General features: G+C 66.2%; 101 protein-coding genes and 3 pseudogenes (2 of these 104 cut by a window edge). 50 read left to right on the top strand and 54 right to left on the bottom strand.

Annotated elements, in window-relative coordinates; translation table 11 throughout:
- The 3 genes in view from ACNQVK_RS34690 to ACNQVK_RS34680 are tightly spaced (at most 8 nt apart) and all read left to right on the top strand, a layout consistent with a single transcriptional unit that may run on beyond the window.
- On the top strand, window positions 1-3,419 hold the final stretch of the coding sequence (locus ACNQVK_RS34690) for an amino acid adenylation domain-containing protein (protein WP_418033367.1). 6,916 nt of this gene lie to the left of the window's left edge; the window shows 3,419 of its 10,335 coding nt (coding positions 6,917-10,335); its start codon lies beyond the left edge, outside the window; the stop codon is at window positions 3,417-3,419.
- Window positions 3,419-11,155 carry an amino acid adenylation domain-containing protein gene (locus ACNQVK_RS34685; protein WP_418033365.1) on the top strand — a complete coding sequence of 2,579 codons (7,737 nt, stop codon included), beginning with the start codon at window positions 3,419-3,421 and terminating at the stop codon, window positions 11,153-11,155. The genes ACNQVK_RS34690 and ACNQVK_RS34685 overlap by 1 nt, the downstream gene beginning before the upstream one ends.
- Before the next feature lie 8 nt (window positions 11,156-11,163).
- The gene (locus ACNQVK_RS34680; RefSeq protein WP_418033364.1) at window positions 11,164-11,967 is read left to right on the top strand and encodes a GAP family protein; all 804 of its coding nucleotides are present in this window, start codon (window positions 11,164-11,166) and stop codon (window positions 11,965-11,967) included.
- Between the two features lie 310 nt (window positions 11,968-12,277).
- Here the strand turns inward: ACNQVK_RS34680 and ACNQVK_RS34675 are convergent, their stop codons facing one another.
- Together ACNQVK_RS34675 and ACNQVK_RS34670 are read right to left on the bottom strand one after the other, a co-directional pair.
- The gene (locus ACNQVK_RS34675; RefSeq protein ID WP_016895231.1) at window positions 12,278-13,339 is read right to left on the bottom strand and encodes an IS630 family transposase; all 1,062 of its coding nucleotides are present in this window, start codon (window positions 13,337-13,339) and stop codon (window positions 12,278-12,280) included.
- A 174-nt stretch (window positions 13,340-13,513) separates the two neighbouring features.
- Window positions 13,514-14,032, bottom strand: a complete 519-nt coding sequence (locus ACNQVK_RS34670) for a TetR/AcrR family transcriptional regulator (RefSeq protein WP_418034515.1) — start codon at window positions 14,030-14,032, stop codon at window positions 13,514-13,516.
- Window positions 14,033-14,197: 165 nt separating this feature from the next.
- On the opposite strand from ACNQVK_RS34670, the gene ACNQVK_RS34665 reads away from it, so the two are divergent.
- Genes ACNQVK_RS34665 through ACNQVK_RS34650 form a run of 4 tightly spaced genes read left to right on the top strand, consistent with a single transcriptional unit; the run spans window position 14,198 to window position 16,574 of the window.
- Window positions 14,198-14,905, top strand: a complete 708-nt coding sequence (locus ACNQVK_RS34665) for a hypothetical protein (protein ID WP_418033362.1) — start codon at window positions 14,198-14,200, stop codon at window positions 14,903-14,905.
- Entirely contained in the window at window positions 14,902-15,702 is an 801-nt protein-coding gene (locus tag ACNQVK_RS34660) for a hypothetical protein (protein ID WP_418033360.1), read from the top strand. The genes ACNQVK_RS34665 and ACNQVK_RS34660 overlap by 4 nt, the downstream gene beginning before the upstream one ends.
- On the top strand, window positions 15,699-16,274 hold the full coding sequence (locus ACNQVK_RS34655; protein ID WP_418033359.1) for a cytochrome c oxidase subunit 3: 576 nt from the start codon (window positions 15,699-15,701) through the stop codon (window positions 16,272-16,274). Before ACNQVK_RS34660 ends, ACNQVK_RS34655 begins: the two co-directional genes overlap by 4 nt.
- Window positions 16,275-16,277: 3 nt before the next feature.
- Entirely contained in the window at window positions 16,278-16,574 is a 297-nt protein-coding gene (locus ACNQVK_RS34650) for a cytochrome C oxidase subunit IV family protein (RefSeq protein ID WP_418033357.1), read from the top strand.
- Here the strand turns inward: ACNQVK_RS34650 and ACNQVK_RS34645 are convergent.
- The 7 genes from ACNQVK_RS34645 to ACNQVK_RS34615 form a co-directional block, all read right to left on the bottom strand.
- Window positions 16,571-18,061: a serine hydrolase domain-containing protein gene (locus ACNQVK_RS34645; RefSeq protein ID WP_418033355.1), complete on the bottom strand. Its 1,491-nt coding sequence runs from the start codon at window positions 18,059-18,061 to the stop codon at window positions 16,571-16,573. The genes ACNQVK_RS34650 and ACNQVK_RS34645 overlap by 4 nt on opposite strands.
- Before the next feature lie 100 nt (window positions 18,062-18,161).
- Window positions 18,162-19,454: an MFS transporter gene (locus ACNQVK_RS34640; protein WP_418033353.1), complete on the bottom strand. Its 1,293-nt coding sequence runs from the start codon at window positions 19,452-19,454 to the stop codon at window positions 18,162-18,164.
- A complete protein-coding gene (locus ACNQVK_RS34635) occupies window positions 19,451-20,098 on the bottom strand; it encodes a GntR family transcriptional regulator (protein ID WP_276126079.1) in 648 nt (215 codons plus the stop codon). The genes ACNQVK_RS34640 and ACNQVK_RS34635 overlap by 4 nt, the downstream gene beginning before the upstream one ends.
- A 62-nt stretch (window positions 20,099-20,160) precedes the next feature.
- Window positions 20,161-20,592, bottom strand: a complete 432-nt coding sequence (locus ACNQVK_RS34630; protein WP_418033351.1) for a DUF5313 domain-containing protein — start codon at window positions 20,590-20,592, stop codon at window positions 20,161-20,163.
- Between the two features lie 15 nt (window positions 20,593-20,607).
- The gene (locus ACNQVK_RS34625) at window positions 20,608-21,108 is read right to left on the bottom strand and encodes a MarR family winged helix-turn-helix transcriptional regulator (RefSeq protein WP_211157083.1); all 501 of its coding nucleotides are present in this window, start codon (window positions 21,106-21,108) and stop codon (window positions 20,608-20,610) included.
- A gap of 63 nt (window positions 21,109-21,171) precedes the next feature.
- Window positions 21,172-21,846 carry a Crp/Fnr family transcriptional regulator gene (locus ACNQVK_RS34620; RefSeq protein ID WP_044515081.1) on the bottom strand — a complete coding sequence of 225 codons (675 nt, stop codon included), beginning with the start codon at window positions 21,844-21,846 and terminating at the stop codon, window positions 21,172-21,174.
- Window positions 21,847-22,019: 173 nt separating this feature from the next.
- On the bottom strand, window positions 22,020-23,480 hold the full coding sequence (locus ACNQVK_RS34615; protein ID WP_418033349.1) for an AAA family ATPase: 1,461 nt from the start codon (window positions 23,478-23,480) through the stop codon (window positions 22,020-22,022).
- A 285-nt stretch (window positions 23,481-23,765) separates the two neighbouring features.
- On the opposite strand from ACNQVK_RS34615, the gene ctaD reads away from it, so the two are divergent.
- Window positions 23,766-25,499 carry a cytochrome c oxidase subunit I gene (ctaD, locus tag ACNQVK_RS34610; RefSeq protein ID WP_418033347.1) on the top strand — a complete coding sequence of 578 codons (1,734 nt, stop codon included), beginning with the start codon at window positions 23,766-23,768 and terminating at the stop codon, window positions 25,497-25,499.
- Between the two features lie 70 nt (window positions 25,500-25,569).
- Here ctaD and ACNQVK_RS34605 read toward each other — a convergent pair whose 3' ends face one another.
- From ACNQVK_RS34605 to ACNQVK_RS34595, 3 genes are all read right to left on the bottom strand, one after another.
- Entirely contained in the window at window positions 25,570-26,229 is a 660-nt protein-coding gene (locus ACNQVK_RS34605) for a response regulator (protein WP_418033345.1), read from the bottom strand.
- Complete coding sequence (locus ACNQVK_RS34600) at window positions 26,226-27,443, bottom strand: sensor histidine kinase (RefSeq protein ID WP_418033343.1); 1,218 nt, start codon at window positions 27,441-27,443, stop codon at window positions 26,226-26,228. The genes ACNQVK_RS34605 and ACNQVK_RS34600 overlap by 4 nt, the downstream gene beginning before the upstream one ends.
- 76 nt (window positions 27,444-27,519) lie before the next feature.
- Window positions 27,520-27,762, bottom strand: coding sequence for a hypothetical protein (locus tag ACNQVK_RS34595; RefSeq protein ID WP_418033342.1), 243 nt, complete (start codon window positions 27,760-27,762; stop codon window positions 27,520-27,522).
- Window positions 27,763-27,933: 171 nt separating this feature from the next.
- Here ACNQVK_RS34595 and ACNQVK_RS34590 point away from each other — a divergent pair, with 171 nt between their 5' ends.
- Window positions 27,934-28,599, top strand: coding sequence for a TetR/AcrR family transcriptional regulator (locus ACNQVK_RS34590; RefSeq protein WP_418033340.1), 666 nt, complete (start codon window positions 27,934-27,936; stop codon window positions 28,597-28,599).
- Between the two features lie 9 nt (window positions 28,600-28,608).
- The gene (locus tag ACNQVK_RS34585) at window positions 28,609-29,478 is read left to right on the top strand and encodes a LysR family transcriptional regulator ArgP (RefSeq protein ID WP_418033338.1); all 870 of its coding nucleotides are present in this window, start codon (window positions 28,609-28,611) and stop codon (window positions 29,476-29,478) included.
- Window positions 29,479-29,485: 7 nt separating this feature from the next.
- Here ACNQVK_RS34585 and ACNQVK_RS34580 read toward each other — a convergent pair whose 3' ends face one another.
- A complete protein-coding gene (locus ACNQVK_RS34580; RefSeq protein ID WP_418033336.1) occupies window positions 29,486-30,067 on the bottom strand; it encodes a TetR/AcrR family transcriptional regulator in 582 nt (193 codons plus the stop codon).
- A gap of 13 nt (window positions 30,068-30,080) precedes the next feature.
- Window positions 30,081-31,025: an oxygenase MpaB family protein gene (locus ACNQVK_RS34575; protein ID WP_418033335.1), complete on the bottom strand. Its 945-nt coding sequence runs from the start codon at window positions 31,023-31,025 to the stop codon at window positions 30,081-30,083.
- A gap of 79 nt (window positions 31,026-31,104) precedes the next feature.
- Between ACNQVK_RS34575 and ACNQVK_RS34570 the strand changes: the two genes are divergently transcribed.
- Window positions 31,105-31,587 carry an OsmC family protein gene (locus ACNQVK_RS34570; protein WP_418033333.1) on the top strand — a complete coding sequence of 161 codons (483 nt, stop codon included), beginning with the start codon at window positions 31,105-31,107 and terminating at the stop codon, window positions 31,585-31,587.
- A 7-nt stretch (window positions 31,588-31,594) separates the two neighbouring features.
- Here the strand turns inward: ACNQVK_RS34570 and ACNQVK_RS34565 are convergent, their stop codons facing one another.
- Complete coding sequence (locus tag ACNQVK_RS34565) at window positions 31,595-34,897, bottom strand: NAD-glutamate dehydrogenase domain-containing protein (protein ID WP_418033332.1); 3,303 nt, start codon at window positions 34,895-34,897, stop codon at window positions 31,595-31,597.
- 161 nt (window positions 34,898-35,058) lie between these two features.
- The gene (locus tag ACNQVK_RS34560) at window positions 35,059-36,123 is read right to left on the bottom strand and encodes a dihydrodipicolinate reductase (RefSeq protein ID WP_418033330.1); all 1,065 of its coding nucleotides are present in this window, start codon (window positions 36,121-36,123) and stop codon (window positions 35,059-35,061) included.
- Window positions 36,124-36,224: 101 nt separating this feature from the next.
- Between ACNQVK_RS34560 and ACNQVK_RS34555 the strand changes: the two genes are divergently transcribed.
- From ACNQVK_RS34555 to ACNQVK_RS34535, 5 genes are all read left to right on the top strand, one after another.
- On the top strand, window positions 36,225-36,893 hold the full coding sequence (locus ACNQVK_RS34555; RefSeq protein WP_418033328.1) for a TetR/AcrR family transcriptional regulator C-terminal domain-containing protein: 669 nt from the start codon (window positions 36,225-36,227) through the stop codon (window positions 36,891-36,893).
- Between the two features lie 123 nt (window positions 36,894-37,016).
- The gene (locus ACNQVK_RS34550; protein ID WP_418034513.1) at window positions 37,017-37,436 is read left to right on the top strand and encodes an MmpS family transport accessory protein; all 420 of its coding nucleotides are present in this window, start codon (window positions 37,017-37,019) and stop codon (window positions 37,434-37,436) included.
- A complete protein-coding gene (locus tag ACNQVK_RS34545) occupies window positions 37,433-40,312 on the top strand; it encodes an RND family transporter (RefSeq protein ID WP_418033326.1) in 2,880 nt (959 codons plus the stop codon). Before ACNQVK_RS34550 ends, ACNQVK_RS34545 begins: the two co-directional genes overlap by 4 nt.
- A gap of 5 nt (window positions 40,313-40,317) precedes the next feature.
- On the top strand, window positions 40,318-40,944 hold the full coding sequence (locus ACNQVK_RS34540) for a TetR/AcrR family transcriptional regulator (protein ID WP_418034511.1): 627 nt from the start codon (window positions 40,318-40,320) through the stop codon (window positions 40,942-40,944).
- A 342-nt stretch (window positions 40,945-41,286) separates the two neighbouring features.
- Window positions 41,287-41,793 carry a DUF5994 family protein gene (locus tag ACNQVK_RS34535; RefSeq protein WP_418033324.1) on the top strand — a complete coding sequence of 169 codons (507 nt, stop codon included), beginning with the start codon at window positions 41,287-41,289 and terminating at the stop codon, window positions 41,791-41,793.
- A 55-nt stretch (window positions 41,794-41,848) separates the two neighbouring features.
- Here the strand turns inward: ACNQVK_RS34535 and ACNQVK_RS34530 are convergent, their stop codons facing one another.
- The 3 genes from ACNQVK_RS34530 to ACNQVK_RS34520 form a co-directional block, all read right to left on the bottom strand.
- A complete protein-coding gene (locus ACNQVK_RS34530; protein ID WP_044515104.1) occupies window positions 41,849-42,052 on the bottom strand; it encodes a cold-shock protein in 204 nt (67 codons plus the stop codon).
- A gap of 280 nt (window positions 42,053-42,332) precedes the next feature.
- On the bottom strand, window positions 42,333-43,292 hold the full coding sequence (locus tag ACNQVK_RS34525) for a DUF808 domain-containing protein (RefSeq protein WP_418033323.1): 960 nt from the start codon (window positions 43,290-43,292) through the stop codon (window positions 42,333-42,335).
- A gap of 68 nt (window positions 43,293-43,360) precedes the next feature.
- Complete coding sequence (locus ACNQVK_RS34520) at window positions 43,361-44,773, bottom strand: NCS2 family permease (protein ID WP_418033321.1); 1,413 nt, start codon at window positions 44,771-44,773, stop codon at window positions 43,361-43,363.
- A gap of 49 nt (window positions 44,774-44,822) precedes the next feature.
- Here ACNQVK_RS34520 and ACNQVK_RS34515 point away from each other — a divergent pair, with 49 nt between their 5' ends.
- On the top strand, window positions 44,823-44,993 hold the full coding sequence (locus tag ACNQVK_RS34515) for a hypothetical protein (RefSeq protein WP_418033319.1): 171 nt from the start codon (window positions 44,823-44,825) through the stop codon (window positions 44,991-44,993).
- Between the two features lie 186 nt (window positions 44,994-45,179).
- A complete protein-coding gene (locus tag ACNQVK_RS34510) occupies window positions 45,180-45,770 on the top strand; it encodes a sigma-70 family RNA polymerase sigma factor (RefSeq protein WP_418033318.1) in 591 nt (196 codons plus the stop codon).
- A gap of 21 nt (window positions 45,771-45,791) precedes the next feature.
- On the opposite strand, the gene ACNQVK_RS34505 is transcribed toward ACNQVK_RS34510, so the two are convergent.
- A complete protein-coding gene (locus ACNQVK_RS34505) occupies window positions 45,792-46,424 on the bottom strand; it encodes a sigma-70 family RNA polymerase sigma factor (RefSeq protein ID WP_418034509.1) in 633 nt (210 codons plus the stop codon).
- Between the two features lie 314 nt (window positions 46,425-46,738).
- On the opposite strand from ACNQVK_RS34505, the gene ACNQVK_RS34500 reads away from it, so the two are divergent.
- Window positions 46,739-47,152 (top strand): MmpS family transport accessory protein, encoded by a 414-nt coding sequence (locus ACNQVK_RS34500; RefSeq protein ID WP_418033316.1) that lies wholly within the window; start codon window positions 46,739-46,741, stop codon window positions 47,150-47,152.
- Window positions 47,149-50,058 (top strand): RND family transporter, encoded by a 2,910-nt coding sequence (locus ACNQVK_RS34495; RefSeq protein WP_418033314.1) that lies wholly within the window; start codon window positions 47,149-47,151, stop codon window positions 50,056-50,058. Before ACNQVK_RS34500 ends, ACNQVK_RS34495 begins: the two co-directional genes overlap by 4 nt.
- Here ACNQVK_RS34495 and ACNQVK_RS34490 read toward each other — a convergent pair.
- From ACNQVK_RS34490 to ACNQVK_RS34470, 5 genes are read right to left on the bottom strand one after another with little or no spacing between them, the layout of a single operon-like run.
- A complete protein-coding gene (locus ACNQVK_RS34490) occupies window positions 50,055-50,321 on the bottom strand; it encodes an Ada metal-binding domain-containing protein (protein ID WP_418033312.1) in 267 nt (88 codons plus the stop codon). The two genes, ACNQVK_RS34495 and ACNQVK_RS34490, sit on opposite strands and share 4 nt — an antisense overlap.
- The gene (locus tag ACNQVK_RS34485; RefSeq protein WP_418033310.1) at window positions 50,318-51,037 is read right to left on the bottom strand and encodes a 2OG-Fe(II) oxygenase; all 720 of its coding nucleotides are present in this window, start codon (window positions 51,035-51,037) and stop codon (window positions 50,318-50,320) included. Before ACNQVK_RS34485 ends, ACNQVK_RS34490 begins: the two co-directional genes overlap by 4 nt.
- Window positions 51,034-51,645, bottom strand: coding sequence for a methylated-DNA--[protein]-cysteine S-methyltransferase (locus ACNQVK_RS34480; RefSeq protein WP_418033308.1), 612 nt, complete (start codon window positions 51,643-51,645; stop codon window positions 51,034-51,036). Before ACNQVK_RS34480 ends, ACNQVK_RS34485 begins: the two co-directional genes overlap by 4 nt.
- A complete protein-coding gene (locus tag ACNQVK_RS34475) occupies window positions 51,638-52,192 on the bottom strand; it encodes an RNA polymerase sigma factor (RefSeq protein ID WP_418033306.1) in 555 nt (184 codons plus the stop codon). Before ACNQVK_RS34475 ends, ACNQVK_RS34480 begins: the two co-directional genes overlap by 8 nt.
- Window positions 52,193-52,216: 24 nt before the next feature.
- Entirely contained in the window at window positions 52,217-52,852 is a 636-nt protein-coding gene (locus ACNQVK_RS34470) for a TetR/AcrR family transcriptional regulator (protein ID WP_418033304.1), read from the bottom strand.
- A gap of 105 nt (window positions 52,853-52,957) precedes the next feature.
- On the opposite strand from ACNQVK_RS34470, the gene ACNQVK_RS34465 reads away from it, so the two are divergent.
- The 3 genes from ACNQVK_RS34465 (at window position 52,958) to ACNQVK_RS34455 (ending at window position 56,305) form a co-directional block, all read left to right on the top strand.
- Window positions 52,958-54,172, top strand: a complete 1,215-nt coding sequence (locus ACNQVK_RS34465; protein ID WP_418033302.1) for a cytochrome P450 — start codon at window positions 52,958-52,960, stop codon at window positions 54,170-54,172.
- 49 nt (window positions 54,173-54,221) lie between these two features.
- Window positions 54,222-55,388, top strand: coding sequence for an acyl-CoA dehydrogenase family protein (locus tag ACNQVK_RS34460; RefSeq protein WP_418033300.1), 1,167 nt, complete (start codon window positions 54,222-54,224; stop codon window positions 55,386-55,388).
- Window positions 55,389-55,498: 110 nt separating this feature from the next.
- The gene (locus tag ACNQVK_RS34455) at window positions 55,499-56,305 is read left to right on the top strand and encodes an acyl-CoA thioesterase (protein ID WP_418033298.1); all 807 of its coding nucleotides are present in this window, start codon (window positions 55,499-55,501) and stop codon (window positions 56,303-56,305) included.
- Here the strand turns inward: ACNQVK_RS34455 and ACNQVK_RS34450 are convergent.
- Window positions 56,295-57,773, bottom strand: coding sequence for a PucR family transcriptional regulator (locus ACNQVK_RS34450; protein ID WP_418033296.1), 1,479 nt, complete (start codon window positions 57,771-57,773; stop codon window positions 56,295-56,297). The genes ACNQVK_RS34455 and ACNQVK_RS34450 overlap by 11 nt on opposite strands.
- Before the next feature lie 112 nt (window positions 57,774-57,885).
- On the opposite strand from ACNQVK_RS34450, the gene gabT reads away from it, so the two are divergent.
- Both gabT and ACNQVK_RS34440 read left to right on the top strand, forming a co-directional pair.
- A complete protein-coding gene (gene gabT / locus ACNQVK_RS34445; RefSeq protein ID WP_418033295.1) occupies window positions 57,886-59,232 on the top strand; it encodes a 4-aminobutyrate--2-oxoglutarate transaminase in 1,347 nt (448 codons plus the stop codon).
- 32 nt (window positions 59,233-59,264) lie between these two features.
- Window positions 59,265-60,719 carry an NAD-dependent succinate-semialdehyde dehydrogenase gene (locus ACNQVK_RS34440; RefSeq protein WP_418033293.1) on the top strand — a complete coding sequence of 485 codons (1,455 nt, stop codon included), beginning with the start codon at window positions 59,265-59,267 and terminating at the stop codon, window positions 60,717-60,719.
- Window positions 60,720-60,727: 8 nt separating this feature from the next.
- Here ACNQVK_RS34440 and ACNQVK_RS34435 read toward each other — a convergent pair whose 3' ends face one another.
- On the bottom strand, window positions 60,728-61,009 hold the full coding sequence (locus tag ACNQVK_RS34435; protein WP_418033291.1) for a hypothetical protein: 282 nt from the start codon (window positions 61,007-61,009) through the stop codon (window positions 60,728-60,730).
- A 177-nt stretch (window positions 61,010-61,186) separates the two neighbouring features.
- Window positions 61,187-63,076 (bottom strand): acyl-CoA dehydrogenase family protein, encoded by a 1,890-nt coding sequence (locus tag ACNQVK_RS34430; protein WP_418033290.1) that lies wholly within the window; start codon window positions 63,074-63,076, stop codon window positions 61,187-61,189.
- A gap of 157 nt (window positions 63,077-63,233) precedes the next feature.
- Here ACNQVK_RS34430 and ACNQVK_RS34425 point away from each other — a divergent pair, with 157 nt between their 5' ends.
- The 4 genes from ACNQVK_RS34425 (at window position 63,234) to ACNQVK_RS34410 (ending at window position 66,221) form a co-directional block, all read left to right on the top strand.
- Window positions 63,234-63,743: a MarR family winged helix-turn-helix transcriptional regulator gene (locus ACNQVK_RS34425; RefSeq protein ID WP_418033288.1), complete on the top strand. Its 510-nt coding sequence runs from the start codon at window positions 63,234-63,236 to the stop codon at window positions 63,741-63,743.
- Window positions 63,744-63,783: 40 nt separating this feature from the next.
- On the top strand, window positions 63,784-64,146 hold the full coding sequence (locus tag ACNQVK_RS34420; RefSeq protein ID WP_418033286.1) for a nuclear transport factor 2 family protein: 363 nt from the start codon (window positions 63,784-63,786) through the stop codon (window positions 64,144-64,146).
- 63 nt (window positions 64,147-64,209) lie between these two features.
- Window positions 64,210-64,950 carry an SDR family oxidoreductase gene (locus ACNQVK_RS34415; RefSeq protein WP_418033284.1) on the top strand — a complete coding sequence of 247 codons (741 nt, stop codon included), beginning with the start codon at window positions 64,210-64,212 and terminating at the stop codon, window positions 64,948-64,950.
- Window positions 64,951-65,009: 59 nt separating this feature from the next.
- Window positions 65,010-66,221, top strand: a complete 1,212-nt coding sequence (locus ACNQVK_RS34410) for a CaiB/BaiF CoA transferase family protein (RefSeq protein ID WP_418034507.1) — start codon at window positions 65,010-65,012, stop codon at window positions 66,219-66,221.
- Between the two features lies 1 nt (window position 66,222).
- Here ACNQVK_RS34410 and ACNQVK_RS34405 read toward each other — a convergent pair whose 3' ends face one another.
- From ACNQVK_RS34405 to ACNQVK_RS34395, 3 genes are all read right to left on the bottom strand, one after another.
- Window positions 66,223-66,537, bottom strand: coding sequence for a hypothetical protein (locus tag ACNQVK_RS34405; RefSeq protein ID WP_418033283.1), 315 nt, complete (start codon window positions 66,535-66,537; stop codon window positions 66,223-66,225).
- Window positions 66,534-66,887 (bottom strand): heme-binding protein, encoded by a 354-nt coding sequence (locus ACNQVK_RS34400; protein ID WP_418034505.1) that lies wholly within the window; start codon window positions 66,885-66,887, stop codon window positions 66,534-66,536. Before ACNQVK_RS34400 ends, ACNQVK_RS34405 begins: the two co-directional genes overlap by 4 nt.
- A gap of 166 nt (window positions 66,888-67,053) precedes the next feature.
- A complete protein-coding gene (locus ACNQVK_RS34395) occupies window positions 67,054-68,070 on the bottom strand; it encodes an AraC family transcriptional regulator (RefSeq protein ID WP_418033281.1) in 1,017 nt (338 codons plus the stop codon).
- 154 nt (window positions 68,071-68,224) lie between these two features.
- Between ACNQVK_RS34395 and ACNQVK_RS34390 the strand changes: the two genes are divergently transcribed.
- Window positions 68,225-70,564: an arylsulfatase gene (locus tag ACNQVK_RS34390; RefSeq protein WP_418033279.1), complete on the top strand. Its 2,340-nt coding sequence runs from the start codon at window positions 68,225-68,227 to the stop codon at window positions 70,562-70,564.
- A gap of 31 nt (window positions 70,565-70,595) precedes the next feature.
- Window positions 70,596-72,041, top strand: coding sequence for a DUF1254 domain-containing protein (locus tag ACNQVK_RS34385; protein WP_418033277.1), 1,446 nt, complete (start codon window positions 70,596-70,598; stop codon window positions 72,039-72,041).
- A gap of 174 nt (window positions 72,042-72,215) precedes the next feature.
- On the opposite strand, the gene ACNQVK_RS34380 is transcribed toward ACNQVK_RS34385, so the two are convergent.
- The 7 genes from ACNQVK_RS34380 to ligD form a co-directional block, all read right to left on the bottom strand.
- Window positions 72,216-72,665, bottom strand: coding sequence for an STAS domain-containing protein (locus ACNQVK_RS34380; protein ID WP_418033276.1), 450 nt, complete (start codon window positions 72,663-72,665; stop codon window positions 72,216-72,218).
- A 146-nt stretch (window positions 72,666-72,811) separates the two neighbouring features.
- A complete protein-coding gene (locus tag ACNQVK_RS34375; RefSeq protein WP_418033274.1) occupies window positions 72,812-73,432 on the bottom strand; it encodes a LutC/YkgG family protein in 621 nt (206 codons plus the stop codon).
- Window positions 73,429-74,895 (bottom strand): LutB/LldF family L-lactate oxidation iron-sulfur protein, encoded by a 1,467-nt coding sequence (locus ACNQVK_RS34370; RefSeq protein WP_418033273.1) that lies wholly within the window; start codon window positions 74,893-74,895, stop codon window positions 73,429-73,431. The genes ACNQVK_RS34375 and ACNQVK_RS34370 overlap by 4 nt, the downstream gene beginning before the upstream one ends.
- Window positions 74,892-75,626: a (Fe-S)-binding protein gene (locus tag ACNQVK_RS34365; protein WP_418033271.1), complete on the bottom strand. Its 735-nt coding sequence runs from the start codon at window positions 75,624-75,626 to the stop codon at window positions 74,892-74,894. The genes ACNQVK_RS34370 and ACNQVK_RS34365 overlap by 4 nt, the downstream gene beginning before the upstream one ends.
- Before the next feature lie 146 nt (window positions 75,627-75,772).
- On the bottom strand, window positions 75,773-77,176 hold the full coding sequence (locus ACNQVK_RS34360) for an IS1380 family transposase (RefSeq protein WP_011768002.1): 1,404 nt from the start codon (window positions 77,174-77,176) through the stop codon (window positions 75,773-75,775).
- Window positions 77,177-77,353: 177 nt separating this feature from the next.
- Complete coding sequence (locus ACNQVK_RS34355) at window positions 77,354-77,899, bottom strand: GNAT family N-acetyltransferase (RefSeq protein WP_418033270.1); 546 nt, start codon at window positions 77,897-77,899, stop codon at window positions 77,354-77,356.
- Window positions 77,900-77,929: 30 nt separating this feature from the next.
- A complete protein-coding gene (gene ligD / locus ACNQVK_RS34350) occupies window positions 77,930-79,159 on the bottom strand; it encodes a non-homologous end-joining DNA ligase (protein ID WP_418033268.1) in 1,230 nt (409 codons plus the stop codon).
- A 54-nt stretch (window positions 79,160-79,213) separates the two neighbouring features.
- On the opposite strand from ligD, the gene fadD2 reads away from it, so the two are divergent.
- The 3 genes and pseudogenes from fadD2 (at window position 79,214) to ACNQVK_RS34335 (ending at window position 82,619) form a co-directional block, all read left to right on the top strand.
- Entirely contained in the window at window positions 79,214-80,887 is a 1,674-nt protein-coding gene (gene fadD2, locus ACNQVK_RS34345; RefSeq protein ID WP_418033266.1) for a long-chain-fatty-acid--CoA ligase FadD2, read from the top strand.
- 29 nt (window positions 80,888-80,916) lie between these two features.
- A pseudogene (locus ACNQVK_RS34340) lies at window positions 80,917-81,698 on the top strand (SDR family NAD(P)-dependent oxidoreductase).
- 54 nt (window positions 81,699-81,752) lie between these two features.
- Complete coding sequence (locus ACNQVK_RS34335; RefSeq protein ID WP_418033264.1) at window positions 81,753-82,619, top strand: SDR family NAD(P)-dependent oxidoreductase; 867 nt, start codon at window positions 81,753-81,755, stop codon at window positions 82,617-82,619.
- On the opposite strand, the gene ACNQVK_RS34330 is transcribed toward ACNQVK_RS34335, so the two are convergent.
- The 7 genes and pseudogenes from ACNQVK_RS34330 to ACNQVK_RS34300 all read right to left on the bottom strand — a co-directional run bounded on the left by ACNQVK_RS34330 (window position 82,608) and on the right by ACNQVK_RS34300 (window position 87,387).
- Window positions 82,608-82,919 (bottom strand): hypothetical protein, encoded by a 312-nt coding sequence (locus tag ACNQVK_RS34330; protein WP_090424009.1) that lies wholly within the window; start codon window positions 82,917-82,919, stop codon window positions 82,608-82,610. The two genes, ACNQVK_RS34335 and ACNQVK_RS34330, sit on opposite strands and share 12 nt — an antisense overlap.
- A 17-nt stretch (window positions 82,920-82,936) precedes the next feature.
- Window positions 82,937-83,224 (bottom strand): hypothetical protein, encoded by a 288-nt coding sequence (locus tag ACNQVK_RS34325; protein ID WP_418033261.1) that lies wholly within the window; start codon window positions 83,222-83,224, stop codon window positions 82,937-82,939.
- Window positions 83,225-83,334: 110 nt separating this feature from the next.
- Window positions 83,335-84,456 (bottom strand): acetamidase/formamidase family protein, encoded by a 1,122-nt coding sequence (locus ACNQVK_RS34320; RefSeq protein ID WP_418033259.1) that lies wholly within the window; start codon window positions 84,454-84,456, stop codon window positions 83,335-83,337.
- Entirely contained in the window at window positions 84,456-84,887 is a 432-nt protein-coding gene (locus tag ACNQVK_RS34315; RefSeq protein WP_418033257.1) for a RidA family protein, read from the bottom strand. Before ACNQVK_RS34315 ends, ACNQVK_RS34320 begins: the two co-directional genes overlap by 1 nt.
- Complete coding sequence (locus tag ACNQVK_RS34310) at window positions 84,887-85,663, bottom strand: amino acid ABC transporter ATP-binding protein (RefSeq protein ID WP_418034503.1); 777 nt, start codon at window positions 85,661-85,663, stop codon at window positions 84,887-84,889. The genes ACNQVK_RS34315 and ACNQVK_RS34310 overlap by 1 nt, the downstream gene beginning before the upstream one ends.
- Before the next feature lie 138 nt (window positions 85,664-85,801).
- Window positions 85,802-86,419 (bottom strand): annotated as a pseudogene (locus ACNQVK_RS34305) (amino acid ABC transporter permease); the annotation flags it as partial.
- A gap of 56 nt (window positions 86,420-86,475) precedes the next feature.
- Window positions 86,476-87,387, bottom strand: a complete 912-nt coding sequence (locus ACNQVK_RS34300) for an ABC transporter substrate-binding protein (RefSeq protein ID WP_418033255.1) — start codon at window positions 87,385-87,387, stop codon at window positions 86,476-86,478.
- A 231-nt stretch (window positions 87,388-87,618) separates the two neighbouring features.
- Between ACNQVK_RS34300 and ACNQVK_RS34295 the strand changes: the two genes are divergently transcribed.
- The gene (locus tag ACNQVK_RS34295) at window positions 87,619-88,329 is read left to right on the top strand and encodes a FadR/GntR family transcriptional regulator (RefSeq protein ID WP_049924853.1); all 711 of its coding nucleotides are present in this window, start codon (window positions 87,619-87,621) and stop codon (window positions 88,327-88,329) included.
- Window positions 88,330-88,341: 12 nt separating this feature from the next.
- On the opposite strand, the gene ACNQVK_RS34290 is transcribed toward ACNQVK_RS34295, so the two are convergent.
- From ACNQVK_RS34290 to ACNQVK_RS34275, 4 genes are all read right to left on the bottom strand, one after another.
- Window positions 88,342-90,537, bottom strand: a complete 2,196-nt coding sequence (locus ACNQVK_RS34290; RefSeq protein WP_418033253.1) for an acyl-CoA dehydrogenase — start codon at window positions 90,535-90,537, stop codon at window positions 88,342-88,344.
- An 85-nt stretch (window positions 90,538-90,622) separates the two neighbouring features.
- A complete protein-coding gene (locus ACNQVK_RS34285) occupies window positions 90,623-91,612 on the bottom strand; it encodes a 2-hydroxyacid dehydrogenase (protein ID WP_418033251.1) in 990 nt (329 codons plus the stop codon).
- On the bottom strand, window positions 91,588-92,715 hold the full coding sequence (locus ACNQVK_RS34280) for an alpha/beta hydrolase (RefSeq protein WP_418033249.1): 1,128 nt from the start codon (window positions 92,713-92,715) through the stop codon (window positions 91,588-91,590). The genes ACNQVK_RS34285 and ACNQVK_RS34280 overlap by 25 nt, the downstream gene beginning before the upstream one ends.
- A complete protein-coding gene (locus ACNQVK_RS34275; protein ID WP_418033247.1) occupies window positions 92,712-93,341 on the bottom strand; it encodes a TetR/AcrR family transcriptional regulator in 630 nt (209 codons plus the stop codon). The genes ACNQVK_RS34280 and ACNQVK_RS34275 overlap by 4 nt, the downstream gene beginning before the upstream one ends.
- Window positions 93,342-93,466: 125 nt before the next feature.
- On the opposite strand from ACNQVK_RS34275, the gene ACNQVK_RS34270 reads away from it, so the two are divergent.
- Complete coding sequence (locus ACNQVK_RS34270) at window positions 93,467-94,045, top strand: VOC family protein (RefSeq protein ID WP_409550958.1); 579 nt, start codon at window positions 93,467-93,469, stop codon at window positions 94,043-94,045.
- A gap of 125 nt (window positions 94,046-94,170) precedes the next feature.
- Here ACNQVK_RS34270 and ACNQVK_RS34265 read toward each other — a convergent pair whose 3' ends face one another.
- From ACNQVK_RS34265 to ACNQVK_RS34255, 3 genes are read right to left on the bottom strand one after another with little or no spacing between them, the layout of a single operon-like run.
- Window positions 94,171-95,004 (bottom strand): SAM-dependent methyltransferase, encoded by an 834-nt coding sequence (locus tag ACNQVK_RS34265; RefSeq protein WP_418033245.1) that lies wholly within the window; start codon window positions 95,002-95,004, stop codon window positions 94,171-94,173.
- A 7-nt stretch (window positions 95,005-95,011) separates the two neighbouring features.
- Window positions 95,012-95,854: a helix-turn-helix domain-containing protein gene (locus ACNQVK_RS34260; protein ID WP_418033243.1), complete on the bottom strand. Its 843-nt coding sequence runs from the start codon at window positions 95,852-95,854 to the stop codon at window positions 95,012-95,014.
- A 1-nt stretch (window position 95,855) separates the two neighbouring features.
- The gene (locus ACNQVK_RS34255; protein WP_418033241.1) at window positions 95,856-96,470 is read right to left on the bottom strand and encodes a TetR/AcrR family transcriptional regulator; all 615 of its coding nucleotides are present in this window, start codon (window positions 96,468-96,470) and stop codon (window positions 95,856-95,858) included.
- Between the two features lie 76 nt (window positions 96,471-96,546).
- Between ACNQVK_RS34255 and ACNQVK_RS34250 the strand changes: the two genes are divergently transcribed.
- The 13 genes and pseudogenes from ACNQVK_RS34250 to eccE all read left to right on the top strand — a co-directional run bounded on the left by ACNQVK_RS34250 (window position 96,547) and on the right by eccE (window position 113,083).
- Window positions 96,547-97,449 (top strand): oxygenase MpaB family protein, encoded by a 903-nt coding sequence (locus ACNQVK_RS34250; protein WP_418033239.1) that lies wholly within the window; start codon window positions 96,547-96,549, stop codon window positions 97,447-97,449.
- A gap of 30 nt (window positions 97,450-97,479) precedes the next feature.
- Window positions 97,480-98,385, top strand: coding sequence for a class I SAM-dependent methyltransferase (locus ACNQVK_RS34245; protein ID WP_418033238.1), 906 nt, complete (start codon window positions 97,480-97,482; stop codon window positions 98,383-98,385).
- A gap of 129 nt (window positions 98,386-98,514) precedes the next feature.
- Entirely contained in the window at window positions 98,515-100,341 is a 1,827-nt protein-coding gene (gene eccA / locus ACNQVK_RS34240) for a type VII secretion AAA-ATPase EccA (protein ID WP_418033236.1), read from the top strand.
- Complete coding sequence (gene eccB / locus ACNQVK_RS34235) at window positions 100,338-101,894, top strand: type VII secretion protein EccB (protein WP_418033235.1); 1,557 nt, start codon at window positions 100,338-100,340, stop codon at window positions 101,892-101,894. The genes eccA and eccB overlap by 4 nt, the downstream gene beginning before the upstream one ends.
- Complete coding sequence (gene eccCa / locus ACNQVK_RS34230; protein ID WP_418033233.1) at window positions 101,891-105,856, top strand: type VII secretion protein EccCa; 3,966 nt, start codon at window positions 101,891-101,893, stop codon at window positions 105,854-105,856. The genes eccB and eccCa overlap by 4 nt, the downstream gene beginning before the upstream one ends.
- Window positions 105,856-106,167 carry a PE family protein gene (locus tag ACNQVK_RS34225; RefSeq protein ID WP_039377120.1) on the top strand — a complete coding sequence of 104 codons (312 nt, stop codon included), beginning with the start codon at window positions 105,856-105,858 and terminating at the stop codon, window positions 106,165-106,167. The genes eccCa and ACNQVK_RS34225 overlap by 1 nt, the downstream gene beginning before the upstream one ends.
- 1 nt (window position 106,168) lies before the next feature.
- Complete coding sequence (locus ACNQVK_RS34220; protein WP_418033231.1) at window positions 106,169-107,755, top strand: PPE family protein; 1,587 nt, start codon at window positions 106,169-106,171, stop codon at window positions 107,753-107,755.
- A gap of 61 nt (window positions 107,756-107,816) precedes the next feature.
- Entirely contained in the window at window positions 107,817-108,110 is a 294-nt protein-coding gene (gene esxG / locus ACNQVK_RS34215) for a type VII secretion system protein EsxG (protein WP_064886591.1), read from the top strand.
- A 33-nt stretch (window positions 108,111-108,143) separates the two neighbouring features.
- A complete protein-coding gene (locus tag ACNQVK_RS34210) occupies window positions 108,144-108,431 on the top strand; it encodes a WXG100 family type VII secretion target (protein WP_044515203.1) in 288 nt (95 codons plus the stop codon).
- A 16-nt stretch (window positions 108,432-108,447) separates the two neighbouring features.
- Window positions 108,448-109,368, top strand: coding sequence for an ESX secretion-associated protein EspG (locus ACNQVK_RS34205; protein WP_418033229.1), 921 nt, complete (start codon window positions 108,448-108,450; stop codon window positions 109,366-109,368).
- 2 nt (window positions 109,369-109,370) lie between these two features.
- Window positions 109,371-110,786, top strand: a complete 1,416-nt coding sequence (gene eccD / locus ACNQVK_RS34200; protein ID WP_418033228.1) for a type VII secretion integral membrane protein EccD — start codon at window positions 109,371-109,373, stop codon at window positions 110,784-110,786.
- A gap of 7 nt (window positions 110,787-110,793) precedes the next feature.
- A pseudogene (mycP, locus tag ACNQVK_RS34195) lies at window positions 110,794-112,166 on the top strand (type VII secretion-associated serine protease mycosin).
- Window positions 112,163-113,083 carry a type VII secretion protein EccE gene (gene eccE, locus ACNQVK_RS34190; protein ID WP_418033227.1) on the top strand — a complete coding sequence of 307 codons (921 nt, stop codon included), beginning with the start codon at window positions 112,163-112,165 and terminating at the stop codon, window positions 113,081-113,083. Before mycP ends, eccE begins: the two are co-directional and overlap by 4 nt.
- Here the strand turns inward: eccE and ACNQVK_RS34185 are convergent.
- Both ACNQVK_RS34185 and ACNQVK_RS34180 read right to left on the bottom strand, forming a co-directional pair.
- Window positions 113,039-114,229, bottom strand: coding sequence for an alpha/beta hydrolase family protein (locus tag ACNQVK_RS34185; protein ID WP_418033225.1), 1,191 nt, complete (start codon window positions 114,227-114,229; stop codon window positions 113,039-113,041). The genes eccE and ACNQVK_RS34185 overlap by 45 nt on opposite strands.
- A 23-nt stretch (window positions 114,230-114,252) precedes the next feature.
- The gene (locus tag ACNQVK_RS34180) at window positions 114,253-115,131 is read right to left on the bottom strand and encodes an amidohydrolase family protein (protein ID WP_409550972.1); all 879 of its coding nucleotides are present in this window, start codon (window positions 115,129-115,131) and stop codon (window positions 114,253-114,255) included.
- A gap of 47 nt (window positions 115,132-115,178) precedes the next feature.
- Here ACNQVK_RS34180 and ACNQVK_RS34175 point away from each other — a divergent pair, with 47 nt between their 5' ends.
- A protein-coding gene (locus tag ACNQVK_RS34175; RefSeq protein WP_418034501.1) for a trans-aconitate 2-methyltransferase crosses the window boundary here: on the top strand, window positions 115,179-115,343 show its beginning. Its footprint extends 603 nt past the window's final position; 165 of the gene's 768 nt are visible here — the first part of the coding sequence; the start codon lies at window positions 115,179-115,181; its stop codon lies beyond the right edge, outside the window.

Here is a 115,343-nt window from a genome sequence, read left to right as displayed (position 1 = left end):
GCGTGGTCGGCGAGTTGTACGTGGCCGGTGCCGGTCTCGCCGCGGGCTACGTGGGCCGTCCGGATCTGTCGTCGACGCGATTCGTGGCGTGCCCGTTCGGAGCCCCCGGACAACGGATGTACCGCACCGGTGACCTGGTGCGCTGGGGCGCGGACGGGCAGTTGCGCTACGAGGGCCGCGCCGACAAGCAGGTGAAGATCCGCGGGTACCGCATCGAGCTCGGTGAGGTCCAGGCCGCTCTGGCCGGCGTGGACGGGGTGCAGCACGCGGCGGTGATCGCCCGGGAGGACCGCCCCGGCGACAAGCGTCTGGTCGGCTACGTGACCGGATCGGCCGACCCGGCAACAGCCCGAGCTCTGCTGGCCGAACGTCTTCCGGCGTACATGGTTCCGACCGCGGTGGTGGCATTGGACGCACTGCCGCTCACGGTGAACGGCAAGCTCGACACCCGGGCGCTGCCTGCGCCGGAGTACCGGGATGCCGATCGGTACCGGGCACCGCACGACGCCGTCGAGCAGATTCTGGCCGGCATCTACGCCCAGGTGCTGGGTGTCGAACGGGTGGGCGTGGACGATTCGTTCTTCGACCTCGGCGGGGACAGCATCTCATCGATGCAGGTGGTGGCCCGGGCCCGGGCCGCGGGTCTGGTCTGCCGACCGCGTGACGTTCTGGTCGAACAGACGGTGGCCCGGCTGGCCCAGGTGGTGACATCCGCAGACGGCCAGGCCGTGGTGGTCGACGAGGGGGTCGGCCCGGTGGTGGCTACCCCGATCATGCGGTGGCTGCACGAAATCGACGGTCCGGTAGACGAGTTCAACCAGACCGTGGTGCTGCAGGCGCCCGATGGTGTCACCGAGGACGACGTGGTGATGGTGCTGGAGGCTCTGCTGGACCGGCACGCCATGCTGCGCCTGCGGGTGGAGACGGCGGCGGACGGCGCGTGGTCGCTCACCGTGCCCGAACCGGGCGCGGTGAATTCCGGCTCCTGTGTGCATATCGTCGACGAATTGTCCGACGAGGCGCTGCGCTCTGCGCGGTCACGATTGAACCCCTCGGCCGGGGCGATGCTGACGGCACTGTGGGTGCCAGGTACCGCAACCCTCGCGTTGATGATTCATCACCTCGCCGTCGATGCGGTGTCCTGGCGAATCCTGCTGGAAGACTTGAACATCGCCTGGGCTCAGCATCGTAGCGGCCAACCGGTGGATCTGCCCGTCCCGGGCACGTCCTTCGCCCGCTGGTCGTCGGTGCTGAACGAACACGCCCACAGCCCGGAAGTGGTCGAGCTGGCGTCGGCCTGGCAACGGGTGGCCGCGACCCCGGCCGCGTTGCCCGCGGTGCAACCGGCGGTGGACACCTATGCCGCCGCCGGGCAACTGTCGGTGGAGCTGGATGCCGACACCACCGGCCAGCTGCTCGGTGCGGTCCCGGCCGCATTCCACGCCGGTGTGCAGGACATCCTGCTGATCGCCTTCGGGCTGGCGGCGGCGGAATTCCTGGGCGCCGGTGCTCAATCGATCGGCATCGATGTCGAGGGTCACGGCCGAGACGAGGACCTGGCCGATGGCGTCGACCTCTCCCGCACGGTGGGCTGGTTCACCAGCAAGTATCCGGTGGCGTTGGGTCTGGACGAATTGTCCTGGGAACAGGTGACTTCGGGTGAGGACGTGCTGGGTGCGGTCATCAAGGCCGCGAAAGAACAGTTGCGTGCCCTGCCCGACGGCCTGACCTACGGGCTGCTGCGCTACCTGAATCCCGATGTGGAGCTGGACGGTCCGGATCCGGCGTTCGGCTTCAACTACCTCGGTCGGCTCGGGGCGGGCGCCGGTGAACTGTCCGACGAGCTGTGGCGGATCGATCAGCAAGCGGTGTCGATCACCGCGTCGGCCACGGCGGTGGACACCCCGCTGGGACATACCCTGGAGCTCAACGCCGGCACGCTGGACGCCGGCGCCGATGGCGGTCCCCGGCTGCATGCGACGTGGACGTGGGCTTCGTCCGCGCTGGACCACGAGCAGGTCGAAACGTTGAGCCGGCTGTGGTTCGAGGCGCTGGCCGGCATCTGCGTTCATGTCCGGAACGGCGGCGGTGGGCTGACTCCGTCGGACATCGCCCCGGCACGTCTGACCCAGCCTCAGATCGATGAGCTGCAAGGCGAATCCGCGATCGCCGACGTGTTGCCGCTGACCCCGTTGCAGCAGGGCCTGCTGTTCCACACCGAAGAGGGGCAGGGCGGCGACGATCTGTACGCGGTGCAGCTGGACATCACCGTGGCCGGTCCGCTGGATCAGGACCGCCTTCGTGCCGCTGTGCAGGGCGTGATCACCAGGCGCCCCAACGTGGTCGCGCGCTTCTACGAGGACTTCGGCGTACCGGTACAAATCCTCCCGGCAGATCCGGTGCTCGCCTGGCAGTACCTGGATCTCAGCGACACCCCAGAACAGGTCGTCGAACAGCGGATTCAGCAGTTCTGCGCCGACGAGCGCGCCGCCGTCGCGGGGTTGGGCGATCAGCCGCCGTTCCGGGCCGCCGTGCTCCGGACCGGGGACGACCAGCACCGGTTCGTACTCACCAACCACCACATCGTGCTGGACGGCTGGTCGAAGCCGATCCTGTTACGGGAGATCTTCGCCGGTTATCTCGGCGGCCGGCTACCGGCTCCCGTTCCCTACCGGCGATTCGTCACCTGGTTGGCCGAGCAGGACACCAGCGCCGCACAGACGGTGTGGGGCAAGGTTTTCGACGGGTTTGACAATCCCGCACTGGTCAGCACCCCGGGGCGGGTGGCCCTCGGCCGACGCGGTGTCGAATCCTTCCAGCTGTCGGCCGAGACCACACAGGCCATCGGCGAGCTGGCGCGTACCTGCCACACGACGGTCAGCACGGTGCTGCAGGCCGCCTGGGCGCAGCTGCTGACGTGGCTGACCGGCCAGTACGACGTCGCATTCGGCACCGCGGTGTCCGGCCGGCCGGCAGATCTGGCAGGCGCCGAGTCGATGGTCGGGCTGCTGATCAACACGGTGCCGGTACGCGCGAGGATCACCCCGGAGACCACTGTCGCCAGCCTGCTCGAAGAGCTGCAGGGCGGGTACAACGACACCTTGGATCATCAGCACTTGGCGCTGAGCGAGATTCATCGCGTCGCCGGTCACGACCAGTTGTTCGACACGATGTTCGTCTACGAGAACTACCCGATCGACACCGCCGCGCTGTCCGGAGTCGGTGACCTGACGATCACTGGTTTCACCAATCGCGAGTACAACCACTACCCGCTTTCGGTGCAGGCGGTTCCAGGCCATGAACTGGGCTTTCGCGTCGAATTCGATTCTGACGCCTTCGATTCGGTGCGCATTGGGAAATTGGTCGCGCGATTCAGGCGGGTACTCGATGCCTGGACCGCAGACACGAGGGAGCAGTGATGAGCAACGGTTCCAGCCGGACGCTGTTGTCGTTCGACCTTCTCGACGACAGTGAGCACAGCCGCCTCGACGACTGGGGCAACCGGTCGGCATTGACCCGCCGGTCTTCCGACGCGGTCACCGTACCCGTCCTGTTCGCCGCTCAGGTGGCCCGCAGCCCGGAGTCCGTGGCGCTGGTCAGCGGTGACCGATCGTGGAGTTATCGCGAGCTCGATGAGAAGTCGAATCGGCTGGCGAACCTGCTGGCCGATCACGGGGTCGGGCCGGGTGAAACCGTTGCACTGCTGATCTCCCGTTCCGCTGAGGCGATCGTGTCGATCCTGGCCGTGCTCAAGACCGGAGCCGCCTACCTGCCGATCGACCCCGCACATCCCGATGACCGGATCGGCTTCATGCTCGCCGATGCGACACCCGGCATCGCCGTCAGCACCGCGGAACTGCGTACCCGGCTGGACGGCGGCGAGGTACCGGTGGTCGACGTCGACGATCCCGCTGTCGATCGTCAGCCGTGCACCGCGCTGGCGGGCCCGGAACCGGATGACCTGGCCTACATGACCTACACGTCGGGCACCACCGGTGTGCCGAAAGCGGTAGCGGTGACTCACCGCAACGTGACTCAGTTGGTGGAGCGCCTGCATGCGGATCTGCCTTCGGAGCCGGGACAGGCGTGGTCGCAATGGCATTCGCTGGTGTTCGACGTCTCGGTGTGGGAGATCTGGGGTGCCCTGCTGCATGGCGGACGATTGGTGATCGTCCCGGAGGCCGCCGCGAGCTCGCCGGATGATCTGCAGAATCTGGTGCTCGCCGAAAAGGTGAGCGTGCTGTGCCTGACGCCCTCGGCGGCGGGGATGCTGTCGCCGGAGCGGCTGGAATCGACCACCCTGGTGGTGGCGGGTGAAGCCTGCCCCGCCGAATTGGTGCAGAGGTGGGCGCCGGGCCGGGTCATGATCAACGCGTACGGGCCCACGGAGGCAACCGTTTACGCCGCGATGAGTGCGCCGTTGACGATGTCGGAAACGGCCGGTGCGGTGGTGCCCATCGGCTCCCCGGTCCCGGGTGCGGCGTTGTTCGTGCTCGACAAGTGGCTCCGGCCGGCGCCGGAAGGCGTGGTCGGTGAGCTGTACGTGGCGGGTGCCGGGGTGGCAGTTGGATACGCGCGTCGGGCCGGGCTCACCGCTTCGCGTTTCGTCGCCTGCCCGTTCGGCGGCGTCGAGGCTCCCGGAAGCGTCATGTACCGAACAGGCGATCTGGTCAAGTGGGGCGATGACGGGCAGCTGCAATACCTGGGCCGTGCCGACGAGCAGGTCAAGATCCGCGGCTACCGCATAGAACTGGGAGAGGTGCAGGCCGCACTTGCCGGTCTCGATGGGGTGACCCAGGCCGTGGTGATTGCCCGCGAGGACCGCCCCGGCGACAAGCGGCTTGTCGGTTACATCACCGGAACGGCCGACCCGGCCCAGATGCGTGCGGCGCTGGCCAAGCGGCTGCCGGCTTACATGGTGCCCGCCGCGGTGGTGGTGGTCGACGCCTTCCCTCTGACGGTGAACGGCAAGCTCGACAAGCGCGCGCTACCGGCGCCCGAATATCGCACTGCCGGAGCCGGATACCGCGCACCGAGCAACCCGGTCGAGGAGATCCTCGCCGACATCTATGCCCAGGTGCTGGGCCTGGACCAGGTCGGAGTCGATGACTCATTTCTGGACCTGGGTGGTGACAGCATCCTCTCGATGCAGGTGGTGGCCAGGGCCAGGGCGGCGGGCGTGCGGTGCCGGCCGCGCGACATCTTCGTCGAGCAGACCGTGGCCGGGGTCGCCGAGGTCTCGGTCTTCGCCGATCCGGAGCATGCGGTCGTCGACGAGGGCATCGGTCCGGTGTCGGCCACACCGATCATGCGTTGGCTGCGCGACGTGCAGGGCCCCGTCGATCAGTTCAACCAGACAGTCGTGCTGCAGGCACCCGATGGGGTGACCGAGGACGATGTGGTGGTCATGGTGCAGGAGCTGCTCGATCGACATGCCACCCTGCGAATGCTCGCCGAAACCGATGCCGACGGCGAATGGGCGCTGAGCGTGCCCGACAAGGGCGCGGTCGACGCGCGCGACCGGGTCTCCATTGTCGCGGAGTTGTCCGACGACGCGCTGATCATGGCGTTGACGCAGCTGGACCCGGCCGGCGGGTCGGTCCTGCGAGCCCTGTGGGTGCCCGCCACCAGCCAGCTCGTGCTGATGATCCACCATCTGGCTGTCGACGGGGTGTCCTGGCGAATCCTGTTGGAAGACCTGAATATCGCCTGGGCGCAGCACCACAGCGGGCAGGCGGTGCGGCTGCCGCACGGCGGGACGTCGTTTGCCCGTTGGTCGCATTTGCTGGCCGAGCATGCCGGCGACGCCAAGATTGTCGGGCATGCCGACCAGTGGCGCAGAGTGCTCGAGGTACCCGCTCCTCTGCCGCCGGTGCGGCCAGACGTGGACACCTACGCCAACGCCGGCCAGCTGTCGGTCGAGCTGGATGTCGAGACCACCCGCCAGCTGCTCGGACCGGTCCCTGCGGCATTTCACGCCGGGGTGCAGGACATTCTGCTGATCGCATTCGGCCTGGCATGGGCCGAATACCTCGGCACCGGCAGCCTGCCGATCACTTTCGACGTGGAGGGTCACGGTCGCAGCGAGGACATCGGGGGAGAGCGTCAGGACTCCGACGTCGATCTCTCGCGCACGGTGGGCTGGTTCACCACCAAGTATCCGGTCGCGTTGGCAACGCCGGAACTGCGCTGGGATCAGGTGATTTCGGGTGACGTCGAGCTGGGATCGGTCATCAAGGAGGCCAAGGAACAACTGCGCGCCCTACCCGACGACCTGACCTACGGCATGCTCCGCTACCTCAACCCCGATGTGGAACTGGACGGATCGGACCCGACGATCGGGTTCAACTATCTGGGCCGTCTCGCCGTTGGGATGGCCGACCTCGGCGAGGACCTGTGGCGCATCGACCAGGACGCATTGTCGACCACCGGTGTGGTGTCAGAGGTACCCATGCCGTTGATGCACACCGTGGAACTCAATGCCGGCACCACGGATACCGATGCCGGCCCGAGCCTGCAGGCCGCGTGGACATGGGCGCCCTCGGTCGTCAGCCGGGATCAGGTGGACCGGCTCAGCCGGTTGTGGTTCGAAGCGTTGCGGGGCATCTGCGCCCACGTACATTCCGGTGGCGGCGGGTTGACCCCATCGGATGTCCTTCCGGCGCAACTCACCCAGAGCCAGATCGATGAGCTGGCACAGGAATACACCGTCGCCGATGTGCTGCCGCTGACTCCGGTGCAACAGGGGTTGCTGTTCCATTCCACGTTCGCGCGTGGCCGCGGCGCCCACGACGACGTGTATGCGGTTCAGCTCGACATCACCATCACCGGGATCGTCGACCAGCACCGGCTAAGGGATGCGCTGCACACCGTGGTCGCCCGGCATCCGAATCTGGCGGCGCGATTCTGCGGGCAGTTCGGTGAGCCCGTGCAGGTCATCCCAGCCGACCCCGTCATGGCGTGGCGGTACCTGGATCTTCGCGGGGATGACCTGACATCCGACGAGGAGGTCCGTGCGCTCTGCGACGCCGAGCGGGCCGCGGTCTGCGACCTCTCCGAGCGGCCGACATTCCGGGCCGCGCTCATCCGCACCGCCGGGAACGAGCACCGTTTCGTCCTGACGTTCCACCACATCGTGATCGACGGCTGGTCGCTGCCGATCCTGTTGAAGGAGGTCTTCGCCAGCTACTTCGGGCAGCGGCTCCCCGCGGCGGCGTCCTACCGCAACTACGTCAGTTGGCTGGCCGGCCAGGATCGTGACGCCTCAAGAGAAGCCTGGCGAAACTTGTTGGACGGCTTCGAGACTCCCACCCTGGTCGCGCCTCCGGCCGAGCCGGGCCCCAGAGGCATCGAGACCTATCGGGTGTCAGCCGAGACGACCGCGGCGCTCGGTGAGCTCGCACGTTCGCAGCGAACCACGGTGGCGACCGTGCTGCAGGCCGCCTGGGCGCAACTGCTGATCTGGCTCACCGGTCAGCACGACATCGCCTTCGGTACCGCGGTTTCGGGCCGGCCCACGGATCTGGCCGGTGCGGATTCCATGGTGGGCCTGCTGATCAACACCGTCCCCGTGCGGGCCCGCACCACCGCGGCCACCACGGTGGCCGAGCTGCTGGACCAGCTGCAACGCGCCCACAACGACACCCTCGAGCACGAACACCTGGCGCTCACCGAGATTCACCACCTCGCCGGTCACGAGCGACTGTTCGACACCCTGTTCCTGTACGAGAGCTACCCGATCGACACCACTGCGTTCATGGGTGTGCAGGAGTTGGCCGTCACCGAGTTCAACAACCGCGAGTACAACCACTACCCGCTTTCGATGATGGCCTTGCCTGGGCACGAACTGGGTCTGCGCCTCGAATTCGACAGCGACGTGTTCGATGCCGGTCAGATCGAAGCGCTGGTCGAGCGGTTCCAGCGCCTGCTGGTGGACATGGTCGCCGACCCGGCTCGCCGGCTCTCGGCGATGGACGTACTCGAGAGCGCCGAGCACGACCGGCTGGACACGTGGAGCAACCGCGAGATCCTGGCCCGACCGGTGAGCGCACCGATCTCGATCCCGGAGATGTTCAGCCGGCAGGTGGAACGTGATCCTGGTGCGCCGGCCCTGACTTTCGAGGATCGCTCGCTGACCTATGACGAGCTCGACGAGGATGCCCGCAGGTTGGCAAACCTGTTGGCGCTCATGGGTGCCGGTCCGGGCGAAACCGTGGCGCTGCTGGCGCCGCGGTCCGACCTCGCGATCGTGGCCATCCTGGCAGTGCTCAAGACCGGGGCGGCCTACCTGCCGATCGACCCGGCGGTGCCGGCCACCCGACTGGAGTTCATGCTGGCCGACGCCGCACCGATCATCGCGATCACGACGGGCGAGCTGCGATCGCGGCTGGATGGGGCCGACGTACAGATTGTCGAGGTCGACGATCCCGCCGTGGAATCCGCGGGCCTGATCTACCCCACAACCAACCTGCTGCCGCCATCTGCAGATGACACGGCCTACCTGATCTACACGTCGGGAACCACCGGCACGCCCAAGGGGGTGGCCATCTCGCACGGCAATGTGACCCAGGTGCTGGAGCATCTGCATCCGCATCTGCCCGCGGGATCGGGACAGGTTTGGTCGCAATGGCATTCACTGGTCTTCGACGTCTCGGTGTGGGAGATCTGGGGCGCATTGCTTCACGGGGCCAGGCTGGTGATCGTGCCGGAGTCGGTGGCCGGCTCACCGAATGATCTGCACGATCTGCTGGTCGCCGAAAGGGTCAGCGTGCTTTACCAGACACCGTCCGCTGTCGGGATGCTGTCGCCGGAGGGGCTGGAGAACACCGCTCTGGTGGTGGCCGGAGAAGCGTGCCCCAGCGACGTGGTGGATCGCTGGGCCCCGGGCCGGGTGATGATCAACGCGTACGGACCGACAGAGGCCACGATCTACGGCGCGATGAGCGCACCCCTGATCGCGGGTACTGCCGGTGGTGCCGTCCCGATCGGGTCACCCGTTCCCTCAGGCGCCACTTTCGTCCTGGATGAGTGGTTGCGTCCGGTCTCTGCCGGTGTGGTCGGCGAGCTCTACCTCGCCGGCCGCGGCGTCGGCGTCGGGTATCTCAACCGGTCCGGGTTGACCGCATCACGTTTCGTCGCCTGCCCGTTCGGCGGCGCCGACGCACCCGGACAGGTCATGTACCGAACCGGCGATCTGGTCAAGTGGGGTGAAGACGGACAGCTGCAATACCTGGGCCGTGCCGACGAGCAGGTCAAGATCCGTGGCTACCGCATCGAACTCGGCGAGATCCAAGCCGCCCTCGCCGAGCTTGACGGAGTGACTCAGGCCGCGGTCGTCGCGCGCGAGGACCGCCCCGGCGACAAGCGTCTGGTCGGCTACATCACCGGCAACGCCGATCCGACCCAGTTGCGCAAGGAACTCGGCGAACGACTGCCCGTCTACATGGTGCCGACGGCGATCGTTGTGCTGGAGGCACTGCCGCTGACCGTCAACGGCAAGCTTGATCGCCGTGCCCTGCCCGCGCCCGAGTACCGAGACGCCGCCCGTTACCGCGCCCCGGCCACCCCGGCCGAACAGACACTCGCCGGTATCTACGCCAAGGTGCTCGGCCTGGACCGGGTCGGTATCGACGATTCGTTCTTCGACCTCGGTGGCGATTCGATCTCCGCGATGCGGGTGATCGCCGCGGTCAACACCGCATTCGACGCCCAGCTCGCGGTGCGCACGCTGTTCGAGAAACCGTCGGTGGCTGCATTGGGCCTCCAGTTGACCACCGAGGCCGGATCCGATGCGGTGGCCACCCCCACCGGAGTCAGCTTCGCGTCGGTGCACGGCACCGTGGTCAATGAGGTCTACGCCCGTGACCTGACCCTGGACAAGTTCATCGACGCGGCCACCTTGAGGACGGCGCGGGCCCTGCCGCGACCGAACGGGCAGGTGCAGACCGTTCTGCTCACCGGTGCCACCGGATTTCTCGGACGCTATCTGCTGCTGGACTGGCTCAAGCGACTGCGCCGGGTCGACGACACCGTGATCTGCCTGGTACGAGCCGACTCCGACGAAGAGGCACGCCGGCGTCTGGAAGCCACCTTCGACACCGACCCGGTCCTGCGCAGGCACTTCCAGGAGCTCGCCGCCGAACGCCTCGAGGTCATCGCCGGAGACAAGGGCGAACCGAACCTGGGACTGGACGACCAGCGCTGGCGGCACCTGGCCGAGCGCGTCGACCTGATCGTCGACTCCGCTGCCTTCGTCAACAGCGTGCTGCCCTATCGAGAACTGTTCGGGCCCAACGTTGTCGGTACGGCCGAGTTGATCCGCTTCGCGCTGACCACCAAGCTCAAGCCCTACAACTTCGTCTCGACCTCCGATGTGGGTCGCCAGATCGAGCCGTCGAAGTTCACCGAAGACGCTGACATTCGGTTCAGCAGCCCGATCCGAACCCTCGACGCCGGGTATGCAAACGGCTACGGCAACAGCAAGTGGGCCGGCGAGGTCCTGCTGCGTGAGGCGCATGGTCTCTGCCACCTGCCGATCGCGGTGTTCCGCTCCGGCATGATCATGACCGACCCGACTTATGCGGGACAGTTGAACCTCACCGACACGGTGAGCCGAATGGTGCTGAGCATCGTGGCCACCGGTGTTGCGCCCGAATCGTTCTACCGGCTCGGAGACGACGGCCAACGGCAACGCGCGCATTTCGACGGCCTGCCCGTGGATTTCGTCGCGGAAGCGATCACCACGTTGGGCTGGGAGGTGGCCCGTGCGGCAGCCGGCTTCGAGACCTATCACGTGATGAATCCGCATGACGACGGTATCGGGATCGACACGTACGTCGACTGGCTGATCGAGGCCGGCTACCCGATCGAACGTGTCGCCGATTTCGGAGAGTGGTTGCAGCGGTTCGAATCCGGCATGAGGGGATTGCCGGATCGGCAGCGGCAGAACTCGGTTCTGCAGATGCTGACCTTGCTTCAACAGCAAGGCGGCGTCCTCCGTGCCCCTGAGCCGACGTTGGGCTCCTATGCGCCGGCCGACCGGTTCCATGCGGCGGTCCGGCGATCGAAAGTCGGTGCAGCAAATGATATTCCGCGCGTGACACCGGAGGTCATCGTGAAGTATGTGACAGATCTGCAGCTGCTCGGGATGCTCTAGGTAGCGCTATGTGGGGCGATATCTTGGGAATGGCACTTCTGGTGTCACTCAATCCGGTGCTTCTCGGCTTCATCTTGCTGGTGATTTCCCGGCCCCGGCCGGTGCAGAACCTCATCGCGTTCTGGGTCGGAAGTTTGATCGTGAACATTCCGGCCTTCGTGATCTCGACATTGGTGATGGCCTCGGTTCCGTCGTTCAGCTCGGTTGCACACGATCTGGTCACCCCGGAACCCGGTTCGACGGTCAAGCCGTTCCAATTCGTTTCGGGATTGGTCTGTGTGGTGATCGCGGGACTGCTCGCCCTGCGGATGAGGATGCGGAAGCGGGTGAATCAGGGCGCGTCGGTGAACGTCGGTGGTGACTCACCGGTGCTTGTCATGGAACCGGACCAGCCGGCCGCCCCGGCCCCGCCGACGGGGCGCGTTCGCAGCGCGATGTCCGATCTGGGTGCCGCGGCCCGGAGGCTCGTCGAACGTGCGCACGACGCTTGGGAGGGCGGCGCGTTGTGGGTCGCGCTTGTGTTCGGCCTCTGCTACATCGCGCCGCCGCCGCTGGTGCTGATGGTGGCCACCATGGTCGTCGGCTCGGGTGCGCCGATCGGTGTGCAGATCGTCATCAGCATCGCGTTCGTGTTCGGAATGCTCGCGGTGTTCGAACTCGCACTGCTCAGTTACGCCATCGCCCCGGCCAGGACCCAGGCCGTGCTGCATCCCCTGCACGAGTGGACCAAGCACCACCGGCAGTTGGTACTGCTGGTGCTCTTCGCGGTTGTCGGGCTCTGGCAGGTGGTCACCGGCGCCGGCCTCATCTGAGGCAGGTGGGCTGTGCAGTTTCGACTTGCCTGCCCAAAAGGGAAGAAGCTCGCTCGCGACACCCGGACAGCGCTCGGAGTCTGCCTGTTTGCATGGCCGCCTCCCCGATCAAGGGCGTTGTCGGCGCGACTGTTCACCTCAGAAGAGGGCGGCGAGGAAACGCGTGCGTCTCTCGAAAAGAGGTGCTCGCGTTGGGTTATCGATAAACAGCAGGAGGTACGAATCGTGACGCTCTATCGAGATGCATTCAGCGGCGAGGTCTTGACAAAACGTGATCTGCTCGCCCGATACCGTCGCGAATCGATAGCGCCTAGTGTCGCGCGTCTGAATTTGTTTTACGGGCGTGGGGCAGGATTTCGTCGGCGGTCTTGGTCCACACGAATGGGTGGCAACGTTGGTTCCAACCGTCGATGAATGCGCCGATGGCTGCGATGAGTTCTTTGACGCTGTCGAACGATCCCCGGCGGATCGCTTGGCGGGTGATGATCGAGAAGAACACTTCGACCATGTTCAGCCAGGAACCTGATGTCGGGGTGAAATGCAGTGTCACACGCGGATTCTTGGCTAGCCACGCGTTGATGTCCGCATGCTTGTGGGTGTGGTAGTTGTCGCACACCACATGTAGCCGGCGCCTCGGATACGCCCGGGCCACGGTCTTGAGGAAGTCGAGGAACTCGGCTTTGCCGTGACGTTCATAGCAGCGGTCGGTCACTTTCCCGGTCGCGATCTCCAGTGCCGCGAACAGGGTCGCGGTGCCGTTGCGCTGGTAGTCGTGTGTGGCCTTCTCTGGCAGACCCGGGCGCATCGGCAGGATCGGTTGGGTCCGGTTCAGTGCCTGAATCTGCGATTTTTCGTCTACGCACAAAACGATCGCTTTCTCGGGCGGGTTCAGATACAGCCCGACGACGTCACGAACTTTGGCTTCCAGTTCGGGGTCGGTGGAAAACTTGAACGTCTGGCGGCGCCACGGTTTGACCCCGTAGCGTCGCCACGCCCGGGCCACGGTGGCATCCCCGACGCCGAGGTACTTACCCAGCAGACGACTCGACCAGTGCGTCACCGCCAACGAATCCGGCGGCGGATCGAGTGTGGCCGCCAGGATCGCCGCGTCATCGACAGTCTTAGGTCGACCACTACGGGGTTCATCGTCCAGACCGTCAATGCCTAACGCGGCGAACCGATCCCGCCACTTGATCACCGTCGGCCGCGACACCCCCACCAGTCGGGCCGCTCCCGACGTGCCCGCACCATCGCCCACGGCCAACACGATCCGGGCCCGCTCAACATGGCCGGCAGGCATCGTCGAGGACCGTGTCCACGACTGCAATGTCGCACGATCCTCATCACTGATCACCAACGCAGATGACGGCATACACCATCATCGCACACTGTAAACTAATTAATGACGCGCGACACTAGGTGGTTTCCCTCAGATTGTGACGCGATCTTCGAAACTTGGGCCGAAAACATGGTGGGTAGCGGCTTCGTGGTTGAGTTCGATGAGGAGACGTCGAAAGAGACGTGATGCGCAACGTTCGGTGCGCGGTCAGGCGCTGAGCCCGAGCATCCGGCGGGTCATCTGTGTCAGCTGGACCCGGAGGGTCTCGCCGTCGATATCGGCGAGCAGCGGATGCATGACTGCGACGCTGATCGCGCTTGAGAGCATCGCTGCGTGAAACCGGGCCTCGACACCGGCTTCGGTACCCAGGAGGGCGGCGTAGAGGCGCTCGATGAATCGCTGAAACGGTTCGTACTCGGCCTGTAGGCGAATGATGACCGGATCGAACATCGGAATGCTGAATGTGCCGCGGCGATCGATGGCCTGCTCGATCATCCGGTCCAGCAGTGCCTCGCGGGCCCGCCGGGGAGTCCCCTCCGCCTCGGCCGCCTCGAGCGCATCCTCCAGCCGGCCCATCTCCCGCTCGGTGATCGCGATGACGATCTCTTCCTTGGTCTTGAATTGCCGATACACGGCCGCCTTCGTGACACCCATTTCGTCGGCGATCATCTGCAGCGACGTCCCGCTGACCCCGTGATTGGCGATGAGCTTCAGGGCCGCGTCCATCACGCGGGTTTGAGCGGCGGTGCGGGTGATCGCGCCGAAGGTGCGGGCCTCCTGTGTGGACGTCACAGCGTCAACGGTAACCGACGATTGACCGTCCAGTAGCCGATCGGCTACCGTCCAAGTTGCCGATCGGCAACTAACGTCACGCATGAAGAGAGTCCGACGATGAGACGACCTGATGGTGAGTTGATCCTCTTGGGGACGTTGCCCGTGGTGGCAATCATCTGGATCTCCGCGTTCTTCCTGTTCCCCGGGTTCGTACATCCGATGTCGCCCAACATGTCTGCCGAGCAGGTCGCGAGTTTCTACCAGGACGAAACCGCGCGGATCCGGTACAGCATGATCCTGTTCAACTGGTTCGGCGTCGGCCTCATCCCGATCGTCATCCTGTTGGCGATGCAAGTCCGCCGGATGGCCCACCGCACGCCGATCCTGTCCTACAGCTTGATCGCCGCGGCCGGAGGCCCGCCGGCGCTGTTCCTCATCGCCAACATGTTCTGGCTGCTCGGCTCATTCCGTCCGGACCGTGCCCCCGAGTTGACCCAGGTGCTCAACGATCTGGCGTGGCTGACCTTCACGCTGCTGGTGCCCTATCTGATTGCGCAATGCCTGTTGCTGGCGCTGGCGGTCTACTGGGATCAGCAGGAACGGCCGGTGTTCAAACCGTGGGTGGCGTACTTCAACCTCGTCATCGCGGCAGCGCTGGTTCCCGCGACGTTCACCGCGCTGTCGTTCGACGGGCCTTTCGCATGGGACGGGGCGTTGTCCTTCTGGCTCAAGAACGTCGCCATCGCCGTCTGGATCCTGGTGATGGGAGTTGTTCTCACCCAGACGATCAAGCAGCAGCGAGCGCAGGACCAGGTGCCCGTATGAGCGGCTCGCGGCTGAGCCGATTCATGTGGAACCTGCGCTACCACCCCAAACGCGAACTGTGGTTCGCCTGGTACGTGATGGTGTTCTTCTACCAGCTCTACGGTGTGCTCTTCTTCTTCGTCACTCGCGTGCAGCCTCCGCCCAGTCCAGCGTGGGACACCCCCACTGTCGTGCACTGGGTCACCGACCACCGGTTCGGAGTCCTCACCGGTTTCGGCGTCGTCTTCCTCATCACCGGCTTGTGTGCACCGATGAACGCGCTTCTCGCGTACTCGATGCGACGAATGTCGGTCAGTCCGGTCTTCGCCTACTCGTATCTGATCATGTACTCGCTGAGCGCAATTCCCGGCATGCTGGTCATGGCCATAGCGATGACCACTGCCGCGCTGCGGCCCGAGCGTGACCCCGAGATCATCCACTGGCTCTACGAATTCGCGTTCCTGTCGTTCAGCGGGACGATGGGTGTGTTCCTGATCGGGTCCCTGGTGTGGATGGCGGCGATCCTGCTCGACAAGAACCGGGTGTTCCCGAAATGGTTCGGCTATCTCAATCTCTGCAACGCGCTGACCGAGGTGGTCGTCGCGCCGGCATGGATCTTCCAGCGCGGCGCGTTCGCCTGGAACGGCGCGATCGCATGGTGGGTCAACATGGTCGTGTTCGTCACGTACACCGGAGTTTTCATCGTTCTGCTGCGCAGGATGATCGAGCGTGAGGACTTCGGCACCGGTCCGCTACCGGACCTTCCGGACAAGGATGCCGGCGAGCAGCTCGTGGATTCGGTGGAGGTGCTGCGATGACCGGCCAAGTCGAAAGTGTCCGAACGAAATCCGTGCCCGGGCAGCCCGACATGTGGATGTTCGTGTTGTTCGAGTCGCTGCTGTTCACCGCGTACTTCTCGGTGTACCTGGTGTCACGCACGCAGAATCCGGAACTCTTCCTGCAGTCGCAGTCCCACCTGGACCTGCGGATCGGGGTAGTCAACACCATTGCCCTGCTGCTGAGTTCGTGGGCGATCGCCCGGTGCGTCCAGGCCTCCCGCGAGGGCGACTACCGATCCGCGCTGGCGAATGTGTTCCTGACGATCTCATTCGGTGTCCTCTTCCTGGTGGGCAAGATCGTCGAGTGGGTCCACCAGATTCGGCTGGGGAACACGTTCACCAGCGACGAGTTCTTTCAGCACTATTTCTTTCTGACGTCGATCCACTGCATTCACGTCCTGATCGGCTTCGTGGTGCTTGGTGTGGTCGTCTACCAGCTGCGGAGTCCGCAGCGGCGATCCCAACAGCTCATCGAAACCGGTGCCACCTACTGGCACACCGTCGATTTCCTGTGGGTCCTGATCTTCGCGTTGATCTACGTGGTGAGGTAAGCGGTGCGCGTCAAAGGCAATACACGACTGCTGATCGTCTGGGCGATCCTGACGGCGATGACACTCGTCTACGTGTGGCTCGACGAAGCCGTCGACCAGGATGGGACGCTGAAGGCCAGCACCGTCGTCACCGTCAGCGCGATCGCCATCGCACTTGTCAAGGTGCGCATCATCTTCCGGGAATTCATGGAGGTGCGCCACGCGCCGACGTTGCTGTGCCGCCTCACCGACGGGTGGGTCGTCCTCATCGGAATCTGCCTGCTGGGCAGCTACTTCGTCGGGGGTGCGGTCGCCGGCTAGGTCCCGTACAGATGGAGCGCCCGGGCGGTCTCGGTGGCGACCTCGCCGCTGAGCTTCGCGATGGGCGGACCGCCGCGCTGATGAATGACGTTGGCGAGGACGGCGACGTAGGTGTCTGATCCGGGATCCATCCACAGCGTCACACCTGTGAACCCGGTGTGGCCGAAGCTGCCGACGGGAAAGAGCGCCCCGCGGGGTCGGGAATGCGGGGTATCGATATCCCATCCGAAGCCGCGGAGGTCCTGCCCGTCGATTGCCGGGTAGTGCGGAGCAATTAGGGAGTTGTTGGCGTTGTTGGCTGCTTCGAGTTGTTCTGCGGTGTGCCCGGGCTGCTGCGGAGTCGTCATCAACTCGACGGTTGACTGTTTCAGCGGAAACGTGCTCGGACGGCCGGCGAGACGATCGAGCAGGGCCTGCGCGAATCGGCCGACATCGTTCACTGTCGAGAACACCCCGGCGCTGCCGACCACTCCGCCCATGCGCCGTGCCGTCGGGTCGTGCACGGTGCCGCGCAGCGGGTGGCCATAGTCGGGATTGAGGCCAGGAGTGTCTTCATCGAGCGCCGTCGGTGCAATGCGTGGCAGGAGGTCGGTGCTCCAGGTACCTGCCGGGCAGTCGTTCACTTTGGGTGCGCTCGGGTCGAAGGCGATCGCGGTTCCCCGAACCTGGTGCGGACCACAGGCTTTGGTGGCCGGAAGATAACGGGTATCTGACAACCCCAGTGGTGTAAAGACATTGTCCTGCACGTACCGATCCAAGGGTTGGCCGGTGATCCTCTCGAGGATGGTGCCGACCAGGATGAAGTTGATGTCGGAGTAGTGAAAGCGCTCTCCGGGTTCGAACACCACCCACGCGCCGAGCGCGCGGTGGATGCCCTCGGCCTTGTCGGCCTTGTCGAGCCCCCACGGTCCGTCCAGGCTGAGGTCGCCCGCGATGCCTGAGGTGTGCGTGAGCAGCATGCGAACGGTCACCTGCGCGCGGCGCGGGTCGTTGGCGGGGTTGAAGTCGGGCAGGTAGGTCTGCACCTGGTCGTCGAAGTTGACCTTGCCCTGTTCGTAGAGCTGCATGAAGGCCGTCGTCGTCGCGATGCTCTTCGACAACGAGGCCAGGTCGAAGATCGTGTCCTCGGTCATCGGCTCGGCGGGGGCAGGCACTCCGTCCAGCCCCGGTTCGCCGTCGAGCTTGCGCGAACCGTATGCCTGGCGGAAGACGACCTTGCCGTTGTGTCCGACCTGGACCACGGCGCCGGGAAGGCGATGGGCCGCAATGTTGTCGTTGACCAGTTGCGAGACCGGGGTGAAGTCACCGGTAGGTATGACGGCGGCCAAGGTGGGCGCCGGGAGCGCGCGGGTCGGTGCGGTCGTTGTGGACGTGGAACTGGCCACCGGTGGGGGCGTTGACTGCCCGCACGACGTGGTCGCGCCGATCGTGAACGCGACGGTCCCCACGGCGCAGAGCCGGGTAAGACGCGATCGCGACACGGTCACCCGATCGACGGTACGGGATCGGTGTCGAGCCCGGGACCGAGATGTGAAGTGACAGCGCGTCATCTGGAACCCAGCCAGGAGACAGGGACGAGGATTGCGCTCAATCGGAGGCCGTCGTCCTCGGCGAGTGTTCGGCGCGAGATACGGCAGGCGTGCGCGGCTCCAGATGCTTGGCCCAACCCGACGCACATATCGCCGTGCAGACGATCGCCAACAGCCCCACCGCGCTCAGCATCACCGGATAGCTGAACCAGTGCGCCAGCGCAGCCAGTGCCGCGGGCAGCAGGAACCCGAGGTAGGCCAGGGAGTAGTAGACCCCGGAGATGCCGGCGAGCTCGTCGGGCGGCGCAATGCGTTGGATCTCAAGGAGACCCGAGACGATCGCGATTCCGTATGCGCTGCCGAGCAGCATCGCGACCAGCGGGGCGACGAGCGCCGAACGGGTGAGGGCGGTGGCCACCGCGGCGAAGATCCCGAGCGCCATCAAGGCCATCGACACCACCACGGCACGAGAGCTGGACACGTCGTCGAGCCGCCTTGCGACGGGCTGGATCGCCACACCGCAGCCCAGCGTCAGCACCGTCAACCCTACGGTGTAGAGCAGAGCCCACGACCCGAGCTGGTCGGCGACGAGTGCAGGCACCACCGCATACGCGATCGCTGCCGAACCAAAGATCCACGGCGCCATGGGAACAACGACGTGAAGGAACCTGCGGTGTCCGGCCGCGGGCACCTTCAATCCATCCAGGTAGGGCCGCGCGGTCATGCGCTCACGCGTCTCGACGGTCCGCGTCCACACCGCCCACAGCACCGGCACGCACAGGGCGGCGTGCACCAGGTACGTCAACACCAGCGGCAGCGGTGCGTACACGGTGAGCAGTCCGGCGCACAGCGGCCCGACCCCGAAGCCCAACGACAGGCAGATCGAGGCGCGGCGCGCACCGGCACCGGCAGGCGCATCGTCGAAGGGCGGCCGAGACAGCTCGGCGATCCATGCCGAACCGACGGCCATCGCGATACCGACGGCCACGCCGCTGAACAACCGGCCGACGAACAGGGCCGGGAAACCCCAGCCGTCACCGATCGCCAGGACGAGACTGCCCAGGGCAGCACTGATGACACCGGCGGCCATGACGGTGCGCCGCCCGTGGCGGTCCGACAACGTCGAGGCGATCAGCAGGCCCGGGATCAGGCCGAGCACGTAGGCACCCAACAGGATGTCCACGTCCACGCGTGTATATCCGGAGTGCTGGGCGTAGGCGATCAGCAGCGGGGTGAATTGATTTCCGCCCCAACCGATACAGAAGACAGCGACGGCCACGGCGAGCCAGGGCGACATGCGGTGCCGGGTCCGATCCGGCGCTTCGCGGGATTCGATTGCGACAGCGGTCATGCCAGCACCACCCGGTAGGTCGCTTCCAGATGTGCCAGCAGCGCGCCCTCGAAGGCCTGCACATCGCGTCGGCCGATCGCGTCGGCCAATTCCGCGTGCTCGCCGATCAACTCGGTCAGCCGGGCCGAATCCGAGCGGGCGGCGTCGGCCATCATGCGGCGCTGCCGGTCGCTGAGTGACCCGTAGAAGCGGCCGGCGATCGTGTTCCCGGCGACCTCCACAATTCGCCGGTGAAAGGCGTCATCGGCGGCCGCGAACTGATCGGCGTCGCCGATGGCCGCGCCGTGGCGCTGGCGCTCCACCAACTCGGTGAGCTCGCCGAACAGTGTGTCGATGGATTCCGATGACCGGCACAACCGGCGCACGGCCGCGGTCTCCAGCGCCAGTCGCATCTCCAGCAGGTCGGTGGCCTCCTGCGCGGAGACCGGGACGACGACGGCACCGCGGCGCGGCATCAGGTCGAGGAAGTCTTCGGCGGCCAGGCGCAGAAACGCTTCGTGCACGGGTGTGCGGCTGACGCCGAGTTGCGTCGCCACCTCTACCTCGCTGAGCAGCTGCCCGCCTCGAAACTCACCGGAGAGGATCTGATCCTTGGTCATCCGGTAGACGCGCTGGCTGTTGCTCGATTTCTCGTCCGTGGCCACGAGAGACCACGATACCCCTTGCATGCAAGATTGCATGCAAGTGGTCTAGCCAGGGGGAATGCCTAGAACGGGCTGCTGTTGGCCTGGTACTTGGAGGATTCCGGACGCGGGCCGAACCGCCGGATGTAGTCCTCGTGCTTCTTCTGGTCTTTCTTGTACTGGATCTCGTCGACCAGGTTGGGGTCGAGGCCGTGCTGCGCCAGCCGGTGCCGGCGCCAGATCTTGTTCAGCGCGAGTGCCATCAGGATGGCCCAGATGTAGATCGGCACGGTCATCTCCATGTGCACGTACAGCGAGGCCGGCAGCAGCCAGAGCGGCGCCAGTACGAACAGCGGCGGGATCGCCATCCGGATCAGGTGCCGGCGCACGGCGCCGTGGTCGGCCAGGTCATGGGCCACCCACTCGCGCATGGAGTCGGGCAACCGTTTGCCGTAGCAGTAGGCGATGTACTGGAAGAAGTTGGGACGATCCTTGGTTTTCTTCTGGCCGGCCATGAGGGGCTCCTGGTGTCAATCGGTGAGTGAATTGGCCGCCAGCGCAGCCACATTGATGCGGGTCAACACCCGATGCAGTTCCTCGAGTTCGGCGATGTCGACGCCCAGGCGTTCCACCACCGCGGGTGGGATGGCCAGTGCCCGTTCACGCAGGGCGACCCCGGCCTGGGTGAGCTCGACATCGGTCGCGCGTTCATCGCCGGCCCGGCGGCTGCGGGTCAGTAGGCCCAGCGCTTCCAGCCGTTTGAGCATCGGCGACAGCGTCGCGGAATCGAGTTGCAGCGCAGAAGCGATCTCCTTGACCGAGAGCGGGGGATTGCCACCCGAGCCGGACCGCTGGTGATCCCACAGCGCCAGCATCACCAGGTACTGCGGATGGGTCAGGCCCAACGGTTCGAGCAGTGGCCGGTATACGGCGAGCACCGCGCGGTTGCTGACGGCCAGCGCGAAACAGACCTGCCGTTCGAGGGCCAATGGATCGGAGCTGAGCTCCGGCGCTTCGGATACTGCGGACACAAAATAAACGTACCCTAATAGTTAGGGTACTAACAATGTCTCGACCGTCACACGGCCAGACAATCAGTGCGCGCGTTTGGCCAGGCGCTCGGCGTTGTCGATCAGGATGCTTCGGCCCTGCACGCGGATCCAGCCTCGCTGCGCAAAGTCCGACAGTGCCTTGTTGACCGTCTCCCGTGAGGACCCCACGAGCTGGGCGATCTCTTCCTGGGTCAGCTCGTGATCGACGCGCAGCGCCGAGCCGTCCCGGCTGCCGAACCGTTGCGCCAGGTAGAGCAGCTGCTTGGCCACCCGCCCCGGCACGTCGGTGAAGATCAGATCCGACAGGTTGTCGTTGGTGCGGCGCAACCGACGGGCCAGCACGCGCAGGAGCTGCTCGGCGATCTCGGGCCGATCGGCGATCCAACCCCGCAGCACGCTGCGGCTCATCACGACCGTTTTCAGCTCGGTCAGCGCGGTCACCGTCGAGGTCCGCGGGCCCGGATCGAAGATGGCGAGCTCACCGAACATGTCCGAGGGGCCCATCAGCGTGATCAGGCTGTCGCGGCCGTCCACCGACTTGCGGCCGATCTTCACCTTGCCCGCGGTGATGATGTACAGCGTGTCGCCGGGCTCGCCCTCGGCGAACACCACCTCGCCGCGACGGAAGGTCACCGGCTCCAGCTGCCGGACGAGCGCGGCTACGGCGTCTGGCGACACACCCTGGAAGATGCCGGCGCGGGCCAGCACTTCGTTCATGGATCCCCCTCATGGATGTGCCGAACTCGGCGGCGCGGAGCGTTTATGCAGGTCGTGGCCGGAAGTGCGGCCGCCTTTCTACTTTACAAGGGCCGAAGGACACCATTGGGCGCCGGGTTTACAACTACGCCTGGTTTCGTAATGGCCGTTGTCGCCCCGTTGAACTGTCCGACTCAAATCGTCGAACAGCAGATCCGCTGAGCTTCGGCGACAGAGTCGGCCAGCGGGCGGCGCGTGTTGATGAGATGGGCGTCAGACCATTCGGCGCCGCCGGCGGCCAAGCCCTCGGCGATCTGCGGCGTGGCATCTGACGTGGTGGCCTGCCGCTGCGCTATCCGCTTCTTGGCTTCGTCGATGGGAGTCGCGCACGCTAACTCCGTTGTGGGACAGTGTCGTTCAGTGGCTATGTCACGCGCCCGTCGTCGAAGTTCCGGATCGCGCCAGGTGCCGTCCAGGATCACCGAACGGCCCTCCGCCAGGGCGCTGTCGGCCTTTCGCAGCACCGCGTCGTACACAGCCGCCACGTTGTCGCTGCTGTAGAGACCTTCGTTCAAGATCCCCACATCGCCCGCTACGAGACCCTGCTCCTGCAACTGGCGGCGTACGTCATCGGTAGAGATGACCTGCGCCGACATCTGTTCTGCCAACGCGTGCGCCAGTGTCGTCTTGCCGGTGCCTGGGCCACCGCCGACAAGGATCAACCGGACGGCACCCCTGCGGAGGTGATCGAGGGCGATCTCCAGGTGGCGCCGTGCGTCGGCCCCCGCGCTCTCGATGCCCTGCTCGACTCTGATGCAGTCGGTCTTCGCGCGGACCCCGGCCCGGTAGGCGATGAGGAAGTCCACCAACGACGTCGGCGCGACGTCCCCGGAGAGCCGCTGGTACTCGGCAATGAAGTAGTCAGCCAAGTCCTTGCGGCCGAGAAACTCCAGGTCCATCGCCAGAAATGCGGCATCGTCGGCGCAGTCGACATGACGCAGGTTGTCATCGAACTCGAGACAGTCGAGGATCACCGGACCGTCCGCCATGCAGAAGATGTCGCCGGTCAGCAGGTCGCCGTGGCCGTCGACGATGCGCCGGTTGGCGATCCGGTCGGCGAACAGCGCGGCGCGACCGTTCATGAATTGGTCTGCCAACCGGCCGACCTCGGCCACCGATTCCGCGGGGACCACGGTTCCCGCCCGCCGGTGGAGTTCAGCGATGTTGTCATGCCAACGGCCCGCGATCGCGGGGACCTCGGCCGCGGCATCGATATCCGCCGACCGCTCAGCGTCCGCGTGAAACCGCGCCAACGCCTCGGCGATCGCCGACAGATGCTCAACCACCGGCTCCCCGCGGAGGACGATCGACGTCAGCCGGCGCGCGTCGGGGTATCTGCGCATCACGATCACGGGCTCGGGTGGCCCACCTTGCGGATCCGAGAGGTGCGCGACCCCCAGGTAACTGTCAGCTGCCAGTCGCCGGTTCAGCTGAACCTCACGTTCGCATACTTGTTCGCGCTGCTCGACCGAGCTGAAGTCGAGGAAATCCGTGACGACGGGCTTCTTGACCTTGTAGGCCCGGTCGCCGATCAAGGCGACGATCCCGGTATGCGTCTCATGGATCTCCGGGGCCGGCGAAGCTGAAGCGTCCATACCTCATCATGGCCGCCCGGGGGCATCTGACGGCAGTGGTCTTTCGTCCATTTCTTCGAGCCGAAGGTCCTTTTCCCGGCCGCCCCAGTTCCACTGCCGATCCCGATTATTTACGTCGGTGGTGATTCATGTTGCCGCACAGGCAATCTCGATCTATGTCGACATTGAGGACCAAAGACCCTTCTCCTGGCGGCCTGTGCCCGCGAGTCTTCTCTTGGTGATCTTGATTGCGGGTCATTGCTCGGAACGGACATGTTCACAGGGGGATAGAAGAGGAGTTCTGTTTTGACTGCCGAAGCCCCTCCAATCGGAGAACTCGAGGCAGGCCGTCCTTTTCCGGAACGGATGGGCCCCAAGGGCAACCTGATCTACAAGCTCATCACGACGACCGATCACAAGCTGATCGGCATTATGTACTGCGTCACGTGTTTCACGTTCTTCGCCATCGGCGGGCTGATGGCGCTGTTCATGCGTACCGAACTGGCCGAACCGGGGTTGCAGTTCCTGTCCAACGAACAGTTCAACCAGCTGTTCACCATGCACGGCACGGTGATGCTGCTGTTCTACGCCACCCCGATCGTGTTCGGGTTCGCCAATCTGGTGCTGCCGCTGCAGATCGGCGCGCCCGACGTGGCCTTCCCGCGCCTCAATGCGCTCTCCTACTGGCTGTTCCTGTTCGGTGCGCTCATCGCACTCGGCGGGTTCATCACGCCGGGCGGCGCCGCGGACTTCGGTTGGACGGCCTATACCCCGTTGACCGATGCCATCCACTCGCCGGGAGCGGGAGCGGATCTGTGGATCCTGGGTCTGGCCGTCGGTGGTCTGGGCACCATTCTCGGCGCGGTCAACATGATCACGACCGTGGTGTGCATGCGTGCGCCCGGCATGACGATGTTCCGGATGCCGATCTTCACCTGGAACATCCTGGTGACCTCGATGTTGGTGGTGATCGTGTTTCCGCTGCTGACCGCGGCGCTGTTCGGCCTGGCCGCCGACCGGCGACTCGGCGCGCACATCTACGACCCGGCCAACGGTGGCGTGTTGCTCTTCCAGCACCTGTTCTGGTTCTTCGGCCACCCCGAGGTGTACGTGCTCGCGCTGCCGTTCTTTGGCGTCGTGTCCGAGATCATTCCGGTGTTCAGCCGCAAGCCGATCTTCGGTTACACCACGCTGGTCTACGCCACCATCAGCATCGCGGCCCTGTCGGTCGCGGTGTGGGCGCACCACATGTACGCGACGGGAGCCGTTCTGCTTCCCTTCTTCAGCTTCATGACGTTCCTGATCGCGGTCCCGACCGGCATCAAGTTCTTCAACTGGATCGGCACGATGTGGAAGGGCCAGCTGACATTCGAGACACCGATGCTGTTCTCGGTCGGCTTCCTGGTCACCTTCCTGCTGGGTGGCCTGTCCGGCGTGCTGCTGGCCAGCCCGCCGATCGACTTCCAGGTCACCGAGAGTTACTTCGTCGTAGCGCATTTCCACTACACGCTGTTCGGCACCATCGTGTTCGCCACCTATGCCGGTGTGTACTTCTGGTTCCCGAAGATGACCGGACGTCTGCTCGACGAGCGGTTGGGCAAGGTGCACTTCTGGCTGACCTTCATCGGCTTTCACCTCACGTTCCTGGTGCAGCACTGGGTCGGTGACGAGGGCATGCCGCGCCGTTACGCGGACTACCTGCCGACCGACGGCTTCACCACGCTCAACGTGATCTCCACGATCGGTTCGTTCATCCTGGGCATCTCGATCCTGCCGTTCGTGTGGAACGTGTTCAAGAGCTGGCGCTACGGCGAGCCCGTGACGGTGGATGATCCGTGGGGCCACGGCAACTCGCTGGAGTGGGCGACCTCCTGCCCGCCGCCGCGGCACAACTTCACCGAGCTGCCCCGGATCCGTTCGGAGCGCCCGGCGTTCGAGCTGCACTACCCGCACATGGTCGAGCGAATGCGCGCCGAGGCCCACGTCGGCCGCAATCATCACCCGGAACTTGAGGGTGGTGCCCTGAGTAAGGTCCCGTGATCTGTTCGCCGAGAAGCCGCGTGCCCCGCCTCCTCTCATCCCCCTGAGGCGGGGTACGCCCCGGATCGGATCACTGGGGACTGACGAGCCCGGTGTCGTACGCGTGGATGATCGCGGCGGCGCGATCTCGCAGGTCGAGCTTGATGAAGATGTGGCCGATGTGGCTCTTGACGGTGAGTCCGGAGATGCTGAGTTCATCGGCGATCTCGGCGTTGGAGTGCCCCTTGGCGATCAGGGTCAGCACATCGAGTTCGCGGGCCGTGAGGTCGCCGACGGCGGCGCGACGCGGTTCTGCCGACCTGCGGTAGGTGGTGAGCACCCGTGACGTAACCGCCGGGTCGAGGTAGCTGTCGCCCTGCGCCACCGCGCGCACCGCCCGGATCAATTCCTCGGCCGAGGAGTCCTTGAGCACGAATCCACTGGCGCCGGCGCGCAGCGCGCCGGACAGCAACTCGTCGTCGTTGAACGTGGTCAGCGCCAGCACCGGGGGTCCACCGGCCGCGTTCACCTGCCGGGTGGCTTCGATCCCGTCGACGCGCTTCATCCGCAGGTCCATCACCACCACGTCCGGGCGGTACCGCGTGACGGCGTCGGGCACCTCGTCGCCGTCGGCGCATTCGGCGACGATCACGAAACCGTCTTTGCGCCGCAGAATGCGTCGCAGCCCCGAGCGGACCAGATCCTGATCGTCGACCAGGAGGACCGCGACCTCGGTCACGGGGTCCGTCATGACACCACGGGGCACCATCGGGGCGCCCGGTCAGTGTCGTCCAACGGGATGTTCGTGCGCACCGACCACGCGTCGTCAGCCGGGCCGACGCTGATGATCCCGCCGAGCAACTCGACGCGTTGGCGCATACCGCTCACGCCGCGGCCCTCCACATCGCAACCGTTCCTGACGGCCGACGCGGGGACCGGGAGCCTGTTGGCGACGGTCAGCGTCGCCGAGGTTCGTGAAATCCGCAGTAACACGGTCGCTTCCGCGTCGGGTGCGTGTTTGGCGATGTTGGCCAGGGACTCCTGGGCGATGCGGTACAACGCCAAGCCCACCGCGGCGGAGACCACGTCGGTGCGGCCGGTCGCGTCGAATCGTACGTTGAGCCCGGCCCGCACGAAATCGTCGACCAGACAGCTGATGTCGTCGACTCCGGGCTCGGGCGCCATGCTCATCGGGGCGCCGTCGAGCAATCCCACCGTGCGGCGAATATCTGCCATGGCCTGACGGCCCAGGCGTTCAGCCTGCTCCAGTGCCTCGACGGCATCGTCCACATCACGGTCCTGCTGCAACCCGCGCCGTGCCCCCGTCACATGCAGCAGGGTCACGCTGAGCGAATGCGCGATCACGTCGTGGACCTCGCGGGCGATGCGGCGCCGTTCGTCGGCTGCGGCGTGGCGGGCCTGCGCGGCCTGGGACTCCTGTTGCTGTCGCATGAGTTGCTGCTGGGTGAAGACGAGATAACCGACCAGCCAGCCCATCCCGAGGATCCCCAGGTAGAGCGGAAGGGCGTCGAGGCGGTGTTGCGATGCGGCGGTCAGCAGCAGCGTGGCCGCGGTGAGCGAGGCCAGAAATCCACCCCAGACCCCGGTCAGGGAGGCGACCTCGCCGACCATCAGTACCGCGATCAGCGGAGCGAAATCATTGGATACCGGGGTGGCCGTGGCGAACAGCAACACGGCGGTCGAGGTGGTCCAGGTGGCCCAGACGATCGACGCTTTGAAGTCGACGCCGGACAGGTAGAACAGCGCGAACGGGGCTGTGCAGACGACGAGCGCGAGCAGGCTCGCCGGGAGGTCGGCTGTCGGGCGCTGCAACATGGCCACCACGCCGGCACCGATCACCGTGGTGTCGAACGCCAGCACGATGGCCCAGTTGTAGCCCACCGGGAGGGCGTACCCCCGCCGGCGCACGTGCGCACGGAAGCCGCGCGCGATGCTACCGAGCATGTTGTGATCGTAGAAGGTCAGAGCGCTGTCGCGCCTCCTACTACGGTTGGATTTTCGGGGGCCGGATTCCAGCAATTCAGAGTCGCCACATCTCGCGCGCCATGGCGGCGTCCTCGACGAAGCCTTCACGCAGCGGCGGATAGTACGGCTGGTTCAGATCGGGTCGGGGCACCGCGGTCAGTACCGCGCGCACCGCGGCCAGGGCGCGCCGCCAGCGGCTGCCCTCCCGCGGATCGGGGCCGGCCGGGATCGCCGGGGCGGTCACCGGTGGGGTGAATACGGCGTCTTTCGCCGTCCATCCACGGGCGACACCTGTCATGGAATTCGCTATCGAGACAGCTGGGGAACGTTGTGCTCGTGTCATGGCTCGACGCTACGAAGAATGCAGGTCAGCCCACATCGCGCTGTTGTCCGATCTTGAACTACGACCGTAGTAGGAGATCTGCACCGACCACAGGACGATCAGGCCGCGAGTGATTACGCTCGTACCGTGGTCCAGAGTTCGACCCGCAGACGTGGTCCCCGGCGTGATGTCGACACCCGCACACTGATCGTCGACACCGCAGAGCGAATGTTCGCCGAGACGTCGATCGGTGCGGTGGCAGCACGCGCGGTGGCCCGTGAGGCCGGCGTGGCCAGCCGCGCCGTGGCCTACCATTTCCCTGCCAAACGGGACCTGGTGCTGGAAGTGGCCCGGCGGCGCGCCCCGACCGTATTCGCGGCCGTTGTCCAGGAGCTCGTGCGAGTGGCGCAGTCAGGCAACGAGATCGGTGTCAGCGACGTTGTGGAGGCACTTATCGCGCCGTATGTCCGGCTGCTCGACGATGATCCGGTCGGTGGATTGCGGTGGCTCAAGGTGATGAATCAGCTGGCCCTGGACGAAGACCAGATCTGGCTCGACCAGTTGGCGGGTACACCGAGTCTGCCGGAGTTGTTCTTCGCTGCGGCAGGTCGTGCGGTGCCCGACATTCAGACCAGAGAAGGTCAGCAGCGCAGCACAATTGCGATCTTTTCGATGATCGGTGCGCTCGCCAGTTCCGATCTCGCGCTCTACGGACGCCCCCTGGGTCCCGCCGGCCTGGACCGCGGTTGGGTCGAGCAGCTCGTCCGGTTCACCGGCGGCGGTTTGCGCGGCGCCGAGAGTCTGCCCGACTAGGATCGTTGCGTGCAGATCGACGGCCAGCAGCTCGCTGCCTTCGCCGCGGTGGTCGAGCTGGGGAGCTTCGACGCGGCCGCGCAGCGTCTGCATGTGACCCCGTCGGCGATCAGCCAGCGCATCAAGGCGCTGGAGCAACGTGTCGGTCAGGTGCTCGTGGTCCGCGAAAAGCCCTGCACGGCAACCTCTGCCGGTGTTCCGCTGCTGAGGCTCGCGGCCCAGACGGCACTGCTGGAATCCGAGACCCTGGCCGAGATGGGTGGCGGATCGGCGCACCGCACCAGGATCGCGCTGGCGGTCAACGCGGATTCGATGGCGACCTGGTTCACCCGTGTGTTCGCCGAGGCGCACGAGTTCTTGTTCGACATCAGGATCGAGGACCAGGACCTCTCGGCGCGGCTGCTGCGTGAGGGCGTGGTGATGGGCGCGGTGACCACCGAGCGGAGCCCGGTCCCGGGCTGCCGGGTGCATCCGCTGGGTGCGATGCGCTATGTGCCGGTGGCCGGCGCGGATTACGTGCAGCGGTACCTGCCCGACGGATTCACCCGCGACGCCGCACAGGCGGCGCCGTCCCTGTCCTGGAACCGCGACGATGCACTGCAGGATCAATTGGTACGCAAGGAATTCCGCAAGGACATCCCCAGGCCGGTCCACTACATCCCGACCGCCGAGGGGTTCGGTGCCGCCGTGCGGGCCGGGCTGGGCTGGGGGATGTACCCCGAGGAACTCGTCGACGACGACTTCGTCCGGATCACCGGGCAATATCTGGACGTGCCGTTGTACTGGCAGTGCTGGAAGCTCGACAGCCGTACCGTCGAGACCATCACAGCTGCCGTCCGTGACGCGGCGCGGACACTGCGCGGTCCGGCACGGGATTGATGCTCCGCTAACGAACCAGAGGCGCCAGGTATTTGCGCGCGTAGTCGCGAACCGCATCGTCGTCGTTGACGTCCAACACCGGGGTGGGCATCTGGGCCAGCGAGCAGGCCAGCCGGATGTGCAACTCGGCCACGCCCAGCAGGTCGGCATCGGCCATGGTCGCCCCGGCGGCGCGGAGTGCCTTCGCCATCGCGGACGACGCGTGGTGGAGAAAGGCGGGAGCCTGGTCATAGGCACCGGCAACCGCGGTGAAGTCGGTGTCCAGACGAAGGAACCGGCGCATCACGGGTTCGGTGGTCAGTAGCCTCACCCCTTCGCAGAACGCCGCCACCGCGGCGTCGCTGGGGCCCGAATCGATTGCCACGGTCCGCAACCGGTGCATGGCCAGGTCGAAGGTGCGTCGGCCGAGTTCGGTGATCAATGCATCGCGGGTGGGGAAGCGACGGTACAGCGTCCGACGGCTGACACCGGCCTGCTTGGCGATGACGTCCAGGCTTGCCCGGCCCAGCCCGACGAGCGCCACCTCCTCGGCGGCCGCCTTGAGGATGGCGTCTTCCTGCTCGGATTGGCTGGCGTTACTGCGCGGCATCGATACCAGTGTGTCAGCCTGCTGCCGGGCATCCCAGCGGTGCGAACGAATCCAGCGCCACCGATCGGTGTAGGCGCACCAACTTCTCGTACTGCAGCCGGTTGTAGGCCAGCGGAACCAGCAGCAATCGGTCCGGCAGCACCCGCCACGCGACTTGTAGCAATCGCGTGTAGACAGCGAACTCCCGGTCGTGCCGGGACTGCCAACGGAACCCGGTCAGTTCACGTACCCCGGGATGCATGATGCCGAACGAGCACACCTTGATCGCCCGGCCCGCGATCGGTCGAACCGCAATCCAGGACGGGGTCAGCGCCATCCGCACCGGCCCGGGCAGAAGCAGCGTAGGCAGCGGCAGTTTCGTCAGACCCGCTGTTACGCGGGTCAGGAATTCGTTGCCCTGCAGCTGGTTTCTCACCATTTCGTCGTAATAGTGGGTCGCCTGGGCGTAGGTCTCGGGCAGTTTCGCCGACGCGCCCGGTAGCTCGATGGAACGAAAAGCCTTGAGCAGCTGGGCGTAGGCCGCCTCTTGTTCGGCTGCGTTCATTCTGATACCGGTCGCGGGGGTGAACGAATGCAGGACCACGAATATCCCGCTGATGGCGATCCAGTTCCACAGCTGCGGGTTCAGTGCGCTGTAGCGGACTTCGGCGAAGCCGTCCTTGCCGCGCCCGCGGACGTCTCGGTGCATCGTCTGTAGGCGGCAGCCCTCGGCCTCACGGTCCTCGGCGTCGCCCCAGATCGCGAGGAATGCGGAGAACCCGCTGCGCACTCCGCGATCGAGAAAGTTGCGCTCGAACCGGCCGCTGCGATCCACGGCGGCGGCTACGGGAACCAACGCCACCTCATCGAATGCGGCCGCCCCGAACGCACCCCCAAGAATGCTGCCCGAGTGCCTGCGGAAATCCGCCAGCACTTCTGGTCGTACCAGGTCCGCTTCGGCCACGCTGCCAATAGACATGGCACAAAGGCTAGCAATCTGTGCCAACGTGTCAATAGGCGATCTGGCCCTGAGGTACGCGCTTGGTACCGTCGCGCACATGGCGAACCGAACGCATCGATACGAGGTCGAGGTGACCTGGACCGGCAATACCGGTTCTGGGACCAGCGGCTACCGCGATTACGCTCGCGATCACGACGTGGCCGGCGTCGAGACGCCGACCAAACCGGTGATCCTGGGCAGTGCCGATCCGGCCTTCCGCGGAGACCCTCAGCGCTGGAACCCCGAGGAGCTGCTCGTGGTCAGCCTGTCGCAGTGTCACATGCTCTGGTATCTCGCCCTGTGCGCCAAAGCGGGCATCGTCGTCACCGCCTACAGTGATCGACCGGAGGGCACGATGAGCGAGAATGCCGAGGGCAGTGGCATTTTCACCGATGTCACGCTACGGCCGCAGGTGAGCATCACCGACCCGGAGCGGGCCGGCGATGCCACCGAACTACATCACGAAGCGCACCGGATGTGCTTCATCGCCAACTCGGTCAATTTTCCGGTGGCTGCTGAGCCCACCGTCACGGTGAGCTGAGCCCGGGTCATCGATGGAGCCGGCGCAGCTGGGCTGAGGCCACCGACAGGACCGCCAGGTCGGGCGCGTCGGAATCGAGAAACTCGTCCAGCGTGCGCTTGGCCCGGTCCAACCGCGGGCGGTTGTAGGCCTCGAAGTCGAGGATGCTGCTTGCGGCCTGGGCGCCATCGATCCCGTGCTTGGTGACGTCGATCGTGAGATCACGCAGCGAGCGGTACAGGTCCTCCCGAAGGGCAAGCCGGGCCTGCGCATGCCAGCGGCCACCTCGGGGAAGCGACGACACCGCCAGCAGCAGCCGGTCCACTCCCAACCGGTCCGACAGTTCGAAATAGATCCTGGCCAGTTGGGCCGAGTCCTCACCGTGAACATGGGCGACCTCGATGACATCCAGAAGGCTGAACGCATAGAGGGATTCGCTGATCCGGCGGGCGATGCCGGCCGGTACGCCGCGGGCCACCAGGTCGTCGTGCGCCGCCAAGACGGTATCGCGCTCCTGACCCCGCAGCATCGCTCCGAGTTGACCGCGCAGCATCGCCACCTGGTTGCTGAATCGGGCGATCTCGGCGTCGACGTCGAGCGGTTGCGGACGGTTGAGCACAAACCATCGGGCGGCCCGGTCGAGGAGACGACGGCCTTCGATGATCATGGCATTCGTCAGTGCCGGCGAGAGATCGGCGGCATAGATGTCCGACCAGAGTGTGTCGAGGTCGAAAACCTCGGACGCCACTGCGTGAGCCCGCACGATATCGGCTGGGGCAGCGCCGGTTTCCTCGGAGAGCCGGAACGCGAAGGTCAGCCCCGAGGTGGCCAGCACGCGGTTGACGATCGAGGTGGTGATGATCTCCCGGCGCAGTGGATGCTCGGGCAGTGGCTCGCCGAGCTTGCGCCGCAACGTGGGCGGGAAGTACCGGGTGAGCAGCGCGACGAAGTATGGGTCGTCGAACATCTCGCCATTGAGCAGTTCGGCCTTGAGGTCGAGCTTCACGTGCGCCATCAATGTGGCCAGTTGGGGAGCGGCGAGACCGCAATCCTCCTTGGCCAGGTCGGCGAATTCCGCTGGGCTGGGCATGTTCTCGCGAGACCGGTGCAACCCGCGCCGGGCCTCGAGATCTGCCGTCATGCGGGCGTGCACGTCGATCATCTGGGCCGCGTTGGAGCGGGCATCGCTGAGCAGACGATTGTGCGCCTGGTTGTTGGCCAGGACGAGCTGCGCCACTTCGTCGGTCATGTCGACCAGCAGCCGGTTGCGGGCGTTGCCGGTGATCTTCCCGGACCGCGCGGCGGCGTCCAGCAGGATCTTGATGTTGACCTCGTGGTCGGAGCAGTCCACTCCGGCCGCGTTGTCGATGGCGTCGGTGTTCACCAGCCCGCCGCGGCGGGCGTACTCGATACGGGCGCGCTGGGAGAGCCCGAGGTTCCCGCCCTCGACGATCACCCGCGCGCGGACGTCACCGGCGTCCACCCGCACCGGATCGTTCACCTTGTCGGCGATGTCGGAGTGCTGTTCGTCGCCGGCCTTGATGTAGGTGCCGATTCCGCCGTTGAACAACAGGTCTGCCGGCGCCCGCAGGATGTGGCTGATCAACCGGGTCGGAGTCAGGTGGGTCTCATCGTCGGCGATGCCGAGCGCTGCACGCATTTCCGCTGTGGTGGCAATGGTTTTGGCGGTCCGCGGCCACACCCCGCCGCCCGGGCTGATCACAGAACGGTCGTAGTCATCCCACGATGATTGAGGCAGTTCGAACAGCCGTTGCCGTTCCTTGCGGGCCGGCTCGGTGTCGGGCTGCGGGTCGATGAAGATGTGCCGGTGGTCGAAGGCGGCCACCAGTCGCAGGCCCGGGCGCAGCAGCATCCCGTTACCGAAGACATCCCCGCTCATGTCGCCGACACCGACGGCGGTGAACTCGTCGGAGGCGGAATCGATGCCGAGTTCGGCAAGGTGAGTGTCGCCACTGACCCAGGCGCCGCGGGCGGTGATCCCCATGGCCTTGTGGTCGTAGCCGGCCGATCCGCCGGAGGCGAAGGCGTCGCCCATCCAGTAGCCGCGGTCCAGCGCCACCGCGTTGGCCGAGTCCGAGAACGTGGCGGTCCCCTTGTCGGCGGCCACCACCAGGTAGGGGTCGGGTCCGTCGTGGCACACCACGCCGCCGAACCGGGGCCGGTCATCGGAGGCGGTTTTGTCGACCACATCGAGCAATGCGGCGATGAACTGCCGGTAGCTTCGCAGGCCCTGTACGCGGGGGGACTCGCCCGCGGTGGGCCGGGCCTTGACGACGAACACGCCCTTGGCGCCGGCCGGCACGATCATCGCGTTCTTGACCGCTTGTGCCTTCACCAGTCCCAGGACCTCGGTGCGGTAGTCGTCGTGGCGGTCCGACCAACGCAGGCCGCCCCGGGCGACCAGCCCGAAGCGGAGATGCAGACCTTCGAATTGCGGTGAGTACACGAAGATCTCGGAAAGCGGGCGGGGCTGTGGCAGCTCGTCGATGGCCTGAGCGTCGAGCTTGTGGACCAGATACGGCGCCCAGACGGTGAGGGCGTCGGGCGCGAACGCGTTGGTCCGCACGGTGGCGTTGATCAGATTGTGGTACGCGCGCAGGATCCGGTCGGCGTCAATGTGCAGCACCTGATCGATCTCGGCGGCTACCCGCTGCTCGGCCTCGGCGATACGGGCGATGCGGTGGGGGCTTTCGGCCGGTTGCTCGGTGCGGTCGAACCGGGCCTCGAACAGGTCGAGCAGCGCGCGGGTGGCCTCCGGGTTGTCCAGCAGGACCCGCTGGATGCGTGTCTGGCCGTAAGGCAGAGGCAACTGACGCAGGTACCGGCTGTAGCTGCGCAGCACGGTGACCTGTCGCCAGCTCAGTGCGGCTCGCAGGAGCAGCGCGTTGAACCCGTCCGATTCGACCCGGCCGGCCCACATTGCCTGGAAGGTTTCGCGGATGCGGTCAATGGTGCCGTCCTGTTGCCCGGCCAGTGCGTCGACGACGTCGGGGCCGGGCTGCAACAGCAGGTGATAGACATGGCAGATCCGCCCGTCCGGCCTGGTCCAGGTGCCGGCCTGCTCCTCGAGCACCTCCAGGTCCATGCTCTGCAACGCGGGCAGCATCCGGCGCAACGGAACCGGCTCGAGGGCGGCGAGCGCGAAGGTCAGCCGACCGTCCTCGGTACCGGCCCAGTCCAGGTTGACCGCGACCGCGTCTCCCGCCAGATCGTCGAGCGCCGTGATCTCCAACAATCGGCCGGGTACCACAACCCCGGCCTGCTGATCATGCACATCGGACGTAATGGTGTTGGCGCGCAACGGGTTCACGGTGTGGTCTCCTCAATCGTCGTTGATCGATGCCGTCGGTTGCGTTCGGCGGACGGCCTAATCTTGTGGTGCGGCGCACCATTGAGGAGGGTGCAAAGTGTCAGCGATCCGGCGGTGATCCATACAGTCTGTAAGCCGGAATCGGTGTGTGTAGCTCGCGACTAGCCCTTCGGCACCACTCCACGCGGCAGGACCAGCGGGAGATCGTTGTAGGTGACGATGCCGGGTGCGGCGTTGACCACCGCCGGAATCGCGTTGATCGGGGGAGTCGCGGTCATGATGTGTCCCAGCACCATGAACTCCTCGAGCGTGGTGGCCTCGAAGTCCGGTGGTGGCAGGAACCCGACCTTCATCGTCACGGTCGGGCGACCGGCCACCTCGATCACCCAGCCGTCCTGATCGATCTGCCAATCCGGTTGCAGCGTCTGGCCTTTGCGCCAGCGCAGGGTGAGCTCGACGCGCGTGGCATCTCCGACGATGCCCTTCCAGCTGACGAATACCCCCGCCACACCGCCCGCCGGGATGGTCCACGAGCCGAGGTCGAGGTCCTCCGTGGTCTGCGCGTACTCGGCGTCGCAGCGGACCTCGTCGAACTCGATGCCGAGCGCGTCACCGATCATCCGCACCGCCTCGCCGAAGACTCCGGTTCCGTGAGCGGTCATGGCCTGCAGGTCGGGATGATCGATGGGCTGACCGAATCCGACCGGCTTCTCGGTTTCCGGCGAATCGTAGAACGTGGTGTCGGCGGCCTCGTTGACCGTGACCTTGTCCACGCGGTCGCAGATGCCGGCTGCCACGATCGCCAGCTGGTTCACGTAGCCCGGGCTGATGCCCGATCCGAACATGGTCGACCCGCCCTTGCGGCAGGCCTCGGCGATCCGGTCCCGGCCCTCGCCCTGATTGTGCCCGGTGATGAATGATGCGGTTGCGACGACATTGACTCCGGCGGAAAGGATTTCGACGAGTTCGTCGACGTCGATCCACATCGGGTTGTAGACCACGACGTCCGGTTTGAGGGCGAGCAGCGCCGGCACGTCGTTGGTGGCGGCGACCCCGAGAGGTTCGATTCCGACGAGCTCCCCGACGTCCTTGCCGGCTTTGTCCGGTGACCACGCATAGCAGCCGACCAGTTCCAGGGTCGGATTGCGGGCGATGGCCGCCACCGAACTCTTTCCGACGTTTCCCGTCGTCCACTGGACAACGCGATATGGAGAAATTTGTGACATCGCAGCGGCTCCCTTGCTCGGTTCCGGGCAGTTTTCCACGACCGTGAGAAAAAAGGAAGAGCGGTCCGATGGCGGCGGGCGGAACAACTAGAATTTGTCTTGTGACCACCGGAAACGTGCCACGCCGAGGGCGGGGCCGGCCACCGCGCATCGATCAGAAGCAGATCGTCGCCGCGGCGCGCGCCATTGCGCCGGGTGCGTTGACGATGCAGGCGGTGGCCGATGAGCTCGGGGTGGACCGCACCACGCTGCACTACTACGTCGGCGACCGTGACGGTCTGCTCGAGCTCGTGGTGGCCGATCTCTTCGAGACGGAGTTGCGCTCGATCAAGCTGCCCGAGGGGGCGAGCTGGCAGGAGATCCTGCGCGCCTATGGCAACGCCATCCGCAATGGCGTGCTCAAACTCGGTGTGACGGCGACGAGCTTCCGGCTTCGTGGGACGAGCGGTGCGGCCAGTCTCGCGTTGGCCGAGCAGGTGTTGCGAGCCCTGGCCGATGGTGGATTCGGTACCGACGACGCCGGGCGGGTGCTCACCCTGGTCTCCGGCCTCGCGATGTCAGCCGCGCACGATGTGCTGGGTTCGGCGGGGTCGCGGCTGCACCACCAGACACCCGAAGTGGTGCGCGCGCTGAAAGACCTTCCGTCCAGTGACTTCCCACTGCTCAGTGGTGTGGTCGCCGATCGTGACGTCGGTGCGAGCGCCGCCCAGGACTTCGACTTCAACCTCGACATCGTGATCGCCGGGCTCGAGCGGTTCCTGGCCAAATAGGCACCGAGTCGTCGGCCGAGCCCGACTCGGGTACAGTGCTCAGCATCCTCTTAGACGGAACTTGGGTTCCGTCTGGGTCAATTAGTGAATAGCAGGTCGGGGAGAGGCGCAACGGTGTTCAAGTTGCTCAAGAAGGCGTGGATACCACTCACTTTGGTGGTCGTCGTCGCGTTGGGCGCGTACGCGATCCTTCGAATTCGGGATAGCGGGCAGCAGGGACCGAACTTGGCAGAGGGTTCCGGGATTACCGAGAACTTCAACCCGAAGCACATCAAGTACGAGGTCACCGGGTCCGGGGGGACGGCGAATATCAATTACCTCGACGAGTACGGTCAACCGAATCTCATCGAAAACGCCCCGCTGCCATGGTCGTTCACGATCGTGACGACGCTGCCGTCCATGTCGGCGAACATCATGGCTCAGGGCGAGCGCGACGTCACAGACCTCGGGTGCCGGGTGACTGTCGACGATGACGTGCGCGACGACCGGACGAGTACTGACACCTTCAAACCGTTCATCTACTGCTTGGTGAAATCCGTATGAGCAATGCGCACTCGAAACCTCATCGCCCGTTCCTGGGCCACATGGTCCGGATTTTCTCGCTCCCGATCATCGTGTTCTGGGTACTTCTCACGGTCGCCTTGGGATCTCTTGTCCCGTCACTCGACGAGGTCGCCGCATCCCGGTCGGTACCGCTGAGCCCCACCAGCTCGGACTCCTACAAGTCGATGCTGAACATCGGCGAGGTGTTTCAGCAGTACGATTCGGACTCTTCAGCGATGGTGGTGCTGGAGAGCGACGAACCGGTCGGTGCGGCCGCACACAAGTACTACGACGAGATCGTCGCGAAACTGAAGGCCGATACCGAGCACGTCCAGAACGTTCAAGACTTCTGGAGCGATCCGATGACCGCGGCGGGTTCGCAGAGTGTGGACGGCAAGTCCGCTTATGTGCAGATCTTCCTTGCCGGGGACCAGGGCACCAGCAAGAGCCACGATTCCGTGGCCGCGGTGCGTGACATCGTGGCCTCGGTGCCCGCTCCGCCGGGTATCTCGGCCCACGTCGCCGGAAACAGCGTGCTCAACGCCGATACCAGCGTGGCAGGCCATCAAAGTATGGCGAAAATGGAGTTGGTGTCGGTCGGCGTCATCATCGTGATGCTGCTGGCGGTGTACCGCTCCGTCGTGACGCTGCTTGTGTCGATGGTCGTCATTCTTCTGGAACTATTTGCCGCACAGGGTGTTACGGCTGCTGCCGGTTACCTGAACATCATCGGCCTGACCCCGTACGCGGTGAGCATGGTGACCATGCTGGCCCTGGCCGCAGGCACCGATTATGTGATCTTCCTCCTCGGCCGATATCACGAGGAGAGATCGAAAGGCCTGGACCGCGAGGACGCGTTCTACGTGGCCTACAGCGGCGTATCGCACGTCATCCTCGGCTCCGGGTTGACGATCGTCGGGGCCTGCCTGTGCCTCACCATGACCACGCTGCCCTACTTCCAGACCATGGGTCTGCCCTGCGCCATCTCAGTTCTGGTGATCATCATCGCCGGACTGACGTTGGCGCCTGCCGTGCTGACCGTCGCGTCGAAGTTCGGCTTGCTCGATCCCAAGCACAAGATCGCGTCGCCGGGGTGGCGCAAGATCGGCACGTCGGTGGTTCGCTGGCCGATTCCCATTGTCTTCGTCACCAGCCTGATCGCCGTCATCGGCTTCGCCGCCCTGATGACCTATGTGCCGCAATACAACGACAAGCAGTTCACCCCCGCTGATATGCCGGCGAACCTGGCCATGGGCGTCGCTGATCGGCACTTCTCCCAAGCCCGGATGAACCCCGAGTTGCTGATGCTCGAAGCGGATCATGACCTGCGCACCCCGTCGGACATGCTGGTCATCGAAAAGGTCGCCAAGAACGTGATGCACATGCGGGGAATCGAACGGGTGCAGACCATCACCCGCCCGCTGGGTGCCCCGATCGAGCACAGCTCGATCCCGTTCCTGCTGGGCGCGCAGAACGCCAGCACGCTGCAGTCGGCGAAGTTCAACAACGACAACTCGGCGCAGATGCTCGAACAGGCCGACGAGATGAGCAAGACCGTCGCCAGCATGGAACGCATGTACGCCATCACCAAGGAGCTCACCGAAACCACCCACAGCATGGTGGGTCGGACCCACGAGATGGTGGAAGCGACCCAGGAGATGCGGGACAACCTGGCCAATTTCGACGATTTCTTCCGGCCGCTGCGCAACTATCTCTACTGGGAGCCGCACTGCTTCGACATCCCGATGTGCCAGTCGATGCGGTCGATCTTCGACACTCTCGACGGCATCGACAAATTGACCGATGAAATGCAGGGCCTGACAGTCGACATGGACCGCATGGATCAGTTGATGCCGCAGATGTTGCCGGTGTTGCAGGACACCATCGGGACGATGAAGCGGATGCGAGACTTCATGATCGCGACGCACAGCACCATGGCCGGTACCCAGGCCGCGCAACAGGAGGCGGCGAAGGGGGCGACGGAGATCGGCCTGTACTTCGATCAGGCCAAGAACGACGACATGTTCTACCTGCCTCCGGATGTGTTCGAGAACCCTGACTTCAACCGTGCGGTCAAGATGTTCATGTCGCCCGATGGCAAGGCGGTCCGAATGATCATCACCCACCAGGGCGACCCGGCCTCGGTGGAAGGCATCGAACATGTTCGTGACATGAAAGGTGTTGTCGCCGACGCGCTCAAGGGCACCCCGCTGTCCAATGCGAAGGTCTCCCTCGCCGGTACCGCATCGATGTACAGCGACATGCAGGATGGCGTGGTAACCGATCTCATGATCGTGGTGATCGCGGCGATGATCCTCATTTTCAGCATCATGCTGATCATCACCCGAAGTGTGGTGGCCGCCATGGTGATCGTGGGCACCGTGGCCGCTTCTCTGGGAACGGCGTGTGGCTTGTCGGTGTTGCTCTGGCAGGACATCCTGGGCCTGGGCGTGCAATGGATCGTGATCCCGCTGTCGATGGTGATCCTGCTGGCGGTGGGTTCGGACTACAACCTGTTGGTGGTCTCGCGCTTCAAGGAAGAGATACACGCCGGGCTCAACACGGGCATCATCCGCGGGATCGGGGCCACCGGACGTGTCGTCACCGCGGCCGGCCTGGTGTTCGCCTTCACCATGATGTCGATGATCGTGTCGGATCTGCGGGTGGTCGGCCAACTCGGTATGACGATCGGCATCGGCCTGGTAGTGGACACGCTGATCGTGCGCTCGTTCATGACCCCATCGATCGCCGCGGCGCTGGGCCGCTGGTTCTGGTGGCCGCTCAACACCTTTGAGATCACCAGGCAGGGCCGTCTGGACCGCGAACGGAAGAAACTCGACGACACAACGGCGCCCATCCAGACGACTTCGGTGTGACCGTGATGACGGGGTGCGACGATCCACCAGACGCAGGATCCAAGCTGCGCCGGCGTACCGACGGTCGCCTGGACCGGACTCGGGACGCGGCCATCCTCAACGCGACGTTGGCTGCGCTGGCCGAGAACGGCTACGTCAACACCAACATGAACGACATCGCCGCGCGAGCAGGTGTGGGAAAGGCGGCCATCTACCGCCGCTGGTCATCGAAAGCTGCGCTGATCACCGATGCGCTGGTGTACTGGCGGCCCGACCTGCTCGACGATGACGCGCCCGACACCGGCAGCCTGGAAGGCGATTTCGACGAACTCGTGCGTCGTGCGGTGCGCAACGACGAAGAGCACTTCTCCTACGATCTGGTGCTGCGGGCCGCGGTCGAGGCGACCCATGATCCGCATCTGGCCTCGGCCCTCGACGATCTCATGCTGCTCAAGGGCAGGCGGGTGGTGAATGCGATTCTGCAGCAGGCTGCCGCACGCGGCGAGGTGGCACCTGACCGGGACTGGTCGCTGGTCGCCGACGTGATGACCGGGATGTCTCTGATGCGGGTGATCAGCGGGCAGAGCATCGACGCGAAGTTCATCCGGGATGTCATCGACACGTTGATCCTGCCCGCGGTGCGCGGCCAGTGACGATGGTGCCCAGAAGCTGACCGTCGCTGGTCGGGACATCGTTCGCCGGTGTAAGTTGGTGATCGGGCCGGATACATCAGTAGGTCAACCGTGGCGTCGATCGCCACGACTTCCGATGTTGAACCCTCAGCCGGCGGTTAACGATCGCTTGCTATCCAATACCAGTGCGGTAGTCCCGTACCTCTCAAGGGCACTCTTTATGGAATCGTCCGAACTGTTCTCACACCCCGAGCAGCAAGAACCGATGCCGGATCCCGAGGGACCGATGGAACCGCCGTCGGAGTTGGTTTTCTCTGACCTGCCCTCGGATCGGCCCATGCCTCGTGCGGACGCGCAGTCGTCGTGAACGGCCTCAGCGGAACCCGGCGACTGGCGAGCCCTGTCCGGCTCACCCTCGCCAGGCAATTGGGCGCCGATATTGACGGAGCCTGGTGGCCGCACACCGGATCGGTGGCGAACGAGCTGCCAGAACTGGTCGGGGTCCTGCACCGTTCGATCGGGGAAGTCGTTGATATTCGTGTCAATTGGTCGGCCGCCCAGGGGCAGCTTGACCTGGACTCGATCGTGACCGGCACTCGGGGACCGACTGGGATGAAGCTGAGCCGGCCCCGCTTGATGATGGTCGCGGGACGCGACGCGTGCGTGAAACTCCTTGTCGTCCCGTGCAAGACGTCCGTCGCTCTCGGCGCGCTGGTGATGCGTTGTGCCGCGGCGATGCCGGTGGAGGAGACGGCGCGGCGCACCCCCCTCTTCGACACGGCAGATCGTGTCATGCAGGTCGCTCAGATCGAATCGGCGAGGTGGTTGGGGAATCTGCACGACCCCGTGGCGAACGCCCAGGTGAAATGAAAATGGACCGGTACGGAATTCATCCGTACCGGTCCACCATCAGGTCTTGGCGCGATCAGATCGCGGTGACTCCCACTGCCTGGGGGCCCTTGGCTCCCTGGGTGATCTCGAACTCGACACGCTGGTTCTCTTCGAGCGACCGGAAACCACCGCCGGTGATTTCGGAGTAGTGGACGAAAACGTCCGGTGCGCCGCCGTCAGGAGCGATGAAGCCGAAGCCCTTTTCGCCGTTGAACCATTTCACAGTTCCCTGTGCCATATTTTTGCTTCTCTCATTGTTCAAACTGGACGTACGAAACGCGTCCACACCCAGTATGGCACGTCGAAACGCATTGACCTAAAAAGTATTTGCCCCGGCGAATTTTCAGCGATACGGCGCCCGATCACGGGTGGGCCGCCCGCTGCTGCGCTGCGCCACAACGAGTGTCGCCGAATCGTCTCTACTGCAGATACTTTCACTGCGCCGGCGTGCGCCGTTGTCACCGAGGTCTCCCGGCAGTGAGTCACATGTGTCACTTTTGTCGCTCGCGGGCGGGGTATCACGCAGAAGGGCCGTGCTTCTCCTTCTTGCCGAACGGCAGTACGTGCATGATCCCCACGACCACGGTGCCGACCACCAGGCCGATGACGGCAGACGCGGCGGTGTTCGTCAGCCAGGCCAGCAGGCCGCCGAACGTGCTGCCCGTCGCATGGCGGACGGCCTCCTCGGCGTGGTGGACCAGGCCGTAGAGCGTGTGCCAGCCGAGGGTGTCGGTTCCCACGAGCAGGATGTGCCCACCTACCCAGAGCATCGCGACCGTGCCGATGGTGGACAGGGCCGACAGCAGCTTGGGCATCCCGGCAACCAGGCCGCGGCCGATCTTCTGCGCCACCCGCGACGAGCGCTGGGCCAGCAGCAGACCGATGTCGTCCATTTTCACGATGCCGGCCACCACACCGTAGACCGCGGCGGTGATCACCAGCGCGACGACCACCAGGATGATCAGTCGTGGCCAGAACGTCTGATCGGCCACTTCGTTCAGCGCGATCACCATGATCTCGGCCGACAGGATGAAGTCCGTGCGGATCGCGCCGGTGATCATGTACTTCTCGGCGTCGCCGCCGACCGCCGTGGTCGGCTGGCCGTCGTCGTGTCCGCCGTGGCCGGTAAACCGTCCCCAGACCTTCTCGGCGCCTTCGAAGCAGAGGTACGTCGCGCCCAGCATCAGGATCGGCGTCAGCAGGAACGGCGCGAACTGGCTGAGCAGCAACGCCGCGGGCAGGATGAACAGGATCTTGTTGCGCAGCGAGCCGATCGCGATGCGCTTGATGACCGGCAGCTCGCGGTCAGCGGTGATCCCGTGGACGTACTGCGGCGTCACCGCGGTGTCGTCGATCACCACGCCGGCGGCCTTGGCGGTCGCCTTTCCGGTGGCCGCACCGATGTCGTCGATAGATGCCGCCGCCAGCCGAGCCAGGGCGGCAATGTCGTCGAGCAAACCGAACAGGCCGGCGCTCACTTGAGTCGTCGCTCTTCGCGCAAGCGGCTCATCGGTGTCATCCCCATGACCGAGAAGGCTACCGGCCGCTACATGCCGATGAGTGACTCGATCCAGCCGCGGGCGAAGTAGAGGATGAAGCCGGCTGCCACGATCCACAGCAGTGGGCTCACCTCACGGGCCTTGCCCGCGGCCGACCGCAATACCGCCCAGGCCACGAAGCCGACGCCGATGCCGTTGGCGATCGAATAACTGAACGCCATGGTGGCCACGGTGAGCACCACGGGCAGGGCCACCGAGAACTCGGAGAGGTCGATGTGGCGCAGTTGCGACACCATCATGGCGCCGACGATCACCAGGGCCGCGGCGGCGACCTCGGTCGGCACGATCGAGGCCAGCGGGGCGACGAACATGGCCGCCAGGAACAGCGCACCGGTGATGAGATTGGCGAACCCGGTGCGGGAGCCCTCCTCGATGCCGGCCCCGGATTCGATGAAGACGGTGTTCGACGACGCAGATGAGGAGCCGCCGACGACGGCACCGGCGCCTTCGACGATCAGGGCCGATTTCAGCCGTGGGAAGTTGCCCTGGGCGTCGGACAGCCCGGCCTCCCGGGACAGCCCGGTCATGGTCCCCATGGCGTCGAAGAAGTTGGCGAACACCAAGGTGAACACCAGCATGATCGCGGCCAGCGCGCCGATCCGGCTGAAGGCGCCCAGGCTGACGTCGCCGACGAGGGACAGGTCCGGCAGTGCGAACGGTGAGCCGGACAGGGTCGGTACCGACAAGCCCCACCCGCCGTGTTTGTCCTGCGCCGATCCGAGGTGCCAGATCGCTTCGACGATGACGGCCACCACGGTGCCGGTGACAAGGCCGATCAGGATGCCGCCGCGGACTTTGCGGGCCACCAGGATGCCGGTGACCAGCAGGGTGAATACGAAGACGACCGTGGGCACGGTGTTGATCGAGCCGACGCCGCCCGTGCCCAGCCCGACCGGGGGAGAGGGCAGGCCGGTCGAGCCGACGAATCCGGCGTCGACCAATCCGATGAACAAGATGAACAAGCCGATGCCCGCGGTGATCGCGAGCTTGAGTTGCATGGGGACCGCGTCGAACACCAACCGGCGGAACCCGCTGGCCGCCAGCGCCACGATGATCAGGCCATCGATGACCACCAGGCCCATGGCCTCGGGCCAGGTGACCGTGCCCACCACCGTGGTGGCCAGAAACGAGTTGATGCCCAGCCCCGCGGCGAACGCGAACGGCAGCCGCGCGATGATCCCGAACAGGATGGTCATCACGCCCGCCGCCAGACATGTGGTGGCCGAGACCTGGGCGAACTGCAGCTTGTTTCCCGCGACGTCGGCAGAGCCGGAGAGGACGACCGGGTTCAGCACGATGATGTAGGCCATCGCGATGAAGGTGACCACGCCTCCGCGGATCTCGGAGAGAACCGTTGAACCACGGGTCGAGATCTCGAAGAAGCGATCGACTCGATTCATAAGCGATGAGCCTAAGGCGAGATCGGCCCGGTTTCCCGGCGTATCGCCGATGACCGGCGTAGCCCATGCCGCGAGAGCCGGTTCGATCCCGTCGCGCGGCATGCCCGTCTCGCCCATCGCTGTCGGAGCCTTTTGCCCTTCAGTCAATATCGAGGTGCGCAAACGCAACAGCCGCAAAGAGATTGGCGGCGAAAAATCGTTTGACCTCAACTTGGGTTGAGGTGCCATGCTGCGTGCATGACAGTTCGGCATGACCACTGGGGTGTGGAAAACCGCCCCGAACCTGGGGGTAATCCCCCTGGGGGTCGGCTGCGGCGCCGGATAGTTTCGAGTCGCGAAGTGTTTGAGGCCAGCGATATGAGCAGTGGCAGGAGCGGGGGCCATGCCGGTGAGCACGGATACGCACATGAGTGTTGACGATTGTCTTTCGGAACGGTTCGAGCGCGATGCGCTGCCGCTGGTGGACCAGCTCTTCGCGGCCGCCCGTCGCTACACGCGCAACGTGCCGGACGCCGAGGATCTCGTCCAGGAGACAATGGTCAAGGCGTACAGCAGTTTTCACACGTACCGGGATGGCACGAACATCCGCGCCTGGCTGTTCCGGATTCTGACAAATACGTGGATCAACTCGTACCGCACAGCGCAGCGGCGACCGCAGGAGGTCTTCGCTGACGAGCTCACCGACGGGCAACTCGCGGAGGTGGCACGGCGGTCCCCGCTCGGCGTGGTCTCGGCCGAACTGGCGGCGCTGGAATCGATGGGCGATGACGACGTGCGTCAGGCCATGCGGGCGTTGCCGGAATCGCAGGGCATCGTCGTGTACTACGCCGACGTCGAAGGATTCCGGTACAAGGAGATTGCCGAGATCCTGCAGATTCCGGTGGGGACGGTGATGTCGCGGCTGCACCGGGGGCGGCGAAATCTTCGTGCCCGGCTCGTCGACGCCGACGTGGCGGGTGGGAATGTCGGCAACCGACTGCCCTGCACCGCAGCCTGATTCGCGTACAAGGGACCCTGGCTAGCGGGTCGATTGTGGCAACGGACCAGGACCGCCTGCCGGGACACGGATGATCCCCCGGTCCTTCGCGACGTCATCGAGTAGTTCGCGTAGCCGGCGGCGGCCACGTGCGAGTCGCGACATCACCGTTCCGATGGGAGTGCCCATGAGGACGGCGATTTCGCGGTAGGGATAGCCCTCCACATCGGCCAGGTATACCGTCACGCGATTGACCGCCGGTATGGCACAGAGCGCGTCGGCGATCTCGTCGTCGCGCATGGTCTCGAGAGCTTCCACTTCGGCTGATCGCAGGCCCGCAGAGGTGTGACGGGCTTCGGCGGACAACTGCCAATCGGTGAATTCTTCGCAGAGCTGCTCGGCCACGCCCCGCTGACGCGTGCGGTAGGTGCTGACCCAGTTGTTGTACATGATCCGGAACAGCCAGGCGCGGGCATTCGAGTCCGGCTGAAAAGTGTGAAACCCGCTGTAGGCCTTGAGCATTGTCTCTTGGATCAGGTCCTCGGCGTCATATGTGTTGGTGGTCAGCCGCCGCGCACGCCCCCGGATCTGCTCGATGCAGGGCAGCACGGTGTTGACGAACCGGGTGGCGTCCCGACTGTCGGACGGTGGTTTCGTGTCGTTGTCCAACCCCAGGCCACCTCCGACTTATATAGAATATCTATGCATAATAATAGTTGATCTAGATAGCTGATGCCAAATGGCCCGGTACCAGGGGGTGTCGACAAGCGTTGAGCCGCATGACCAAAACTGCTGCCCCAAGCTTTCTTTCAGCGAGTTCACAGGAAATAGGTCGCCGCTGCGGCGGGTTATGGACCGGTGTAACGTTTGTCCACGCTGTACATAGTTATTCGAACTAATTCGCCGATCGCCGGGGCGGGTCATCGCCATCGGCGGGTTCGGGTAATCGTCGGGAGGTGTCAGTGAGTCCTGGTCGGGGAGCTCGCTTGATGAAGAATGCCTGGATTCCGTTGGTTCTGGTGGTCGTGCTTGCGGTGTCGGGTCTGGTGGTCTCGCGCCTGCATCGGATGTTCGGCTCCGAAGACCTCAACGCGAATGCGGGCGCCGGCATCGAGATCGTCCAGTTCAATCCGAAGATCCTCGTATACGACGTGTACGGGCCGCCGGGCTCGACCGCCCAGATCAGCTATTTCGACCCGGACGCGAAGGTGCACCAGGTCACCGCGCCGCTGCCGTGGTCGGTCACCTTGTCGACCACGTTGCCGACCGTCAGCGCCAATCTCATGGCATTGGGCGACGGCGGCGAAATCGGTTGCCGTGTCACCGTGAACGGCACAGTCCGTGAGGAGCAATCAGCCAATGGGATCAAACCCCAGACCTACTGCCTGGTGAAGTCCGCATGACGTCCTCCACCGCTGCCCACGCCAAGAATGATCGGGGTCACCGCCCCTACTTCGCGCATATGCTGCGAATCCTGTCGATTCCGGTGGTGCTGTTCTGGATCGCCTTCGCCGTCGTCGTGAACGTCATCGCGCCGCAGCTCGAGGTGGTCGGCGAGCTCCACTCGGCGCCGATGGCGCCCGAGGACGCGCCGTCGATGATCGCGATGAAGCGAATGGGCGCCAACTTCGGTGAGTTCGACTCCAACAGCACGGTGATGATCGTGGTGGAGGGGGACCGGGCGCTCGGCCCCGATGCCCACCAGTACTACGACGAGATCATCCGCCAACTGCGCGAGGATCCCGAGCACATCCAGCACATCCAAGACTTCTGGGGTGACACGCTCACCGCGGCCGGGGCGCAGAGCGCCGATGGCAAAGCGTCCTACGTGATGCTGAACCTCGCAGGTGAGCAGGGGCAGACGCTCGCCAACGAAGGCGTGGAGAAGGTCCGCGAGGTCATCAAGGAAACCCCGGCCCCGCCGGGCGTCCAGGCCTATGTCGCGGGTCCGGCCGCGCTGACCGACGATCTGCACGTCATCGGCAACGCGAGTCTGGCCACGATCACGCTCTACACGCTGATCGCCATCGCGGTGATGCTGCTGATCGTCTACCGGTCGATCCGAACCACGTTGGTGCAGTTGCTGTTGACCGGTGTAGGGCTGCTGTCGTCGCGCGGCTTGGTCTCGGTTCTGGCCAGCCATGACGTATTCGGGCTGACGACCTTCGCGGGCAACATCCTCACGATGCTGGCCATCGCGGCAGCGACCGACTACGGCATCTTCATCTTCGGCCGGTACCGCGAGGACCGGAGCCAGGGGCTGGACCGAGAAGACGCCTACTACGCCACGTTCAAGTCCGTCGCCCCGGTCATCATCGGGTCGGGCCTGACCATCGCCGGGGCCACGTACTGCCTCAGCTTCGCGCGGCTTCCCTACTTCAGCACCATGGGTGCCCCCGTCGCGATCGGCATGATCGTCGTCGTGGCGTCCGCGGTCACGATGGGCCCCGCGGTCCTGTACCTGGGGAGCAAAGTCGGCCTGTACGAACCGAAAAAGGTGGCCAAGGGCCGGTTCTGGTACAAGGTCGGCACCACGGTGGTCCGTTGGCCCGCACCCGTCCTGGTGGCCAGCGCGTTCGTGGTGCTGATCGGCGTGGTGGCCGTCCCCGGCTACAAACCTGCCTACAACGACCGTTGGTACTTGCCCACCGAGGCGCCGGTGAACGTCGGATTCGCCTCGGCGGACCGGCATTTCACCCAGGCCCGGATGAACCCGGACATCCTGATGGTCGAATCCACCCATGACATGCGCAATCCGGCCGACATGCTGGTACTGGACCGCGTCGCGAAAAACGTGCTGCGCACCGAGGGCATCGCCATGGTGCAGAGCATCACCCGACCGTTGGGTATCCCGATCCAGCACAGCTCGATTCCGTTCCAGACCGCCATCCAGGGGCAGACCAGCAATCTGAACCTGCCGTTCCAGCGGGAGCAGTTGGCCAATCAGCTGAGAATGGTTGACGCGACCAATGTCTCGATCTCCATCTTGGAGGAGCAGTACCAGCTCTCCCTGCGGCAGACCAAGCTCACCCAGGACTCTGCGGCCAAGTCGCAGGAGCTACTCGAGGTCACCAAGAAGATGCGGGACAACATCGCGAACTTCGATGACCAGTTCCGGCCGATGCGCAATTACTTCTACTGGGAACCGCACTGCTTCGACATACCGATGTGCGCGGCGCTGAAGTCGGTCTTCGATGCCCTCGACGGCATCGACGAACTGACCGACAAGACAGCGTCGGTGCAGGTCAATACGGACCAACTGGCTGATCTCGCACCGAAATTGACCGCTCTGCTTCCGCAGACGATCGCGTCGATGAAGACCAGCCGGGACCTGTCGCTGGCCTCGTACAACTCGCAGAAGGCACTCATCGATCAGATGCAGGCGATGAATGACACTGCGCTGGCCATGGGGCAGAGTTTCGACGACGCCAAGAACGACGATCTCTTCTACCTGCCGCCGGAGGCATTCACCAACCCGGACTTCGAACGTGGTCTGAAGATGTTCCTCTCACCCGACGGCAAGTCGGCGCGCATGTTCATCACCCACCAGACCGATCCGGCGACACCGGAAGGCATCGCGCGGGTCAACGCCGAGCGCACCGCCGCTCAGGAGGGCCTGAAGATGTCCTCGTTGTCGGACGCCAAGATCTACCTCGGCGGTGTCGCGGCGACCTACAAGGACATGAGTGACGGCGCTCGGTACGACCTGATGATCGCGGTGGTGTCGGCGTTGACGCTGATTTTCATCATCATGCTGATCATCACCCGCAGCATGGTGGCTGCCGCGGTGATCGTCGGCACCGCGGCGAGTTCCATCGCGGCGTCCTTCGGCATCTCGGTGTTGTTGTGGCAGGACCTGTTCGGTATCCACGTGCACTGGCTGGTCATGTTGATGTCGGTGATCATCCTGTTGGCGGTCGGATCGGACTACAACCTGCTCCTGGTCTCCCGGTTCAAGGAGGAGATCCACGCGGGCCTCAAGACCGGCATCATCCGCTCGATGGGTGGCACCGGCGGCGTCGTGACATCGGCGGGCATGGTGTTCGCGGCGACCATGGCGGCCATGCTGGGCAGTGACCTGGTGGTGCTGGCCCAGATGGGGTCGACGATCGCGATCGGTCTGCTGCTGGACACGTTGATCGTGAGGTCGCTGCTGATGCCGTCGATCGCCACGCTGCTCGGCCGGTGGTTCTGGTGGCCGCAGGTGGTGTATCCCCGCGGGGACAACCACTTCCGTAAGCCCGCGTCGCCACGTGTACCCCGAGAGGACGATGACGACACCGCGACACTTCCGGTGACCACGAGTTAGCCCTCGTCGCCCTGGCCCGTCTTCCACTGCCGGTAGGCGGCGGGCAGGCATACGGCGCACGGTCGGTATCCCGCGGATACGGCGGTGTGCGCGTCGGCGAAGAACACCCGGTGGCGGACGTAGCCGCCGGCGGCGATGGCGCGTTGGGCCGACGGGCAGTCGAGGCGGCCGTAGATCTTGCTGCGGTGGTGTCCCCCAAGGGTTCCCGGCGTGCCGCTGCGGTGTGGGCGACCGTCGGCGCCGAGCAGCAGGTAGGGCTTCATGCGGCGTCGTGGAACACCAGGCCCAGGGTGAACCTGGTCCCGGAACGGACGGTGGAGACACCGTGCCGGATGGGTGCCGCCGACCAACCCCGTACCGACTTGGTCGGCCGATCGCGCGTGGTGAAGACCAATCCGTGTCCGTGGGGGATGACCGTGGCGGTACCGCGCGATTGCGCGCGGGCTCGTTGCTCGTAGAGCAGGAACTCGCCGCCGGTGTAGTCGACGTCCGGGTCCGTCAGATTGACCACGACCTGCAGCGGAAAGATCAACTCGCCGTAGAGGTCGCGGTGTAGCGCATTCCAGTCTCCGGCACCGTATTTCAGCAGGATCGCCGTCGTCTTGGTCTGGCCGGCCGCATGGCACATGTGCAGCCAGTCGTCGAAGTCGTCCGGCCATGGAGCCTCCCGGCCGAGCCGGGCCCACCAGGTGCGCGCGATCGGCAGCAGGTGTGGATACAGCGCCCGCTTCAGTGCGGTCACGGCCGGCGGATAGGGCTGCCGGAAGTAGCGGTACTGACCTTCGCCGAACCGGTAGCGCGCCATGTCGATCGTCGATCGGAACCGGGCCACGTCGGGGTAGAGCGCGACGATGTCCGCGGCGTCCGCCGGTGTCAGGAGCGGCCCCGTCAACGCACATCCCGTGGTGTCGAGTTCGTCACCGATACGGCTCCAGTCGGTGCCATCCACCTGCTGCTCCCAGGGATTCGCGCGGTTCATGCCGCGGCCTCCAGGTCGAGCAGCAGGCGTTTGGCCTCCGCGCCGCCGAGGTAGCCACCCATCGCGCCGTCGCTGCGGACGACGCGGTGGCAGGGGACAACCACGGGCAGTGGATTTTTCGCGCACGCGGTACCCACGGCGCGTACCGCTTTGGGGCTGCCTGCCAGGGCCGCGACGGTGGCGTAACTGGCGGTCTGCCCGTAGTCGATCTCGGCCAGGTGATGCAGCACTGTGCTGCGGAATCCGGCAGAGAGCCGCCAGTCCAGTGGCAGGTCGAAGGTGCGCCGCGTCCGGGCGAAGTACTCGTCCAGTTCACGGGCCGCGGTGTCGAGGCGGGCGGGTGCGTGCAGGATGCGGGGGCTGACCTGGTCGGCGAGGTGCTGCAGGACGGTGTCGTGGTCTTCGCGGGCGTAGGCGACGCGGACCAGGCCCTGTTCGGTGGCGGCCAGCAGCAGCCTCCCGACCGGGCTGTCGACGGTGCGGTAGGCGATGTCGAGGAGACCGTCGCGCTGGGCAGCGGCCGCGAGTCGGATGTGCAGGTCGGCCAGCTTGCCTGCTCCGGGTTGGGTGATTCGGGCCAGGTCGTCGACGATGCCTTCGTTACTCATGGATCTCTCCTTTCGTGGGCGCGTCGACCTCGGTGAGTTCGCCGAGGTAGGTGCGTCGTAGCGTGGCGATGCCGTCGCTGGAGGCACGGCGTGCCGCCGCGGCGCTGCCGCCGAGGATCTCGGCGATTTCGTCATAGGGCAGGCCGGCCAGGTAGTGGTAGGCGACGGCGTGTTTCTGTTTGTGCGGGAGCTGGTCCACCGCGGCGGCCAGGTCGTCGAAGGTCTCGGCGGTGCGGGGGCCCGGTGTTTCGGGGACGACGTCGGTCGGGATGGGTTGGCGAGTCCGGGTCCGGGTGATGTCGATGGCCTTGTGGTTGGCCACGGTGACCAGCCAGGCCTCGAAATTGGTGTCGGCCGGGAGGTCGGGGTAGGCCTTCAGTGCCGCCAGAAACGTTTCCGACCAGGCGTCGTCCGCGTCGTGCGCGCCGACGATGGCGCAACAGACCCGAAAGACGGTGGGGCCGTGGTCGCGAACCACGGTCTCAAACGGCGGTTTGGCTTTCACACCCTGTAGACGCTCCATGCCCGAGTTTTGTGAGGTGTCCATCGTGGGTGATTTCCGCGGGCGCCGTCACATCGGCCAACTGTCCAGGGAATGCGGGTGTTTGAGTGGCGCGGCGGTGGGCAGTTGCCGCGGGTGTGCGGCGGTGATCGCGTCCATTATCAGTGCGACGTAGCGGCGCCAGCCGTCGCTGCCGACGTCCATCGTCCATAGGACGCTGTTGAGCATCGCGATGATCCTCGGCAGATCCTCGGCAACCAGGTCGCGGCGGACTAGGCCGTCCTTCTGTGCCCGGCTCGTCAGTTCCTGCATGGCGGCTTCGAGACGATCCGCAATGTTGGCCAGCGCGTCGGCGCGCCTGGCCGCGGCGAGAATGTTGTGTTCGGCGGCGCCGAGCGCCGTGGCGGCCTCGATCAGTTCGGTCAGCCCGCGTAGCGGATCCTTGCGCGTGAGCGCCTTTTCGATTGCAGGCGAGAGATTTTCATCGATGCTCTGATCGAGTGCGGCTCGCAGGAGATCGGCTTTCGTCGGGAACCTGCGGTACAGGGTTCGTTCACCCACTCCGGCGCGATGGGCGATTGCGTCGATCTGTGCATCGGGGCCGAGTTCGGCAAACACCTCTCGAGCGGCCCGCAGGATGCGGTCGGCATTGCGCGCCGCATCGGTGCGCAACGGGCGTTCGGCCATCGACGTGGCATCGGGCATGGCATCAGCCTAACTGACAGTTGACTGTCAGATCTGCTCGCTCTAACCTCGCAGAAATTGGCAGTTGACTGCCAGTTACTGTCCCTGAGACTGCGAGGATCGCCGATGACCACGCCTCTTCCCGACGCTTCGGTTGGTACCGAACTTCCCGCGATCCCGGCGCCGCGCGCCGACGGATGCCCGCTGGCGCCCGCACCTGTGTTCGCCGGCTGGCGCGACGGAGACGGACTGCAGGCTGCGGTCTGGAAGGGGAAGCCGGTGTGGATGATCAGCCGTTACCAGGACATCCGGGCGGCCCTGGTCGACGAGCGGCTCAGCGCGAACACGCAGTTGTACGGCGTACCGACGGAGAGCGGCGAGGTGGCACTGATCTTTCCGCGAATGGATGATCCCGAGCATCAGCGGTTGCGTCGAATGTTGACCAGGGACTTCACTTTCCGGCGCGCCGAGGAGATGCGTCCACAGATTCAAGACCTGGTCGACGGTTTCCTCGACGAGATGATCGCGGCCGGTCCGCCGTCGGACCTCGTGAGTAGGTTCGCGTTGCCGGTCCCGTCGCTGGTGATCTGCCTGTTGCTGGGCGTGCCGTACGCGGATCACGGCTTTTTCCAAAGACTGAGTGCGGCCGGGCTCGATTCGACAGCGACACAGGAACAGCGGACCGAGTCCCATCTGGAGCTGTTCAGCTACATGCTCGACCTGGTGGCCCGCAAAGAGCGGGATCCGGGCGATGACGTGATCAGCCGGCTGATCGTCGACCACGTCGCCACCGGAGCACTCAACCGCGAAACCGTCGCCATGAACGGCGTGATGCTCCTGTCCGCGGGCCACGAAACCACCGCCAGCATGATCGCGCTGGGCGCGCTGGCGTTGCTGCAGCATCCCGACGATGCCGCGCTCCTTCGGGGAACCGACGACCCGGCCGTCGTGGCCGGCATGGTCGAGGAGCTGATGCGGTATCTGTCCGTCGTGCACAGCCTCGTCGATCGCGTCGCCCTCGAAGATATCGTCATCGGCGGCCAGTTGATCCGGGCCGGCGAGACCGTTCTGATGAACCTGCCTGCCGGCAACTTCGACACCGCCTTCGTCGATGAGCCCGACGGTTTCGACAGCGGGCGCACCTGCCGCGGGCATCTCGGCTTCGGCTATGGCGTGCATCAGTGCCTCGGTCAGAACCTCGCGCGCGCCGAGTTGCAGATCGCTCTGGCCACGTTGGTGCGCCGGCTGCCCGGATTGCGATTGGCGGTCGAAGCGGAGCGGTTGAGATTCCACAACGACAAGGAGATCTACGGCGTCGAGGAGCTGCCGGTCACCTGGTGACTCACCAGGTCGTCTTTACAAAACATCCCGGAAATGTCACGGTGTGCTGATGGACTTCTCCCATGTCGAGCTCTCCGAGGAGGATCTGGCCTTCCGCGATGAGCTGCGGGCGTTCCTGGCCCGCGTCGTCACCGACGAGGTGATCGAGCGTGACCGCGAGACTGGTGAGAACTTCGACGAGACAGTGCATCTGGCCCTGGGCGAGGCTGGATACCTGGCCGGTGACTACCGGGCCGAGGCCGACGGTGGATTCAGCGCGGTCCGGCGGCGGATCTGGGAGCTGGAGATCGGCCGGGCCCACACCCCGTGGTTCCACTGGGGAACCACCGCGATGGTCGCGCACACGATGGAGAAGTTCGCCTCGACAGAACTTCTCGACGAGGTGCTTCCGGGTGTCCTGAGCGGGAGTCTGCGCCTGTGCCTGGGCTATACCGAACCCGAAGGCGGGTCTGACGTCGCAACCTGCAAGACCCGGGCGGTGCGGGAAGCGGATGGATCGACGTGGGTTGTCAATGGCTCCAAGATGTTCACCTCGAATGCGCACAACGCCCAGTACGTGTTCCTGCTGACCAACACCGACCCGGCCGCCGCCAAACACAAGAGCCTCACGATGTTCCTGGTGCCGCTGGATTCCCCGGGTGTCGAGATCCAGCCGCTGCGCACCGTCGACGGAGACCGAACCAACATCACCTACTACAGCGACGTGCGGATCAGCGACCGGTACCGCGTCGGTGAGGTCAACGGTGGGTGGACGGTGCTGCGCGGTGCCCTCGAACTCGAGCACGGCACGTTCGAACGCGAGACCCGCGGCCTGCAGAAGCTCGCCACCATGACCGAGCACATCACCTTGATGGCCGAGGCGGTCGATCGCGTAGCGGCCGTCGCCCCCGATGACGCCGCGTCGCGCTATCGGCTCGGCCGGGGCATCGCCCGGCTGGAGGCCGCGATGAGCAGCCCCGACATGTACGGGCGCGTCGCGATTGCCCAGACCATGCGCGAAGTGTCCCCGGATCTCATGGACATCGTCGGATCGGCAGGCGCCTTGCCCGTCGGGACGACCGGCGCCGCCGGCGACGGCGCCGCCGAGTACATCTTCCGGTTGGCCGGGCCGACCGGTATCTACGGCGGAACCCTTGAGGTGTTCCGCAACATGATCGCGCAGCAGGCGCTGGGGTTGGGCCGGCCGAGCTATGCGCCGGCCAAGGGAACTGGCTGACCGTCGGGAACACCGTCAAATTTTTTGACGGTGTTCCTCCGGGTGATGCGGTCTGCAGGGTGGCATCGGCGGTGCCGGGCACCGCGATGCGGCGTGGGTACTGTGGCCGGGTGCATCCCTTGGACAACGCCCTCGAGCTCGAACCCTCCGGTGACGGCGGGTGGCGCGGGCGGACGGTGCCGGAGTGGGCCAACATGGTCGGCCCGTTCGGCGGTATCACGGCCGCCACGCTCGTGCGGGCGGTCGAGTTACACCCGCAACGGCACGGCCAGCCCATCGCCCTGACGGTGAACTATGTGGCGCCGATCGCCGACGGCGAGTTCGACATCGTGACCCGGGCCGTCAAGACCAACCGGTCCAATCAGCACTGGATCGTCGAACTCAGCCAGGACGGCGAGGTCAAGACCACCGCCACAGCGGTGTTCGGACTGCGACGCCAAGGATGGTCGGACACCGAGATCACCACGCCGCAGGCCCCGGCGCCCGAGGACATCGTGCCGACGGTCCCGCCGTTCGGCGTGGTGTGGTTCGACAACTACGACATGCGGTTCGTCGACGGGGCGATGCCCGACACCGGCGGCGAGCCAACCGAGTCGGCCAACTCCACCACGACCCTCTGGGTGCGGAACAAGCCTTCCAGGCCAATGGATTTCGCCGCGTTGACCTCGGTGAGCGACATCTTCTATCCGCGGGTCTTCCTGCGCCACGGCCAGTTCGTACCCGCCGGCACGGTGACGATCTCGGTGTACTTCCACGCCGACGAGGAGCAACTCGCGATCCAGGGTGACGACTTCGTGCTGGGAACGGCACGGGCACACCGGTATTCCGGCGGATACTTCGACCAGAGCGCGCACCTGTTCGGCCGCTCCGGCGTCCTACTGGCCACCAGTCACCAGTTCGTCTACTTCAAGGCCTGAGGTCGTCGGGAGCCGACTGCAGGGCGATCCAGGCACTCACCCGGGTCTGGGGGTCATCGAGCTTGCCGGGCAGCGCCGCCTCGATGGCCGCGAGACGGTTGCGCACGGTATTGCGGTGCAGGCCGAGTTCCTCGGCGACCTTCAGGCGCGATCCGTGATGGCGCAGGAAGCAACGCAGGATCTCAAGCTGTTCGGAATCGAGCCCGTGCAACCAGGATTCGGCGAACGCCGCGGCTTTCTCGGGGTCGATCAGGCTGAGGGGACCATGGTCGATCACCTGATCCCACAGCACCACGCCGGACACCTCGGTGGCCTGGGCGAGTGCCAATCCGGCCGTGCGATAGCCGGTCGCGCCGTCGCCGGGTGTCACGGCATTTCCCACGCCGACCTGTAGGCCGCCATCGGCCAACTGTGAACCGGTTGCTTTTGCCTGTGCGGGTGCGACGACCGCGCACAGCTCGCCGGCATATACGCCCGCGAGGATGCCCCGCCGCTCCAGGGAAGCCACGGCGTTCTCGATCGCGGATTCGTCTCCCGTGGCCCGGAGGAAGCGGATGTGCTTCGGCAGTTCGGCGGCCGGCTGGTCCACCTCCAACACCAATTGCGCCGTGCGGTCATCGCTTTCGGCGAGCAGCTCCAGCGCTCGGCTGCGAAGGTGCTGTCGGGTCGTGGCGCGGCTGCGATCCTGTTCGTCGATGAGGCCGAGCAGGGCGACCGCGGTCGTCATGGCCTGGCGCTGTCCCTCCGATGCCCTGGCGGGCACCAACGCGGCCAGGTAGGCCGAGGCCCGGCCGCGTAGTCCGATGGGATGGACCGACACGGAGAGCGTCGGGTTGGACTGTGCTGCAGCCGAGCGTAATCCGTGTGCCTGCAATCGCTTGACGTCCTGGGCGACCTCGTCGAGCGGAAACTCGTTGCGGCGGACGCCGACCGGGCCGGTCACGACCCGGCCGTCCGGATTCATCAGGCATGCCGCGCCGTCGAGCGCTGCGGCCAGTGCGGTGATGACCGCGACGACAGGATCGGGTTTGGCCGCAGCCGAGATGAGCTTGCGCTGTGTCTGGAGTGACTCGCGCGTCGCGGTGGACTCCTGTTCCTCCAGCAGATGCGCAACGTGCCGGCTGATCGCGACGAAGGTGGTGCGGCGCGGCACCTCGAACAGATTCAGCTGGTGCCTTCGGCAGGCAGCCGCGAGGGCGGCCGGAGTCTCGGCGTGGGTGAGGCCGACGGCGAACCCCACGGCGGCCACACCGGCGTCGGCAAGTCTGCGCACGTAGCCGTCCCACTGGTCGCGCCAGTCCCCGGTTTCCAGACCGGTGGTCAGAAGGATCTCCCCGCCCTCCAGGAACGGACCCGGATCGGCGAGTTCACTCGTGGCCACCCAGCGGACCGGCGCGTCGCGGTGGCAGACCTCGACGGCGACCAACCCGAGCGCGCGCACATCCAGGACATCGCCAACCAGGACCATGTGTGCCAGTTTCGCACAATTTCAGTCGTCCATTTGTGCATTTATGACCTCCCGGTGAAGGCCTCGGTTCCCTAGCGTGAGGACAAACAACCGCCAGCAGCAGGAGGAACACGTGACCATCGCTGAGCTCGCAGGTGCGGCCGTCACCCAGGAACGCCGGCTCGTCACCGCCATTCCCGGCCCGATCTCGCAGGAGATGCAGGCACGGAAGACCGCTGCGGTGGCCGGCGGCGTCGGGACCACACTGCCCATCTACGTGGTCGCCGCGGGCGGCGGAATCCTCGTGGACGCCGATGGCAACCAGCTCATCGACTTCGGCTCCGGCATTGCCGTGACCACCGTCGGCAACAGCGCACCGGCCGTCGTCGAGGCCGTCACCGAGCAGGTCGCCGCGTTCACCCACACATGCTTCATGGTCACCCCGTACGAGGGCTATGTGCGGGTGGCCGAGGAGCTCAACCGCCTCACCCCCGGTGACCACGAGAAGCGCAGCGTGCTGTTCAACTCCGGCGCGGAAGCCGTCGAGAACGCCGTCAAGATCGCCCGTGCCCACACCCGCAGGCAGGCCGTCGTGGTGTTCGACCACGCCTACCACGGCCGCACCAACCTCACCATGGCCATGACCGCCAAGAACCAGCCGTACAAGAACGGGTTCGGGCCGTTCGCCGGTGAGGTGTACCGGGTGCCCACATCGTTCCCGTTCCGTGACGGCGAGACCGACGGTGCGGCTGCGGCTGCCCGCGCCCTCGACCTGGTCGACAAGCAGGTCGGCGCCGACAACGTCGCCGCCGTGGTGATCGAGCCCATTCAGGGTGAGGGCGGGTTCATCGTGCCTGCACCGGGTTTCCTGCGCGCCCTGCAGGACTGGTGTACCGCCAACGGTGCGGTGTTCGTCGCCGACGAGGTGCAGTCGGGCTTCGCCCGCACCGGCGCGATGTTCGCCGTCGAGCACGACGACGTCGTGCCCGATCTGATCGTCACCGCCAAGGGCATCGCGGGTGGCTTGCCGCTGTCGGCGGTCACCGGTCGCGCCGAGATCATGGACGCGCCACATGCCGGCGGCCTCGGTGGTACCTACGGCGGCAACCCGATCGCGTGCGCCGCTGCCCTCGCCGTCATCGACACCATCGAGCGTGAGGGACTGCTGGCCCGCGCCGTGGAGATCGAGAAGACGATGATCGGCCGACTCAAGGCGATCGCTGCCGAAGACTCCCGGATCGGCGAGGTTCGCGGCCGCGGCGCCATGATCGCTCTCGAACTGGTCAAGGCGGGCACCACTGATCCCGACGCCGACCTGGCCAAGCAGGTCTCGGCCGCCGCACACGCCCAGGGCCTGGTGGTGCTGACCTGCGGGACCTACGGCAACGTGCTGCGGTTCCTGCCGCCGCTGTCGATGCCTGACCACCTGCTCGAGGAGGGGCTGGACATCCTGGCCGCCATCTTCGCCGAGACCCGCTGACCGCCGGTCCGGCTCGACCTCAGGGAGACACTGTGAACACGCAGAATGCGATCGCCGAACTGGACGCCAAGCACGGCATCCTCATCGACGGGCAGGCCCGCGGTGCTGCCTCGACGTTCGAGGTGTACGACCCGGCCAGCGGCCTGACCATTGCCGAGGTCGCCGACGGCACGGTGGCCGACGCCCGCTCGGCCGTCGACGCCGCGCACCGGGCCTTCGGTGACTGGGCCAGGACCAGCCCGCGGCAGCGCAGCGACATCCTGCGCCGGGTGTTCGATCTGATGGTCGCCGACACCGACCGGCTGGCCGCCCTGATCTGTGCGGAGAACGGCAAGTCGCAGGCCGATGCCCGCGCCGAGGTGGGCTATGCCGCCGAGTTCTTCCGCTGGTTCTCCGAGGAGGCGGTGCGGACCGACGGCGCATACGGTGTCAGCCCTGCCGGTGGCACCCGGACGATGGTCACCCACAAGCCGGTGGGCGTCGCCGCGTTGGTGACGCCGTGGAACTTCCCGGCCGCGATGGCCACCCGCAAGATTGCCCCGGCATTGGCCGCGGGCTGCACCGTGGTCCTCAAACCGGCGGCCGAGACACCCCTGACCGCACTGGCGATCGCCGGAATCCTTTCGGCAGCAGGTGTTCCCGACGGTGTGGTCAACATGGTGCCCACCACCGACGCCGCCGCAGTGGTCGAGAACTGGTTGAGCGATGACCGGGTCCGCAAGGTGTCGTTCACGGGCTCCACCGGCGTCGGCCGCGTGCTCCTCAAACAGGCTGCCGACCGGATCGTCAACGCCAGCATGGAACTCGGCGGCAACGCCCCGTTCGTCGTCACCGCCGATGCCGACGTCGAGGCGGCCATCGCGGGAGCCATGGTGGCCAAGTTCCGGGGCGGCGGTCAGGCCTGCACCGCAGCCAACCGGTTCTACGTGCATGCGTCGGTGGTCGACCAGTTCGTCGCCGGTTTGGGCGCCGAGGTCGCGGCACTGCGCGTGGGGCCGGCGTCGGATCCGGCGTCACAGATCGGTCCGCTGGTGAGCGAGCGTGCAGCGCAGCGAGTGACTGCCGCGATCGATGCCGCGGTGGCCGACGGTGCCGTGATCTCCGCACAGGCCGACGTTCCGGCCGCCGGCTGGTTCGTCGCTCCCACGCTGCTGACCGGTGTCGCCCCGGATGCCGCGATCCTGGCCGACGAGATCTTCGGGCCCGTCGCCCCGGTGGTGGTGTGGGAGGACGAGAGCGATCTCCTGCGCTGGGTCAACGACACCGAATATGGTTTGGCAGCTTACGTTTACGCGGGCCGATTGCAGGACGCGGTGCGGCTCGCGGAGTCCTTCGACGCCGGCATGGTCGGTATCAACCGGGGCATCGTGTCCGATCCGTCGACCCCGTTCGGTGGGATGAAGCAGAGCGGGCTCGGTCGCGAAGGTGCCCGTGAAGGGCTGCACGAGTTCCAGGAGACGCAGTACTTCAGCGTCGCGTTCGACTGAGCGGTCGCTCAGAACGGGGCCGAGTGCTGCATCAGGCTCAACATCAGCACGACCATGCACAACAGTGAACTGAACATGATCAGCCCCATGACGATGATCACGAACCACGACGCGCAGCGCTGCTTGCCGCGCGCCAGTTTCGCGATCCGCTCGTCGTGCATGAGTTCATCTGCGACGACGGCAAACTCGACACCCGCCCGTTCAGCATCGGCGGCGGGTGCGCCGCAGGATATTTCGCGTAGACGCGTGGCGGCGATGCCGACGCCGACCCCGGCGAACCGCCGGCTCATCTGACGTGCCTGTCTACGGGAGAGACGGTGATCGAGCGAATCTAGCGAATGCGGCCGCTGTCCCCATCCGCGGCCGTGCGCGTTCGACGGGGTCGTCATAACCCTGTGAGTCTACGAGCGTCGCGGGTCGTGAGGAAGCCTGCGCGCGTGGATTGTTCACGTCTGCAAGTACTTGGTTCACCGGATGAACCGGTGCACGTCCTCTGTCACGTCGCCGCCCTCCTGGGCGATCCACGGCCCTTCGATCGACGGATCGATGATTCCGTCCTCCAGCCACGTGTAGCTGCCTGCGAGCACCTCGTGCGCCAGCGTGCGGTCGGCGTCGTCGCTGTTGTCCCAGAGTTCGGTGAACAGCTGCTCGACCCGTACCCGGGACTGGCGGCAGAACGCGTCGGCGAGGTCGACCGCGGAGTCCGGCGTGCCACTGCGGGTCCGGACGCAGGCCGCCGTCATCGCGAACAGTTCTGCCCCGATGTCGACGACGCGGCCGAGGAAGCGTTGTTTGTGTTCCAGCCCGCCCTGCCACCGCGACATTGCGTAGAAGGTGCTGCGGGCGAGTTTTCGGCTGGCCCGCTCGACATACCGCAGATGCTCGGCCAGTGGCCCGAACTCGGTGAATGACGTTGGCAACTGGCCTTTCCCGGTGACCAGGGTGGGCAGCCAGCGGGCGTAGAACTTGCCGGCCTGCGCGGCCGCTTTCGCCTTGTGTCTGAGGTCGGCCTCCGGGTCGATGATGTCGCCGGCCACCGAGAGGTGCGCGTCGACCGCCTCGCGGGCCAGCATCAGATGCATGATCTCGGTGGAACCCTCGAAGATCCGGTTGATCCGCATATCGCGCAGGACCTGCTCGACGGGCACGCCGCGTTCCCCGCGGGCGGCCAGGGACTCGGCGGTCTCGAAGCCCCGGCCGCCACGAATCTGCACCAGCTCGTCGGCGATCAGCCAGGCCATCTCGGAGCCGTAGAGCTTGGCCAGCGCGGCCTCGATCCGGATGTCGGTGCGGCCCGCGTCGGCCAATTCGCCGGCGAGCTCGACCATCGACTCGATGCCGTAGGCGGTGGCCGCGATGAACGCCACCTTGCCCGCCACCGCGTCGTGCTCACCGACCGGCCGGCCCCACTGCACGCGTTCCTTCGACCATTCCCTGGCGATCTTGAGGCTCCACTTCGCCGTTCCGGTACACACCGCCGGCAGCGACAGGCGTCCCACGTTGAGCGTGGTCAGGGCGATCTTCAGCCCTTCTCCCTCACGGCCGATGCGGTTGGCGGCCGGCACCCGCACATCGGTCAGCTTGGTCAGACCGTTCTCGATTCCGCGCAGCCCCATGAACGCGTTGCGGTTCGTGACAACGATGCCGGGCGTATCCGCCTCGACGACGAATGCGGTGATACCGCCGCGATGCCCGTCGCCCGCAGGTACCTGAGCCATCACCACGAGCAGGTCCGCGATGACACCGTTGGTGGTCCACAGTTTTACGCCGTTGAGCAGGTAGTCGTCGCCGTCCGGCGTGGCGGTGGCGTGCAGCCGGGCCGGGTCACTGCCGACATCCGGTTCGGTCAGCAGGAACGCGCTGATCTCCCGCGTGCACCGGGGCAGCCAGGTGCCCTTCTGCTCGGCTGTCCCGAACATCGACACCGGCTGCGGTACCCCGATCGATTGGTGCGCCGACAGCAAGGCCCCCAGCGCGGGGTGGACCGAGCCGACCAGGGTGAGTGCCTTGTTGTAGTACACCTGAGACAGGCCGAGCCCGTCGTATTCGGGGGAGATCTTCATCCCGAACGCGCCCAGCTCCTTCAAGCCCCGGATCACTTTGTCCGGGATCCGCGCGTCGCGTTCGATGACGGCGGCGTCGATCTGCGTCTCGCAGAACGCGCGCAGCTTGGCCAGAAATGCCTCGCCGTGCTCTGTCGTCTCGGCGGGACCACGCGGGTACGGATGGACCAGGTCCAACCGCAACCTGCCGAGGAACAGTTCTTTGCCGAAGCTGGGCTGGTGCCACTGCGCTTCGCGCGCCTCCTCGGCGACCTGCCTGGCCTGTCGTTCGTTGACTTCTCCGGTAGCGGTCATCACCGGCCTCCATGCGTCGGGCCCTACTCGACGGTAACCCCGTTCGGGGGTGGGGTACCCGGCATTCGGTCAGGTCACGCGTGGGGTTGAGGCGATGACTCCGTGAACCACCGCTTCGCTGGGATTCAACTGCGGCGCGGACCGTCATACTGACGAAGTGACACCGAGAAAAGTGCGGGACACATCACCGAAGCAGGGGTGGCTGACGTCCAAGCAGCAGCGCGCCTGGGTCGCCTATATGCGCGTGCAACTGCGGATGAGCTACGAGATGAACCGCCAACTGCAGGCCGATTCCGGGTTGTCGCTCGCCGACTACGACGTTTTGGTGGCATTGAGCGGCGTGCGTGACGAGGGCATGCGCGTCAGCGATCTCGCCGCGCAGATCGGCTGGGAGCGCAGCCGGCTGTCACATCAGTTGCGGCGCATGGAGGAACGCGGCCTGACCGAACGCCGCCCCAGCGCGGAGGACGGCCGCACGACCAACGTCATGCTCACCGAGAGCGGGCAGCGGGCCATCGAGGATGCCGCGCCCGCCCATGTCGATCTGGTGCGCAGCCTCTTCTTCGACCCACTGCCCGACAACCTGCTGGCACCGTTCACCGCGGCACTCGAACATATCCACGTCAACCTCGATCACAACAGCTCGCTACCTGCCGCGCCGAGCTAGCATTTAGGTGAACTATCACCTAAATGTCTGGAGTGGAGCAATGGGCGACGTCACTACCCGCCTGATGGAGGCCAATCTTCTCGCCGTGTTCGACCAGCGCGACCCGAAGCTCCGCGCTGAAGCCATCGCGACCACGTACGCGGATGACGTGCAGTGGATCGACGATGAAGGTGTCGCCACCGGACACGACGAACTCAACGTCAAAGCGGCTGAACTGCAGGAGGGGCTGCGGGGGCTGCATTTCGTGAAGGCCGGCCCGGTACGGAAGACTCGCGGGCTCGGATTTCTGGCCTGGGAAGTACGCACCCCCGACGATGTGACAGTGGCATCAGGCTTCGACGTGGCCGAGATATCGAGTGAGCGAATCGTTCGGATGTGGACAGTGCTGAACTCGCCGGAATAGGTGATATGTCACCTATGTTGTAGTGCGTGGAACGCACGAACCGCACACGAACGGAGTCCGATCATGGGACAGCTCGACGGCAAGACGGCACTGGTCACCGGAGGAACCTCTGGCATCGGCCTGGCCACCGCACGACGGCTCGTCGACGAAGGCGCCTATGTCTTCATCACCGGCCGCGACCGCGCCCGCCTGGACGAAGCGGCCGCCTCCATCGGCGCTCACGGCATCCAGAGCGACATCAGCAAGATCGACGAGCTCGACATCCTCTCCCAGGAGATCGGCAAGCACGGCAGGGGTCTCGATGTCGTCTTCGCCAACGCGGGCGGTGGCGACTTCGCCACTCTCGCCGAGGTCACCCCGGCGCACTACCGGGACAACTTCGATCGCAACGTGGCCGGCACGGTGTTCACGGTGCAAAAGGTGCTGCCGCTGCTCAACGAGGGCGCCTCGATCGTCCTCGCCGGCTCCACCGCCGCCTCTGAGGGGGTGCCCGCGTTCGGGCTGTACGCGGCATCCAAGGCGGCCATCCGCTCGCTCGGCCGCACCTGGGCTGCTGAACTGGCCGACCGCAAGATCCGCGTCAACACCGTCGTGCCCGGGCCGATCGAAACGCCTGGGCTGACGGGGTTGGCGCCGGCCGACCAGAAGCAGGATCTGCTCGACGGTATGGCCGCGCAGGTGCCGATGAAGCGGCTCGGCCGCCCCGAGGAGATCGCCTCTGCCGTGCTGTTCCTGGCCTCGGATCAGAGCAGCTTCATGACCGGGGCGGAGTTGGCCGTCGATGGTGGGCAGATTCAGCTGTGACACAGGTCTCGCTACACTTACCGTAAGTCCAACGGTTAGGAGCCGCGTTGATCAAGGTCATGCAGGGCGTGCGAGTGCTCGAGGTCGCTCAGTTCACCTTCGTACCGGCGGCGGGAGCCATCCTCGCCGACTGGGGTGCCGACGTCATCAAGGTGGAGCACCCCGTCCGCGGCGATACCCAGCGCGGCTTCATCAACATGGGCGGGTTCCAGCTCGACCCCAACCGGCATCCGCTCATCGAGCACCCGAACCGCGGCAAGCGCAGCGTCGGCATCGACGTCTCGACCCCCGGGGGCCAGGAGATCCTGTACGAGATCGCCAAGACCGCCGATGTGTTCCTCACCAATTACCTGCCCGCCCAACGGCAGAAGAACAAGTTCGATGTCGAGCACATCCGCGCGGTGAACCCGAACATCATTTATGCCCGCGGCAGTGCGTACGGCGACAAGGGGCCGGAGCGCGACACCGGCGGCTTCGACGGCACCGCATTCTGGACCCGCAGCGGCGTCGGGCACGCCCTCACTCCGGAGGCGATCAACGGTGCTCTGTCCCAGGGCATCCCGGCCTTCGGCGATTCGATCGGCGGCATGAACATCGCCGGTGGCATCGCCGCCGCCTTGTTCCACCGTGAGCGCACCGGAGAAACCGCCGAGATCGACGTCTCGCTGCTCAGCACCGCCTGGTGGGCAGCCGGTGCCAGCGTCACCCAGGGCATGGAGACAGGTGAGACGATGCGCTCGCTGATGCCGGACGATGCCACCTCGGTCAACCCGTTCATGGCCAACTACCGGACTTCCGACGGAGGCACCATCAACCTGTGCATCGTCAGTCCGACGGGCTACATCCGCGATGCCTTCGAACACCTCGGTCTGCCCGAGTTGGCCGACGACCCGCGGTTCAGCGACGTGCTGCCGCTGATCGAGAATGCCTCGGAAGGCGTCGAACTCATCGCCCAGGCGATCGGCAGCAAGCCGTTCGAGTACTGGCGCCAGCACCTCAAGACCATGAAGGGCCAGTGGGCACCGTTCCAGAGCCTGGTCGACCTCGCCGGTGACGACCAGGCGGTCGCCAACGACATGATCGTCGAGGTGGAGGCCACCGACGGCGGCAAGCCGTTCAAGGTGGTGCGGGGGCCGGTGCAGTTCAATCACGAACCGCTGGAGACCACGCGCGCGCCACAGGCGTCCGAGCACACCGAGATCGTCCTGATGGAACTCGGCATCGACTGGGATCGGATCAGCGAGCTCAAGGACTCGGGCGCGATCGCCTGAGCTAGTTGCAGCCGCCCGCGTGCACCCACCGGCCGTTGTAGCCGATGCAGCCGCTGACGTTCGCGCCCGGCGGCGGCGGTGGCGGATCCTCGGGAAGCGGCGCGTAGTACGTCGGCGGGGGGACGTAGGGGGAGACCGCATCGGCGATGTTGACGCAGCCGCCCACCGAGATGCGGCGGCCGGCACTCGCGCATACGTCGGCATTGGCCGTCCCGGCGGGTGCAGCCAGGACGATGGCGCCGGGAAGCGCCGTGAAGGCGAGCACGACCGTGGCCGCGCGGAGCCAGGATGATCGGGGCGTTGGGGTGTACATCATTGTCCTAATGGCTGGTCAGGTGCCTTGATACCGCACCGGGCTCGGAAGTCGGTGAGTGGTTGACGGATCCCGGCGAGGTCGGCGTGGGCCTGCGGGTTGGTGTCGAAGTAGGCGCGCGTGGCCTCCGGAGTCTCTTCGTCTGGCCGGCTTCGCAGGCTTGTGTAGAAATCGTTGACGTCCGGATGTGTGAACAGATACGTCGATGTCGCGGCGGCGACCCCGGAGGCAATGCCGGCGAGGTCGGCGGCCGTGCAGTTGGGCGGGCGAGGCGGCGGCTCGGCGACGGCGGTCACGGGGCTGAACAGGCCGACGGTGACCCCGATGGCGCCGGCTGCGAAAGCCGGGACCATTCCGTGGCGCACTGTGGAAAGTGTGCGGGACACAGCGGGACTCCTTCCCGAGGTGGGCAGGTGCCGATTGCATCGCCCGGCGGGCCGAACATTAGCAGGCGAGCAGGGGAAATGGCGATGGATCGTTGGATCGGCAAAGACGTGGCTTGGCTTGGTGCGCCGGTGTTTAGGGCCGTGGCCGCGACGCGACCCGTGCGTTGCGATAGGCAGTGGGGGTCATGCCGAACCAGCGTTTGCAGGAGCGGGTGAGGACACTCTGCTCGGCGTAGCCGAGTTGGTGGCACAGCTGGTCGAGACCGAGATCGGTGTCGAGCAGCAGACGTTGCGCGACCTCGCGGCGTGTCTGGTCGACCAGATCGGCGAACGTGGCGTTCTCGGAGCGTAATCGGCGTTGCAGGGCCTTCGGGTGCAGGCCGATATGACGGGCGATGTCGGTCAGGCCGATGGCCCTGGTGGGTAGGAGTTGGCGGACCAGGCTGCGCACCAGCTGGCTGGTGGCCGGGTTGAATTCGCCCATCACCTGGGCGAGATAGTCGACCGCGGTCTGGTGGGCGAGCTGATCGGTGGGCAGTGGGCGCTGCAGATCGGTGGTGCGCAGGGTGAAACCCGCGACCGGCTCGTAAAAGCTGGGCAGGCAGCCGAAGTAGCTCTGATAGTCGTCGGCGGGGGTCAGCGCGTGATGGGGCAGGTGCACCGCGACAGGTCGGTAGGCGGCACCGAGGAACAGCCGCAGTACCCGGAGCGTGACTCCGAGCGAGAGCTCGATGGCCTGCGCTTGCGGCGGTGCCGGATCGAGGAGGTATTCGAATTCGAACCGCCGCAGATCCGGGTCGAGATGCGTGGCCACCCGTGCGGTGATCGACGGGCTGTAGGCCGCCATGAACTTGTCGAAAATCATGAAGGCTTCGGCGACGGTGGCGGCATTGCGACCGGCCAGGCCGACCGGGCCGAGGATGTCGATGCCTTGACGGAGCGCCAAACGCCGTCCGAAATCGGGGGTTTCGAGTACGGCGGCAGCGTCTTCGAGCATCTGGGCACCGTTGGGCAGGGAGATGAAGCGGTCGTGGCGACCGACATCGTCGTAGGGGATGTGGGCGGCAGTGATCAGAGCGCGACTATCCCCGCCGAGTTCGGTGACGAGCTGGTGAAAATTCGTGAGCGCCGTCCCCCGAATCACGGCCATGTCCCACAATGTCAAAGATTTGTCCCGGAATGTCAAGACAGAGGCTGTCAGTTTGCTGCACAGTGGATGCCCGGGTCGGGGTGAATCGGCTGCGCGGCTTGCCCCACCAATGGCCGGCTGCACAGACCGAGTTCCCATGGAGGAGAGGAGCGCGGTGTCTGACGTGCAGGGTGACCAGTTGGTGGCGGCAGTTCTGCCGGACGGTGGTGTTTTGCCCTTCCCTGCGGTTCCGTCGGGCAGTATCGCCGGCCGGACGTTGCAGGAGTCGACGTATGAGCCACGCCAGGTTCCGAAGCGGCTGCATGACGACTCGCCGAACATCGTCATCGTGCTCATCGACGACGCAGGACCCGGCCTGCCCTCGACCTTCGGCGGTGAGGTCACCACGTCGACGCTCGATCGCATCTGCGCTGAAGGCGTGTCCTACAACCGTTTTCACACCACAGCGATGTGCTCGCCAACCCGGGCGTCGCTGCTCACCGGCCGCAACCACCACGAGATCGGCAACGGTCAGATCGCTGAGCTGGCCAACGACTGGGACGGGTACGCCGGCAAGATCCCGCGGTCGAGTGCCACCGTGGCAGAGGTGCTCAAGCAGTATGGCTACGCGACATCGGCCTTCGGGAAGTGGCACAACACTCCTGCGGAAGAGACCACTGCCGCCGGGCCGTTCGAGAACTGGCCCACCGGTTTGGGTTTCGAGTATTTCTACGGATTCCTCGCCGGCGAGGCCTCACAGTACGAGCCGAACCTCGTCCGCAATACCACCGTGGTCGCCCCGACGAAGACTCCAGAAGAGGGCTATCACCTGTCCGAGGACCTGGCCGACGACGCCATCTCCTGGCTGCGCCGGCACAAGGCGTTCAACGCCGACAAGCCGTTCTTCATGTATTGGGCGAGCGGAGCCATCCACGGTCCGCACCACGTCATGAAGGAATGGGCCGACAAATACGCGGGCAAGTTCGACGACGGCTGGGATGCCTACCGGCAGAGGGTGTTCGACCGCGCCAAGGGCAAGGGCTGGATTCCGGCCGACTGTGAACTGACAGAGCGGGACCCGCAGCTCGCGGCCTGGGAAGAAATCCCCGAGGACGAAAAGCCGTTCCAGCGCCGCCTGATGGAGGTTGCCGCTGGATACGGCGAGCACGTCGACGTCCAGGTGGGCCGGATCACCGACGAGCTCGAATCGCTGGGGTACGCCGACAACACCCTGTTCTTCTACATCTGGGGTGACAACGGTTCGTCGGGTGAGGGCCAGAACGGCACGATCGCCGAACTCTTGGCGCAGAACGGGATTCCCACGACGGTGCGCCAGCACATCGATGCCCTCGAGGATCTCGGCGGCCTCGAGGTACTGGGTTCGCCGCTGGTGGACAACCAGTACCACGCCGCCTGGGCCTGGGCAGGCTCCACCCCGTACAAGGGTATGAAGCTGCTCGCCTCCCACCTGGGCGGTACGCGTAACCCGATGGTGGTGCGCTGGCCGGCCAAGATCGCTGCTGATGCAGCACCCCGGGATGTGTTCCTGCACTGCAACGACGTCGTGCCGACCATCTACGACATCGTAGGCATTGCACCGCCGCGTGTGGTCAACGGGGAACCTCAGATCTCGCTTGCGGGAGCAAGCTTCGCGCGCACGCTGGCTGACCGAAATGCACTCGGCGGCAAGAAGACCCAGTATTTCGAGATCATGGGCAGCCGCGGCATCTACCACGACGGATGGATGGCCTCGGCGCGTGGACCCCGGCTGCCGTGGGTACCGGGCCAGCCGCCGGGTATCGCCACCTGGACCCCCGACAACGACGTGTGGGAGCTCTACCACCTCGACGAAGACTGGTCGCAGGCCCGCGATCTCGCTGTTGAACAGCCCGAGAAGCTGGCCCAGATGCGGGAGATGTTCATGGTCGAGGCCGCCCGCAACGCGGTGCTGCCCGTCGGCGGTGGGCTGTGGGTTCCCGTGTATCACCCAGAGTTGCGGATCGCCCCGCCCTACAAGGAGTGGGAGTTCTCGGGGGACACCATTCGGATGCCCGAATTCTGTGCGCCGGCGCTCGGCAACAAGAACAACGTCGTCACCATTGACGTCGACATCCCGGCCAATGCCAACGGGGTCCTCTACGCTCTCGGCGCGGCGGCGGGCGGGCTGACGGTCTACCTCGACGAGGGGCAACTCTGCTACGAGTACAACCTCTTCATCTTGTCGCGTACCAAGATCCGGTCCGAGGGCAAGGTGCCGCCGGGGCGTGCCACGATCACCGTTAACACTCAGTATGCGGATCCACGCCCGGCCGGACCGCTCGACATCACCGTCGCGCGCAACGGCGAAACGATTGCCAGTGGACAGGTCCCGATCAGCGCCCCGTTGCTGTTCACCGCCAACGACTGCCTGGACATCGGCACCTGCCTGGGCTCACCGGTTTCACTCGACTACCGCGAACGCGCACCGTTCCCGTTCGAAGGCCAGATTCACCGCGTCCACGTCGCCTACACCTAGCCGGCACAAACCCTGAGAGAGGAAGTCTTTCGTGAAGAAGGATCGGCGCGTGGCCAAGAGGCTGGCCGCGCTCGGCACCGCGATCGTGATGATGGGCACCCTGGCATGTTCACCTTCGTCAGATCAAGGCGAGCAGTCCGGGCCCGGGCAGTTGACGCCCGACCAGGCCAAGGCCATCGCCCTTGATGCCTACGTTTACGGGTATCCCCTTGTCACCGTTGAGATGACGCGACGCGTGATGACCAATGTCGCCCAGGTTGAGGCGCCGCGGGCACCGATGGGGCAGTTGATGCGGATGCGTGAGTATCCGAGCGCCCAGTTCCGCGACGTCACCGCGCCGAACGCCGACACTCTGTACACAAACGGATTCATCGACGTCAAAGACGAGCCGTGGGTGCTGACCCTGCCGGACGCACACGACCGCTACTACCTGTTCCCGATGCTCGACGGCTACACCAATGTCTTCGAGGTTCCGGGGAAGCGCACGACCGGGACGGGCCCGCAGACCTACGCCATCACCGGTCCGGGCTGGAAAGGCACACTGCCCGCCGGCGTGAAGGAGTACAAGTCACCCACCTCGACCGTGTGGCTGCTGGGCCGCATCTACTGCGACGGCACGCCAGAGGACTACGCCGCTGTGCACAAGTTGCAGGACGAGATCTCGCTGGCGCCGCTCAGTTCATACGGCAAGCCGTACACCCCGCCGGCCGGCAAGGTCGATCCGGCCATCGACATGAAGACACCGGTCCGCGACCAGGTCAACAATCTGAGCACCGAAGCGTACTTCGATCTGCTGGCCACGTTGATGAAGAACAACCCGCCGACCGAGGGCGACCGGCTGATCGTGGACAAGATGGCCGAACTCGGCATCGTCGCGGGGGAGAAGTTCGACATCGGCAAGCTCGATCCCGACGTGGCCGCGGCGTTGCAGTCGGTTCCCAAAGAGGGCTTCGAGAAGATCATGGCCCGCTTCAAAGACCTGGAGAACGTCAACGGCTGGCGGTTCACCACAGAGACCGGCCAGTATGGCACCGACTATCTGCAGCGCGCCTTGATCACCGCCATCGGCCTGGGTGCCAACCGGCCCCAGGACGCGGTCTACCCGACCTCGGAAGCCGACATCGACGGCCAGGCCTACGACGGCGCCGACAAGTACACGGTGCACTTCGACAAGGGCCAGTTCCCGCCCGTCAACGGGTTCTGGTCACTGACCATGTACGACGAGGCCTACTTCTTCGTCGACAACCCGCTCAACCGCTACAACCTGAGCCAGCGGAACACCTTCGTCACCAACCCCGACGGGTCCGTCGATCTCTATCTGCAGCACGAGAACCCCGGCCCGGGCAAGGAAGCCAACTGGCTGCCCGCGCCGGCCGGCAAGTTCAACCTCATGCTGCGGCTGTACTGGCCGAAGGAGGCCTCACCTTCGATCATCGACGGCACGTGGAAGCCACCGGCAATCACGAAGGTTCAGTGACGAGGGCTTGCCAGGAATTTGCCATAAACAAGCGAAATGGCTGCCAGACCGGGTCTGGCAGCCATTTCGGGAGTTGTCCGGAGTGCGATGGACTAGATGTGCGCCGCCCGGCGACGATGGCGAAGCAGGCGGGTCAACCAGCGAACATCGATCAACATTGCGTTGGCCTTTCTCTCAGGCGCTCTTGACAAGCAGGGGGAGCAACCGGCGGCGCGCCGTGTTGCCTTCGGCGAAGTGATGCAGGGCTTCAGGCACCGACGAGCTGAGCGGTACGTCCACGTCCTGGTGGTGGATCTCGGCGACCACCGGCTGGCTGGCGACCACCGTCCAGTCCACGCCCAATGCGCCGCACTTTTCATCGATGTCGTAGAACAGCGAGATCGCCTGCGGTTCAAAGCTGTTCACGCCACTCAGATCGAGCGCCAAAGGCTTCTCCGCAAGGATGAACCGATTTACATACGACGCGATCTGGTCGATGTTGTTGCTGTCGACGTCTCCCTTGACGGTCACCACTGTCGCCAGCTGCCGGCACTGTGCGCGCATTGATGCGCCCTCGCAGATGACTGCCGAGTTCCCGTATCGAAAGTGTCGATCCATTGCCGGGGTGTTGTTCGTGAATGTCATGATCAGCCTCCCGCCGTCTTTCTTGAGCTCTGGCTGAGCTCCGTCGCGTCAACCTGTTCATGACGGTATGCGGGCAAAATAAGGCGGCTGGGAGCCAGCGTTAATACTTTGCTAAGAACCCTCCGACGCTTACTCGCCAGTAAGGTTCACACCACCAGCACGTCGAGCGTCCTGGGTCCGTGGACTCCTTCTACCCGCTGTAGTTCGATGTCGCTGGTGGCGCTGGGGCCCGAGATGAACGTCAGTGGCCGCGTCGGCGTCAGCTCGGCGAATGCCTGCGGCACGGTGTCCACGATCTGATCGACCCGGACCACACAGATGTGATGGTCGGGCACCAGAGTCAGCGCACGCCGTCCCTGCCCGGGTCCGGCATCTAGCACGATCGTCCCGGTCGCGGCGATCCCGAGCGCGCATCCGGTCAGCACCGCATCGGCGCTGTCGAGTTGCTCGACACTCAGCGCCGGCGCGTCGGCGAGCGTCGTCACCCCCGCCACCCATTCGGTCGGTAGGTCGGCCGGGATGACCACCGTGGCGTGCGGCCCGACCAGCTCGAGAACGGTCGACGCGATCGCATCGACCTCGATGCGATGCACCCGGGCGCGGTACTCGGCGACCGTCTCGGCGAACCGCCCGACGTGGCCCGCACCGGGGAACGTCTCACGGTGATAGTCGCGCGGCACCGCCACGGCCTGAGGCGGTGCCGACGCCAGGGCCGCGCGAACCCTGTCGAGCACCGCAGCCCTGGACTCAGGCGTCGGGCCGGTCACCCCCGGCCTCCCTCGTGGGTCCGGTTCCACCACTGGCGGAACGTCTCGGCGGGCGGCTCGGGAATGTCACGGCTGGCGGTCCACTTCGAGGCCGGCCACGGCAGTGCGGAGATGCGGTGATCGCGCCCGGCGATCAGCCGCCCGGCGCCCAGGGCCTTCTCGGCCAGCGAGAACCGGCCCGCGCCGGCCATCGCCCAGCCCGCGGCCTTCATCGCCAGATCCTGTCCGCTGGGCAGGCCTGCTCTTTCCTGGTCCACCTGGGCGGCGCGCAGGTGCACCAGGATCGACGGGATGTCGATGAGCACCGGACAGGCTTCGAAGCACGCTCCGCACAGCGACGAGGCGTAGGGGAGGCTGGCGTTGGGGTCGTCGTGTCCGGTCGTTCCCGTGAGCTGGGGACTCAGGATCGCCCCGATCGGTCCGGGATAGACCGAGCCGTAGGCGTGGCCGCCGGTCCGTTCGTAGACCGGGCAGACGTTCAGGCATGCACTGCACCGGATGCAGTGCAGGGCGGCGCGTCCCACCTCATCGGCCAGCACCCGGGTGCGGCCGTTGTCCAGCAGGACCAGGTGGAATTCCTGTGGACCATCGCCGGGGTGCACGCCGGTCCACATCGAGGTGTACGGGTTCATCCGTTCCGCGGTCGAGGAGCGTGGCAGCAATTGCATGAACACCTCGAGATCGGTGAACGTGGGCACGATCTTCTCGATGCCCATCACCGTGATCAGCGTCCGCGGCAGCGTCAGGCACATCCGTCCGTTGCCTTCGGACTCCACGACCGCGAGCGTGCCGGTCTCGGCGATGCCGAAGTTGGCGCCGCTGATCGCGACCTGCGCGGTGAGGAACTTGCGTCGCAGATGGGCCCTGGCCGCCATCGCCAGAACCCGGGGTTCGTCGGTGAGCTCACCCGCGTCGGGCATCTCCCGGTCGAAGATCTCACGGATCTCGGCGCGGTTGCGGTGGATGGCCGGCACCAGGATGTGGCTGGGCTTGTCGTGGCCGAGTTGCACGATCAGCTCGGCCAGATCGGTTTCGAACGCGGCGATGCCCTGGGCTTCCAGATACTCGTTGAGCCCGATCTCCTGGGTGGCCATCGACTTGACCTTCACCACTTCGTCGGCGCCGGTGGCGCGGATCAGGTCGGCGACGATGCGGTTGGCCTCGTCGCCGTCGCGGGCCCAGTGCACCACGCCGCCGCGCTGGGTGACGTTGTCCTCGAGCTGAACGAGCAACTCGGGAAGCCGTGCCATGACGTCCTGCTTGAGGGCACTGCCCGCGGCACGCAACTGCTCCCAGTCGTCGCATTCGCGTATCGCATTGAGACGCTTGGTGCGAATGGTGTGTGTGGCGTGCCCGATGTTGCGGCGCAGTTGGGAGTCGGCGAGCGCGGTGCGGGCGGCTGCGGGAAACGGCTCCTCACCGCGGAGGTTTCCGACGCCGGGGGTGCCCAGGAACTCGCTCATCGGTCGGCCGCCAGGATCTCGGCCAGGTGCACGGTACGCACGCCGGAGCGCAGCCGGCTCAGCCCGCCGCCGATGTGCATCAGGCACGAGGAGTCCCCGGCGCTGCACACCTCGGCCTCGGTCTCCAGGATGTGGGCCATCTTGTCGGCCAGCATCGCGGTGGACGTATCGGAGTTCTTGATCGCGAAGGTTCCGCCGAAGCCGCAACAGGATTCGGCCTCGGACAGCTGCACCAGTGTCAGTCCCCGCACGTTGCGCAGCAGTCGCAGCGGCTTGTCGCCGACCCCGAGCATGCGCAGCGAATGGCAGGTCGGGTGGTAGGTGACGCGGTGCGGGTAGTAGGCGCCGACGTCGTCGACACCGAGCACGTCGATCAGCAGTTCCGACAACTCGTAGGTTCGTTCGGCCAGTCGTTCGGCGCGGCCGGCCAGACCCTCGTCACCGGCCCGACGGGCCACCATCGCGTGTTGGTGACGTACCGACCCGACACACGAGCCCGATGGCGCGACGACGGCGTCGCAGTCGGCGGATTCGAAGGCCTGGACGTGGTTGCGTACCAGCGCGGTGGCTTCTTTGAGATAGCCGGTATTGACATGCATTTGGCCGCAACAGGTTTGGCCGGGCGGAAAGACCACCTGGTGGCCGAGGCGCTCGAGCAACTGCACCGTGGCGATCGCCGCGGGTGGGAACATCGCATCCGCCAGGCAGGTCGCGAACAGGGCGATTCGCATACGCACTCCTAAACCTCAATCCGTGGACTGACTTGAGTGGTGTGGTTCGACGGTGATTCTGACGGCGGTTTGTGGGGTGGGCAGGATGTAGCCGCTGGTCTGCCCAGCTTTTCCTGTGTGCTTCGGTGGGGCCTGTTCGGCGACGGTTAGACGGTTGCGGTAGCGGGTGGGCTGTAGCCGATGGTGTTGCGCCACAGGGTGAGCCAGTGCTCGGTCCAGGGCCAGTGGCTGGGTAGGTGCAGGATGGGTCGGCGTTGCGGTCGGGCCAGCCGTGCCGGGACGGTGATGATCGTGCGTCGCAAGGTGGCTCCCCGGGCCACTGCGTGCGCTCCACCGGCAAGCACACCGGCGGCGCGCAGCAGATTGTGGGCGATGGCCCCGCAGAGCACCCACGCGGAGTTGGCGCCGAATTGCCCGGAGGGCATGTGGGCCAAGGGGCCGGCGATCAGGTCGGCGAAGACAGTTTCGATGATCGCGTGTTGACGGTGGGTGATGTCGGCGTCGGCGGTTGGTAGGTCGGTGTTGGTGAAGAACGGGTGATACCGCCAGACCGGGAACAGGGCGTCGCGGAAGCGCGCATCTTTGACCCGACGTACCACCAGTCGGGCGGTGAAGCGGTCTGTGGTGGCCGCGAATGCGGTGTAGCTGATTTCGGCGACTTCGGCATCAGAGATCCACTCTCCGGTGTCGGGATCACGCACCGCGCCCGGGTATTTCACCGGTGTCCACGCCGCGTCGTCGATGGCGTTGATGGCCCGGTTGATCGCGCTGTTGCGGCCCATGACCACCGAGAATTGCGCACCATGGCGTCGGCAGGCGCCGACGACGGCGCGGGTGCCGTAGGACGAATCGCCGCGGACCAGGATCTGGCCGGTGACCCCGGCCGCTCGGGCCGTGGTGATGGCCTGGGCGACCATTCGACCGGCTCCTTTACCGGAGCCGGTCTTGCCGGCCCGCAGCCGCATCCCGGCGATCACCGGCGCCGCACCGGGGGTGCTGATCGTGGTCGCCAACGGCGAGAGTCCTTTGCGCAGGACCTGCTTGCCAGCGATTTTGGTGTGTCCGTAGGAGGCGCCTTGTTTGGCATGGCCGTAGACCGGTCGTAGCAGGGAGTCGATGTCGATGAACACACCGCTGTCGGATCCGGGTAGCAACTCAACGCGCCGGCAGAGGGCGGCCAAGTGTTCGCGCAGGACTGATTCGAGTTGGCGTGCGTGTCCGAAGGTGAACTCCCGCAACAGGGTTCCGATGGTTGATGGTGCGTACACATCGCCGAAGAGTGTTTTCATGCCCCCGGCCCGGACGATGTTGAGGTCATCAATGCTGTCGGCGCCGGCGCACATCCCGGCGATCACCGTGGCCAGCTTCGGTGCCGGATTCGCTGACCCGGATTTGATCTTCGGCGCGGGGATGAAGATCTTGTCAGCCAACAGATTCGGCAGGCCGGTCTGCTCAGCCAGTGTCATCACCGGCACCAGTCCGGCGCACGACACGAGATGATCCTCATCGAAGACCGCCGACGACGCAGCGAACCCGTGGGACACTTGCACTGGAAGTGCCTTTCTTAACTGGCCTGATTGATGCGTAGAGAACACCAATCCTCCCAGCTCAAGGGGCACTTTCCTTATATCGACACCCACCTACACAGGCAATTCATCGGTGGATCGAGGCTAAAGCCTGATCTGATCACAGTACCGACCGGGTGGTGACGCGTATTTCGTTTCGAATCAGGCCTGCACTCGCAAATCCAGTGCGTAGAACAACTTGTCGTACCGCCGTTCACCCACCGCGACGAACCTCTCGAGCACGCCGTACTTCTTGAAGCCCAACGACTCATAGAGTCGGGCGGCGCGATCGTTGTCGCCGCGGAGGTCCAGGGTCAGCACCTCGACCTGTGATTCGGCGGCGGCCCGGATCAGCTCCTGCATCAGGCGCCGGCCGATGCCCAGGCCTTGCCACCGCGAGTCGACGGCGACTTTCTCCACATCGGCATGGGGCCGGTGGGTCGGACGCGAATACCGGCGCCAGTAGGCGAAGCCGGCCAACTTTTCGTCGACCTCCGCGACGAGCAATGCGGCATTGCCGACGACAGCTGCGTCGGCCACCTCGCCGAGTAGTTCGGCAACCTCCGCCTCGGACGGCGGATCAACCCAGCCCAACGCGGCGCCCCCGGCCACCAGATGCCGAACGAGCGCCGTGGTGGGCTCCGTCATTCGTGACACGAGATCCGGTGAGCGGACGGCGGATACCCGAACAGCTCCAGCGTCGACCACCACGGCAGTATCCCAGCCCTCCGGCGCGTGTCAGTGCTTCCACTGCGCACCGCGGTAGTTCTCCCACGGGTTGTAGTCGGCGAGCAGCTCTTCCTGCGGCGGGCGCTCGGCCTCGGGCACGTGCTGGAGGTTGATCCGTACGCGGTACCAGATCGAACTCGGGCCCCGCATCCCGTCGAGCAGGATGTCGACGGGTTCCAGCCGCCCGGCCACCGCGGGATGGCGTTCGCGCCACACGTCCAGCGCCGCCATCGCCTCATCCTTGGTCTTGGTCTTGGCGATCTCGATCAGGGGCATGGTCGATTGCCTTCGCCCATCGTGCGAGGCGCCCTTCGGCGCCTTCTCGGCCGGGCCGAGCTCCTTGGCGAGCGCAAGCAACGGGTCCAAATCGCCGACCGTGATGTCCATGCCCTCCCACGGGTCGCCGATCTCGGCGAACCGGTCGGGCACAGTGGCGACCGTGAACGCCTCCGGGTCGCAACCGTCGACCTCGTCCCAGCGCAGCGGCGTGGACACCCGGGCATCGGGCGTGGCTCGTACCGAGTAGGCCGAGGCCACCGTGCGGTCCTTGGCGTTCTGGTTGAAGTCGACGAAGACCCGGGTGCCTCGTTCTTCCTTCCACCAGCGTGCCGTCGCGATGTCCGGCGCCCTGAGCTCTACCGCCCGAGCCACCGTCTCGGCGGCGAGCCGGACCTTGGTGAACGGCCATCTCGGGTGGATGCGCGCATAGATGTGGAATCCGCGCGAGCCCGACGTCTTGGGCCACGCCGTCAGGCCGTGCTCTTCCAGCACCGCGCGGGCCACCTGGGCGACGTCGACGATCTGTGACCAGCCGACGCCGGGCATCGGATCCAGGTCGACCCGCAGCTCGTCGGGATGGTCGAGGTCCTCGGCCCGCACCGGGTGCGGGTTCAGGTCGACGCACCCCAGGTTCACCGCCCACGCCAGGCCGGCGGTGTCGCGCAGGACCGCCTCCTTGGCCGACGTGCCGGACCGGTACTTGAGCTCGGCCACGTCCACATAATCCGGTCGCTTCTCGGGTGCCCGCTTCTGGAAGATGGCCTCGGCGGAGATGCCCTTGACGAACCGTTTGAGGATCATCGGACGTCCGTACACCCCGCGCAGGGCGCCGTCGGCCACCGACCGGTAGTAATTGATCAGGTCCAGCTTGGTGACGTGCGCATCAGGGAAAACCACCTTGTCGGGGTTGCTGACGGCCACCTCGAGGCCGTCTATCTCCAGCGACACTGCACCGGCCATGACCACATGGTAGTTACTGCCCGCGGTGCGATAGATGTCACTTATTGTGGCGACATGCCAAGTCTGTCTGATCTGCCCGCGAATGTGACCGCGAAGGCCAAGCAGTATGCGGAGCGGGGCGCGGCCGAATTGCACTATGCGCGCAAGATGTTCGAGGCGGGTGCGCTACGGCTGGAGCCGCCACAGAACATCCTGGCCATGCTCGGTGACATCCGCACCTGGGGCGAGATCGGGATGATCCCGGCGCTCAACGCGCGAAGGCATCCCAAGCGCGCGGCGGTGATCGACGACGAGGGCGAGCTGACGTTCGGGGAGCTCGACGCCGCGGCGCACGCGGTGGCCCACGAGCTGCTCACGATGGGTGTCAGGGGCGGTGACGGGGTGGGGATCCTGGCCCGCAACCATCGTTGGTTCCTGATCGCGCTGTACGGGGCGGCCCGGGTGGGCGCCCGGATCATCCTGCTCAACTCCGAGTTCTCGGGCCCGCAGATCAAAGAGGTCTCCGAGCGCGAGGGCGCCAAGGTGATCATCTACGACGACGAGTACACCGCGGCGGTGTCCTACGCCGAACCGGAGCTGGGCAAACTGCGGGCGCTGGGCGTCAACCCGGATTCCGACAAGCCCTCCGGCAGCACCGACGAGACCCTGGCCGATGTCATCGCGCGCGGCAATGGCCGGCCCGCCCCCAAAGCGAGCAAGCACCCGTCGATCATCATCCTGACCAGCGGCACCACCGGGACGCCCAAGGGCGCCAACCGGGCCGCTCCGCCGTCGCTCGCCCCGATCGGGGGCGTGCTGTCGCATGTCCCGTTCAAGGCCGGCGAGGTCACGTCGCTGCCCGCGCCGATGTTCCACGCGCTCGGCTTCCTGCACGCCACCATCGCGATGATGCTGGGAACCACCCTGGTGCTGCGTCGCCGGTTCAAGCCCGCCACCGTGTTGGAAGACGTTGAGAAACACCAGGTCACCGCCATGGTGGTGGTGCCCGTCATGCTCTCGCGGATGCTCGACCATCTCGAACAGATGAAGCCGAAGCCCAACCTGTCCTCACTGCGGATCGTGTTCGTCTCCGGGTCCCAGCTCGGCGCCGAGCTGGCCTCCCGGGCGCTCAAGGATCTCGGGCCGGTCATCTACAACCTCTACGGATCGACCGAGATCGCGTTCGCGAGCATCGCCCGGCCCAAGGACCTGTCGATCAATCCGTCGACGGTCGGGCCGGTGGTCAAGGGCATCACCGTCAAGATCATCGACGACAACGGCAACGAGCTGCCGCAGGGTCAGGTGGGCCGCATCTTCGTGCGAAACACTTTCCCGTTCAAGGGTTATACCGGCGGCGGGGGTAAGCAGATCATCGACGGCATGTTGTCGTCGGGCGATGTCGGATACTTCGACGAGCACGGTCTGCTCTATGTCAGCGGCCGCGATGACGAGATGATCGTCTCCGGCGGGGAGAATGTGTTCCCGGCCGAGGTCGAGGATCTGATCAGTGGTCACCCCGATGTCATCGAGGCGACGGCACTCGGAGTCGAGGACAAGGAATGGGGTGCCCGGCTGAAGGCTTTCGTGGTGAAGGCCGAGGGCGCCAGCCTCGACGAGGACGCGGTCAAGACCTACGTCAAAGAGCACCTGGCGCGGTACAAGGTGCCGCGTGAGGTGGTCTTCCTCGACGAGCTGCCGCGCAACCCGACCGGCAAGATCCTCAAGCGCGAGCTGCGCAACCTGGAATAGTTCGCCCACATCGGTGGTAGTACAGCCTTGTGAACATCGAACTGACCGGAAAGACCGCGCTCGTCACGGGTTCGACACAGGGCATCGGGCTGGCCATCGCCGAGCAACTGGCGCGCAGTGGCGCCCGCGTCGCCGTCAACGGTCGCACGCAGGCCCGCGTCGATGAAGCCGTCTCCAAACTGGGCGAGTTCGACGTCCTGGGCATTGCCGCCGACGTCTCCACCGAGGAGGGGACGGCCGAGCTGCTGCGGCAACTGCCCGATGTCGACATCCTGGTGAACAACCTCGGCATCTTCGGGGCGGTGCCGCCGTTGGAGATCACCGACGAGCAGTGGCGCACCTACTTCGATGTGAATGTCCTTGCCTCGGTGCGACTTATCCGCAGTTACCTGCCTGGGATGACCGAGCGGGGCTGGGCTGGGCGATCCAGATCGCCAGTGACTCCGCCATTGTCACGCCGGCGGAGATGATCCACTACGGTGTCTCCAAGACGGCGTTGCTCGCCGTATCGCGCGGTTTCGCCAAGGAAGCCGCGGGTACCGGTGTGACCGTGAACTCGGTGATCGCCGGGCCGACCCACACGGCGGGCGTCGAGGACTTCGTCTACCAACTCGTCGACAAATCGCTGCCGTGGGATGAGGCGCAGCGCGAATTCATGATCAAGCACCGGCCGCAGTCGTTGATTCAGCGACTCATCGAGCCCGAAGAGATCGCAAACTTGGTGACGTACTTGGCCTCTCCGCTGGCCTCGGCCACCACGGGTGGAGCGCTGCGGGTAGACGGCGGTTACGTCGACTCGATTCTGCCTTAGCCCCTGGTCGGGCAACTCCCGGCGGGGCAGCGAGATCGAACGTATTCTGCGGCTATGGGGTCGAGTGCGTCAGGCAAGGTCGCCGTCATCACCGGTGGTGCATCAGGTATCGGTGCCGCGCTGGCGGCCAGGCTGGCCGGCGAAGGCGCCGAGGTCTGGATAGCCGACCGGCAGATCGACGCCGCACAGGACCTCGCAGGTCGTCTCGATGCGAGCGGAGGAACAGCACACGCGATCGAGCTCGACGTGCGCGACCCCACCGCGTTCGAACGCGTGGCGGCCACGGTTGTGGAGCAGTCGGGCCGCATCGACTATCTGTTCAACAATGCCGGCATCGGGGTCGGGGGCGAAGTCGACTCCTACACGCTCGACGACTGGAACGATGTCTTCGATGTGAACCTGCGCGGTGTGGTGCACGGCATCCAGGCGGTCTATCCGATCATGATCCGGCAGCACACCGGTCACATCGTGAACACGGCGTCGATGGCAGGTCTCATGACCGGCGCGGGGCAGGCGAGCTACTCCGCCACCAAGCATGCCGTCGTGGCGATCTCGCGGACCCTGCGAGTCGAGGCCGATCGCCACAACGTGCGGGTATCGGCGCTCTGCCCGGGCGTGATCCGCACCCCGATCCTCACCGGCGGCAAGTTCGGTCGGCTCAAGGCCCCTGGCGTCACAGATGAAGAGTTCATCAAGAAGGTCTGGGAGCCGTTGCGGCCCATGGATCCTCACGTGTTCGCCGAACGGGTGGTGCGTGCCGTGATGCGCAATGACGCGATCATCATCGTGCCGGCATGGTGGAAGGCGTTCTGGTACCTGGAGCGGCTGTCACCACGGTTGTCCTTGCGCCTCGCGAAAACAGCCCTCGACCGGAATCGCGCTGTCGAAGCCGCACTCCCCAAGGGCGCGCTAGGACAATAACGCCGAGCCGGGCACAGCCAGGCACATCAACGAGAACGCCAACAGGAACCACCCTGCGCCCTGCCAGATGGGCCAGGTGCCCTCGGCCCGCCAGACCTGGTAGGTCCGGACGAATGCCCCGACCCCTCCGACGAACACGATCGTCGGAACCAGCGACGCCGACAGCACGGAATGATCAAAGGCATAGAACGTCAGGGCAACGCCGGCGACAGCGAGTACGGCCAGCACGTAACCCACCGCGGATCGGAACATCTGCGGGTCATGCCAACTCTTTTCGACGTCGTCCTCGTCGCTGCCCATGACGCCCGCTCACATCGTCACGGCGGCCCGTTGATGTACCAGGCCAGACATCCAGGCTTGCCGCGGCACGCGATGATGGCGCCCGCATCGGGAGCGGACCCGCGTATCCGGGGTGGCCTGGGCTGCAGATTGCAGTTCACCACGTAGGGGTTCCACGGAATGACGCCGTTCACACACGGGTCGGCTTGGATCTCGGCGGGCCCCGGGGAGACCTGCCCCCACACGGCGGTCGGCGCGATGACGACAGACAGCGCAGCTGCACCCAGCAGCACCGGGCGCAGAATGCGTAGTCGTGACGTGCTCATCGTTGAGTGTCAACCGTTTCTGGTAGCCGCCTATTTCGACGGTAGCACCAGCGGTGTCGAACGGGCAGGTCGCTTTGGCCCCGGTTTCCGGGGCCGACCGGCGAAACTGCCTAGGACCAAGCGGCCCAGTCGGCCTTCCGGATCATGCAGTGCACTCCCTTGACCGCGTCCACTACTTGGCTCACCTCGAAATCGCCGGCCGCCGAGAGGTACGCGAAGGCGACATCGCGCGGCACGTTCAGTCGAGTGTTGAGAAACGTGACGGCATTTCGGACCGCGATGCGCATGGCCTCGTCGAGGTCGGCGTCCATGCCGGTCGGGATCCAGTGCGTCGCGGTTTCCACCACCGGGTTGGCGACGGCGCCGACCGCTGCCCGCGCGTCCTCGGACTTCAGAACGGACAATCGCATGGTGGCCCGGAGAGGTGCCTCGAGCGCCGTCAGCGCGACCTCGCCGTTTCCTTGTGCGAAATGCGGGTCGCCCGTGAAAAAGCCGGCCCCGTCGACCTGCACGGGCAGATACAGGGTCGAACCCGCCACCACATGCTTGATGTCGATGTTGCCGCCGTGGTCCCCGGGCGGTACCGATGGCACCGGGTCCTCGGTCGCCCGGGCGACGCCCATGATGCCGAGGAACGGGTTGATCGGGAATCGCACGGTGCGGCCGGTGTCGCTGCCCGCCGACAGCATGCCGTACGGCATCCCTTGGTGCTTCTCGACCCAGCTGAAATGACTGATCGTGCCCATCGAGACGATCTGGTCGACCGCACGTACCGGCTCGGAGTCGGGAAACTCGGGGAACTCGCCGGCGAGGGCGCCGTAACCGTGCCGGCTGCTGATGAAGCCGTAGGGAACACGCATCGCGAGGTCGAGAATCTCGACCTTGAGTACGTCGCCGGGGCGTGCCTCGCCGACATGGATCGGTCCCGTGACGATGTGTGGCCCGCAGGTGTCGTCATGGGCGAGGGGACTCGCCGCGATGTCGATGACGTCCTTGAGGACGTTCTGGACGCCGAACTGCGCGAAGTACGAAACAGGATCTCGCCCTTGGTCTTCGAGGATCCCCTCGTGGCTCACGGTGTCGATCGTCACCGTCTCGCCGGACGCCACCGAGAGCACGGGCTTTGTCCTCGCGTTGGGAAGCCATCCCCAGAGCACGTCGTCGGGGTGTGATTGCAGGTAGTGCTCGCCACCGATGTGGCCTTCGCCTGGATGAAGAGTCGGGAAGATCATCATGCCTCCATGGGTGCCGGGGTGGGGTTGGACTGCGGCCGGGAAAGTCCGACGATGAGATCGATCTCGACGGCCGCTCCCACCGCAAGGCCGGTGACCCCGACACAGGTACGGCTGGGCAGCGGGCCGGCGAACCACTTGACGTATTCGGCGTTGAACACGTCGAAGTCGTCGAAGTCGGTGAGGTAGACGCGCACCATCAGGGCGTCGTCCAGCGTGGCGTCGAACTGCGCGAGTACTGCCGAGAGATTCGCCATGACTTGATTCGCCTGCTCGGCCACGTCGCCGGCGACGAGTCGGCCGGTGCCGGGATCGGTGGGCATCTGGCCGGTCACGTACAGGGTGTCTCCCCACCGTGTCGCGTGGGCGAACGGACCGACCTGCGGCGGAATGCCTTCGACGGCAGTGAAACTGAAGGACTGTTTGGCCATCACGCGTCCGCCAGCTGCATCGCGTTGACGAATCGGGCGGTGACCGGGTTCTGCGGCCGGGTGATCACCTGCTCGGCGGTGCCTTCTTCCACGACGACTCCGCCCGCCATGAAGACGACCCGGTCGGCGACCTCAAGAGCGAACCGCAACTGGTGCGTCGCGATGATCATCGTGAGGCCGTGGTGGTGGGCCAGGCCGCGGATGACGCCGAGGACCTCCGCGACGAGTTCGGGGTCGAGCGCACTCGTCGGTTCATCGAGCAGCAGGACCCTGGGACGGGCGGCCAGGGCGCGCGCGATCCCGACCCGCTGTTGCTGCCCGCCGGACAGCCGGTGCGGGAGAACATCGGCTTTGTCGGCCAGGCCCACCTGCGACAGCAGCAGGTCGGCGCGCTCGGCAGCCTCCTCCGGGGGCAGGCGCTGGATCCAGCGCAGCGGCGCCGCGATGTTCTCCTTCGCCGTCATGTGTTTGAACAGGTTGAAGTGCTGGAAGACCATGCCGATGCCGGCGGCGATCCGGGCGCGCGCGATCTGTCCTTCGGGAAGCGGTGTACCGGATTCGTTGTAGCCGAGGGTCTGCCCGGCGACGCGAACCGTTCCGGTGTCGACCGACTCGAGGTGGTTGATCGTCCGCAGCAGGGTGCTCTTCCCGGATCCGCTCGGCCCCAGCAGCGCAATGACTTCGCCCTGCCGCACCGACATGCTGATGCCGTTGAGCACGCGGTTCTCGCCATAGGCCTTGTGCAGGTCGCGGACTTCGAGGATGGTCTCGCCGATGTCCTGGCGCTCGGCAGCAACCGAGGGCGCGACGGCGGGGTTCGTCGGCGGAGCCGGTGAACTCGTCCGGCGCCGGAACCCCAGTCGGAACAGCAGGGACTTCTGATCGCGGTCGAGGTTGAGTGCGTCCTCGAGAACCAGCTGGACGACGCTGAGGACGGCGGTGAGGATGAGATACATGACCGCCGTCGCGAAGTAGATCGAGAAGTAGTCGAAGGTGGCCGAGGCGAGCTGTTGAGTGCGCAGGGTGAGCTCGGGTACAGCGATGACCGACGCCAGCGCACTGTTTTTCATGGTGGAGATGAACTCGTTGCCCAGGGCGGGGATCATCGAACGGAATGCCTGAGGGGCGATCACGCGTCGCATGAGCTTGCGGGGTTCCAGGCCGAGAGCTCGACCGGCGAGCGACTGTCCCGGGTCGACGCCCTTGATTCCCGAGCGCAGGATCTCGGAGATGAAGACCGCTTCGTTCATCGCGAGGGCGACCGAGCCGGCGACCAAGGGCGGCAGGGTGATTCCGATGTGGGGTAGCGCGGTGAAGACGAACACCAGCTGCAGGATCAGCGGGGTGCCACGGTAGATGACGACGTAGGTACGGCCGATCGCGGTGAGCGTACGAGATCTCGTAAGCTGCAGTGCGGCAAGGAGAGCGCCGAGCACGATACCGCCGCCGAAGCCGTACAGTGTGAGCTGGAGGGTGAACAACATGCCGTCGAGCAGCCACGGCAGTGTCAGGTAGTGCAGGAATTTGTCCATGAGTTCACCTCACTTCTGGCATATGCGTTGGGTCGCTTTGATGTTGATCATCGACATCAGCCGACGCTGAGGATTGTCGGTTCGGCGACCGCGTTCTCCGTCAGCTTCCATTTGGCGGCGAGCTTGTCCTGCAGACCGCTCGACTGCACCTCGGTGAGGGCCGCCTGAATGGCATCGCGGAACTCGTGCTTGCCCTGCGGCACCCCGATACCGATCGTGTAGTCGAGCATGACCGTCTCGGCCGAGTCGAGCTTGTCCGGATGGGCGGCGACGAAACCGTTGACCGTGTTGACGTCGTTCATGTACGCATCCGCGCGGCCCGCGAGAACCGCTTGCGTGCAGTCGGCGCTCGAGTCGAACAGGCTGACGGTCGGCTTCTTGAGGCCGGCTGCCGCGCAGGCGGGTCCGACAGCCTCCACGAGCGGCACCTCGACGTATCCCTTGTTGAGCCCGACTGTGAGTCCGCACAGCGAGGTGTCGATCCCGGTGATCTTCTTCGGGTTGCCCTTGGCCACCAGGATGCCGTCGAATACCTTTGAATAGCTGATGAAGTCGACTCCGCCGGCGGCGCGCTCCTTCGTCGCGTAGAGGTTGGAGAGGATCCAGTCGGCCTGGCCACTGGCGACCGTCGGGATGAGTTCGGAGAACCCGACGGGGATGTAGTCGTTTTCGAAGCCAAGGCAGGCGCCGAGCGCGTTTCCGAGGTCGATGTCGAAACCGTGGTATTCGCTGGGGTTTTCCGGATTCACCGTCTCGTACCCGGGCGTGTAGGGGTTGATCGCATTCGTGAGGGTCTTGCCGTTGAGGTCCGGATTCTTGGCGCGCAGGTCAGTGCATGCCGCAGAGGAGGCCAGATCGCTGTATTCACTGGTCTTTCCGGTGGTCGCCGCTTCGGTCGAGGACGAACAACCGGCGAGTGCGACACCGACGGCCACGGCGAGAAGTGCGGTGCAACGCGAGCGATTCATGGCAGGTCCTATTCACTGACGCGGAAGGGGAGCGGGGCGGTCATGGCCGGATGGTCCGGCCAACTGGCATTGAAATTAGGTGGCCGCCAACGGAGCAGCACGCCGGGAACGCGTCTCGTAACACGGGTAACAAAGAGTTATCCCGACGGAAACGGCCTGCGTCGGTTTTTGGACTGCTTGGCCCGACCATCGGACCTATGTTGGGATCTGAACAGGGAGGCAGGAACTGAGTTGAACGCACCTGCAGGCGGGGCGATCCCGCCGTTGATCCAGCGGCCGCAAAGTGTATCGGTCGCGCTGGCAGCGCATTTCGAGCGTCTCATCGCGACGGGCGAGATCTCGCCCGGGACGCGGCTCCCGTCGGAACGTGAGCTCGCGGCGTCGATGTCAGTATCGCGGTCCTCGCTTCGGGAGGCGATGCACGAACTCGAATCGAAGCGTCTCGTCTCGCGCGTCCGGGGCCGCGGAACCATCGTGCTGGCGCCGACGGCAAGCGTCGACGAGCTGCTGGCGATAGCCGGCGGCGGCACAGAGCAAGAGCATGCCGCCGAATTGCGTTCTGTCATCGAGCCCTCGATCGCAGAACTCGCGGCACACCGGGCTACGTCGGCGAACCTGCTTCAGCTTCGCGACGTACTCGACAAGTCGCACGAGAACCTCCTGCAGGCCGAGTCACTTCGTCTCGACGTGGAGTTTCACCTGCTGCTCGCCCAAGCCGCGCAGAATCCGCTTCTGACCGCACTGCAGACGCTGGCCAGTGAGTGGACCGGTGAGGTGCGCAAGCACTCGCATTCCACGAGGCACGGGCGCTGCGCGTCGGTACGTGGTCACCAGGAGATCTTCGATGCGGTTCGGACTCACGACGGTCTGGCCGCGCGTCGGGCCATGGAGGACCACCTGCGCGACGTACGCGAACTCGTCGCCAAGGCAACGCGCTCCTGAGCCGCCTCCGGCCTACGGGTCGCGGGGCAGGCCCAACAGGCGTTCGGCGATGATGTTCAGCTGAACCTCGGTGGTACCGCCGTAGATCGTGGTGGCTCGGCTGGCCAGCAGGTACTCGGCCCAGCGGCCGAACTCCTGTTCGGGATCCCCGACGGCTCCGTCGGTGCCGAAGGAGGCGACCGCGAACTCCGCGTAGCCCTGGCCGGTCTTCATCGACAGCAGCTTGGAGATCGCCGCGGCCGGCATGGCATCTCCGCCGGCCAACGTCAGCAGGGTCGACCGCAGGTTCAGCACCTTGGCGGCGTGCCCCTCGGCGATCAGCTGCCCGGCGTGGTTCTGCTCGATCTGGTCGAACTGCCCGTCCCGCAGGAACTCCACGAACTGGTCGAGGTTGGCCAGGAACGGTGGCTCACTGCTGCCGATCGACACCCGCTCGTTGGTCAGCGTGTTGCGGCTGACCTCCCAGCCGCGGTTGACCTCACCGAGCACCATGTCGTCGGGCACGAACACGTCGTCGATGAACACGGTGTTGAACATCGCGTTGCCGGTCAGCTCCCGCAGCGGCTTCACCTCGACGCCAGGGGCCTTCATGTCCAGCAGGAAGTACGTGATGCCATTGTGTTTGGGAGCGTGGGAGTCCGTCCGCGCCAGCAGGGCACCCCACTCCGAGAACTGCGCACCCGTCGTCCAGATCTTCTGCCCGGTGATGCGCCAGCCGCCGTCGACCTTGGTGGCCTTGGTGGTCAGGCTGGCCAGGTCCGAGCCCGCGCCCGGCTCGGAAAACAGCTGGCACCAGATCATCTCGCCACGGAACGTCGGCGGCAGGAAGCGCTGCTTCTGCTCGTCGGTGCCGAACGCCACGATCGACGGGATGATCCACGAGGCGATGCCCATCTGTGGCCGGCGCACGCGGCCGGTGCTGAACTCCTGGGCGATGATGATCTGCTCGATGGGCTCCGACGCGCGGCCCCACGGCCTGGGCAGGTGCGGCTGCACCCATCCGCCCTCGGCGATCGCGGTGTTGCGCTCGGCGCCGCTCGGAATCGCCTTCAGTCCGGCGACTTCCGCGCGGATCTCGTCGCGCAGCCTCTCGGTGTCGGGATCGAGGTCGATGTCGACCGGGCGCATTCCGGTTGTGGTCGCGCTATCGACCACCGCCTGCGGGTAGTCCGAGGACCGGCCGAAGCATGCGGCCAGCACGAGTGCGCGCCGGTAGTAGACGTTGGTGTCGTGCTCCCAGGTGAATCCGATACCGCCGTGGACCTGGATGCAGTCCTGGGTGGTGTGCTGCGCGGCGGCGGGTGCCAGTGTGGCGGTCACCGCGGCGGCGAACTCGAAATGGGTTTCTGCAGAAGGGTCTTCCTGGGCATCGTCGAGCGCACGGGCGGCGTCCCAGACCGCCGCCGTCGCCCGCTCGGTCTCGGCGATCATCCCGGCGCACTTGTGTTTGATCGCCTGGAACTGGCCGATCGGCCTGCCGAATTGTTCGCGGATCTTGGCGTACGCGGTGGCGGTGTCGGTGGCCCAGCGGGCGACACCGATCGCCTCGGCTGACAGCAGGGTCGTGATCAGGGCGCGGGCGTGGGCGCGGCTCAGGCGAGAAAGAACGCGATCGCCGGTCACCTCGGTGGCATTGGCCCGTACGTGGGCCAGCGGGCGCAGGGGGTCGACGCTCTGCACCGGCTCGATCTCCAGCTGGGCGGCGTCGAGCACCACCCACTGGACTCCGGACTCGATCGCAACCGGCAGCACCAGCACCGATGCCTGCGCCGCGGCAGGCACCGCTCGCGCCTCGCCGCGGATGACCAGGCCGTCGCCGTGCCGGGTCGCGGTCAGGCCCGAGTCGATGGCATAGGCGGCGATGGTCTCGCCGGAGGCCAGCCCACCCAAGATCTTGGCCTCGGGGTCGTCGGCCGAGATCAGCGCGCCGGCGATCGCCGAAGGGACGAAGGGCCCCGGGACCGCGCCGTAGCCGAACTCGGCCAAGGTGATGGCCAGCTCGAGGATTCCGAAGCCTTGCCCGCCAACGGATTCCGAGAGGTGAACGCCCTGCAGGCCCTGTTCGGCGGCGGCTTTCCAATATGGGGGAGGGTTGGGGATCGGCACTTCGAGGGCCTCGTGGAGCAGCTCCGAGGGCGCCACCCGCGCTACCAGGGACCGAACAGAATCGGCCAGATCGCTGTGCTCAGACGTGATCGCAATAGGCATGCGGGTCCTCCATCCGGGGCATATATCTATTAACCGGTCGGTTGGGCCGAGGGTACCCCGGCGTGACCGGCGCCACTCCAGCGGCCTATCTAACCCCGTTTACTACGTGGGCCAGGTGCTCGCCGTCGCGGATGCGCCGGCAGTTGTCCACTGCCATGGTCAGGTAACGGCGCATGGTGTCGACGGTGTACCAGGTGACGTGCGGGGTGAGCACCACGTTGGGCAGCTCGAGCAGGGGATTTCCCGGTGGCACGGGCTCCTCGGCGAAGACGTCCAGGCCTGCCGCGGCCAACTGCCCGGTGCGCAGCGCCTCGACGAGGGCGGACTCGTCGATGATCGGGCCGCGCGCGGTGTTGACGACGACGGCGCCGGGCTTCATCGAAGCCAGGGCCTTGCTGTCGAGCAGCCCGCTGGTGGCCTCGGTCAGCGGGAGGTGCAGCGAGACGATATCGCTGGCGGCCAGGAGATCCGGCAGGCTGCGCCACTGCGGATGGCCGGTGTCGCGGGTGCTGGTGTGGATCACCTGTGAGGGATCGGCGCCCATCGCGACCACGATCTTCTCCACCCGCTTGGCGACGTTGCCGTAGCCGAGCAGGCCGACGGTGCACCCGCTGATGTCGCGCACGGTTTCGCCCAGGGTGTGATCCGAGGGCCAGCCCGTGCCGTCCCGCGTGGCACGGTCGAGCTCGGGCAACCTGCGCAGTGCGGCCAGCATCAGCAGCACGGTGCCCTCGGCCACGGAGGGGGCATTGGCCCCGGGCATGTTGGCGACCAGGATGCCCAGCCGGGTAGCGGTGTCGACGTCGATGGTGTTCACCCCGGCGCCCAACTTGTGCACCAGTCGCAGCCGCAGACCGCGCTCCAGGTCGTCACCCGACACCGGCCGTAACACATGCCAGAGCACCTCGGCGGAGGGAAGCTCCCGGTAGAACGTGGTGTCGTCGCCCTCGGCGCAGAACGTCACATCGAGCCAGTCCCGGTGAGGTGCAAGAAAATCCATCACCTTGTCACCGGGGGTGAAGTGGGCCAGGACCCTGATCCGGCCGGGGTTCACCGCCACCGCTTCGTGATCCATCGGGCGATGGTATCGGCCTGCTCGTCGCGCGCGCCGGCAGTGGTGAAGTAATGATCGGTGTCGATCGAGCACTGGGACTTGTCCGTGCTCGCCAGCGCGTCGTAGATGCGTTTGGCATCGGATGGGTAGACCCCGGTGTCCTGGTCGGCGTTGATCACCAGGGCCGGGCAGGCGATCCGGGCCAGGTGCGGTTCGGCCCGGGTCTGGGCATGCCGCAGGCTCCACATGCCGATCCAGTTGCGGACGGTCGTGGCCGCGGCGATCCCGCGCGCCGACCGGTTGGCCTTGATCGGCACCCCGGCGTAGCACAGGTTGGGCTGCCTGCGGGTCGGCTCGACTGTCGGATCGACCATCCTCGGGTCGGCCCAGGTGCGCATCACGGTGAAGGGCCGGTCCGAATATCCTTCTGCCTGAATCCTTTTGAGTTCGTCCTCGGCCCAGTCGGTGATCTTCTCGTTACGGGCGACCTGGGCTGCGCGGTAGCGCGCCACGAACTCGGCCGAGAAGGGTGCCGGGTTGCGCTCGCCGAACAGGTCCAGTTCGGGGTCGCTGGCGATGGCGTCGGTCTCGTCGACGACCGCCCCGTCCATCCAGGCGGTCAGCACGTCCGGGCGGCCCGGATGGGCCGCGCTGGCCACATACCCGTCGGCGGGGAGCAGTTTGGTCAGGCCCGCGGCCGGCCGCATGCCCTCGAGTGGCCGTACGTTCGGATCGACGGCTTGAGACTGGTAGGCCGCCATCAAGGAACCGCCACCGGAATTGCCCAGCAGAACAACGGTTTCGATGCCCTGTACCTCACGGAGCCAGCGCACGCCCACCCCGATGTCGACCAGCGCGTGGTCCAGCAGGAAGCTGCTCTCGAATCCGCGGAAGCGGGTGTTCCAGCCGAGGAAGCCGATGCCCCTGCCGGCCAGGTAGTCGGCGATGTAGTGCTCGGAGAAGTCGATCTGATAGTGAGTGGCGATCACCGCGACCGTGGGCTTGTGGTCTGCGCTCCGGTAATAGAGGCCCTGGCAGGGGTATCCGCCCGCACCGGCGCGCTGGGCCGTCGGCGAGTCCAGGCCGATGAACTCGCGAACCACTTCCGGTGACGCATTGGTCATGAGCGGGAGGTCTCCTCGTGGTAGATGGTCCGGTAGAACACGTTGGCCAGGGTGGTGATGCATGCGGAGTCGTCGGCGGCGGCGTCGCGCCCTCCGGACAGCTGGACGTAGCAGAACTGGTTGAGCATCGACACCAGCGCAACAGCGGTCAGGTGGGCGTCGTCCTCGGGGCAGAATCCTTGCTGCTGAGCATGTTTGACCATCTCGGTGATCATCGCGATCGGCAGCTGGCAGATCTCGTCCCAGTATTCGGCGAAGTCGTCGTCGATCATCGCCATCTGGGACACGGCGATGATCTCGGCCAGCCGGTGCCGGTAGGTCGTCCAATGGGCGGAGGCGGCCTGGTGGCTGCGTTCCCAGTTGGTCAGGTTCGGCCCAGTCGCGGGAAGGGCGCGTTCGCGGGCCTCGTTACGGAATCGCAGCGCCCATTCGCGGACCATGGCCTCTTTCGAGGCGTAGTAGTTGTAGAACGACGCGGCCGACCGGCCTGCTTCGGAGGCGATGTCGGAGATCGTGGTGGCCAGGATGCCCTTGCGGGCGATCACCGCACGGGCCGCGGTGTCGATCGCCGCCTGGGTCTGGCGGCCACGCGCGGTCGGCAACGGGGTACGGGGGCTGACGGTCACTGATTCCTCACTCCCGGCGGGCCGGGAAAATCCCGCACGGCCATTGATCACATCTGAATCTGATGTTAGATTCAGATTCGCATCTGCGCCAGTCCTTGGCGCGTTCGCCCCGGAGGTTCATCGACGTGATCAAGCCCAACAATCCCAACTCCGAGTTCGAGTTCGGCGGAATCAACCATGTGGCGCTGGTGTGCGCGGACATGGCGCGCACGGTCGACTTCTACACCAACGTGCTCGGCATGCCCCTGATCAAGTCGCTCGACCTCCCCGGCGGCATGGGGCAGCATTTCTTCTTCGACGCGGGCAACGGGGACTGCATCGCCTTCTTCTGGTTCCGTGAGGCACCCGACGGCGTGCCCGGGATCTCCGCGCCGGCCGCGATCCCCGGCATCGGCGAATTCGTCAGCGCCACCGGATCGCTCAACCACATCGCCCTGCACGTGCCCGCCGAGAAGTTCGACGAGTACCGGCAGAAGCTCAAGGCCAAGGGTATTCGCGTCGGCCCGGTGCTCAACCACGACGACAGCCCGATGCAAGCGTCGGCGACGGTGCATCCAGGGGTCTACGTTCGGTCGTTCTACTTCCTCGACCCGGACGGGATCACCCTGGAATTCGCATGCTGGACGAAGGAATTCGCCGACAACGATGTGCAGGCGGCGCCCAAGACCGCGGCTGACCGGCGTCCGCCGGTGCCGGCCGGCTAGTCAGTTCCGGACACTGTGGCGAGCGTGTAGCTTGTTGCGGCATTCTCCGTCTGTGGTCACAGAAACCCGCATATTCGTCGCAGTGCGTGGCAGGAGTGGTTGAGGGCCTACCGCGTTCCGGCGTCCTACTTGGTGGCGGTGACGAAATACCCGCGCGGCACCCCTGGGACATCCAGCGGGACCGCGGGGGCGAACCACCGGTTCCACTCGTTCCCCGGTGCGGCCACATCGGTGACGGCCGCCGACCAGCCCAGTCGCTCGCACAGCTGCTCCGGGGTGTCGGTGCCGAACAGCCACGGCGCCCCGTTGCGGGACATCTGGTCGAGGACCGGGGCCAGCATCACGCTGTCCAGCAGTGTCTTGCCGACGATGTCGTAGAGCAGCACCGAACCGGGCGCCGAGAGCGCGTCGACCCGCTCGAACAGCGTGTGCACGGCGCCCTCGTCCAGATACTGCAGCAGCCCTTCCATCAACCAGGCGGCAGGCAATTCCGGGTCAAAGCCGTTGGATCGCAAGGTATCGGTCCAGTCGGTGGTGAGATCGACGCCGATGGCCACCCGCAGGCAGCGCGGTTCGTCGCCGGCCAGCGCCTCAGCCTTGGCCGCGATCACCGCGGGCTGATCGAGTTCGAACACCGTGGTGCCGTCGGGCCATGGCAGCCGGTAGGCCCGGGCGTCCAGGCCCGCGGCGACGATCACCACCTGCCTGACCGGTGGCACGGCGGTGAGCAGTGCCTCGTCCCAGAACCGGGTGCGCACCACGATCTGCAGCGTGGACTTGTCCCCACTGGTGGCGACGGCGTCAGCGAGCATCCGCCGACCGGACTCACCTGCCAGGCGCTCTGCGAACGGATCATCGAAAAGCCGGTCGGGGCGGCGGGTTTCCTCGGCGCGGATGGCCGCCACCAGGACGCCGGTGTCGGCCACTGCCTGACCTGGAGTCTGTCCGGAGTTGGTCATGTCGCCATCATGCGCGCCCGGCAGTGCTCGGGTCTTGGATATTTTTGCCGACACCGACATGGCTGGGCAGCCACGTGCGGCGCTGGGTGTACTGCGTCGGCGTCATGGCGGTGAACGACCGGAACTCCCGGACGAAATGGGCCTGGTCGAAGTAGCCCAGATCGGCCGCGATCTCGGCACCGCGGGCGTCGCCGGCGTCGAGCATCCGCAACGCGGCCTGGAACCGGCGCACCCGCAGATAGGTCTTGGGGGTCAGGCCCACCTCGGAACGGAACGACGCGATCAGCCGGCGGGCCGACAATCCGGTCAGGGCGCAGGCATCGGCGACCCGCAGCGAGGGCCGTCGTTCGGCGGCATGTAGGACCGCCTCGATCGAAGGAGCACGGGACCGCATGCGCGCCAGAAGAAATGACTCGACCAGTGCGATCCGCGCAGGTACCGAGGACGCCTCGATCAGGCGGTCGCGCAGGGCCGACCCGGCCCGGCCCCAGACCGCTTCCAGCCCGACGCAGGTGTCCTCGAGGTCGTGCAGCGGAGCCGGAAGGAATGCCGCGGCGCCACCCGGACGGAAATGGATGGTCAGCACGGTCTGTGCGGGGTCGATCTGGGTGACGTAGGAGGTGACCCCTGCCCCGGCGATGAAGGCAGCGCCGACGTCGAGGCGGGTGGTGGCGTCGGCGGCGTAGAAATCGACCTGTGCACGGGCGTCGAGATCGATGATCACGGTCGCGGCGCCGCGGGGGAGTGCCCGGCTGCGGTGCGTCGAGGCCTGGGCGTTCTGCCAGTATCCGAAGAACTGGATGTGGGGGGCCAGCGCCGCGCCGGGACGCAGCAATACCGGGCCCGGCACGTCAGCTCCCCGGTTGCTGCATGCCGGCCACCGCGTCGAGCATCGAGCGCAACTGGTTGATGAGTTGGTCGGGAGACAGCGCGATCTCACCGGACAGCCACGCGCTGATCGTCTGGGTCACCCCGCCGACCGCGAAATAGGAAGTGGCTCTGAGATAGTCGTTCTCCTGCAGGTGCAGGGCATCGCCGGCGTGCTGACCGAGAAGAGTGGCGAAGAGCGCCGTTGACTCGACGCGTTTGCGGGCCAGCACCTCGTTGGACAGTTTGACACTGAACAACAGCCGGCCGATCCGCCGGTCCTGGGCGATCAGGTGCACGATGTTGGCCATCCCGGCCATGGTCTGGTCGGCCAGTGGGACGGCGGCGACGGCGGCCTGCGTCGAGGTCGCGATATCGGCGATCACCCAGTCGAAGACCGCGCCGATGAAGTCGTCTTTGTCGGCGAAGCTCTCGTAGAAATACCGGGCGGCCAACCCGGCGGTGCGGCACACGGCACGCACCGTCACCTCGGCATCCTCGGCCCCCAGTAGGTCCAGCCCCGCTTCCAGCAGCTGGCTGCGCCGCTGCGCGAGGCGGTCGGCAGCCTCGATGCCGCGGTACGGACGGACCTGCTTCACCCACACATCTTGACACCCGTCAGGCTGACAGGCCAATATCAGGAATCACACGTTCTCAGTTTTAGAAGGGGTGGCCATGACGGTCAGCGAACCGATCCCGCATGTCGAACGGGCGATGAGTGACTCGTCGCGCCCGGGGGCTGCGCCCAAGCGCCGCCGGCGAGCCGCCAGCTTCGACGACGGTCTGATGGGCGTGGCGCTGCTGGCCGGCCCGGCCAACGTGATCATGCAGCTGGCCAACCCGGGCGTCGGCTACGGCGTCGTGGAGAGCCGCGTCGACAGCGGCCGCACCGACCTGCATCCCATCAAGCGGGCCAGGACCACCTTCACCTATCTGGCCGTGGCCACCCGCGGCAGCGACGCACAGAAGTTGGCCTACCGGCGCGCGGTCAACAAGGCGCACGCGCAGGTGTACTCCACCGAGGACAGCCCGGTGAAATACAACGCTTTCGACAAGAACCTCCAGCTCTGGGTGGCCGCCTGCCTCTACAAGGGCGGCGTCGACGTGTTCCGGATGTTCATCGGCGAGCTGGACGACAAGACCGCCGACCAGCACTACCGCGACAGCGTCACGATGGGCACCACACTGCAGGTGCCCGAGTCGATGTGGCCGGCCGACCGGGCCGCGTTCGACCGGTACTGGGAGGAATCCCTGGAAAAGCTGCACATCGACGACACCGTGCGCGGCTATCTGTATCCGATCGCGGCCGGCCGGCCCAAGAACCCGGTGCTGCCCCGTTTCGTGCAGCGTCGACTCGATGCGATGGCACTGCTTATCACCACGGGATTCCTGCCGCAGCGGTTCCGTGAGGAGATGCGGTTGCCGTGGGATGCCAAGAGTCAGAAGCGGTTCGACCGGCTGATCGCGGTGTTGCGCACGGTCAACGACCTGCTGCCGTCGTTCCTGCGGCAGTTCCCGTTCAACGTGCTGCTCAAGGACCTCGACTGGCGGATCCGCACCGGTCGACCATTGGTGTAGCTGCCAGATTCGCGGCGTACCCTCGCGCAGGTGCGTAGCGTCGGCCGAACAGACAATGACAACTGGGACATCACCTCGAGCGTTGGGCAGACAGCGTTATTCGTAGCTGCCTCAAGGGCATTGGAGGCGCAGAAGGCCGATCCTCTGGCCGTCGACCGATATGCCGAGGTGTTCTGCCGCACGGTCGGGGGCGAGTGGACGACAGCGGTCGAGGGCACCGACCCCGAGCATCCGCTGCAGACCGAATTCGGCGAGAACTTCGTCAATTTCCAGGGGGCCCGCACGAAGTACTTCGACGAGTACTTCACCCGGGCCATCGAAGCCGGGGTGCAACAGGTGGTGCTGTTGGCGGCCGGCCTGGACTCGCGCGCCTACCGGCTGCCGTGGATCGACGGCACCGTGGTGTACGAGCTGGACCAGCCCCGGGTGCTCGAATTCAAGCGGGCCACCGTGGATCAGCTGGGGGAGGCGCCGACGGCCGAGCGCCGCGAGGTGGCGATCGATCTGCGCGACGACTGGCCGCGGGCCCTGCGGGAGAGTGGCTTCGACCCGTCGCGGCCCTCCGCGTGGATCGCCGAGGGATTGTTGATCTATCTGCCCGCCACAGCACAGGAACAGCTGTTTGCTGGAATTGATGCGCTGGCCGCGCCGGGCAGCTTTGTCGGCATCGAGGAGTCGGTGCCGATGCCGGATGAAGCCTTCGAGGCCAAGCGCGCCGAAGCGGTGTCCTCCGGAGATGAGAACGCCTTTTTCACGCTCGTGTACAACCAGCAACACCAGCCGGCGGATCAGTGGTTCGGTTCGCGGGGCTGGGACGCCGTGGCGACACCGTTGCATGAGTATCTGGTCCGGGTGGACCGGCCCGTGCCCGATCCTGACACCGAAGCCGGCGGGATGACAGGAACTATCAGCCTCGTGTCTGCGACCAAAAGGTGAGGCAGTTCACGACCTAGCTCGAGTACGTGCCTCTCGACACTTAAGTTATGCAATGCTAACTTCAGCAAAAGTTAGCTTAGCCATACATAAGGGAGAGATTCGGGGGCTTAGTCGCTCCCGTGCACGCATATGGGTAGTGACACGCTTGCGGCTCCAACACAGGGAGCGCCCCGGCTCGATCGCGATGTGATCAGCCGCTTCGCCACATGTTGTCGTGCGCTGGGCTTGACGGTGAACGACCGGCAACGCCCGGCCGATCTCGACGCAGCCCGGACCGGCTTTGCTGGTCTGACGCGCATCGCGCATGACCACTGTGACGCCTGGACCGGCCTGGCCGCCGCGGGCGATGTGTCCGGACCGGTCATCGACGCGGTGTGGCGCACCCGGGGCAGTGCCGGCCTGCTGCAGCGGCAGATCGACCTGGCTGCCGGCGACCTCGGGTTCACCTACGACAGCGGGCTGTACCTGCAGTTCCGGGCCGTTGACGTCGACGACTTCCAGCTCGCCTACGCCGCAGGGCGCTATGCCTCGGGCGCACGTGCCGAGGCCGACGCGCTGGTGGCCGAACTGCTGGAACGTCGCCCCGGGTGGCTGAACGCCACCTGGCTCCGGGTCGTGTTCAACCACCACGCCGAGCGCTGGTCCGACGTGGTGCGTCTGCTCACCCCGGTGGTCACCAACCCGTCGCTGGACGAGGTCGCCGCGCACGCCGCGCGGATCACCCTTGGCATCGCGCTGGCGCGCCTCGGCATGCTGGCACCCGCGCTGTCCTACCTGGAGGACCCGTCCGGCCCGATCGCGGTGGCCGCGCTCGACGGTGCCCTGGCCAAGGCGCTGACCTTGCGTGCGCAGGGCGAGGACGAGGACGCCAACGAAGTCCTGCAGGACCTGTTCGCGGCCCACCCGGAGAACAAGCAGGTCGAAGAGGCCCTGTTGGATCCGACCTTCGGGCTGCTCATCACGACCGCCGCACGCATCGACGCCCGATCCGATCCGTGGGATCCGGATACCGAACCGACGGAGTCGGACTTCGTCGACCCGGGCGCCAAGGAGCGCAAGGCCCACCTGCTCGTCGAGGCCGAAGCCGAGCTCGCCGAGTTCATCGGCCTGGAAGAAGTGAAGTTCCAGGTGGCTCGGCTCAAGAGCTCGGTCGCCATGTCGATCCGCCGCCAGGAACGCGGACTGGCCGTGGCCCAGCGCACCAACCACCTGGTGTTCGCGGGTCCTCCCGGTACGGGTAAGACCACGATCGCCCGCGTCGTCGCGAAGATCTATTGCGGCCTGGGACTTCTCAAGAAGGAGACGGTCCGCGAGGTGCACCGCGCCGACCTGATCGGCCAGCACATCGGTGAGACCGAGGCCAAGACCAACGCCATCATCGACAGCGCGCTGGACGGCGTGCTGTTCCTCGACGAGGCCTACGCGCTGGTGTCCACCGGCGCCAAGAACGACTTCGGTCTGGTCGCCATCGACACGCTGCTGGCCCGCATGGAGAACGACCGCGACCGGCTCGTCGTGATCGTCGCGGGGTACCGCAAGGACCTCGACATGTTCCTCGACACCAACGAAGGTCTGCGCTCGCGCTTCACGCGCAGCATCGACTTCCCGTCGTACTCCTCGTCCGAACTCGTCGAGATCGCCGAGCGGATGGCCGAGAAGCGCGACAGCACGTTCGAGAAGGCCGCCCACGACGACATGGAGAGGCTCTTCGGTTACCTGGCCGAAGCCACCATGCCGGACGCCAACGGTGTGCCGCGGCGCAGCCTCGACATCGCCGGTAACGGCCGCTTCGTCCGCAACCTGGTCGAGCGCTCCGAGGAGGAGCGTGAGTACCGCCTTGATCATTCCGACCACGATGACTTCACCGACGAGGAGATGATGACGATCACCGCCGGTGACGTGACCAGTTCGGCTGCCCCGCTGCTGCGTGGCCTGGGCCTGACGGTGCCCGAATGACCGCGCCCGGGCCTGCCGAGGACCGGCGGTCGTTCTCGTCCCGCACCCCGAACAACGAGAATCCCGACGGTGTGCAGTACCGGCGTGGCTTTGTCACCAAGAACCAGGTGACGGGCTGGCGATTCGTCATGCGCCGCATCGCTTCCGGCGTGGCGCTGCACGACACCCGCATGTTGGTCGACCCGCTGCGCACGCAGAGCCGCGCGGTGTTGACCGGTGCCCTGATCCTCGTCACGGGTCTGGTCGGTTGTTTCCTGTTCTCACTGTTCCGGCCGGGCGGCTCGGCGGGCAACGACGCGGTCCTCGCCGACCGGTCGACGGCGGCCCTGTACGTGCGGGTCGGTGAGCAGCTCCATCCTGTGCTCAACCTGACCTCCGCGCGGTTGATCGCAGGGAAGGCGGACAACCCGACCACGGTCAAGACCAGCGAGATCGACAAGTTCCCGCGCGGGAACCTGCTCGGCATCCCCGGTGCACCCGAGCGGATGGTGCAGACCACCAGCACCGACGCGGATTGGACTGTGTGCGATGCGGTCTCCGGCGCCAACGCCGGGGTGACGGTCATCGCCGGCACCCTCGGATCGGGCGGTGAACGCGCCTTGGCGCTGACTTCCGACCAGGCCGTGCTGGTGCACAACAGCGAAGGCCCGACCCCGGGCGACTGGTTGCTGTGGGACGGCAAGCGCAGCCCGATCGACCTGGCCAACCGTGCTGTCACCGATGCCCTCGGTCTCGGCGGACAGATCCCCACGCCGCGGCCCATCGCCGCCGGCCTGTTCAACGCCATCCCCGAGGCTCCGGCATTGACGGCTCCGCCCGTCGCCGACGCCGGCGCACCGACGAATTACGCGTTGTCGACACCCGTGCCCGTCGGTGGTGTGGTGGCGGCCTATGACGCCGACAACACCGCCCGCTACTACGCGGTGCTGTCCGACGGTCTGCAGCCGGTCTCGCCGGTGCTGGCGTCGATCCTGCGCAACACCAACTCGTACGGCCTGGACCAGGCGCCGCGGATCGGGCCCGACGAGGTGTCGCGGATGCCTGTCTCCGGGGCCATCGACACCGCAGCTTTCCCGGCAGCGCCGGTGGAACTGGTCTCACCGTCGACCGCCCCGGTGACGTGCGCCCAGTGGATCAAGCCGACCGGTGCGACCGAGAGCAAGCTGTCGGTTCTCTCGGGTGCGGCGCTGCCGGTGCCGGACGGGCTGCGCACCGTCGACCTGGTCGGAGCGGGCAGCAACGGTGCCGCCAACCGGGTCGCGCTGGCCCCGGGTAGCGGCTACTTCGTGCAGACCGTCGGGGCCGAGCCGGGCTCGCCGACCGCAGGCTCGCTGTTCTGGGTGAGCGACACCGGAGTCCGTTACGGCATCGAAACCGCCGGTGACGACAAAGTTGTTGCGGCGCTTGGACTCAACTCGCCTGCCCTGCCCATTCCGTGGTCGATCCTGACGCAGTTCGCTGCCGGTCCGACCCTGTCCCGCGGCGACGCCCTCATCGCACACGATGCGCTGTCGTCCAATGCTGATTCTGCGCGCCTGGAGGCCACCCGATGAGCAGGCTGATCTTCGAGCACCAGCGTCGGCTCACCCCGCCGACCACCCGCAAGGGAACGATCACGATCGAGCCGCCGCCCCAGTTGGAGCGGATCGTCCCGCCGTCGCTGCTGCGTCGGGTGCTGCCTTACCTGATCGTCATCTTGATCGTCGGCATGATCGTGGCGCTGTTCGCGACCGGTATGCGGATGATCTCGCCGACCATGCTGTTCTTCCCGTTCGTGTTGCTCCTGGCCGCCACCGCGCTCTACCGCGGCGGCAACAAGATGCGCACCGAAGAGGTCGACGCCGAGCGCGCCGACTACCTGCGCTACCTGTCGGTGGTCCGGGACAACGTCCGTGCCCATGCCGCCGAACAGCGTGCGGCGCTGGAGTGGTCCCACCCGGAGCCCGAGGCGCTGGCCGTCATTCCGGGCACCCGGCGCCAGTGGGAGCGCGATCCGCGCGACCGTGACTTCCTGGTGCTGCGTGCCGGGCTGCACGATGTGCCGTTGGATGCGGCACTGAAGGTGAAGGACACCGCCGACGAGATCGACCTGGAACCGGTGTCGCACAGCACCCTCCGCGGTCTGCTCGACGTCCAGCGCACCGTGCGGGACGCCCCCACCGGCATCGACGTCACCAAGCTCGCCCGGATCACCGTGATCGGTGAGGCCGAGGAAGTCCGCGACGCGCTGCGGGCCTGGATCGCCCAGGCCGTCACCTGGCACGACCCGACCATGCTCGGGGTGGCGCTGTCCTCTCCCGATGTCGATGCCGACGACTGGTCATGGCTGAAATGGCTGCCGCACGTTGATATTCCGTCGCAGGCCGACGGCGTCGGCCCGGCGCGGTACCTGACCACCGGTGTCAGCGAGCTGCGCGGACAGCTCGATTCGACCCTGGCCGGCCGGCCCGCATTCCCCGCCGAGGCGGACCAGGCGCTGAAGCACATGCTGGTCGTGCTCGACGATCCCGAAGCCGACCCCGACGACATCGCCCGCAAGCCCGGTCTGACCGGGGTGACGGTGATCCACCGCAGCGACAAGCTGCCCAACCGCGAGCAGTACCCCGATCCCGAGCGGCCCATCCTGCGGGTCACCGAGGGCCGGATCGAGCGGTGGCAGAGCAGCGGATGGCAGCCCTACGTCGACAAGGCCGACGCGATGTCGGCCGCCGCGGCCGCCCACATCGCGCGCCGGTTGTCGCGTTGGGACTCCAACCCCGGCTACGTGCGGTCGACCGCCACCGGCGGCGCCACCTTCACCACATTGCTCGACATCCCGGATGCCTCGGCACTGGATGTCGCCAGCCTGTGGGCTCCGCGCAACCGCGACGACGAACTGCGGGTGCCGATCGGTGTCACCGCTACCGGCGAGCCGCTGTACTTCGACCTCAAGGACGAGGCAGAGGGCGGCATGGGCCCGCACGGCCTGATGATCGGTATGACCGGCTCCGGCAAGTCGCAGACCCTGATGTCGATCCTGTTGTCGCTGTTGAGCACCCACTCCGCGGACCGGCTCATCGTGATCTACGCCGACTTCAAGGGCGAGGCCGGTGCCGACATCTTCCGCAACTTCCCACAGGTCGTCGCGGTCATCTCGAACATGGCCGAGAAGCGGTCGCTGGCCGATCGGTTCGCCGACACCCTGCGTGGTGAGGTCTCCCGCCGTGAGCAACTGCTCAAGGAGGCCGGCCGGCGGGTCCAGGGCAGCGCCTTCAACTCGGTCACCGAGTACGAGGCAGCCATCGCGGCCGGGCATGACCTGCCCCCGATGCCGACCCTGTTCGTGGTCGCCGACGAGTTCACCCTGATGCTCGCCGAGCATCCCGAGTACGCGGAGCTGTTCGATTACGTTGCGCGCAAGGGGCGCTCGTTCCGGATTCACATCCTGTTCGCGTCGCAGACCCTGGACGTGGGCCGGATCAAGGACATCGACAAGAACACGTCGTACCGGATCGGTCTGAAGGTGGCCAGCCCCAGCATCTCCCGTCAGATCATCGGGGTCGAGGACGCCTATCACATCGAATCGGGTCGCGAGCACAAGGGCGAGGGCTTCCTGGTGCCCGCCCCGGGTGCAGTGCCGATCAAGTTCCGCAGCACCTATGTCGACGGCATCTACGATCCGCCGCGCGCCGAGAAGTCGATCGTGGTGCGGGCTCTGCCGCAGCCGCAACTGTTCACCGCCTCGCGCGTGGAGCCCGAGCCCGATACCGTGATCGTCACGAACGAACCAGAGATCGACGTCCTGCCACCGCGCAAGCTGATCGCCACCATCGGCGACCAGCTGGCCACCTACGGCCCGCACGCGCCCAAGCTGTGGCTGCCGCCGCTGGACGATTCGATCGCGCTGGACGATGTGCTGGCCCGCACCGAGGTGGAGCCCGGTCAGTTGCGTTGGCCGCTGGGCGAAATCGACAAGCCGTTCGAGATGCGCCGGGACGCCTTGGTGTTCGACGCGAACTCGTCGGCTGCCAACGTGCTGATCCACGGTGGCCCGCGATCGGGCAAGTCGACCGCGCTGCAGACGTTCGTCTTGTCGGCCGCGGCGCTGCATTCGCCGAGCGAGGTGAGCTTCTACTGCCTGGACTACGGCGGCGGCCAGCTCGCCGGCCTGGCGGATCTGGCCCACGTCGGCAGTGTGGCCACCCCGCTGGAGCCCGAGCGCATCCGCCGTACCTTCGGTGAGCTCGAGCAGTTGCTGCGGGCCCGCCAGCGGCAGGGCGCGGTGAGCCGGGTGGGCAGTTATGCCGACGGTTACGGTGAGGTCTTCCTGATCGTCGACAACCTGTACGCGTTCAGCCGGGACAACACCGACACGTTCAACACCCGTAATCCGTTGCTGGCCAGGGTGACCGAGCTGGCCAACACCGGGCTGGCCTACGGCATCCACGTCGTGATCACCACGCCGAACTGGCTGGATGTGCCGCTGGCGATGCGTGACGGCCTGGGCCTGCGCCTGGAGCTCAAGCTGCACGACAGCCACGACAGCATCGTGCGTGTGGTGGGTGCGCTGCGCCGTCCCGCCGAATCGGTGCCTGCCGATCAGCCGGGTCGCGGCCTGACGATGGCCGCCGAGCACTTCCTGTTCGCCGAGCCGCAGTTGAGCGACATCGCCGTCATCAACGCCCGCTACCCGGGACAGAGCGCACCGCCGGTGCGTCTGCTGCCCACCGCGCTGGCTCCGGCCGCGCTGGCGCCGCTGTACCCGGCGCCCGAGCAGGTGGTCATCGGGCAGCGTGAAGAGGACCTGGCCCCGGTCGTGGTCGACTTCAAGGACAACCCGCTGCTGGCGGTGTTCGGCGATACCAGGTCGGGCAAGACCACGCTGCTGCGTCACATCATCCGGACCATCCGCGAGAACTCGCGGCCGGACGAGGTGGCCTTCACGGTGATCGACCGGCGGCTGCATCTGGTGGAGGAGCCGTTGTTCCCCGACAACGAGTACACCGCCAACATCGACCGCGTGCTGCCGGCGATGCTGGGTCTGTCGGCCCTCATCGAGAAGCGCCGTCCGCCGGCCGGTTTGAGCCCGCAGGAGCTCAGCGCCTGGCGTCAGCGGACGAGCCCGGACGGCCACATCCACTACCTGATCATCGACGACGTGGACCAGATCCCCGACGGACCCGCCGTCAGCGGGCCGTTCGCGGGGCAGCGCCCGTGGACCAACATCGTGGGTCTGCTGGCCGAGGCTTCCGATCTGGGTCTGCGCGTCATCGTGACGGCCCGGGCCACCGGATCGGCGCACGCCGTGATGACGGCGCCGCTGCTGCGTCGCCTCAATGATCTGCAGGCGACCACGTTGATGCTGTCCGGCAATCCCGCCGACAGCGGCAAGCTCCGCGGGCACCGGTTCGCCCGGTTCCCCGCGGGACGCGGCATGTTGCTCGGCGACGGCGACGCGCCCGAGTTCGTCCAGCTCGTCAACCCACTCATCGATGACACGGCGCTGTCCGTGAACAACGGGAGAAAGGAATTCTGATGACATTGCGGGTAGTTCCGGAAGGATTGACCGCCGCGAGTGCGGCAGTGGAGGCGCTCACCGCGCGCCTGGCCGCCGCGCATGCCGCGGCCGCACCCCTGGTCTCGGCGGTGATCCCGCCTGCCGCGGATGCGGTGTCGTTGCAGACCGCGACCGGGTTCAGCGCACACGGCGCCCAGCATTCGACGCTGGCCGCCCAGGGCGTCGAGGAGCTCGGCCGCTCGGGTGCCGGCGTCGCGGAGTCCGGTGCCAGCTACGTCACCGGTGACGCAATGGCTGCCGCGTCCTACATGACCGCGCGCGGCATCTGACATGACCGCCCCCATCTGGATGGCCCTACCACCCGAGGCGCACTCGACGCTGCTCTCCAGCGGCCCGGGCGCCGGGTCGTTGCTGGCCGCAGCGGGGGCCTGGCAGTCGCTGAGCACCGAGTACGCCTCGGCAGCAGCAGAACTCACCAGTGTGCTGGGTGGCGTGCAAGCCGGGTCGTGGGAGGGCCCGAGTTCGGAACAGTATGTCGCCGCCCACGGGCCCTACCTGACGTGGCTGGCGCAGCAGAGTGCGAACAGCGCGGCGGTGGCCGTGCAACACGAGACGGCGGCCGCGGCCTACACCACGGCGGTGGCCACCATGCCGACCCTGCCCGAGCTCGCGCTGAACCACGTCGTGCACGGCGTCCTGATCGCCACGAACTTCTTCGGTATCAACATGATTCCGATCGCGGTCAACGAAGCCGACTACGTACGGATGTGGATCCAGGCGGCCACCACCATGGCCACCTACCAGGCCGTCTCGGGAGCCGCGGTCATGGCGGCCCCGGCCAGCACCCCGTCGCCGATGCTGCTCAAGCCGGGAGTGGGGGAGGCAGGTACCGCCTCGGCCAATGCGCAGCAGATGATGGCGCAGGCCACCGCAACGGATTCCGGTTCAGCGTTGACCAATGCCGACGCGACGGCAGACAGCGAGTACCCGAACCTGCCGCAATGGCTGATCGATTATCTCGGGAATGACTCGATGATCGGCGGCAAGGATCTGCTTCGGTTCCTGAACGATCCCCTGGGCACGATTCAAGAGATGCTCACGTCGCTGCTCACGAACCCGTCAGGCTTCTTGACGACGTGGGGCCCATTCCTGGCGGGCGTCCTTTATCAGGCGATCTTCCAGCCGGTAGGTTGGGGCACCTGGATCGGCGTTGCTCTGTCGCCGTTCCTGATTCCGCTGCTCGGGATCGGCCTTGCCTTCCTGGGATTCCTCGACATGCTGCCCACCGACGCTCCGCCGGCAGATGCTCCCGCCGACGCCGAGACTCCGGTGGCTCCGGCGCGGGCCGATCAGGGGTTGCCGATGGCGGGCCTGGGCCCGGCAGGCGTCGGCGCCGGTGCACCGGCCGCTCCCGCGGGCGCACCCGCTGCCGGTGCCGGTGCAGCCCCGGCCCCGGCGCCGGTCCCCGCCGCGGCGTTCGCGCCGTATGCGGTGATGGGCAACGACCCCGACGAGGGCTTCAGCCCCACGGTGGGCGGTAAGTCCAGTGCCTCGGCACCGGCTGCCGGAATTCCCGCGGCAGCCTCGGGTGTGGCGGCGTCGCTGGCAGCCCGGCGGAAGCGTCGGCGCAAGCGGGGTGCGGCGCTGGAGGACCACGCCTACGCGGATGCCTACATGGACTACGAAGAGCCGGATCCGGATCCCGCGCCCCAGCCGCAGCAGCGAGCGCGTGCATCTGAAAGTGGTTCAGGGACGATGGGATTCACCGGTACCGAAACGAGATCCGATGCGGCCGCGGCCGGCTTGACCACCTTGTCGGGCGAGAGGTTCGACGAGAGCCCCGTTTCGCCGATGCTGCCCGGTTCCTGGGACCCCAACGAGGCCCCAGGTGATCCGGAAGGGGGTTCGCGCAGCTGACCAGACCCGTACTGCATTTCTGGATGCACTACCCACCACCAACGATCCGAAAGGAATATCCATGAGCATGTTGGACGCTCACATCCCCCAGCTGATCGCCTCCGAGGCAGCGTTCAGTGCCAAGGCCGCCCTGATGCGCAGCACCATCGCGCAGGCCGAGCAGGCCGCCATGTCGTCGCAGGCCTTCCACATGGGTGAGGCCTCTGCCGCATTCCAGGCCGCCCACGCCCGGTTCGTCGAGGTTTCGGCCAAGGTCAACGCCTTGCTCGACTACGCGCAGCTCAATCTCGGTGACGCCGCGGGTACCTACGTTGCCCAGGATGCGGCTGCGGCCAGCACCTACACCTCCATCTGACCGAGCTAGATCCACAGGGATACAGGAGTTTTCATGTCTCAGATCATGTACAACTACCCGGCCATGCTGGCTCACGCCGGGGAGATGAACACCTACTCGGCTGCTCTGCACGCCGTGGGCGCCGACATCGCCGCCGAGCAGGCCGCCCTGAGCAGCGCTTGGCAGGGTGACACAGGTATGACCTACCAGGCCTGGCAGGCACAGTGGAACCAGGCAATGGAAGAGCTCACCCGGGCCTACCGTGCGATGGCATCCACCCACGAGATGAACACCATGTCGATGAGCGCGCGTGACGCCGCCGAAGGGGCCAAGTGGGGCTAGTGTCGGCGGCTCCGCGTTGAGCACTGGAGCCAACGCGGTCGAGCTCACCACCGATCAGGCCTGGTACCTCGCCGAGGTACTCGGCGCCGGAGCCTACCCGTGGGTGCTGGCCATCACGCCGCCCTACAGCGAACCGGCGCAGCGGTTCGGCTTTGCCGCCGAGCAGACCGCTGAGCTGACCAGGATGGGTGTGCTCGACTCCAGTGGTGGGGTCAATCCGCAGGTGGCGCAATGGGTTCGGCTGGCTTGCCGGGCGACCCAATGGCTTGACCTGCGGTTTGTCTCCGGCCCGGGGGATCTGCTGCGCGGGATCGTTGCGCGGTCGGGTGGTCCGTCCGGCCGGACTGTCGTGGTGTTGCGCAACGCGCAACTGGTGACCTTCACCGAGATGGACATCCATCACCCCCACGCCCTGGTCCCGGTGCTCACCGCCGGTCTGTCGCAACGCAGACCGGCGCGGTTCGAGGAGTTCGCGCTCCCGGCCGCGGCAGGTGCCCGCGCCGACGAGCAGATCCGCAACGGCTCGCCACTGATCGAAGTGCTGGGATTCCTCGGTGTCCCGGCCTCGGCGCGGCCGATCGTGGAATCGGTGTTCGACGGACGGCGTACCTACGTCGAGATCGTCGCCGGGGAACACCGCGACGGACACCGGGTCACCACCCAAGTGGGGGTCAGCATCATCGACACCCCCGAGGGCCGGATTCTGGTCTCCCCGTCAAAAGCTTTTGACGGGGAATGGATTTCGACCTTCACGGCGGGCACTACCGAAGCGATCGCGATGGCCATCGAACGGCTGACGGCCTCGCTGCCCAGCGGTTCCTGGTTCCCCGACCAGCCGCTCATCCGCGACTTCGACAACGAATATCTGTCCAATGGCTCCAATGATGTTGTACCCCACCGAGATCCACGCTCCATGAGAAGAACCCAGAAAGCATAGGAATGTCCGACAACACTGTGATGCCGATCGTTCGGGTGGCCGTGCTGGCCGCCGGAGACGACGGCGGCCGGCTGACCGAGATGGCCCTGCCGTCCGAGCTGCCGTTGCGCGAGATCCTGCCCGCGGTCCAGCGCATCGTGCTCCCCGCCGGGGGCGACGACGGCGCCAGCGCCCCGGACCCGGTCAGGCTCAGCCTGGCCCCGGTCGGGGGAGCGCCGTACAGCCTGGATGCCACCCTCGACACCGTCGGTGTGGTGGACGGGGATCTGCTTGCGCTGCAAGCCGTTCCCACCGGGCCCGCTGCCCCGCGCATCGTCGAGGACATCGCCGACGCCGCCGTGATCTTCTCGGCTGCCCGCCAGCGTCCGTGGGGCGCCGCGAACATCGCGCGCTACGCATCACTGGCCCTGATCGGGCTGGTCCTGGTGGGAACCGGCCTGGCCGTCGCCCACCGTGTGGTGACCGGTGAACTGCTCGGACTGTTCGTCGCCGGCGGCATCGCCATCGCCACCGTGCTGGCCGCACTGTCGACCAGAGGCCGGTCACCGGTCCTGGCCACGGCCCTGGCTGTCACCGCGCTGGTTCCTGTCGCAGCGGTGTTCGGGCTCGGTGTGCCAGGAGAGTTCGGTGCACCCGGAATTCTGCTGGCCGCGGCCGGAGTGGCCGCTTGGTCCCTGATCAGCATGGCCAGCTCGCCCGATGACCGGGGCATCGCGGTGTTCACCGCGACCACCGTCGCCGGAGTCGGCGTGTTGCTGGTCGCGGGTGCGGCCTCGTTGTGGGAGATCAACTCGACGGTGATCGGGTGCGCGCTGATCCTCATCGCCCTCGTGGTCACCGTTCAAGCTGCCCAGCTGTCCGCGATGTGGGCCCGCTTCCCGCTGCCGGTCATCCCGGCGCCGGGCGATCCGTCCCCGTCGGCACATCCGCTTTCGGTGCTGGCCGACCTGCCGCGCCGGGTCCGGGTGAGCCAGTCGCATCAGACCGGCGTGATCGCCGCGGGCGTGCTGCTCGGCGTGGCCGGGTCGCTGGCCCTGGTCAGTTCGCCGACCGCGTCGCCGTGGGCCTGGTATGTCGTGGTGGCCGCTGCGCTCGGTGCCGCACTGCGGGCCCGCGTCTGGGACTCGGCCTCGTGCAAGGCATGGCTGCTGGGCCATCCCTACCTGGTGACCGTTGCCTTGTTGGTGGCCTTCGCAATCGATGGTCGCTACCAGGCCGCGTGGTGGGCACTGGCCGTGCTGGCCGCCCTGGTCGTGGTGTGGGTGGTTGCCGCGCTGAATCCGCGGGCCGCGTCCCCGGACACGTACTCGCTGCCGATGCGGCGCCTGGTCGGCTTCCTGGCCACCGGTCTCGACGCCTCGCTGATCCCGGTGATGGCCTTCGTCGTCGGGCTGTTCAGCCTCGTTCTCGACAGGTGATGAATCTGTGATCCACAAGAGCCTGGGTGTCCTGGCCACAGCCGGTCTGGTGCTGTTGGTCGGCTCCCCGTCGGCGGGCGCGATCAGCCCGCCCGAGGTCGACCCGCAGGTCGCCCCGCCGGCCGGCAGTGCCGGCCCGGTGGAGGCGATGACGCAGCGGTCAGCGTGCGCCACCACCGAGGTGCTGCCTGGTACCGATCCGGGGGCCGTCAACCCGAATCAGTTGGCACTCAACCTGTCTGGTGCATGGAAGCAGAGCCGCGGACAGGGTCAGACCGTCGCAGTCATCGACACCGGGGTGCAGCCGGGACCCCGGCTTCCCCATGTCGAGGGCGGCGGTGACTTCATCGAATCCACCGACGGGCTGAGCGACTGTGACGGCCATGGCACCTCGGTGGCAGGTCTCATCGCCGGGCAGCCGGGACCCGACGGCTTCTCCGGTGTGGCGCCGGAAGCCCGGCTGATCTCGATTCGGCAGAACTCGCCGCGGTTCGCTCCGCGCACCCCCGCCGCCGACGCCGTCGAGGCGCGCGCGGCGGCCGACGTGGCCAGCCTCGCCCGGGCCGTGGTGCGCGCGGCCGACATGGGTGCGCGTGTCATCAACATCTCAGTGGTGACGTGCGTGCCCGCCGACAAGCACATCGACCAGACCGAACTCGGTGCAGCGCTGCGTTACGCGGCGGTCGAGAAGGATGCGGTGATCGTCGCGGCCGCGGGCAATACCCAGGGCGGGGTCTCCACCGGATCGGCGTGCGGCTCCAACCCGCTTGCCGGCGCTCCGAACGACCCGCGCAACTGGGGTGGAGTCTCGTCGGTTTCCATCCCCTCGTGGTGGCAGCCCTACGTGCTGTCGGTCGGGTCGCTGAACGCGACCGGCCAACCGTCCGGGTTCACCATGGCCGGCCCGTGGGTCGGCATCGCCGCTCCGGGAGAGAACATCTCGTCGGTGAGCAACGCGCCGGGCGGGGTCTCTCCAATGCCATGCCCACCAACCAGGACAAGCTGGTCCCGCTCAACGGCACCAGCTACGCCACGGCGTACGTGTCCGGCGTCGCGGCCTTGGTGCGCAGCAAGTTTCCCGATCTGAACGCGCGTCAGGTGGTGCACCGGCTGACCACGACGGCGCAGGGCGCGGCCCGTTCGCCGTCGAACGTGATCGGTGCGGGCGGTGTCGATCCGGTGGCCGCGCTCACCTGGGACGTCGCCGACATGCCGTTGGACGGACCGGCGGAGCCCGCAGGCAAACCCATTGCCGCACCGGCAGAACCGGCCCCGCGTGACAACACCGGGCGGATCGTCGCATTCGCCGGCACCGGAGCACTTGCGCTGGCGGCCATCGCCGTCGCGTTCAGCGCATACAGACGGAAGGACCATTCATGACCGCCCGACTCGCGTTGGCGTCCCTGTTCATCGTCGCGGCGGTTCTGGCCCGGCCGTGGCAGACCAACACCGAACGGTGGGTGCTCGGCGTCTCCGTCGCCGCGGTGGTGCTGTTGCTGGCCTGGTGGGGCGGATTGTTCCTGACCACTCGGATCGCCCGGCATATCGCGGTGTGGCGGCGCAATCTTGCCAAGAACGGGCCGGCCGAGAAGCCGGACGCCGAGACCGTCGTGCTGCGCGTCGATCCCGCCGACCCGGCGCAGCTTCCGGTCGTGGTCAGCTACCTGGACAGGTATGGCATCTGCTGCGACAAGGTCCGGGTGACTCACCGCGATGCCGATGGTGTGCGCCGTAGCTGGATCAGCCTGACCGTTGCCGCCGTCGACAACATCGACGCCTTGCGCGCGCGGTCGTCGCGAATCCCGTTGCGGGACACCACCGAGATCGTCGGGCGTCGGCTCGCTGATCATCTGCGGGAGCAGGGCTGGACGGTCACGCTCGTCGACGGGGTGGATGCCCCGCTGCCCGACCCGGGCAAGGAGACCTGGCGCGGCGTCAAGGACGACTCCGGATTCGTCGCGGCGTACCGCGTCAGCGTCGGCGACAAGCTGGAAACCGTGCTGGCCGAGATCGCCGCGGTGCCGGCCCAGGAAACCTGGACCGCACTGGAGTTCACCGGATCTCCGGCACAGCCGCAGTTGACGGTGGGAGCGGCGTTCCGCACCGGGGACCGGCCGTCACGCAAGGCTCCGCTGGCCGGCCTGAAACCGGCCGGCGGGCGGCACCGCCCCGCGCTGGCAGCGCTGAACCCGTTGTCTTCGGACCGTCTGGAAGGCACTCCCGCCCCGCTGCCGCAGGTGCTGCCGCAAGCGTCAGACGAACATGAAGTCCTGCAGGAAGCGGGTCATCCGGCGTAGGTAGTCCGGCTGGCTCACATGCAGTAGGTGGTTGCCGGGGAACCAGTGGAACGCGCAGCGATCCCAGTGTTCCCAGAGCATTTCGGCCTGCTGCGGCGGGGCCAGCCGGTCACCGAGGCCGGTGATGATCAGCCGTCGTTCCTTGGGCACCAGCGGGCGGTAGTTCAGCGGCGAGGCGTACCGTGCCGCCGCTTCCGTCAGCGAGCGGTCGGTTCTGGCCACGAGCCTTTGCAGGGCCACCAGCTTGTTGGCCGGGAACCACTCGTCGACCGTGCGATCCGGTGTCACCACAGGGACATTGGGGACCACGGCCTGAATCCGGTCGTCTACGCAGGCCAGCAGTGCCGAGGTGAAGCCACCCAGGGAGATTCCCGTCAGGGCAACCCGATCGACACCGGTGGACTCCAGATAATCGATCACCGAACGGAAGTCGTGTACAGCCTGGGCCATGGCCTCGGAGAAGCCGGCGAATCCGTGGGAGAAGTATCCGTAACCGCTGAACGGTGAGAACCGTTCGGCGCGGCGACCGTGAAACGGCAGCGTGTACAACAGCACGTCGTACCCGGAGCGGTAGAACCACGGCAACGACAGGAACAGGCCGTTCGCCAGATACGGCGACCCCATGAACCCGTGGATCACGCACAACGTGGGATGCGGTCCGTCACTGTGGCGCCAATGCTGGGCCCGCACAACGTTGTTGCGGGTGAACCCGCTGCACAGGTCGCGCATGGCGGGGTTGACCGCGGTGAAGCTGCTGTCGAACCGGATGTTCTCGACCCGGCCGTGCGCGATCAGCTCGGCGACCGGACTGGCCCGGCGGGTGGACACCCGGGGTGGCCGGGTGGGCGCGGGGAACGACACCGCGGGATCTTGAGCGGTGGCCAGCTCGGCGTAGAACCGCATGTGGTCGTGCTCGGTCCGAGACGCCGACGGATGCAGCATCGACACCAGCGTGGTCGGCACCATCGATGTGGCCACGATCGAGGCGACCCCGGTCCGCAACGCAATGTCGGCGATCGCGGAAGCGTCGACGATGGCGCGCTGCCGCAGGGTCAGGTCGGCACGCCGGGGCAGGCCGCCCGCACCGGCATCGCCGCCGGGGACGTCTGGAACAGGGATCGGGGGTTCGACCGGGTCCGGGTCCACAATTCCCGATGCTAGCCAACTGCTCAGCTCAGCCTGAACAACTTCGCCGCGTTGTCGTGCAGAACGTTGCGCCGCCAGGTGTCGTCGACACCCGGCAGGTCGATCAGGTGGTGCACGGCCTCGGCGTACCCGTACGGGATGTTCGGGAAGTCGCTGCCGAACAGGATGTGTTCACCCAGGTCTTTCACCCGGCCCAGTTCGTCGGCGGGGAACGGCATCATCTCCTCGACGAACGGGGTGAAGGCCATCGTGGTGTCCAGTCGCACGTCGTCGTAGCGCTCGGCGAGGTCGAGGAACGCGGAGTACTCGGGCATTCCCATGTGCGCGATGATCAGCGCCAGGCGCGGGTAGCGGCTCAACAGGCGAACGATTGGGTCCGGGCCGGTGAAGTCTCCGGGCGCCGGTCCGGAACCACAGTGGATGACCACCGGGACGCCGGCGTCTTCGATCTGCCCCCAGACCTGGTCGAGCAGCGGATCGTTGGGTTCGTAGTTGCCCACCTGGATGTGCGCCTTGAACACCTGAGTACCTGCGGCGATGGCGTCCGCGACGTACCCCGCGGCAGGCTCTTCGGGGAAGAACGTGGCGGTGGCCAGGCAGTCCGGGGTGTCCTGGGCGAAGCCCCGCGCCCACTGGTTCAGCCACGCCGCCATGTCGGGCTTGTGCGCGTAGATCAGCGAGGAGAACCGCCTGATGCCGAAGTCCCGAAGGGTGGCGACCCGCTGCGCCTCGTCGGCGCGGTAGGTGATGGGCCATGCCCGGCCGATCAGCGGGCCCTGGCTGTCGAAGTACTGCCACACCTTGTCCATGACGTTCTTGGGCATGAAGTGGGTGTGCACGTCGACGATGCCGGGCAGGCCCAGCTCAGTCCAGATTGCGCGGACCTTTTTCGATTCGTCCATCATCGACGATCATGCACCGCCGGCCCCGGGAGGGGATGATCGGGTGGGTGTGGAATCCCGAGACCTATCTGACCTTCGCCGACCATCGGGGCCGGCCGTTCTACGACCTGCTCGCGAGGGTTGCGGCAAACGCGCCGCGACGGGTGGTCGACCTTGGGTGTGGACCGGGCAACCTGACCGGGACGCTGCTGCAGCGTTGGCCCGGCGCCACG

The sequence above is a fragment of the Mycobacterium sp. 134 genome, assembly GCF_048282715.1.
GTDB classification, from domain to species: domain Bacteria; phylum Actinomycetota; class Actinomycetes; order Mycobacteriales; family Mycobacteriaceae; genus Mycobacterium; species Mycobacterium septicum.
Note: the sequence above shows the minus strand (reverse complement) of the source record. Positions and strands in the feature narration are given on the sequence as shown.

What these genes read in the sequence shown, in the direction of transcription:
- ACNQVK_RS34465 (WP_418033302.1), top strand. Translation starts at nt 52,958, where the DNA reads ATGACCACGCCTCTTCCCGACGCTTCGGTTGGTACCGAACTTCCCGCG.
- ACNQVK_RS34300 (WP_418033255.1), bottom strand. Translation starts at nt 87,387, where the DNA reads ATGAATCGCTCGCGTTGCACCGCACTTCTCGCCGTGGCCGTCGGTGTC.
- ACNQVK_RS34180 (WP_409550972.1), bottom strand. Translation starts at nt 115,131, where the DNA reads ATGGACGAATCGAAAAAGGTCCGCGCAATCTGGACTGAGCTGGGCCTG.
- ACNQVK_RS34515 (WP_418033319.1), top strand. Translation starts at nt 44,823, where the DNA reads ATGACCGGCGTAGCCCATGCCGCGAGAGCCGGTTCGATCCCGTCGCGC.
- ACNQVK_RS34400 (WP_418034505.1), bottom strand. Translation starts at nt 66,887, where the DNA reads ATGGTCCCGGCTTTCGCAGCCGGCGCCATCGGGGTCACCGTCGGCCTG.
- ACNQVK_RS34365 (WP_418033271.1), bottom strand. Translation starts at nt 75,626, where the DNA reads ATGCGAATCGCCCTGTTCGCGACCTGCCTGGCGGATGCGATGTTCCCA.
- ACNQVK_RS34335 (WP_418033264.1), top strand. Translation starts at nt 81,753, where the DNA reads ATGGGGTCGAGTGCGTCAGGCAAGGTCGCCGTCATCACCGGTGGTGCA.
- ACNQVK_RS34330 (WP_090424009.1), bottom strand. Translation starts at nt 82,919, where the DNA reads ATGGGCAGCGACGAGGACGACGTCGAAAAGAGTTGGCATGACCCGCAG.
- fadD2 (WP_418033266.1), top strand. Translation starts at nt 79,214, where the DNA reads ATGCCAAGTCTGTCTGATCTGCCCGCGAATGTGACCGCGAAGGCCAAG.
- ACNQVK_RS34370 (WP_418033273.1), bottom strand. Translation starts at nt 74,895, where the DNA reads ATGAGCGAGTTCCTGGGCACCCCCGGCGTCGGAAACCTCCGCGGTGAG.
- ACNQVK_RS34480 (WP_418033308.1), bottom strand. Translation starts at nt 51,645, where the DNA reads ATGAGTAACGAAGGCATCGTCGACGACCTGGCCCGAATCACCCAACCC.
- ligD (WP_418033268.1), bottom strand. Translation starts at nt 79,159, where the DNA reads ATGGCCGGTGCAGTGTCGCTGGAGATAGACGGCCTCGAGGTGGCCGTC.
- eccA (WP_418033236.1), top strand. Translation starts at nt 98,515, where the DNA reads ATGGGTAGTGACACGCTTGCGGCTCCAACACAGGGAGCGCCCCGGCTC.
- ACNQVK_RS34250 (WP_418033239.1), top strand. Translation starts at nt 96,547, where the DNA reads ATGACGGTCAGCGAACCGATCCCGCATGTCGAACGGGCGATGAGTGAC.
- ACNQVK_RS34380 (WP_418033276.1), bottom strand. Translation starts at nt 72,665, where the DNA reads ATGACATTCACGAACAACACCCCGGCAATGGATCGACACTTTCGATAC.
- ACNQVK_RS34290 (WP_418033253.1), bottom strand. Translation starts at nt 90,537, where the DNA reads ATGCCTATTGCGATCACGTCTGAGCACAGCGATCTGGCCGATTCTGTT.
- ACNQVK_RS34630 (WP_418033351.1), bottom strand. Translation starts at nt 20,592, where the DNA reads ATGGCCGGCCAGAAGAAAACCAAGGATCGTCCCAACTTCTTCCAGTAC.
- ACNQVK_RS34575 (WP_418033335.1), bottom strand. Translation starts at nt 31,025, where the DNA reads ATGTCTATTGGCAGCGTGGCCGAAGCGGACCTGGTACGACCAGAAGTG.
- ACNQVK_RS34675 (WP_016895231.1), bottom strand. Translation starts at nt 13,339, where the DNA reads ATGCCGTCATCTGCGTTGGTGATCAGTGATGAGGATCGTGCGACATTG.
- ACNQVK_RS34460 (WP_418033300.1), top strand. Translation starts at nt 54,222, where the DNA reads ATGGACTTCTCCCATGTCGAGCTCTCCGAGGAGGATCTGGCCTTCCGC.
- ACNQVK_RS34280 (WP_418033249.1), bottom strand. Translation starts at nt 92,715, where the DNA reads ATGACCAATGCGTCACCGGAAGTGGTTCGCGAGTTCATCGGCCTGGAC.
- ACNQVK_RS34605 (WP_418033345.1), bottom strand. Translation starts at nt 26,229, where the DNA reads ATGACGGACCCCGTGACCGAGGTCGCGGTCCTCCTGGTCGACGATCAG.
- ACNQVK_RS34540 (WP_418034511.1), top strand. Translation starts at nt 40,318, where the DNA reads ATGACGGGGTGCGACGATCCACCAGACGCAGGATCCAAGCTGCGCCGG.
- ACNQVK_RS34580 (WP_418033336.1), bottom strand. Translation starts at nt 30,067, where the DNA reads ATGCCGCGCAGTAACGCCAGCCAATCCGAGCAGGAAGACGCCATCCTC.
- ACNQVK_RS34410 (WP_418034507.1), top strand. Translation starts at nt 65,010, where the DNA reads ATGCAGGGCGTGCGAGTGCTCGAGGTCGCTCAGTTCACCTTCGTACCG.
- ACNQVK_RS34225 (WP_039377120.1), top strand. Translation starts at nt 105,856, where the DNA reads ATGACATTGCGGGTAGTTCCGGAAGGATTGACCGCCGCGAGTGCGGCA.
- ACNQVK_RS34210 (WP_044515203.1), top strand. Translation starts at nt 108,144, where the DNA reads ATGTCTCAGATCATGTACAACTACCCGGCCATGCTGGCTCACGCCGGG.
- ACNQVK_RS34320 (WP_418033259.1), bottom strand. Translation starts at nt 84,456, where the DNA reads ATGATCTTCCCGACTCTTCATCCAGGCGAAGGCCACATCGGTGGCGAG.
- eccB (WP_418033235.1), top strand. Translation starts at nt 100,338, where the DNA reads ATGACCGCGCCCGGGCCTGCCGAGGACCGGCGGTCGTTCTCGTCCCGC.
- ACNQVK_RS34680 (WP_418033364.1), top strand. Translation starts at nt 11,164, where the DNA reads ATGTGGGGCGATATCTTGGGAATGGCACTTCTGGTGTCACTCAATCCG.
- ACNQVK_RS34405 (WP_418033283.1), bottom strand. Translation starts at nt 66,537, where the DNA reads ATGATGTACACCCCAACGCCCCGATCATCCTGGCTCCGCGCGGCCACG.
- ACNQVK_RS34560 (WP_418033330.1), bottom strand. Translation starts at nt 36,123, where the DNA reads ATGTCACAAATTTCTCCATATCGCGTTGTCCAGTGGACGACGGGAAAC.
- ACNQVK_RS34665 (WP_418033362.1), top strand. Translation starts at nt 14,198, where the DNA reads ATGAGACGACCTGATGGTGAGTTGATCCTCTTGGGGACGTTGCCCGTG.
- eccCa (WP_418033233.1), top strand. Translation starts at nt 101,891, where the DNA reads ATGAGCAGGCTGATCTTCGAGCACCAGCGTCGGCTCACCCCGCCGACC.
- ACNQVK_RS34485 (WP_418033310.1), bottom strand. Translation starts at nt 51,037, where the DNA reads ATGAACCGCGCGAATCCCTGGGAGCAGCAGGTGGATGGCACCGACTGG.
- ACNQVK_RS34595 (WP_418033342.1), bottom strand. Translation starts at nt 27,762, where the DNA reads ATGACAGGTGTCGCCCGTGGATGGACGGCGAAAGACGCCGTATTCACC.
- ACNQVK_RS34220 (WP_418033231.1), top strand. Translation starts at nt 106,169, where the DNA reads ATGACCGCCCCCATCTGGATGGCCCTACCACCCGAGGCGCACTCGACG.
- ACNQVK_RS34470 (WP_418033304.1), bottom strand. Translation starts at nt 52,852, where the DNA reads ATGCCCGATGCCACGTCGATGGCCGAACGCCCGTTGCGCACCGATGCG.
- ACNQVK_RS34530 (WP_044515104.1), bottom strand. Translation starts at nt 42,052, where the DNA reads ATGGCACAGGGAACTGTGAAATGGTTCAACGGCGAAAAGGGCTTCGGC.
- ACNQVK_RS34495 (WP_418033314.1), top strand. Translation starts at nt 47,149, where the DNA reads ATGACGTCCTCCACCGCTGCCCACGCCAAGAATGATCGGGGTCACCGC.
- ACNQVK_RS34475 (WP_418033306.1), bottom strand. Translation starts at nt 52,192, where the DNA reads ATGGACACCTCACAAAACTCGGGCATGGAGCGTCTACAGGGTGTGAAA.
- ACNQVK_RS34660 (WP_418033360.1), top strand. Translation starts at nt 14,902, where the DNA reads ATGAGCGGCTCGCGGCTGAGCCGATTCATGTGGAACCTGCGCTACCAC.
- ACNQVK_RS34315 (WP_418033257.1), bottom strand. Translation starts at nt 84,887, where the DNA reads ATGGCCAAACAGTCCTTCAGTTTCACTGCCGTCGAAGGCATTCCGCCG.
- ACNQVK_RS34620 (WP_044515081.1), bottom strand. Translation starts at nt 21,846, where the DNA reads ATGAACGAAGTGCTGGCCCGCGCCGGCATCTTCCAGGGTGTGTCGCCA.
- ACNQVK_RS34420 (WP_418033286.1), top strand. Translation starts at nt 63,784, where the DNA reads ATGGGCGACGTCACTACCCGCCTGATGGAGGCCAATCTTCTCGCCGTG.
- ACNQVK_RS34265 (WP_418033245.1), bottom strand. Translation starts at nt 95,004, where the DNA reads ATGACCAACTCCGGACAGACTCCAGGTCAGGCAGTGGCCGACACCGGC.
- ACNQVK_RS34600 (WP_418033343.1), bottom strand. Translation starts at nt 27,443, where the DNA reads ATGCTCGGTAGCATCGCGCGCGGCTTCCGTGCGCACGTGCGCCGGCGG.
- ACNQVK_RS34395 (WP_418033281.1), bottom strand. Translation starts at nt 68,070, where the DNA reads ATGGCCGTGATTCGGGGGACGGCGCTCACGAATTTTCACCAGCTCGTC.
- ACNQVK_RS34490 (WP_418033312.1), bottom strand. Translation starts at nt 50,321, where the DNA reads ATGAAGCCCTACCTGCTGCTCGGCGCCGACGGTCGCCCACACCGCAGC.
- ACNQVK_RS34655 (WP_418033359.1), top strand. Translation starts at nt 15,699, where the DNA reads ATGACCGGCCAAGTCGAAAGTGTCCGAACGAAATCCGTGCCCGGGCAG.
- ACNQVK_RS34435 (WP_418033291.1), bottom strand. Translation starts at nt 61,009, where the DNA reads ATGAGCCGGCGGTTCGCCGGGGTCGGCGTCGGCATCGCCGCCACGCGT.
- ACNQVK_RS34670 (WP_418034515.1), bottom strand. Translation starts at nt 14,032, where the DNA reads ATGGACGCGGCCCTGAAGCTCATCGCCAATCACGGGGTCAGCGGGACG.
- ACNQVK_RS34430 (WP_418033290.1), bottom strand. Translation starts at nt 63,076, where the DNA reads ATGACCGCTACCGGAGAAGTCAACGAACGACAGGCCAGGCAGGTCGCC.
- ACNQVK_RS34545 (WP_418033326.1), top strand. Translation starts at nt 37,433, where the DNA reads ATGAGCAATGCGCACTCGAAACCTCATCGCCCGTTCCTGGGCCACATG.
- ACNQVK_RS34285 (WP_418033251.1), bottom strand. Translation starts at nt 91,612, where the DNA reads ATGGATCACGAAGCGGTGGCGGTGAACCCCGGCCGGATCAGGGTCCTG.
- ACNQVK_RS34570 (WP_418033333.1), top strand. Translation starts at nt 31,105, where the DNA reads ATGGCGAACCGAACGCATCGATACGAGGTCGAGGTGACCTGGACCGGC.
- esxG (WP_064886591.1), top strand. Translation starts at nt 107,817, where the DNA reads ATGAGCATGTTGGACGCTCACATCCCCCAGCTGATCGCCTCCGAGGCA.
- ACNQVK_RS34615 (WP_418033349.1), bottom strand. Translation starts at nt 23,480, where the DNA reads ATGGACGCTTCAGCTTCGCCGGCCCCGGAGATCCATGAGACGCATACC.
- ACNQVK_RS34325 (WP_418033261.1), bottom strand. Translation starts at nt 83,224, where the DNA reads ATGAGCACGTCACGACTACGCATTCTGCGCCCGGTGCTGCTGGGTGCA.
- ACNQVK_RS34500 (WP_418033316.1), top strand. Translation starts at nt 46,739, where the DNA reads ATGAAGAATGCCTGGATTCCGTTGGTTCTGGTGGTCGTGCTTGCGGTG.
- ACNQVK_RS34685 (WP_418033365.1), top strand. Translation starts at nt 3,419, where the DNA reads ATGAGCAACGGTTCCAGCCGGACGCTGTTGTCGTTCGACCTTCTCGAC.
- ACNQVK_RS34450 (WP_418033296.1), bottom strand. Translation starts at nt 57,773, where the DNA reads ATGGTCCTGGTTGGCGATGTCCTGGATGTGCGCGCGCTCGGGTTGGTC.
- ACNQVK_RS34510 (WP_418033318.1), top strand. Translation starts at nt 45,180, where the DNA reads ATGAGTGTTGACGATTGTCTTTCGGAACGGTTCGAGCGCGATGCGCTG.
- eccD (WP_418033228.1), top strand. Translation starts at nt 109,371, where the DNA reads ATGTCCGACAACACTGTGATGCCGATCGTTCGGGTGGCCGTGCTGGCC.
- ACNQVK_RS34640 (WP_418033353.1), bottom strand. Translation starts at nt 19,454, where the DNA reads ATGACCGCTGTCGCAATCGAATCCCGCGAAGCGCCGGATCGGACCCGG.
- ACNQVK_RS34415 (WP_418033284.1), top strand. Translation starts at nt 64,210, where the DNA reads ATGGGACAGCTCGACGGCAAGACGGCACTGGTCACCGGAGGAACCTCT.
- eccE (WP_418033227.1), top strand. Translation starts at nt 112,163, where the DNA reads ATGACCGCCCGACTCGCGTTGGCGTCCCTGTTCATCGTCGCGGCGGTT.
- ACNQVK_RS34520 (WP_418033321.1), bottom strand. Translation starts at nt 44,773, where the DNA reads ATGAATCGAGTCGATCGCTTCTTCGAGATCTCGACCCGTGGTTCAACG.